General features: G+C 47.1%; 110 protein-coding genes, 2 tRNA genes, 1 pseudogene, 1 riboswitch and 3 other annotated features (2 of these 117 running past the window's edge). Of the genes and pseudogenes, 98 read left to right on the top strand and 15 right to left on the bottom strand.

What is annotated here, in order from left to right; all coding sequences use genetic code 11:
• The 3 genes from NYE36_RS14635 to cstA all read left to right on the top strand — a co-directional run.
• Positions 1-493, top strand: the 3' portion of a protein-coding gene (locus NYE36_RS14635) for a carbohydrate ABC transporter permease (protein ID WP_094032318.1). 335 nt of this gene lie to the left of the window's left edge; the window shows 493 of its 828 coding nt (coding positions 336-828); its start codon lies off the left edge, out of view; it ends in the stop codon at positions 491-493.
• Positions 494-514: 21 nt separating this feature from the next.
• Positions 515-2,014: an alpha-N-arabinofuranosidase gene (locus NYE36_RS14630; RefSeq protein ID WP_060562708.1), complete on the top strand. Its 1,500-nt coding sequence runs from the start codon at positions 515-517 to the stop codon at positions 2,012-2,014.
• Positions 2,015-2,125: 111 nt separating this feature from the next.
• Positions 2,126-3,922 carry a carbon starvation protein CstA gene (gene cstA, locus NYE36_RS14625; RefSeq protein ID WP_251257526.1) on the top strand — a complete coding sequence of 599 codons (1,797 nt, stop codon included), beginning with the start codon at positions 2,126-2,128 and terminating at the stop codon, positions 3,920-3,922.
• A 70-nt stretch (positions 3,923-3,992) separates the two neighbouring features.
• On the opposite strand, the gene NYE36_RS14620 is transcribed toward cstA, so the two are convergent.
• From NYE36_RS14620 to sspI, 4 genes are all read right to left on the bottom strand, one after another.
• A complete protein-coding gene (locus tag NYE36_RS14620) occupies positions 3,993-5,321 on the bottom strand; it encodes a (Fe-S)-binding protein (RefSeq protein ID WP_061890762.1) in 1,329 nt (442 codons plus the stop codon).
• Positions 5,318-6,730, bottom strand: a complete 1,413-nt coding sequence (gene glcD, locus NYE36_RS14615) for a glycolate oxidase subunit GlcD (protein ID WP_015417962.1) — start codon at positions 6,728-6,730, stop codon at positions 5,318-5,320. The genes NYE36_RS14620 and glcD overlap by 4 nt, the downstream gene beginning before the upstream one ends.
• Positions 6,731-6,829: 99 nt before the next feature.
• The gene (locus NYE36_RS14610) at positions 6,830-7,915 is read right to left on the bottom strand and encodes a sugar diacid recognition domain-containing protein (protein WP_136396526.1); all 1,086 of its coding nucleotides are present in this window, start codon (positions 7,913-7,915) and stop codon (positions 6,830-6,832) included.
• A gap of 61 nt (positions 7,916-7,976) precedes the next feature.
• Positions 7,977-8,192, bottom strand: coding sequence for a small acid-soluble spore protein SspI (sspI, locus tag NYE36_RS14605; RefSeq protein WP_003152527.1), 216 nt, complete (start codon positions 8,190-8,192; stop codon positions 7,977-7,979).
• A 119-nt stretch (positions 8,193-8,311) separates the two neighbouring features.
• Here sspI and NYE36_RS14600 point away from each other — a divergent pair, with 119 nt between their 5' ends.
• The 3 genes from NYE36_RS14600 (at position 8,312) to pheT (ending at position 12,882) form a co-directional block, all read left to right on the top strand.
• The gene (locus tag NYE36_RS14600; RefSeq protein ID WP_003152529.1) at positions 8,312-9,058 is read left to right on the top strand and encodes an RNA methyltransferase; all 747 of its coding nucleotides are present in this window, start codon (positions 8,312-8,314) and stop codon (positions 9,056-9,058) included.
• Between the two features lie 361 nt (positions 9,059-9,419).
• The gene (pheS, locus tag NYE36_RS14595) at positions 9,420-10,454 is read left to right on the top strand and encodes a phenylalanine--tRNA ligase subunit alpha (protein WP_003152530.1); all 1,035 of its coding nucleotides are present in this window, start codon (positions 9,420-9,422) and stop codon (positions 10,452-10,454) included.
• Between the two features lie 13 nt (positions 10,455-10,467).
• On the top strand, positions 10,468-12,882 hold the full coding sequence (gene pheT / locus NYE36_RS14590) for a phenylalanine--tRNA ligase subunit beta (protein WP_012118137.1): 2,415 nt from the start codon (positions 10,468-10,470) through the stop codon (positions 12,880-12,882).
• 36 nt (positions 12,883-12,918) lie between these two features.
• Here the strand turns inward: pheT and rnhC are convergent, their stop codons facing one another.
• Positions 12,919-13,860 (bottom strand): ribonuclease HIII, encoded by a 942-nt coding sequence (gene rnhC / locus NYE36_RS14585; RefSeq protein ID WP_094032199.1) that lies wholly within the window; start codon positions 13,858-13,860, stop codon positions 12,919-12,921.
• A gap of 133 nt (positions 13,861-13,993) precedes the next feature.
• Between rnhC and zapA the strand changes: the two genes are divergently transcribed.
• From zapA to NYE36_RS14560, 5 genes are all read left to right on the top strand, one after another.
• Positions 13,994-14,251 carry a cell division protein ZapA gene (gene zapA, locus NYE36_RS14580; RefSeq protein WP_007408114.1) on the top strand — a complete coding sequence of 86 codons (258 nt, stop codon included), beginning with the start codon at positions 13,994-13,996 and terminating at the stop codon, positions 14,249-14,251.
• Between the two features lie 7 nt (positions 14,252-14,258).
• The gene (locus NYE36_RS14575; RefSeq protein WP_003152534.1) at positions 14,259-14,792 is read left to right on the top strand and encodes a CvpA family protein; all 534 of its coding nucleotides are present in this window, start codon (positions 14,259-14,261) and stop codon (positions 14,790-14,792) included.
• 105 nt (positions 14,793-14,897) lie between these two features.
• Positions 14,898-16,610, top strand: coding sequence for a DNA polymerase/3'-5' exonuclease PolX (gene polX, locus NYE36_RS14570; protein ID WP_007408115.1), 1,713 nt, complete (start codon positions 14,898-14,900; stop codon positions 16,608-16,610).
• A 20-nt stretch (positions 16,611-16,630) separates the two neighbouring features.
• A complete protein-coding gene (locus tag NYE36_RS14565) occupies positions 16,631-18,988 on the top strand; it encodes an endonuclease MutS2 (RefSeq protein ID WP_060674766.1) in 2,358 nt (785 codons plus the stop codon).
• A gap of 16 nt (positions 18,989-19,004) precedes the next feature.
• Positions 19,005-19,409 carry a DUF350 domain-containing protein gene (locus NYE36_RS14560; protein WP_003152541.1) on the top strand — a complete coding sequence of 135 codons (405 nt, stop codon included), beginning with the start codon at positions 19,005-19,007 and terminating at the stop codon, positions 19,407-19,409.
• A 138-nt stretch (positions 19,410-19,547) separates the two neighbouring features.
• Here the strand turns inward: NYE36_RS14560 and NYE36_RS14555 are convergent, their stop codons facing one another.
• Together NYE36_RS14555 and NYE36_RS14550 are read right to left on the bottom strand one after the other, a co-directional pair.
• Positions 19,548-19,715, bottom strand: coding sequence for a DUF2711 family protein (locus NYE36_RS14555; RefSeq protein WP_250637124.1), 168 nt, complete (start codon positions 19,713-19,715; stop codon positions 19,548-19,550).
• Positions 19,712-20,230, bottom strand: a complete 519-nt coding sequence (locus NYE36_RS14550) for a DUF2711 family protein (RefSeq protein WP_250637123.1) — start codon at positions 20,228-20,230, stop codon at positions 19,712-19,714. Before NYE36_RS14550 ends, NYE36_RS14555 begins: the two co-directional genes overlap by 4 nt.
• Before the next feature lie 74 nt (positions 20,231-20,304).
• Between NYE36_RS14550 and NYE36_RS14545 the strand changes: the two genes are divergently transcribed.
• From NYE36_RS14545 to NYE36_RS14505, 9 genes are all read left to right on the top strand, one after another.
• Entirely contained in the window at positions 20,305-21,993 is a 1,689-nt protein-coding gene (locus NYE36_RS14545) for an AMP-binding protein (protein WP_060674764.1), read from the top strand.
• An 88-nt stretch (positions 21,994-22,081) separates the two neighbouring features.
• Positions 22,082-22,666, top strand: a complete 585-nt coding sequence (locus tag NYE36_RS14540; RefSeq protein ID WP_007408119.1) for a TetR/AcrR family transcriptional regulator — start codon at positions 22,082-22,084, stop codon at positions 22,664-22,666.
• 13 nt (positions 22,667-22,679) lie between these two features.
• Positions 22,680-23,459, top strand: coding sequence for an enoyl-CoA hydratase (locus NYE36_RS14535; protein WP_053573143.1), 780 nt, complete (start codon positions 22,680-22,682; stop codon positions 23,457-23,459).
• A 13-nt stretch (positions 23,460-23,472) separates the two neighbouring features.
• On the top strand, positions 23,473-24,246 hold the full coding sequence (locus NYE36_RS14530; protein ID WP_033574190.1) for an electron transfer flavoprotein subunit beta/FixA family protein: 774 nt from the start codon (positions 23,473-23,475) through the stop codon (positions 24,244-24,246).
• Positions 24,247-24,277: 31 nt separating this feature from the next.
• Positions 24,278-25,255 carry an electron transfer flavoprotein subunit alpha/FixB family protein gene (locus NYE36_RS14525; RefSeq protein ID WP_015417950.1) on the top strand — a complete coding sequence of 326 codons (978 nt, stop codon included), beginning with the start codon at positions 24,278-24,280 and terminating at the stop codon, positions 25,253-25,255.
• A 213-nt stretch (positions 25,256-25,468) separates the two neighbouring features.
• Entirely contained in the window at positions 25,469-26,959 is a 1,491-nt protein-coding gene (locus tag NYE36_RS14520; RefSeq protein WP_094032201.1) for an alpha-N-arabinofuranosidase, read from the top strand.
• Positions 26,960-27,112: 153 nt separating this feature from the next.
• A complete protein-coding gene (gene trxA / locus NYE36_RS14515) occupies positions 27,113-27,427 on the top strand; it encodes a thioredoxin (RefSeq protein ID WP_003152560.1) in 315 nt (104 codons plus the stop codon).
• 141 nt (positions 27,428-27,568) lie between these two features.
• A complete protein-coding gene (gene uvrC, locus NYE36_RS14510; RefSeq protein ID WP_015417948.1) occupies positions 27,569-29,341 on the top strand; it encodes an excinuclease ABC subunit UvrC in 1,773 nt (590 codons plus the stop codon).
• A 61-nt stretch (positions 29,342-29,402) separates the two neighbouring features.
• A riboswitch (Lysine riboswitch) is annotated at positions 29,403-29,582 on the top strand.
• Between the two features lie 125 nt (positions 29,583-29,707).
• Positions 29,708-30,937, top strand: coding sequence for an aspartate kinase (locus tag NYE36_RS14505; protein WP_015417947.1), 1,230 nt, complete (start codon positions 29,708-29,710; stop codon positions 30,935-30,937).
• Positions 30,938-30,983: 46 nt separating this feature from the next.
• On the opposite strand, the gene NYE36_RS14500 is transcribed toward NYE36_RS14505, so the two are convergent.
• Complete coding sequence (locus NYE36_RS14500) at positions 30,984-31,430, bottom strand: YslB family protein (RefSeq protein ID WP_007612940.1); 447 nt, start codon at positions 31,428-31,430, stop codon at positions 30,984-30,986.
• A gap of 296 nt (positions 31,431-31,726) precedes the next feature.
• Between NYE36_RS14500 and sdhC the strand changes: the two genes are divergently transcribed.
• From sdhC to NYE36_RS14405, 19 genes and pseudogenes are all read left to right on the top strand, one after another.
• The gene (sdhC, locus tag NYE36_RS14495; RefSeq protein WP_003152571.1) at positions 31,727-32,335 is read left to right on the top strand and encodes a succinate dehydrogenase cytochrome B558; all 609 of its coding nucleotides are present in this window, start codon (positions 31,727-31,729) and stop codon (positions 32,333-32,335) included.
• Positions 32,336-32,368: 33 nt separating this feature from the next.
• Positions 32,369-34,129, top strand: a complete 1,761-nt coding sequence (sdhA, locus tag NYE36_RS14490; protein WP_003152573.1) for a succinate dehydrogenase flavoprotein subunit — start codon at positions 32,369-32,371, stop codon at positions 34,127-34,129.
• A gap of 2 nt (positions 34,130-34,131) precedes the next feature.
• Positions 34,132-34,890, top strand: a complete 759-nt coding sequence (sdhB, locus tag NYE36_RS14485; RefSeq protein ID WP_003152575.1) for a succinate dehydrogenase iron-sulfur subunit — start codon at positions 34,132-34,134, stop codon at positions 34,888-34,890.
• A gap of 59 nt (positions 34,891-34,949) precedes the next feature.
• Positions 34,950-35,387 (top strand): thioesterase family protein, encoded by a 438-nt coding sequence (locus tag NYE36_RS14480; protein WP_094032203.1) that lies wholly within the window; start codon positions 34,950-34,952, stop codon positions 35,385-35,387.
• A 120-nt stretch (positions 35,388-35,507) separates the two neighbouring features.
• The gene (gerE, locus tag NYE36_RS14475; RefSeq protein ID WP_003152579.1) at positions 35,508-35,732 is read left to right on the top strand and encodes a spore germination transcription factor GerE; all 225 of its coding nucleotides are present in this window, start codon (positions 35,508-35,510) and stop codon (positions 35,730-35,732) included.
• A 186-nt stretch (positions 35,733-35,918) separates the two neighbouring features.
• Complete coding sequence (locus NYE36_RS14470; protein WP_003152580.1) at positions 35,919-36,359, top strand: MarR family transcriptional regulator; 441 nt, start codon at positions 35,919-35,921, stop codon at positions 36,357-36,359.
• 7 nt (positions 36,360-36,366) lie between these two features.
• Entirely contained in the window at positions 36,367-37,185 is an 819-nt protein-coding gene (gene racE / locus NYE36_RS14465) for a glutamate racemase (RefSeq protein WP_012118125.1), read from the top strand.
• A gap of 106 nt (positions 37,186-37,291) precedes the next feature.
• Entirely contained in the window at positions 37,292-38,377 is a 1,086-nt protein-coding gene (locus NYE36_RS14460; RefSeq protein WP_007408133.1) for a GerMN domain-containing protein, read from the top strand.
• Between the two features lie 109 nt (positions 38,378-38,486).
• Positions 38,487-39,224 carry a ribonuclease PH gene (gene rph, locus NYE36_RS14455; RefSeq protein ID WP_007612934.1) on the top strand — a complete coding sequence of 246 codons (738 nt, stop codon included), beginning with the start codon at positions 38,487-38,489 and terminating at the stop codon, positions 39,222-39,224.
• 11 nt (positions 39,225-39,235) lie between these two features.
• A complete protein-coding gene (locus NYE36_RS14450; protein WP_088056439.1) occupies positions 39,236-39,832 on the top strand; it encodes an XTP/dITP diphosphatase in 597 nt (198 codons plus the stop codon).
• 15 nt (positions 39,833-39,847) lie between these two features.
• Positions 39,848-40,357 (top strand): metallophosphoesterase, encoded by a 510-nt coding sequence (locus NYE36_RS14445; protein ID WP_015417943.1) that lies wholly within the window; start codon positions 39,848-39,850, stop codon positions 40,355-40,357.
• Between the two features lie 113 nt (positions 40,358-40,470).
• Positions 40,471-40,544, top strand: a tRNA-Arg gene (locus tag NYE36_RS14440).
• A 124-nt stretch (positions 40,545-40,668) separates the two neighbouring features.
• Positions 40,669-40,742 (top strand) — tRNA-Arg (locus NYE36_RS14435).
• A gap of 190 nt (positions 40,743-40,932) precedes the next feature.
• The gene (locus NYE36_RS14430) at positions 40,933-41,181 is read left to right on the top strand and encodes a hypothetical protein (protein ID WP_176428381.1); all 249 of its coding nucleotides are present in this window, start codon (positions 40,933-40,935) and stop codon (positions 41,179-41,181) included.
• Between the two features lie 210 nt (positions 41,182-41,391).
• Entirely contained in the window at positions 41,392-44,598 is a 3,207-nt protein-coding gene (gene hsdR, locus NYE36_RS14425; protein ID WP_094032204.1) for a type I restriction-modification system endonuclease, read from the top strand.
• Positions 44,599-44,730: 132 nt separating this feature from the next.
• Positions 44,731-46,161 carry an N-6 DNA methylase gene (locus tag NYE36_RS14420; RefSeq protein WP_025853159.1) on the top strand — a complete coding sequence of 477 codons (1,431 nt, stop codon included), beginning with the start codon at positions 44,731-44,733 and terminating at the stop codon, positions 46,159-46,161.
• Entirely contained in the window at positions 46,158-47,585 is a 1,428-nt protein-coding gene (locus tag NYE36_RS14415) for a restriction endonuclease subunit S (protein ID WP_094032205.1), read from the top strand. The genes NYE36_RS14420 and NYE36_RS14415 overlap by 4 nt, the downstream gene beginning before the upstream one ends.
• 344 nt (positions 47,586-47,929) lie before the next feature.
• A pseudogene (locus NYE36_RS14410) lies at positions 47,930-48,169 on the top strand (recombinase family protein); the annotation flags it as partial.
• A 606-nt stretch (positions 48,170-48,775) separates the two neighbouring features.
• Positions 48,776-48,961, top strand: a complete 186-nt coding sequence (locus NYE36_RS14405; RefSeq protein ID WP_060674750.1) for a hypothetical protein — start codon at positions 48,776-48,778, stop codon at positions 48,959-48,961.
• Positions 48,962-49,000: 39 nt separating this feature from the next.
• Here NYE36_RS14405 and NYE36_RS14400 read toward each other — a convergent pair whose 3' ends face one another.
• Positions 49,001-49,351 carry a hypothetical protein gene (locus tag NYE36_RS14400; RefSeq protein ID WP_015417942.1) on the bottom strand — a complete coding sequence of 117 codons (351 nt, stop codon included), beginning with the start codon at positions 49,349-49,351 and terminating at the stop codon, positions 49,001-49,003.
• 422 nt (positions 49,352-49,773) lie between these two features.
• Positions 49,774-50,025: a binding site (T-box leader), on the top strand.
• Positions 50,026-50,144: 119 nt separating this feature from the next.
• Here NYE36_RS14400 and ilvB point away from each other — a divergent pair.
• From ilvB to yihA, 13 genes are all read left to right on the top strand, one after another.
• Positions 50,145-51,869 carry an acetolactate synthase large subunit gene (gene ilvB / locus NYE36_RS14395; RefSeq protein ID WP_015417941.1) on the top strand — a complete coding sequence of 575 codons (1,725 nt, stop codon included), beginning with the start codon at positions 50,145-50,147 and terminating at the stop codon, positions 51,867-51,869.
• Positions 51,866-52,384 carry an acetolactate synthase small subunit gene (gene ilvN / locus NYE36_RS14390; protein ID WP_003152598.1) on the top strand — a complete coding sequence of 173 codons (519 nt, stop codon included), beginning with the start codon at positions 51,866-51,868 and terminating at the stop codon, positions 52,382-52,384. Before ilvB ends, ilvN begins: the two co-directional genes overlap by 4 nt.
• 22 nt (positions 52,385-52,406) lie before the next feature.
• Entirely contained in the window at positions 52,407-53,435 is a 1,029-nt protein-coding gene (ilvC, locus tag NYE36_RS14385) for a ketol-acid reductoisomerase (RefSeq protein WP_003152600.1), read from the top strand.
• Positions 53,422-54,978: a 2-isopropylmalate synthase gene (locus NYE36_RS14380; protein ID WP_032870763.1), complete on the top strand. Its 1,557-nt coding sequence runs from the start codon at positions 53,422-53,424 to the stop codon at positions 54,976-54,978. The genes ilvC and NYE36_RS14380 overlap by 14 nt, the downstream gene beginning before the upstream one ends.
• 20 nt (positions 54,979-54,998) lie before the next feature.
• Positions 54,999-56,096: a 3-isopropylmalate dehydrogenase gene (gene leuB, locus NYE36_RS14375; protein WP_265451131.1), complete on the top strand. Its 1,098-nt coding sequence runs from the start codon at positions 54,999-55,001 to the stop codon at positions 56,094-56,096.
• Between the two features lie 49 nt (positions 56,097-56,145).
• Positions 56,146-57,564 carry a 3-isopropylmalate dehydratase large subunit gene (gene leuC, locus NYE36_RS14370; protein ID WP_007408145.1) on the top strand — a complete coding sequence of 473 codons (1,419 nt, stop codon included), beginning with the start codon at positions 56,146-56,148 and terminating at the stop codon, positions 57,562-57,564.
• Between the two features lie 15 nt (positions 57,565-57,579).
• The gene (gene leuD, locus NYE36_RS14365; RefSeq protein WP_007408146.1) at positions 57,580-58,179 is read left to right on the top strand and encodes a 3-isopropylmalate dehydratase small subunit; all 600 of its coding nucleotides are present in this window, start codon (positions 57,580-57,582) and stop codon (positions 58,177-58,179) included.
• Between the two features lie 117 nt (positions 58,180-58,296).
• Positions 58,297-59,301: a DNA damage checkpoint antagonist DdcA gene (ddcA, locus tag NYE36_RS14360; RefSeq protein ID WP_265451132.1), complete on the top strand. Its 1,005-nt coding sequence runs from the start codon at positions 58,297-58,299 to the stop codon at positions 59,299-59,301.
• A gap of 216 nt (positions 59,302-59,517) precedes the next feature.
• Positions 59,518-60,792 carry a trigger factor gene (tig, locus tag NYE36_RS14355; RefSeq protein ID WP_241457591.1) on the top strand — a complete coding sequence of 425 codons (1,275 nt, stop codon included), beginning with the start codon at positions 59,518-59,520 and terminating at the stop codon, positions 60,790-60,792.
• 271 nt (positions 60,793-61,063) lie between these two features.
• On the top strand, positions 61,064-62,326 hold the full coding sequence (clpX, locus tag NYE36_RS14350) for an ATP-dependent protease ATP-binding subunit ClpX (RefSeq protein ID WP_007408149.1): 1,263 nt from the start codon (positions 61,064-61,066) through the stop codon (positions 62,324-62,326).
• A gap of 149 nt (positions 62,327-62,475) precedes the next feature.
• Positions 62,476-64,134: an ATP-dependent protease LonB gene (lonB, locus tag NYE36_RS14345; protein ID WP_327997698.1), complete on the top strand. Its 1,659-nt coding sequence runs from the start codon at positions 62,476-62,478 to the stop codon at positions 64,132-64,134.
• 199 nt (positions 64,135-64,333) lie between these two features.
• A complete protein-coding gene (gene lon / locus NYE36_RS14340) occupies positions 64,334-66,658 on the top strand; it encodes an endopeptidase La (RefSeq protein WP_064115682.1) in 2,325 nt (774 codons plus the stop codon).
• A complete protein-coding gene (yihA, locus tag NYE36_RS14335) occupies positions 66,655-67,242 on the top strand; it encodes a ribosome biogenesis GTP-binding protein YihA/YsxC (RefSeq protein WP_007612895.1) in 588 nt (195 codons plus the stop codon). The genes lon and yihA overlap by 4 nt, the downstream gene beginning before the upstream one ends.
• A 32-nt stretch (positions 67,243-67,274) precedes the next feature.
• On the opposite strand, the gene NYE36_RS14330 is transcribed toward yihA, so the two are convergent.
• The gene (locus NYE36_RS14330; RefSeq protein WP_015240316.1) at positions 67,275-67,766 is read right to left on the bottom strand and encodes a hypothetical protein; all 492 of its coding nucleotides are present in this window, start codon (positions 67,764-67,766) and stop codon (positions 67,275-67,277) included.
• Positions 67,767-67,960: 194 nt separating this feature from the next.
• On the opposite strand from NYE36_RS14330, the gene hemA reads away from it, so the two are divergent.
• The 8 genes from hemA (at position 67,961) to ysxE (ending at position 77,158) form a co-directional block, all read left to right on the top strand.
• The gene (gene hemA / locus NYE36_RS14325; protein WP_003152628.1) at positions 67,961-69,328 is read left to right on the top strand and encodes a glutamyl-tRNA reductase; all 1,368 of its coding nucleotides are present in this window, start codon (positions 67,961-67,963) and stop codon (positions 69,326-69,328) included.
• 7 nt (positions 69,329-69,335) lie between these two features.
• A complete protein-coding gene (locus NYE36_RS14320; protein WP_007408154.1) occupies positions 69,336-70,166 on the top strand; it encodes a cytochrome c biogenesis protein in 831 nt (276 codons plus the stop codon).
• 34 nt (positions 70,167-70,200) lie between these two features.
• Entirely contained in the window at positions 70,201-71,142 is a 942-nt protein-coding gene (gene hemC / locus NYE36_RS14315; protein ID WP_007408155.1) for a hydroxymethylbilane synthase, read from the top strand.
• Positions 71,132-71,911: a uroporphyrinogen-III synthase gene (locus NYE36_RS14310; protein ID WP_020956156.1), complete on the top strand. Its 780-nt coding sequence runs from the start codon at positions 71,132-71,134 to the stop codon at positions 71,909-71,911. Before hemC ends, NYE36_RS14310 begins: the two co-directional genes overlap by 11 nt.
• Before the next feature lie 5 nt (positions 71,912-71,916).
• A complete protein-coding gene (hemB, locus tag NYE36_RS14305) occupies positions 71,917-72,891 on the top strand; it encodes a porphobilinogen synthase (RefSeq protein ID WP_095352892.1) in 975 nt (324 codons plus the stop codon).
• Between the two features lie 28 nt (positions 72,892-72,919).
• On the top strand, positions 72,920-74,209 hold the full coding sequence (gene hemL, locus NYE36_RS14300; RefSeq protein WP_021494394.1) for a glutamate-1-semialdehyde 2,1-aminomutase: 1,290 nt from the start codon (positions 72,920-72,922) through the stop codon (positions 74,207-74,209).
• A gap of 132 nt (positions 74,210-74,341) precedes the next feature.
• Complete coding sequence (locus NYE36_RS14295) at positions 74,342-76,102, top strand: LysM peptidoglycan-binding domain-containing protein (protein ID WP_064115683.1); 1,761 nt, start codon at positions 74,342-74,344, stop codon at positions 76,100-76,102.
• A gap of 33 nt (positions 76,103-76,135) precedes the next feature.
• Complete coding sequence (ysxE, locus tag NYE36_RS14290; protein WP_039255075.1) at positions 76,136-77,158, top strand: spore coat protein YsxE; 1,023 nt, start codon at positions 76,136-76,138, stop codon at positions 77,156-77,158.
• A gap of 14 nt (positions 77,159-77,172) precedes the next feature.
• On the opposite strand, the gene NYE36_RS14285 is transcribed toward ysxE, so the two are convergent.
• Positions 77,173-77,364 carry a hypothetical protein gene (locus NYE36_RS14285; RefSeq protein WP_003152639.1) on the bottom strand — a complete coding sequence of 64 codons (192 nt, stop codon included), beginning with the start codon at positions 77,362-77,364 and terminating at the stop codon, positions 77,173-77,175.
• Between the two features lie 172 nt (positions 77,365-77,536).
• Positions 77,537-77,758, top strand: a binding site (T-box leader).
• Between the two features lie 58 nt (positions 77,759-77,816).
• Between NYE36_RS14285 and NYE36_RS14280 the strand changes: the two genes are divergently transcribed.
• The 20 genes from NYE36_RS14280 to pheA all read left to right on the top strand — a co-directional run bounded on the left by NYE36_RS14280 (position 77,817) and on the right by pheA (position 95,787).
• Positions 77,817-80,459 carry a valine--tRNA ligase gene (locus NYE36_RS14280; protein WP_265451134.1) on the top strand — a complete coding sequence of 881 codons (2,643 nt, stop codon included), beginning with the start codon at positions 77,817-77,819 and terminating at the stop codon, positions 80,457-80,459.
• Between the two features lie 58 nt (positions 80,460-80,517).
• The gene (locus NYE36_RS14275; RefSeq protein WP_265451135.1) at positions 80,518-81,810 is read left to right on the top strand and encodes a folylpolyglutamate synthase/dihydrofolate synthase family protein; all 1,293 of its coding nucleotides are present in this window, start codon (positions 80,518-80,520) and stop codon (positions 81,808-81,810) included.
• 139 nt (positions 81,811-81,949) lie between these two features.
• The gene (locus NYE36_RS14270; protein ID WP_012118107.1) at positions 81,950-82,702 is read left to right on the top strand and encodes an A24 family peptidase; all 753 of its coding nucleotides are present in this window, start codon (positions 81,950-81,952) and stop codon (positions 82,700-82,702) included.
• 126 nt (positions 82,703-82,828) lie between these two features.
• On the top strand, positions 82,829-83,830 hold the full coding sequence (locus NYE36_RS14265; RefSeq protein ID WP_039254352.1) for an SPOR domain-containing protein: 1,002 nt from the start codon (positions 82,829-82,831) through the stop codon (positions 83,828-83,830).
• 140 nt (positions 83,831-83,970) lie between these two features.
• Positions 83,971-84,540 (top strand): Maf family protein, encoded by a 570-nt coding sequence (locus NYE36_RS14260; protein WP_012118105.1) that lies wholly within the window; start codon positions 83,971-83,973, stop codon positions 84,538-84,540.
• 31 nt (positions 84,541-84,571) lie between these two features.
• On the top strand, positions 84,572-85,267 hold the full coding sequence (gene radC / locus NYE36_RS14255) for a DNA repair protein RadC (protein WP_007408165.1): 696 nt from the start codon (positions 84,572-84,574) through the stop codon (positions 85,265-85,267).
• 91 nt (positions 85,268-85,358) lie between these two features.
• Complete coding sequence (gene mreB, locus NYE36_RS14250) at positions 85,359-86,372, top strand: cell shape-determining protein MreB (RefSeq protein ID WP_003152647.1); 1,014 nt, start codon at positions 85,359-85,361, stop codon at positions 86,370-86,372.
• A 30-nt stretch (positions 86,373-86,402) separates the two neighbouring features.
• Positions 86,403-87,266, top strand: coding sequence for a rod shape-determining protein MreC (gene mreC / locus NYE36_RS14245; protein ID WP_007408166.1), 864 nt, complete (start codon positions 86,403-86,405; stop codon positions 87,264-87,266).
• Positions 87,263-87,781, top strand: a complete 519-nt coding sequence (gene mreD, locus NYE36_RS14240) for a rod shape-determining protein MreD (RefSeq protein WP_007408167.1) — start codon at positions 87,263-87,265, stop codon at positions 87,779-87,781. The genes mreC and mreD overlap by 4 nt, the downstream gene beginning before the upstream one ends.
• A 53-nt stretch (positions 87,782-87,834) precedes the next feature.
• Positions 87,835-88,515 (top strand): septum site-determining protein MinC, encoded by a 681-nt coding sequence (gene minC, locus NYE36_RS14235; protein ID WP_003152653.1) that lies wholly within the window; start codon positions 87,835-87,837, stop codon positions 88,513-88,515.
• A gap of 2 nt (positions 88,516-88,517) precedes the next feature.
• On the top strand, positions 88,518-89,321 hold the full coding sequence (gene minD, locus NYE36_RS14230; RefSeq protein ID WP_016938784.1) for a septum site-determining protein MinD: 804 nt from the start codon (positions 88,518-88,520) through the stop codon (positions 89,319-89,321).
• Between the two features lie 126 nt (positions 89,322-89,447).
• On the top strand, positions 89,448-90,251 hold the full coding sequence (locus tag NYE36_RS14225) for a M23 family metallopeptidase (RefSeq protein ID WP_265451137.1): 804 nt from the start codon (positions 89,448-89,450) through the stop codon (positions 90,249-90,251).
• The gene (locus tag NYE36_RS14220; RefSeq protein ID WP_007408169.1) at positions 90,244-91,110 is read left to right on the top strand and encodes a M50 family metallopeptidase; all 867 of its coding nucleotides are present in this window, start codon (positions 90,244-90,246) and stop codon (positions 91,108-91,110) included. Before NYE36_RS14225 ends, NYE36_RS14220 begins: the two co-directional genes overlap by 8 nt.
• 58 nt (positions 91,111-91,168) lie before the next feature.
• Positions 91,169-91,242: a sequence feature (ribosomal protein L21 leader region), on the top strand.
• A 13-nt stretch (positions 91,243-91,255) separates the two neighbouring features.
• Positions 91,256-91,564, top strand: coding sequence for a 50S ribosomal protein L21 (rplU, locus tag NYE36_RS14215; protein WP_003152660.1), 309 nt, complete (start codon positions 91,256-91,258; stop codon positions 91,562-91,564).
• 2 nt (positions 91,565-91,566) lie between these two features.
• Entirely contained in the window at positions 91,567-91,908 is a 342-nt protein-coding gene (locus tag NYE36_RS14210) for a ribosomal-processing cysteine protease Prp (protein ID WP_012118103.1), read from the top strand.
• 12 nt (positions 91,909-91,920) lie between these two features.
• Positions 91,921-92,205 (top strand): 50S ribosomal protein L27, encoded by a 285-nt coding sequence (gene rpmA / locus NYE36_RS14205; protein WP_003152662.1) that lies wholly within the window; start codon positions 91,921-91,923, stop codon positions 92,203-92,205.
• 317 nt (positions 92,206-92,522) lie between these two features.
• The gene (locus NYE36_RS14200) at positions 92,523-93,101 is read left to right on the top strand and encodes a sporulation initiation phosphotransferase B (protein ID WP_007408171.1); all 579 of its coding nucleotides are present in this window, start codon (positions 92,523-92,525) and stop codon (positions 93,099-93,101) included.
• 31 nt (positions 93,102-93,132) lie between these two features.
• A complete protein-coding gene (obgE, locus tag NYE36_RS14195; protein WP_007408172.1) occupies positions 93,133-94,419 on the top strand; it encodes a GTPase ObgE in 1,287 nt (428 codons plus the stop codon).
• A gap of 53 nt (positions 94,420-94,472) precedes the next feature.
• Complete coding sequence (gene thrR, locus NYE36_RS14190) at positions 94,473-94,916, top strand: transcriptional regulator ThrR (protein ID WP_007408173.1); 444 nt, start codon at positions 94,473-94,475, stop codon at positions 94,914-94,916.
• 13 nt (positions 94,917-94,929) lie between these two features.
• The gene (gene pheA / locus NYE36_RS14185; RefSeq protein ID WP_003152668.1) at positions 94,930-95,787 is read left to right on the top strand and encodes a prephenate dehydratase; all 858 of its coding nucleotides are present in this window, start codon (positions 94,930-94,932) and stop codon (positions 95,785-95,787) included.
• Between the two features lie 26 nt (positions 95,788-95,813).
• Here the strand turns inward: pheA and NYE36_RS14180 are convergent, their stop codons facing one another.
• Positions 95,814-96,356 carry a transcription repressor NadR gene (locus tag NYE36_RS14180; RefSeq protein WP_014418541.1) on the bottom strand — a complete coding sequence of 181 codons (543 nt, stop codon included), beginning with the start codon at positions 96,354-96,356 and terminating at the stop codon, positions 95,814-95,816.
• A complete protein-coding gene (locus tag NYE36_RS14175; RefSeq protein ID WP_265451138.1) occupies positions 96,353-97,504 on the bottom strand; it encodes an IscS subfamily cysteine desulfurase in 1,152 nt (383 codons plus the stop codon). Before NYE36_RS14175 ends, NYE36_RS14180 begins: the two co-directional genes overlap by 4 nt.
• Before the next feature lie 105 nt (positions 97,505-97,609).
• Between NYE36_RS14175 and nadB the strand changes: the two genes are divergently transcribed.
• The 12 genes from nadB (at position 97,610) to yajC (ending at position 108,530) form a co-directional block, all read left to right on the top strand.
• A complete protein-coding gene (nadB, locus tag NYE36_RS14170; RefSeq protein ID WP_265451139.1) occupies positions 97,610-99,175 on the top strand; it encodes an L-aspartate oxidase in 1,566 nt (521 codons plus the stop codon).
• Positions 99,157-100,005, top strand: coding sequence for a carboxylating nicotinate-nucleotide diphosphorylase (gene nadC, locus NYE36_RS14165; RefSeq protein WP_265451140.1), 849 nt, complete (start codon positions 99,157-99,159; stop codon positions 100,003-100,005). The genes nadB and nadC overlap by 19 nt, the downstream gene beginning before the upstream one ends.
• A 1-nt stretch (position 100,006) precedes the next feature.
• Positions 100,007-101,110, top strand: a complete 1,104-nt coding sequence (gene nadA / locus NYE36_RS14160; RefSeq protein WP_012118097.1) for a quinolinate synthase NadA — start codon at positions 100,007-100,009, stop codon at positions 101,108-101,110.
• A 125-nt stretch (positions 101,111-101,235) separates the two neighbouring features.
• The gene (safA, locus tag NYE36_RS14155; protein ID WP_094032213.1) at positions 101,236-102,426 is read left to right on the top strand and encodes a SafA/ExsA family spore coat assembly protein; all 1,191 of its coding nucleotides are present in this window, start codon (positions 101,236-101,238) and stop codon (positions 102,424-102,426) included.
• 149 nt (positions 102,427-102,575) lie between these two features.
• Positions 102,576-103,169: a YhcN/YlaJ family sporulation lipoprotein gene (locus NYE36_RS14150; RefSeq protein WP_014721606.1), complete on the top strand. Its 594-nt coding sequence runs from the start codon at positions 102,576-102,578 to the stop codon at positions 103,167-103,169.
• A 385-nt stretch (positions 103,170-103,554) separates the two neighbouring features.
• The gene (locus NYE36_RS14145; RefSeq protein WP_015417917.1) at positions 103,555-104,064 is read left to right on the top strand and encodes an intercompartmental signaling factor BofC; all 510 of its coding nucleotides are present in this window, start codon (positions 103,555-103,557) and stop codon (positions 104,062-104,064) included.
• 134 nt (positions 104,065-104,198) lie between these two features.
• Positions 104,199-104,804, top strand: coding sequence for a Holliday junction branch migration protein RuvA (gene ruvA, locus NYE36_RS14140; RefSeq protein ID WP_003152683.1), 606 nt, complete (start codon positions 104,199-104,201; stop codon positions 104,802-104,804).
• Positions 104,805-104,814: 10 nt separating this feature from the next.
• Complete coding sequence (gene ruvB, locus NYE36_RS14135) at positions 104,815-105,819, top strand: Holliday junction branch migration DNA helicase RuvB (RefSeq protein ID WP_094032214.1); 1,005 nt, start codon at positions 104,815-104,817, stop codon at positions 105,817-105,819.
• Positions 105,812-106,012, top strand: a complete 201-nt coding sequence (locus NYE36_RS14130; protein WP_003152687.1) for a DUF2905 domain-containing protein — start codon at positions 105,812-105,814, stop codon at positions 106,010-106,012. Before ruvB ends, NYE36_RS14130 begins: the two co-directional genes overlap by 8 nt.
• 25 nt (positions 106,013-106,037) lie before the next feature.
• Positions 106,038-107,066, top strand: a complete 1,029-nt coding sequence (gene queA / locus NYE36_RS14125) for a tRNA preQ1(34) S-adenosylmethionine ribosyltransferase-isomerase QueA (RefSeq protein WP_003152692.1) — start codon at positions 106,038-106,040, stop codon at positions 107,064-107,066.
• A gap of 27 nt (positions 107,067-107,093) precedes the next feature.
• Entirely contained in the window at positions 107,094-108,239 is a 1,146-nt protein-coding gene (gene tgt / locus NYE36_RS14120; RefSeq protein ID WP_007408186.1) for a tRNA guanosine(34) transglycosylase Tgt, read from the top strand.
• A 30-nt stretch (positions 108,240-108,269) separates the two neighbouring features.
• Positions 108,270-108,530: a preprotein translocase subunit YajC gene (gene yajC / locus NYE36_RS14115; RefSeq protein WP_003152695.1), complete on the top strand. Its 261-nt coding sequence runs from the start codon at positions 108,270-108,272 to the stop codon at positions 108,528-108,530.
• 51 nt (positions 108,531-108,581) lie between these two features.
• On the opposite strand, the gene NYE36_RS14110 is transcribed toward yajC, so the two are convergent.
• Positions 108,582-108,968, bottom strand: a complete 387-nt coding sequence (locus tag NYE36_RS14110; RefSeq protein WP_003152697.1) for a TIGR04086 family membrane protein — start codon at positions 108,966-108,968, stop codon at positions 108,582-108,584.
• A gap of 166 nt (positions 108,969-109,134) precedes the next feature.
• Between NYE36_RS14110 and NYE36_RS14105 the strand changes: the two genes are divergently transcribed.
• Positions 109,135-109,791: a DUF421 domain-containing protein gene (locus tag NYE36_RS14105; RefSeq protein ID WP_003152699.1), complete on the top strand. Its 657-nt coding sequence runs from the start codon at positions 109,135-109,137 to the stop codon at positions 109,789-109,791.
• Between the two features lie 7 nt (positions 109,792-109,798).
• Here NYE36_RS14105 and spoVB read toward each other — a convergent pair whose 3' ends face one another.
• Positions 109,799-111,355 carry a stage V sporulation protein B gene (gene spoVB, locus NYE36_RS14100; RefSeq protein ID WP_007408188.1) on the bottom strand — a complete coding sequence of 519 codons (1,557 nt, stop codon included), beginning with the start codon at positions 111,353-111,355 and terminating at the stop codon, positions 109,799-109,801.
• A 115-nt stretch (positions 111,356-111,470) separates the two neighbouring features.
• On the opposite strand from spoVB, the gene NYE36_RS14095 reads away from it, so the two are divergent.
• From NYE36_RS14095 to recJ, 5 genes are all read left to right on the top strand, one after another.
• Positions 111,471-111,767 carry a post-transcriptional regulator gene (locus NYE36_RS14095; protein ID WP_094032215.1) on the top strand — a complete coding sequence of 99 codons (297 nt, stop codon included), beginning with the start codon at positions 111,471-111,473 and terminating at the stop codon, positions 111,765-111,767.
• A 36-nt stretch (positions 111,768-111,803) separates the two neighbouring features.
• A complete protein-coding gene (secDF, locus tag NYE36_RS14090; protein WP_094032216.1) occupies positions 111,804-114,023 on the top strand; it encodes a protein translocase subunit SecDF in 2,220 nt (739 codons plus the stop codon).
• 130 nt (positions 114,024-114,153) lie between these two features.
• Positions 114,154-114,651 carry a cation:proton antiporter regulatory subunit gene (locus NYE36_RS14085; protein WP_012118088.1) on the top strand — a complete coding sequence of 166 codons (498 nt, stop codon included), beginning with the start codon at positions 114,154-114,156 and terminating at the stop codon, positions 114,649-114,651.
• A gap of 63 nt (positions 114,652-114,714) precedes the next feature.
• Entirely contained in the window at positions 114,715-115,041 is a 327-nt protein-coding gene (locus NYE36_RS14080) for a lipopolysaccharide assembly LapA domain-containing protein (RefSeq protein ID WP_072177620.1), read from the top strand.
• A 55-nt stretch (positions 115,042-115,096) separates the two neighbouring features.
• Positions 115,097-115,343, top strand: partial view of a single-stranded-DNA-specific exonuclease RecJ gene (recJ, locus tag NYE36_RS14075; protein ID WP_094032217.1) — the 5' portion only. Its footprint extends 2,114 nt past the window's final position; only the first 247 of its 2,361 coding nucleotides appear in the window; its start codon is at positions 115,097-115,099; the stop codon falls past the right edge of the window.

The following is a 115,343-nucleotide window of genomic DNA, read 5'->3' as shown; positions in this document are numbered from 1 at the left end:
GATCATTATGATGGTGCCTCTTGAAGTGATGATGCTCCCGTTGTTCAAATTGACGGTGGGTCTTCATTTGATCGATTCTTATACTGGGGTGATTCTGCCGTTTATTGTGTCGCCTGTCGCCGTGTTCTTTTTCCGGCAATATGCGCTCGGACTTCCGAAGGATCTGCTTGATTCAGCGAGAATGGACGGCTGCACCGAATTCGGCATTTTTTTCAGAATTATGGCGCCGCTCATGAAACCGGCATTCGGGGCAATGATCATTCTTCAATCTTTAAACAGCTGGAATAACTTTTTATGGCCGCTGATCGTGCTTCGGTCGAAAGAAATGTTTACGCTTCCAATCGGACTTTCAGGCCTGCTGAGTCCGTACGGCAACAACTATGACATGCTGATTTCCGGGTCCGTTTTTGCGATACTTCCGGTGATCATCATATTCTTGTTTTTCCAAAAATACTTCATTTCCGGACTCACAGTAGGCGGAGTGAAGGGATAGAGAGAGGGAGGAAATATAATAATGAAAAAAGCGGGGATTACAGCAGATAAAGAATATATCATCGGTGAAGTGGACAAACGGATGTACGGATCATTTATAGAACATATGGGCCGGGCGGTGTATGAAGGCATTTATGAGCCAGGACACCCGAAAGCCGACAAGGACGGCTTCAGAACAGACGTGCAGGAGTTAATCAAGGAATTGCAAGTGCCGTTCATCCGCTATCCGGGAGGGAATTTTCTCTCGGGCTACAATTGGGAAGACGGCGTCGGGCCGGTGAAGGACCGCCCGCGGAGGCTAGATTTGGCATGGCAGACGACAGAAACGAACGAAGTGGGGACGAATGAATTTTTAACGTGGGCGAAAAAAGTGAACGCCGAAGTGAATATGGCGGTCAATCTCGGGACGAGAGGGATCGATGCCGCCCGGAACCTCGTCGAATACTGCAACCATCCTGAAGGGTCATACTGGAGCGACTTACGAAAATCGCACGGATATGAAAAACCTTACGGCATCAAAACATGGTGCTTAGGAAATGAGATGGACGGCCCTTGGCAGATCGGTCATAAAACGGCGCATGAATACGGACGGCTCGCCGCTGAAACGGCAAAGGTGATGAAATGGACGGACCCGACGATCGAATTGGTGGCTTGCGGAAGCTCAAACAGCGGCATGCCGTCCTTCATCGAGTGGGAGGCCGAGGTGCTTGAGCATACGTATGAGCATGTGGATTACATCTCACTGCATACGTATTACGGCAACCATGAAAATGATCTTGAGAACTATTTGGCGAAGTCGATGGATTTAGACCATTTTATTAAATCCGTCACAGCCGTATGTGATTATATGAAAGCGAAAAAACGCAGCAAAAAAACGATTCACCTTTCTTTAGATGAATGGAATGTGTGGTATCACTCAAATGAAGCGGATAAAAAAGTGGAGCCGTGGATTACGGCCCGGCCGATTCTTGAAGACATCTACAATTTTGAAGATGCGCTGTTGATCGGTTCACTGCTGATTACGATGCTGCAGCATGCGGACAGACTAAAGATCGCCTGTCTCGCCCAGCTTGTCAACGTAATTGCGCCTATCATGACCGAAAAGGGCGGAGAAGCATGGAGGCAGCCAATCTTTTACCCTTACATGCACGCCTCTGTCTACGGGAGAGGGACTTCAATGAAGCTGCTGATCACCTCCCCGAAATACGACTCGGCGGATTTTACGGATGTGCCGTATGTTGATGCCGCGGCCGTTTACCATGAAGAGGATGAAGCACTGACCATTTTTGCCGTCAACAAAAGCAAGGAACTGATGGAAACGGAGATCAAGCTGAGAGGGTTTGAAGATTACCGCATCATTGAGCATATCGTGCTGGAGCATCAGGATATGAAAGCGACCAATCAAAAAAACAGAAATGAAGTCACGCCTCACTCAAACGGAACGTCTTCGGCAAATGCTGAAGGGATAACGGCTCATTTTACTCCGCTGTCCTGGAATGTCATCCGTTTATCAGGCAAATAATGTTCCGAAAAGCCGGGCTGCGCCGCCGGCTTTTTTTTTACGCAAAAATCATCTCCCGTTATCTGATAATTGTGATAATATTTAGAAAAAGAGAAAAGGGGCTGGGATTAAATGAATGCGATTACAATCGTCATAGCGTCTATATGTATTCTTGCGATCGCCTATCGGCTTTACGGTACCTTTATGATGGTCAAAGTATTAAAAATCAATGATCAGACACCGACTCCGGCCCATGTGCTTGAGGATGGGAAAGATTATGTGCCGACGAATAAGTGGGTGTCATTCGGCCACCACTTCGCGGCAATCGCCGCTGCCGGCCCGCTTGTCGGACCGATTCTGGCAGCTCAGTTCGGCTATCTGCCCGGGCTTTTATGGCTGTTAATCGGGGCGGTGATCGGAGGAGCCGTGCATGATATTGTCGTATTGTTTGCATCAATGCGGAAAAACGGGAAAACGCTTTCTGAAGTCGCCAAAGAAGAGCTCGGCCCGGTGGCGGGTTTTTGCACGGGTCTCTCGATGCTGTTTATCATTACGATCACGATGGCGGGGCTGTCCATGGTTGTGCTGCACGCGCTTGAGAAAAACCCGTGGGGAACGTTTGCGGTGGGGATTACGATTCCGATCGCGATGGGGGTCGGCCTCTACTATAAAAAAACGGGCAATCTCAAACTCGCATCAACTGTCGGGTTTCTTTTGTTAATGGCCGGTGTTGTAATCGGGCCGCGGCTGCAGACAACGGCTCTCGGGGACATGCTGACACTGGATGCGAAAACGCTTGCAGTTGCGCTTCCTGTCTATGCGTTTTTCGCCGCGGCGCTTCCGGTTTGGCTTTTGCTGGCTCCGCGTGACTATTTAAGCAGTTTTATGAAAATCGGGGTTTTTGCCGCTTTGATCGCAGGCGTCTTTTTCGTCAATCCCGCCATTAAATTTCCGGCCGTAACGGAGTTTATTCACGGCGGAGGGCCGGTGATCGCGGGTCCTGTCTGGCCGTTTATTTCAATAACGATTGCCTGCGGCGCCATTTCGGGCTTTCATGCATTTGTCGGTTCCGGCACAACGCCGAAAATGCTGGATAAATGGAGTGATATAAAGCCGGTTGCTTTCGGAGCGATGCTTGTGGAATGTCTCGTCGGAATTATGGCGCTCATTGCAGCTGCCGCTCTTGAGCCCGCCGACTATTTTGCTATTAACAGCACGCCTGAAATATTCCGCACCCTCGGGACGAATGTCGTCCATCTGCCTGAATTGAGTAAAGAAATCGGGCTCAGTCTGGAAGGAAGAACGGGCGGCGCTGTTACGCTTGCCGTCGGAATGACGTATATCTTTACGGAGATTCCGTTTTTCAGTCATTTGGCTTCATACTTTTTTCAATTCGTCATTATGTTTGAAGCGGTGTTTATTTTAACGGCGATTGATGCGGGAACCCGTGTCGCCCGGTATTTGATTCAAGAGTTTTTCGGAGAGGTCTATAAGCCGCTGAAAAAAACAGACTGGCTGCCGGGCTCGATTTTCTCAAGCGCGCTCGCCTGCCTGCTGTGGGGCTATCTTCTGTATTCGGGCGACATCAGCTCCATTTGGGCGCTGTTCGGCGTATCCAATCAGCTTATGGCGTCTGTCGGCTTAATTATCGGTGCGACCGTCGTATTAAAAATAGCGGATAAGCGGCGCTATATGCTGACATGCCTGATTCCTCTCGCTTATTTGTACGTGACCGTCAACTATGCGGGTTATTGGATGGTGCGGTATGTGTATTTGAACCCCGAAGCGGCGGGATACAACGTGCTGAATGGCGTTTTATCCATTATCATGCTCATTCTCGGGCTTGTGATTATCATTGCGGCTGTGAAAAAATGGGCGAATGTATGGCGTGATCCGAGTGCCAGACTGGAAGCTTCAATAACCGGATAAATCCGCGGCCGTCCGAACATTGCAGCATCATAAAAAAAGCAGAGAGCCGATCGGTCTCTCTGCTTTCATCTTATGACAAATCCGCCGCTTCCAAAAGGTAATCCGCCAAATGAACCGCCCGGACACGGCCTGTTAATCCTTCGCGTAAAATGCCGAGCTGCATTTGCAGAAGGCATCCGGGATTGGCTGTCACGATGACGGCCGCCTCCGTTTTTCCGGCGGCTTTCATCTTACTGTCTAATATTTTCATAGACATCTCTGACTCTGTTATATTATAAATTCCCGCCGACCCGCAGCAGCTGTCGGCCTTTTCCATTTCTCTGTACTCAGCCCCTTTAATGCTTTTCAAAAGCGTGCGCGGTTCCTCTGACGTATGCATCACATTGCGGAGATGGCAGGAGTCCTGATATGTGACGATATGAGGAGACTGCGCCCGCAGGTTTTTTTGATGGAACTTCAAATCAACCAGTACGGATGAAAAGTCTTTGAGCTTCCGGACGAATTGTTCGGCACGTTCCGCCCATCCAGGTTCATCTTTCAGTAAATGCGGATATTCCTGAAGAAAGGCGCCGCATCCGCCGGCGTTTGTAATGATATAATCAGCGTCAAGCGCCTCAAAAGCCGCGATATTCCGCTTGGCCAGTTCTTTTCCCATCTCTTTTTCTCCGCTGTGCCCGTGAAGCGCGCCGCAGCACGCCTGGCCGTCCGGGACCGCGATTTCACACCCGGCCGCCTGTAAAAGCGCCGTTGTCGCATGATTTGTCGCTAAAAACATCGTATCCATTAAGCAGCCCGAGAAAAAAGCGGCCCGTTTTTGGACGGGACCCGCGGCAGGAAGAAAACGCGGCCTTTCCTTCATGTCTTTCCGTTTCGGGGCGGGCGGGAGCACTTGTTCCATTGTGCGCAGATGTTCAGGCAAAACGCGCAGCATACCGGTTTTTCTGACGGCGGTCTGCAGTCCCGATCTTTGGTATATTCCGAGAAGATTCACGGCTGTCTGCATGCGGTTTTGATGAGGGAAAAGCCCGGTGAAGGCGGCTTTCCGCAAGAGGCGCACGCCCGGCTTATGCTTTTTATTTTGATGAATGATATCCCTCGCTTCTTCAAGCAGCTGTCCGTAATTGACCCCTGCCGGACAAACGGGCTCGCATGCCCGGCATCCGAGACACAGCGAAAGTGAGCGCTCGACATCTTCATCCGGCTCGATCAGTCCGTCTGTGACGGCTTTCATCAGGGCGATCCGGCCGCGCGGCGAATGGGATTCTTGAAATCCCGATTCAATATAGGTCGGACAGGAAGGAAGGCAGAAGCCGCAGCGCATACAGTTCAGCAATTCACCTTCATCCATGCGGTTTTTGAATTCTGTTTGAATTTGTTGCTGCTCTTTAGCCGTTGTCATTTCATCACCACCACGCGTTTCCTTGATGAATTGGCGAATATTTTTCCCGGATTCAGCAGATTTTGGGGATCAAGCGCTTGTTTGATCGCTTTCATGGCGGTGATGCCTTCTGTTTTCAGCTTCATTTCTAAATACGGCGCTTTTACGATGCCGACCCCGTGTTCACCCGTTATCGTCCCGCCCAGCTCAATCGCTTTTTCAAAAATGGCGGCAAAAGCTTTTTCGACACGTTCCATCTCCTCTGTATTTCGGATATCGGTGGTGCACGTCGGATGGAGGTTGCCGTCTCCGGCATGGCCGAATGTGCAGATGGACAGGCCGTATGTTTCTGCAATCTCGTTAATGGCTTTGACCATGCTGGCAATTTGTGATCTCGGCACGGTCGCATCTTCCAGAATCGTTGTCGGTTTCAGCCGGGCAAGGGCTGATAATGCGGACCGTCTGGCCTCTGTAAGCGCGAATGCCTCTTCCTCGGTTTCAGCCGTTTGGACGGATACGGCGGCTCCGTTTTTACAAATCGCTTCGATTTTTTCCATATCTCGTCTGACCGTGTCGATGTCACCGTCCTGTTCGATCAGCAGCACCGCTTTTGCGTCGGTCGGAAGCCCGATCTTGGCGTAATCTTCAATGACCTGCAGTGTCGGCTGATCCAGAAATTCGAGTGTCGCCGGAATGATTTTTTCAGCGATGATGGCAGAAACCGATTCCGCAGCCGCTTCAATATGTTCATAGAGTGCAAGCAGCGTTTTTTTCGTTTCCGGCTTCGGAACCAGCTTTAAAGTCGCTTCCGTCACAACGCCGAGCGTCCCTTCTGATCCGACGAAAAGCCGGGTCAGATCATAACCGGCGACATCCTTTGTCAGCTTTCCTCCTGTGCGGATGATATCGCCTGAAGCCAAGACGGCTTCAAGGCCGAGGACATAATCCCGGGTGACGCCGTACTTCAAACCGCGCAGCCCGCCGGAATTTTCATTAATATTCCCGCCGATTGTCGATATTTTCATGCTGCTCGGATCAGGCGGATAAAATAAACCTTTTTGTTCAACCGCACGGATCATATCTTGCGTGATCACGCCCGGCTGGACGGTTGCCGTCAAATTTTCTTCATCGATTTCAAGAATGCGGTTCATATGTTTGAATAAAAGCACAAGCCCGCCTTCAGACGGACATGTGCCGCCGCATAAGTTTGTGCCTGAACCCCTCGGCACGATCGGAATGTCATGCCTGCTGCAAATCGTCAATATACGGGACACGTCATCCGCGCTGCGGGGGGCGATTACCGCATCCGGCATGGCTTGCAGCTGAGGAGCCGCATCATAAGAATACACAAGACGGCCCGCCGCCGAATCATCATAATTCTCCTTCCCGACCGTCCGGATGAACGCTTCTTTTGCCTCTCGTGAAATCATGTTCTCCCAACCTCCCTGATAAGAAAAGCGTTTTCATTTAATTGTAAAGAAAAACGATTCCGCACACTATGGAGAAACATATGAAAAATGATGATATGATTACGTGCTTTTTGTATGTTGATCTAAAAAGCGCAGCGCCAAATAAAAAGCCGTTATGTCTTCAGGGCGGTCCAGCTTCATATTTGTCAGTGATTCCAGTTTGGAAAGACGGTAGCGCAATGTGTTGATATGAATATGCATGTCGTCGGCGGTGCGCTTTAACGATAATTGCCGGTCGAAAAAGGCGCGCAGCGTATCCAGAAGTTCTTCCCGGCCGAGTACATGCTCGAGAACCCGCCGTGAAAATTCCGACCTCGTGCGGGGTGTGATATCGGCAAGACACATATCCAGTTTTAAATCTTCTTCAAAGACGGCCTGCTTGTCACCGATGCCGGCTGAAAGTGCTTTATCTGCCTGTTCGTATGATTCCGTGAGGCGCTCTCCCGGAACGATCCGTCCGATGCCGGCGGTGACAGGCTGCCCAAAAACGGCGCCGATCTTTTTAATGAGCTGTGTTTTGGAAGCCGAATTTGCTTCATGATTAATGAGAATTCGTTCATTTCCCCAGCGGACAAACAGGTCTTCAGGGCATTCGTACTGCCAGAGCCGCCCGAGCTCCTCCGCTTTATATTGCTCATAACGGCCTTGAATGAGTATGATCCGGCGGTATGCGTGAAGGTCTGCGCCGATGAGCTTTGCTTTTTCTAAAAAGCCCGGAGACCATTCTTTCAGCTGCAGCCAATCAACCATAAAGGATTCAAGCATTCTCGCACGCCACTGCGCTTCTTCCATATGGCGCGTTTCTTTAATAAACAGCTCCGTCATTTTTCTGAGCAATTCTCCGAAAGGCAGGATATCGTCAGGGTCTCCTGTCAGGCCGAATACTCCGATCACTTCATGACCTGAAAAAACGGGGAGGTTCAGTCCTGCTTTTACGCCCTCGAGCCGTTTTTCATCTTCTTTCGTAATGATGACATTCCGTTTTTCGCGCGCGCAGATCAGTGCGCCTTCATGAAACCATCCGGCGCGCGCCTCGTTGGTGCCCGCGATGATCATGCCTTTTGTATCGGCAATAATCACTTCGCGGCTGTACATATGTTTGACTTCGGCAATCAATTTCTTTGCCAGTTCCGGCTGTAACTGCATGGCGATCCCCCTCGCCATTATTATACAAAAAAAACCGGGTGTCCCATCACCCGGTTCATGCTTATTGCGCAGGTTTTAATCCGCCTTCAAGTGTTTTGAGCATTTCATTTTTTTCTGAGTCCGACGCATGCTGCCAAAGAACTTCGAATAAGACGCCTAGGCCCGGAAGCATTTTTTCTTCACCGCTTTGGATGGCGTCAACGATAGTATGCTCCAGCTGATCCTGGTTATTGCCGGTTACATTGGCAATAACGGCATTGCGTAAATTAAGATCCATTACAACCGCTCCTTTTTCTGAATGTGATACGCATATTCTTACCGCGCACGCGGTTTATTATGTGCTGTTCTTAAGATATAATAACAACATGCATGAAAAAAGGAGAGCACAGACATAAAGTGAAACGAATCGACTCTGCAAAAAACCAAAAAGTGAAGGACTGGAAAAAACTTCACACAAAAAAAGAGAGACTTAAAACGAATACATTTCTGATAGAAGGAGAGCATCTGGCAGAAGAAGCGCTCAAATCAAAGGGAACGGTAAAAGAAATTCTCGTAAACGATGAGAGCGCCATCCCGGCCGATCTGGACATGAGCATTCCGTGCTACGTGCTGAGCGAAGACGCGTTTTCAGCCGTGACGGAAACAGAAACGCCGCAGCGGATCGCCGCGGTCTGCCATATGCCGGATAAGAGGCCTGATCAGCTGAAGCGGCTGCTTCTGATTGATGCCGTGCAGGATCCGGGGAATTTAGGAACAATGATCAGAACGGCAGATGCGGCGGGAATCGACGCCGTTGTCCTTGGTGAGGGAACAGCAGACCCGTACAATGGAAAAACGCTGCGTTCAGCACAAGGATCTCATTTTCATATTCCCATTTTGAAACGTCCGCTTGATGAGTTCACCGCTGAGCTGAAATCACAAGGCGTCGCGATCTACGGCACGGCGCTTGAAAACGGTGCGGCTTATCAAAGCGTGAAGCCTGAAGAATCGTTCGCGTTAATCGTCGGGAACGAGGGGGCGGGAGTGGACGCCGGCCTTCTGCAAAAAACGGATCTCAACCTGTACGTTCCGCTGTACGGGCAGGCGGAATCGCTGAATGTGGCGGTAGCGGCCGCCATCCTCGTTTATCATCTCAGAGGATAGGTTGCGAAAAGCCTTGGATTTCACTATAATAGATAGCAATAATGTAAAAACCGTGACAGAGGACGTCAATTTTTGCACACACTGCCTTCCAGGGAGAAAATGCCGCTGACTGAGAGCATTTTTATCGCAGCACAAAAATTGATTTTCACCTCTCGAGTTGTCACCGGGACCGCGCCAAACGCGCGTAAAGGTGAACCGGAACGATCGTTTCCGTTATGTCAATGAAGCTGTCGGCAGATGAAGTCTGCCTTAAAAAGGGTGGTACCGCGGCCACAACTCGTCCCTTCTCTCAAGGGGCGGGTTTTTTTGTTTTCTGAAAAAGGCATAGAACGGTTTGGTTTACATAAAAGGAGGATGCATGATGGAAGAGAAGCTTAAACAGCTCGAACTGGAAGCTGCAGAAAAAGTAGAAGCGGCGGGTTCATTAAAAGAAGTTAACGACATTCGGGTGCAATATCTCGGAAAAAAAGGGCCGATTACAGAAGTTCTCCGCGGCATGGGCAAACTGTCCGCCGAAGAGCGCCCGAAAATGGGAGCGCTCGCCAATGAAGTGAGAGAGCGCATTGCAGCAGCCATTACGGCGAAAAATGAACAGCTTGAACAAGAAGAAATGAATAAAAAACTCAGCAGCCAGACGATTGACGTCACATTGCCGGGCAGTCAGGTAAACATCGGCGGACGCCATCCGCTGACGGTCGTTATTGAAGAAATTGAAGATTTATTTATCGGCATGGGATATACCGTCGAAGAAGGCCCTGAAGTGGAAACGGATTATTACAACTTTGAGGCGCTGAACCTGCCGAAGGAACATCCGGCCCGCGACATGCAGGACAGCTTTTACATTACAGAAGAAATGCTGATGAGAACGCAAACGTCACCGGTGCAGACGCGCACGATGGAAAAGCATAAAGGAAAAGGCCCCGTCAAAATCATTTGTCCCGGTAAAGTGTATCGCCGCGACAACGATGACGCGACACATTCCCATCAATTCATGCAGATCGAGGGTCTCGTCGTCGACCGCAAAATCAGCATGAGCGATCTGAAAGGCACGCTTGAATTGGTCGCCAAAAAAATGTTCGGCCAAGATCGTGAAATCAGGCTCCGTCCGAGCTTTTTCCCATTCACAGAGCCTTCTGTCGAGGTGGATGTGACCTGCTTTAAGTGCGGCGGACAAGGCTGCTCCGTCTGCAAAAAAACAGGCTGGATCGAAATTCTCGGCGCCGGCATGGTTCACCCGAACGTGCTGAAGATGGCCGGATTCAATCCTGAGGAATACCAGGGTTTTGCTTTCGGAATGGGTGTTGAACGTATCGCGATGCTGAAATACGGCATTGAAGATATCCGCCATTTCTATACCAATGATGTCAGATTCATTTCGCAGTTTAAACAGGCGTAAGAGGAGGATACACATGTTTGTTTCTTATAAATGGTTAGAAGATTACGTTGACTTGCAGGGAATCGACCCGGCCGTGCTTGCAGAAAAAATTACGAGAGCCGGTATTGAAGTTGAGGGTATCGAGTATAAAGGGGAGGGCGTAAAAGGCGTTGTCATCGGACACGTGCTTGAGCGCGAACAGCACCCGAATGCCGACAAGCTCAACAAATGCCTTGTTGATATCGGTGCGGAGGAACCCGTGCAGATTATCTGCGGCGCCCCGAATGTTGATAAAGGACAGAAGGTTGCCGTTGCAACGGTCGGAGCCGTGCTTCCCGGCAATTTCAAAATTAAAAAAGCCAAGCTGCGCGGCGAAGCGTCTCACGGCATGATCTGTTCCCTTCAGGAGCTCGGCATTGAAAGCAAGCTCGTGGCGAAAGAATATGCGGAAGGCATTTTCGTTTTTCCGAATGATGCTGAAACGGGAGCTGACGCAATGGCGGCCCTTCAGCTTGATGATGCGATTTTAGAATTGGGCTTAACGCCGAACCGCGCCGACGCGATGAACATGCTTGGCGTGGCTTATGAAGTTGCGGCTATCCTCGGCGCAGAGGTAAAGCTTCCGGAGGCTTCATATGAAAAAGCGGCAGAAAAAGCGGCGGATGCTGTTTCCGTTAAGGTTGAAGATACGCAGGCCAATCCGCATTATGCCGCAAAAATCATTAAAAACGTCAAAATCGGCCCGTCACCGCTATGGATGCAGACGAAGCTGATGAATGCAGGCATCCGCCCGCATAATAACGTCGTGGACATTACAAACTTCGTCCTCCTTGAGTACGGACAGCCGCTTCACGCTTTCGATTACGACCGGTTCGGTTCAAAAGAGGTCGTCGTCAGAAAAGCGGCGGAAAACGAAACCATCGTAACGCTGGATGAACAAGAGCGTAAGCTGTCAAGCAGCCATTTGGTCATCACAAACGGAAAAAAAGCGCAAGCCGTTGCGGGAGTCATGGGCGGAGCTGAGTCTGAAGTCCGTGAAGACACCACTGCGATTTTACTGGAAGCCGCTTATTTCGACGGACAGACCGTCCGCAAAGCGTCGAGAGACCTCGGATTGAGAAGCGAAGCGAGCGCCAGATATGAAAAAGGCATTGATCCGGCACGCGTTTTGCTGGCGGCTGAACGGGCCTGCAGTCTCATTCAGGCATATGCCGGCGGAGAAGTGCTCTCAGGCACGGTTGAAGAAAACCATTTGAAAATCGAAGCAAACAATATTCACGTGTCTGTTGAAAAAGTGAACGCCGTGCTCGGCATGACAATCGCTAAAGAAGAAATCATCAGCATTTACAAGCGCCTCGGGTTTGCAGTCGGTGAAGCTGAAGACGTTCTCGTCGTAACGGTGCCCTCGCGCCGCGGAGATATTAGAATAGAAGAAGACCTGATTGAAGAAGCGGCGAGATTGTACGGGTATGACAATATTCCGTCCACGCTTCCGGAAACGGCCGGCACGACAGGCGGCTTGACACCGTATCAGGCAAAACGCCGGAAAGTGAGACGTTTCCTTGAAGGAGCGGGTCTTTCACAAGCGACCACTTATTCATTAACGAATGATAAAAAAGCGGCCGCTTTTGCAATCGAAAAATCATTCAACACGATGCTTGCTCTGCCGATGAGCGAAGAAAGAAGCATTCTCAGACACAGCCTCGTGCCGAATCTTCTTGAAGCCGTTTCATACAATCTGGCCAGACAGACTGATTCCGTTGCTTTATATGAAACGGGTTCTGTATTTCTGACGAAAGAAGAAAACACAAAACCGGTTGAAAAAGAACGGGTTGCCGGAGCTGTAACCGGATTGTGGCGCAAAAATTTATGGCAGGGTGAGAAAAAGCCGGTTGATTTCTTCGTCGCCAAAGGAATCGTTGAAGGCCTGCTGCATCAATTGAATGTGTCAGACCGGGTTGAATTTGTCCAGTCAGAACGCAAAAACATGCATCCCGGCCGGACGGCAAACATTCTATTGAACGGTTCGCTTGCCGGATTTATCGGCCAGGTGCATCCGGCAATGGAAAAAGAGCTGGATATCAAAGAAACGTATGTGTTCGAGCTTGATCTGCACGCGCTTCTGACCGAGGAAACAGAACCTGTCGTGTATACGCCGATTCCGAAGTACCCGTCCGTCACGCGCGATATTGCGCTTGTGGCAGATAAAACCGTTACAAGCGGACAGCTCGAAGCCGTGATCAAAGAAGCCGGCGGCGCGCTGCTGAAAGAAGTCACCGTATTTGATGTGTACGAAGGTGAGCATATGGAAGAGGGCAAAAAATCCGTCGCCTTCTCGCTCCAATATGTTAACCCTGAACAAACATTGACAGAAGAAGAAGTGACAAAAGTACATGAAAACGTGCTGAAAGCGCTGGAAGAAACGTATCAGGCCGTATTAAGAGGATAAAGAAAAAGCTTGCAGATCACTCTGCAAGCTTTTTTATTATGACCGCTTCCGTTCAACAAGGCGTTTCGCTTTTTGCGTATTGGCAAAATGAAGTTTGGTGAACGTTCTGAGCGCACCTTCTCCCTTATTGATGATCAGCTTGGCGGCAGCTTCATCGACGTGGGGCCCCGCGCCTTTCGGAATCGTCATCCCAGCCTCTCGGGAAAGCTTATCCATTTCAATTAAGAAAGAATATCGCGCAATGATAGAGGCTGCGGCGACGGAAAGATGTATGCTTTCCGCTTTCGTGCTGAAAAACGTTTTTTCTTTTACGATATCCCTTCCGGAAAGATGCTTAAAATAAATGCCGGGGTCTGCGAATTGGTCAATCAGAATCGCTTCCGGTTTAACGCCGTTCATTTTTTTCAGCAGATTGGAAATCGCCTGATTATGAAGGAGCGCCTTCATTTTTCCTTGGCTCATGCCTTTTTCCTGCATCTGATTGTATTTTTCGTTTTTTAACACAAGCAGGCTGTAAGGGATGGTTTTAATTAACAGTTTGGCGATTTCAATAATCTGCGGATCTTTTAAATCCTTCGAATCCTTCACACCGAGTTCTTTCATTAAAGAGAGCTTTGATTTGTCTACGTAGGCGCAGGCAACCGTTATCGGCCCGAAGTAATCGCCTGTTCCGACTTCATCAGAGCCGATCACTGACATGGAGGTAATGCCCGCCGGGGGAGCGTAGAGCGGATCGGCCGCTTTTTTGACGGTTTTCTTTGCTTTCGGCGCCTCAGCCGTTCCCCAGCGGGCCGCTTCTGTGCCGGCGTTTTTTCCTTGAAAGAGAACCTTGCCCGAGCGGTAGGCTGTAATGGTACAGCCCGGAGGCTTGGCCTGGAAGACGGCGCCCTGCGGAACGGCGGGAGTAAGGGAGCCGGCATAGGATTGTTTCATTTGTTCCATAGCGGAAGCGGATACTTTTATAACAGAATGGGACACGATATAATCTCCTTTTTTGGCACTTTTCACTGTATATACCAGTGTATCATAACAGCCCGAGGCTCGTCTTTCCATTCAAACGATAATCGTGGTATGATAGGAACTAGGATTCTCGCGGAATGGAGGAGAAACGTTGTCTGACGGCAAAAAAACCAAAACGACAGTAAACATTTACGGCCAGCACTTCACCATTATCGGGGAAGAAAGCAAAGCGCATATGCGCCATGTGGCCGGAGTGGTTGATGATAAAATGAGAGAAATCAACGAGAAAAATCCATATCTTGATATAAATAAGCTCGCTGTATTGACTGCGGTCAATGTCGTGCATGATTATATGAAACTGCAAGAAAAATATGAAATACTGGAGCGGCAGCTTAAAGAAAAGGAATGAACACCATATGATAGATATCATCATCTTAGTTTTGCTCTTAATGGGCACATTGCTTGGATTAAAAAGAGGATTTATCCTCCAATTTATATATTTAACGAGTTTCATCCTCTCGATTGCGTTTGCGGCGCTTTTTTACAAAAATCTGGCCCCGCATCTGAGCTTTATACCCGCGCCTGATTTTTCCGGCGGGCAGGCGGCTCTGTCTTTTATTAAAGGAAACGTAGAGACGGCTTATTACAACGCGATCGCGTTTGTCATTTTGTTTATCATCGCAAAGATTCTGCTCCGGATTATCGGAGCGGCGCTTAATATCATCGCCGGCATTCCGGTCATTAAACAGATCAACAAACTGCTGGGCGGGGTGCTTGGGTTTCTGGAAGTCTATTTATTTGCGTTTATCCTGTTATACGTCGCATCCGTACTGCCGGTAAGCGCGCTTCAGGATATGCTCGCACAATCGACGCTTGCAAATATCATCACACATCATACGCCGTATCTGTCAGGGCTCCTGCAAGAACTGTGGGCCCAGTACGGGGCATAAAAAACTTCTCTTGACCGGAGAAGTTTTTTTCAAGCTCTGCGTCAGTTGTGCCGGAGGAGAAAAATTTGTATGATGAAAAGCAGGAAACGACTGGGGGTTAACAGTATGCATAAAAAAGATATCATCAGGCTGCTTGAAACGATTGCGGTCTATATGGAACTGAAAGGGGACAACCCGTTTAAAATATCAGCCTTCCGAAAAGCGGCAGCGGCGCTTGAGCAGGATGACCGCAGCCTGTCGGAAATCGACGACATGATGTCTTTATCCGGAATCGGAAAAGGCACCTACGGCGTCATTCGTGAATATATGCAGGAAGGTGTGTCCGGCACGCTTCTCCAATTGCAGAAAGAAGTTCCGGAAGGCTTGGTTCCTCTTTTGAAGCTTCCGGGCCTCGGCGGCAAAAAAATCGCCAAGCTGTATCAGGAACTGGGCGTTCATGACGCGGAATCGCTGAAAGAAGCATGCGAGCAGCAAAAAGTACAGGGGCTCGCCGGTTTCGGCAAAAAAACGGAGGAGAAAATCCTCCAGGCTCTCGGAGAAGCCGGAAAACAGCCGGAACGGTTTCCGATCGGCTATGCGCTCAGCATTGCTTCAGTAATTGAAGAACATTTGGCCCGGCTGACGGATATTCAGAAATATTCCCGGGCCGGCAGTCTCAGAAGAGCGCGGGAGACTGTAAAAGATCTGGATTACATTATCGCTACAGATCATCCGGAGGCTGTCAGAGAACAGCTTCTTTCTCTCCCGAACGTAAAAGACGTGATAGCGAGCGGGGATACAAAAGTATCAGTCATCCTGACCTTTGAATATGAGACGAGTGTGGATTTCCGGCTTGTGACAGAGGAACAGTTTGCCACCACACTTCATCATTTTACCGGTTCTAAAGATCACAACATTAAAATGCGCCAGCTGGCGAAAGAGCGCGGCGAACGGATCAGTGAATACGGAGTAGAAACCATAGAAACGGGAGACGTCAAAACATTCCCGAGCGAAGAAGCGTTTTACGCCCACTTCGGTCTGCCGTTTATTCCTCCTGAGCTCAGAGAAAGCGGGCAGGAGGTCGACACGTACCGGGAAGAAACGGATCTTGTGGAGCATAAAGCGATAAAAGGCGATCTCCACATGCACTCAGCCTGGAGTGACGGCGCTTTTTCCATCAGAGAAATGGCAGAAGCGTGTATGGCAAAAGGCTATCAGTACATGGCGATCACCGACCATTCTCAATATTTAAAGGTAGCCAACGGGTTAACGGCCGAACGGCTCAAAAAACAGGCGGAAGAAATTGACGCGTTAAATGCTGAATTTGAAAATTTTCATATTTTTAAAGGCGTAGAGATGGACATTCTCCCCGACGGTTCGCTTGATTATGATGACAGTGTTCTGTCTGAAATGGATCTTGTCATCGCATCTATTCATTCAAGCTTCAGCCAGCCGGAGCATGTCATTATGAAACGGCTTGAACAGGCGCTGACGAATAAGCACGTGGACATTATCGCCCACCCGACGGGACGCCTGATCGGCAGACGGGCCGGCTATGAAGTCGACATCGACATGCTGATTGAACTCGCCGCCAAAACAAATACGGCGCTTGAACTGAATGCAAACCCCGCGCGCCTCGATTTACGGACTGAGCATCTGATCAAAGCAAATGAAAAAGGTGTGACTTTGGTCATTAATACCGATGCCCATAATATCGAGATGCTCGATGATATGAAAACGGGCGTGACCGCTGCGCGCAAAGGGTGGACGGAGACAAAACATGTGTTAAACGCCCGGCCGCTACACGAGGTCAAAGCATTTCTGACGCGCAATGATTAAGTAAGGAGGATCACAAAACCGTGCAGCAAAAAGTGTTATCATCACTTGAATTTCATAAAGTAAAAGAACAGATTACCGCACATGCCGCCTCATCGCTCGGCCGGGAGAAGCTTCTGCAGCTGAAACCTTTGACGGATCTCTCAGACATCCAAAAACAGCTGGATGAAGTCGAAGAAGCATCCGCGGTCATGCGCTTGAGAGGCCATGCTCCGTTCGGCGGCCTGACCGACATAAGATCCGCTTTACGGCGGGCGGAAATCGGCAGTGTGCTGACGCCGGCGGAATTCACCGAATTGTCCGGGCTGCTGTATGCCGTTAAACAAATGAAGCATTTTATCAGCCAAATGACAGAAGACGGCGTCGGTATTCCGCTGATACAGGCCCATGCAGAAGAACTGATTACATTGGGCGATTTGGAAAGGGAGATTAACTCCTGCATTGATGACCATGGTGAAGTGCTTGATCATGCATCCCCCGCTTTAAGGGGAATCCGCACGCAGCTCAGGACACTTGAATCAAGAGTCAGAGACCGGCTTGAATCGATGCTGCGTTCATCTTCCGCTTCTAAAATGCTGTCTGACACCATCGTTACGATTCGGAATGACCGCTTTGTCATCCCGGTTAAACAGGAATACAGATCAAGCTACGGCGGAATTGTCCACGATACATCTTCATCCGGTGCGACACTGTTTATTGAACCGCAGGCGATCGTAGATATGAACAACTCGCTTCAGCAGGCGAAAGTAAAAGAAAAACAGGAAATCGAACGGATTCTCCGGATGCTGACGGAGCATACGGCTGAACACACACAAGAAATCGCTCAAAATGTGGAAGTGCTGCAGACACTGGATTTCATTTTCGCCAAAGCGAGATACGCAAAAGCGATGAAGGCGACAAAACCACTCATGAACGGAGACGGTTTTATCCGGCTGAAAAAAGCGCGCCATCCGCTGCTGCCCCAAGATCAAGTCGTGGCCAACGATATTGAACTGGGCGGAGATTATTCAACGATCGTCATCACGGGACCGAATACGGGCGGTAAAACCGTTACGTTAAAAACACTCGGGCTGCTGACGATAATGGCGCAGGCAGGATTGCACATACCGGCTGATGAGGGATCGGAAGCAGCAGTATTTGACAATGTGTTTGCCGATATCGGCGATGAACAGTCGATCGAACAAAGTCTGAGTACGTTCTCATCCCACATGGTCAATATCGTCAATATTTTAAAAGACGTGTCTGAAAACAGTCTTGTGCTGTTTGATGAACTCGGTGCCGGAACAGATCCGCAGGAAGGAGCGGCGCTTGCCATGAGCATCCTTGACGAAGTTCACCGGACAAACGCCAGAGTGCTTGCGACAACCCATTATCCGGAACTGAAAGCATACGGATATAACAGACAAGGCGTCATGAATGCCAGCGTTGAATTTGACATTGAAACGCTTTCGCCTACCTATAAGCTTCTGATCGGAGTGCCGGGCCGAAGCAACGCATTTGAAATCTCAAGACGCCTTGGGCTTCCGGAGCATATCATCGGCCAGGCGAAGTCAGAAATGACCGCCGAACATAACGAAGTCGATCTGATGATCGCATCCCTTGAAAAAAGCAAAAAAAGAGCGGATGAAGAGCTTTCTGAAACCGAATCAATCAGAAAAGAAGCAGAAAAACTGCACAAAGAGCTTCAGCAGCAAATCATTGAGCTGAACGCCCAAAAAGATAAAATGATGGAAGAAGCCGAGCAGAAAGCTGCGGAAAAACTGGAAGCCGCCGCAAAAGAAGCCGAACAGATCATCCGCGAACTCCGGTCCATCAAGCAAGAACACAGATCCTTTAAGGAACACGAGCTGATTGACGCCAAAAAACGTCTCGGAGACGCGATGCCGGCTTTTGAAAAATCAAAGCAGCCGGAAAGAAAAACAGAGAAAAAACGCGAGCTCAAGCCGGGCGACGAAGTAAAGGTGCTCACATTCGGACAAAAAGGGGCGCTGCTTGAGAAAACCGGCGAGAAAGAATGGAACGTCCAAATCGGCATCCTTAAAATGAAGGTGAAGGAAAAAGATCTTGAGTTTCTCAAATCGGCTCCTGAACCGAAAAAAGAAAAAGCAATCACCGCCGTAAAAGGGAAGGATTATCACGTATCCCTTGAACTTGACCTCAGGGGAGAGCGTTACGAAAACGCCCTCAGCCGCGTCGAAAAATATTTAGATGACGCGGTGCTTGCCGGCCATCCGAGAGTGTCCATCATTCACGGAAAAGGCACGGGCGCCCTCCGAAAAGGGGTGCAGGATCTTCTGAAAAACCACCGCAGCGTGAAAAGCTCGCGGTTCGGGGAAGCGGGAGAAGGAGGATCAGGCGTAACGATTGTCGAACTAAAATAAAAAGGGAGTAAACGTCATGAATGCTTTTTGGGAAAATGAGCTTGTTGAAATCGCGGCTTATTACAGTGTAGCCGTCTTGTGTCTCGTCATTTTTCTGACCGTGTTTGAATTGGTGACATCCTATAAAAACTGGGTGGAAATCCAAAAAGGCAATCTTGCGGTGGCAATGGCGACCGGAGGGAAAATTCTCGGTATCGCAAATGTCTTTCAGCACAGCATCGCCCAGCATAATTCGCTTTTGCAAATGATCGGCTGGGGCGTATACGGATTTATTATGCTTTTAATCAGCTATTTTATCTTTGAATTTCTGACGCCCCGGTTTAAAATTGATAAAGAAATTGAAAAAGATAACAGAGCTGTCGGCTTTATTTCATTTGTCATCTCAGTCGGCCTGTCATTTGTGGTGGCCGCCGGGATTTAAGGGGACGGGGAAAAATGGAGAAGCTTGCGAAAGTGCTGCTGTCGGCAGCGGGAATTTTTCTGTTCATCGGACTTATTTATCTGGTCATGACATCTTAATACTGAAAAAAGGCTGCCGAACTAAAATCGGCGGCCTTTTTTATTGAGAATACCAGTTTATGCAGGCCGTATCAGAGCAAATGACGGCTTCCCAACTCATGGCGCGGATGACAGACGGCATGTCTTGATCTTCCATAAGAAAAAGTGTCGTAAAAGAATCATATAGGCTCATAAAAGCGGCGCGCCGTTTTTCGTCGGCAATGATCATGTCAGCCCGCAGCAGTCCGCATACATCCGAAGCCGCCGTTTAAATATGCCTTTCTCTTCGACCGGCTCATAATAAGTGCAGCGCTTTATGCCTTTTGAACGGAACACATCCAAAAGTCCCGGAATTAAAAATGGTGAAGTGACATCGTCGCTTGGCAAGTACAGATCGGGATGAAGCCGATTAAACAGCCTGGCGGATTCAGGATGTTCATATTCATCCCGAAGTGCCGTGGCAGCAGTCATAAGCGCAAGCGCCGTCTCTTTTTCAGAGCGCAATCCGCAAACGGTCGTGACGGATTGCCAGGAAACGGGTCTGCCCATCGCGATGATCTCCTCATCACTCGGATAAATATGTTCATAAGGCCGTGTGCGCTTTTGCTCTTCCCACCCATCAGGCTTCCGGACAAAGGGATGAAGCAAAAAGGCGGCCGACGTAAACGGCTTCGGCAGCTGGCGCAGGATAGGAACTCCCTCTTCAAAATGCAGCGTTTCCAGCAAGCAAACTCGAAATTTCACATGAAACGCTTTCCAATTCCAATCACCCTTCTGCTATAATAATAACGTATAGGAAAACAGAAGGGAGAGGTATTATGCAGTCTGAAAAGCCATGGCTTTCTCAATATCCCGAAGAGATTCCGCATGAGCTTGAATTTACCGATCAAACCCTGCCATCCAATCTGACAAACTCCGCAGCTCAATTCCCGAACCATACCGCCATTTATTTTCTCGGAAAAAAACTCACATTCCAGGACGTTCTCACAGATTCGTTAAAGCTAGCCGCTTTTTTACGCAAAACAGGCCTGAAAAAGGGTGACAGAGCCGCCATTATGCTGCCCAATTGTCCGCAGGCGGTCATCGCTTTTTACGGTGTATTGTTTGCCGGCGGCATTGTCGTTCAGACCAATCCTCTCTACACGGAACACGAGCTTGAGTATCAGCTGAAAGACAGTGCGCCGCGCGTGATCATCACCCTTGATATGCTGTTTCCGAAGGTGATAAAAATGAAAACGTTATCACTCGTCGAGCGCATTATTACAACGAGTATAAAAGACTTTTTACCGTTTCCGAAAAATATGCTGTATACGCTCACGCAAAAACAGCAGGTTCATATTGATTATGACGGATGCGAACAAATTCACAAATTAGCGGATATTTTTAAAAACGAAAGAGCGGAGGAGGCAGAGCCATTTGATATTGACCCTGCGCATGACATCGCCGTGCTTCAATACACGGGCGGAACAACCGGCTATCCGAAAGGCGTCATGCTCACACACCGGAACATTCAGGCCAATACAGAAATGTGCGCCGCCTGGATGTACAAAATGAAAAAGGGAGCCGAAAAGGTGCTCGGCATCGTGCCTTTTTTTCATGTGTACGGATTGACCGCCGTGCTCAATTTTTCCATTATGCAGGGATGTGAAATGATCCTTCTTCCTAAATTTAATCCTTTGGATACCCTGAAAACAATCGACAGGCTGAAGCCGACGGTTTTTCCCGGGGCGCCGACGATTTACATCGGGCTGTTGCATCACCCGGAGCTGAATAAGTATGATTTGTCCTCCATTGAAAGCTGTCCGAGCGGTTCAGCGGCGCTGCCGGTTGAGGTCAAACAGAAATTTGAAAAAGTGACCGGAGGAAAGCTTGTGGAAGGCTACGGATTATCCGAAGCATCACCGGTTACCCATTCAAACTTCATTTGGGGAAAAAATAAACCCGGCAGCATCGGCTGTCCCTGGCCCAATACCGACGCCGGAATCTATTCAGAAGAAAAAGGCGGGCTTGCGGGGCCGTATGAACACGGCGAGCTGATCGTAAAAGGCCCTCAGGTCATGAAAGGATACTGGAATAAGCAGGAGGAGACGGCGCGTGTCATCAGAGACGGCTGGCTGTTTACCGGAGATATGGGATATATGGATGAGGAAGGATTTTTCTACATCGCCGACAGGAAAAAAGACATCATCATTGCCGGCGGATACAACATTTACCCCCGGGAGGTGGAGGAGGCGCTTTATGAGCATGAAGCCGTTCAGGAAATTGTCGTAGCGGGCGTCCCTGACTCCTACAGAGGGGAAACGGTGAAAGCATTTATCGTTTTGAAAAAAGGCGCCGAGGCAGATGCCGATGAGCTTGATGCGTTTGCAAGAGAGCGGCTTGCGCCGTACAAAGTCCCGAAGCTTTACGAATTCAGAAAAGAGCTTCCGAAAACGGCCGTCGGAAAAATATTAAGAAGGCGTTTAGTCGAAGAGGAAGATGCTTCCCGTGAAAACAAGGTGCCTTAAAAGAAAAACTTGACAAAATCCGGATTCCTTTTTATCATGAAGTTATGAATGAATAGTCATTCATTTATCGAAGGAAGGAACGATGACATTGAACCAAAAACGGCCAAAGTATATGCAGATTATTGATGCAGCAGTAGAAGTCATAGCGGAAAACGGCTATCACCAATCACAGGTGTCCAAAATCGCCAAGCAGGCCGGCGTTGCGGACGGCACCATCTATTTATATTTCAAAAACAAAGAGGATATACTCATTTCTCTTTTTAAAGAAAAGATGGGCCAGTTCATTGAACGCATGGAAGAAGAAGTGAAAGAAAAAACGACGGCAAAAGAAAAACTCGCCCTCGTTATTAAGCAGCATTTCACACTGCTCGGCAATGACCGCCACCTCGCGATTGTGACCCAGCTTGAGCTCAGACAGTCAAATATCAAGCTGCGCCTGAAAATCAATGATATTTTAAAAGGTTATTTAAACATGCTGGACACCATTTTGACCGAAGGAATCAAGTCGGGGGAATGGAAAGACAATCTCGACGTCCGCCTCGCCCGGCAGATGATATTCGGGACGATAGATGAGACAGTGACAACATGGGTGATGAACGATCAGAAATATGATCTTCCGGATTTGTCAGACAAGGTATTGGAGCTGTTGGTGTCAGGAATTCATCAAAACTAAAGGGGGTTGACGGATGAACAGCCTTTCGATGGCGGTAGAACAATCTGTTGCGGTGATCACCATTAATCATCAGCCGGCCAACGCGCTGTCCGGTGCGGTTTTAGATGAGTTATCCGGTCTGTTCGACCGGTGTGAAACAGATGACAGCGTCAGAAGCATCATCATTCGCGGTGAGGGGAAATTTTTCTCGGCGGGCGCCGATATAAAGGAATTTACGTCGCTTGAAAATCTTGAGCAATCTTCTGCCATGGCGGATAAAGGCCAGCAGCTGATGGAAAGAATTGAAGGGTTTCCGAAGCCCGTGATCGCAGCGATTCACGGTGCTGCGCTCGGAGGCGGTCTTGAGCTAGCCATGGCCTGCCATATCAGAATCGCTACATTAGATGCAAAGCTCGGCCTGCCCGAGCTGAATCTCGGCATTATTCCGGGCTTTGCCGGGACGCAGCGGCTTCCCCGGTACGTCGGTACGGCGAAAGCGCTTGAAATGATCGGCACTTCAGAACCTGTGACCGGAGAAGAAGCGCTCAGCCTCGGGCTTGTCACGATAGGCGCCGAACATGAGGAAGAGCTGCTGAAAAAGGCGAAAACGCTCGCGGGCAAGTTTGCGGAAAAAAGCCCGCAGTCGATGGCTTATCTGCTTGAGCTCCTTTATTCAAACAAGATCTATTCTTATGACGGCGGCTTAAAGCTTGAAGCAAAGCGTTTTGGGGAAGCATTTTCATCAGATGACGCAAAAGAAGGCATTCAGGCATTTCTCGAAAAAAGAAAGCCTCAATTCGGTGGGCGAAGATAAAGGGGATAAGATTATGAATCTATTTGTACTGATGAAACGGACGTTTGACACAGAAGAGAAAATCGTCATTGAAGCAGGAAAGATTCAGGAGGACGGGGCCGAATTTATCATTAATCCATATGATGAATACGCCATTGAAGAAGCCATTCAGCTGAAGGAAGAGCACGGCGGAACCGTTACCGCCGTAACCGTCGGCGGAGAAGATGCGGAGAAAGAACTGAGAACCGCCCTTGCGATGGGCTGTGACCAGGCGGTGTTAATCAATATTGAAGATGATCTGAGCGATCCTGACCAATACTCCATTTCAACTATCTTATATCATTATTTCAAGGACCGGGAATATGATCTGATTCTCGGCGGAAATGTCGCGATTGACGGCGGTTCAGGCCAAGTGGCTCCAAGGCTTGCCGAACTGCTGAACATTCCTTGCGTCACAACGATCACAAAACTGACAATCAGCGGCGATGAAGCTGTGGCAGAGAAAGACAATGAAGGGGATACCGAAATCATTAAAACCTCACTTCCTTTAGTCATCACGGCACAGCAAGGCTTAAACGAGCCGCGCTATCCGTCGCTTCCGGGCATTATGAAGGCGAAGAAAAAACCGCTGGAAGAACTTGAGCTCGATGACCTCGACATTGATGAAGAAGATGCCGCACCGAAGCTCAAAACGATCGAACGTTTTCTGCCGCCGCAAAAAGAAGCGGGCAGACTGATCGAAGGAGAAGCCGCTGAGCAGGCGAAAGAGCTTGTGTCACTGCTGAGAAAAGAAGCCAAAGTCGTATAAACCGATATTAAAGAAACTGGGGGATGTCAGAATGGGAAAAAAAGTGATCGTACTCGGAGAAATTCGTGACGGCGCCTTACGGAACGTCACCTTTGAAGCCATAGCCGCAGGCAAAACCATTTCCGGCGGAGGAAATGTCATCGGCGTGCTGATGGGAAAAGGCGCAGCTGATGCAGCACCAGAACTCATTCAGTACGGCGCCGACAAAGTATTTACGGCCGATTCGCCGGGGCTTTCTCAGTATACGGCGGACGGATATGCCGCGGTTCTCGGGGATCTGATCGAAAATGAAAAGCCTGATGCGGTTATTTTCGGCCACACTTCTATGGGAAAAGATTTGTCACCTAAGCTTGCGGCCCGGTTTGAAACGGGGCTGATTTCAGACAGCACGGATGTAAGCGTTACCGGAGACAACATCGTTTTTACAAGACCGATCTATTCCGGCAAAGCCTTTGAACAGGTAATTTCAACCGATCCGTTCATTTTGGCGACGATTCGTCCGAATAATATTCAGGCATTAGAAAAAGACGCGAGCCGGACGGGTGATATCGAAGAGCTTGCGGCGCCTCCGGCAGATTTGCGGACGGTCATTGAAGAAGTAGTCAAAAAAACGGCGGACGGCGTGGATTTATCAGAAGCGAAAATTATCGTAGCAGGCGGCCGCGGTGTAAAAAGCAAAGATGGATTTGAACCGTTAAAAGAACTTGCCGAGGTGCTCGGAGCAGCGGTGGGCGCTTCACGCGGCGCGTGTGACGCGGACTATTGCGATTATTCCCTTCAAATCGGCCAGACGGGAAAAGTCGTTACGCCGGATTTGTATATCGCCTGCGGCATTTCCGGAGCGATTCAGCACTTGGCGGGCATGTCAAATAGTAAGGTCATTGTTGCCATTAACAAAGACCCGGAAGCGGAAATATTTAAAATAGCGGACTACGGAATTGTCGGCGATTTGTTCGAAGTGGTTCCGCTTCTGACCCAAGAATTTAAAAATGCCAATATTCATTCATAATCATAAACCCTCTGGCTTATTTGTCAGAGGGTTTTAATTTGTGTTAATTGGTTCGTACAAATTAAAGGTTGATAAAATAAGAGATTGACATGTACGAACCAATATAATAAGCTTTTGTAAAGCGCTTACAAACTTATCCATTCAGCATACATCCCAGATACATAGATCGGCTGTAGTGCTTTCATTCTTATTAAAGGAAAGGAATGATCAAGTTTGTCTCACAATACGGCAGTCATTCAAACTGATATCACACGGGGAACCATTAATAAAAACATATACGGACATTTCGCGGAACACCTGGGAAGAGGCATATATGAGGGCATCTGGGTCGGAAAAGATTCCGATATTCCGAATACCGGCGGGGTCAGGACGGATGTCGCCGCCGCCCTCAAACAGCTTCAGATTCCCGTCCTCAGATGGCCGGGCGGCTGCTTTGCAGATGAATACCATTGGGCAAACGGCGTAGGGAAACGCAAAACCATGCTGAATACCCATTGGGGCGGGACGATTGATTCCAATGAATTCGGCACGCACGAGTTTATGATGCTTTGTGAACTGCTCGGCTGCGAACCGTACATCGCCGGAAACGTCGGCAGCGGAACGGTTAAAGAAATGGCTGATTGGATTGAATACATGACGTTTGAAGCGGGCACGCCGATGTCCGACTGGAGAAAAGAAAACGGGCGGGAAAAACCGTGGAAGCTGACATATTTCGGAATAGGAAATGAGAACTGGGGCTGCGGCGGAAACATGCATCCTGAGTATTATGCCGACCTTTACAGAAACTTTCAAACCTATGTCCGCAATTACAGCGGTAATGAAATCTATAAAATTGCCGGCGGCGCGAATGTCGATGATTACCGCTGGACTGAAACTTTAATGAAAAAAGCCGCTGATCTCATGGACGGGCTGAGCCTTCATTATTACACAATACCGGGCGATTTCTGGAAGGGGAAAGGATCAGCGACGGAGTTTACGGAAGATGAATGGTTCATCACGATGAAAAAAGCGGCGCATATGGATGAATTGATCACAAGGCACAGCGCCATCATGGATCAGTACGATCCCGAAAAAAGAGTCGGGCTGATCATTGATGAATGGGGCACGTGGCTTGATCCTGAGCCGGGCACGAATCCGGGCTTTCTGTATCAGCAGAATACGATCCGCGACGCCCTTGTGGCAGCCACGCATTTTCACATTTTTCATCAGCACGCAGACCGCGTACAGATGGCCAATATCGCGCAAACCGTCAACGTGCTTCAGGCAATGATCCTGACAGAAGGGAAAGACATGCTGCTGACGCCGACGTATCATGTGTTTGATATGTTTAAGGTGCATCAGGACGCTTCTCTTTTGGCGACAGAAACAAAAGCAGCCGGGTACGAATGGAATGACGGCCGGCTCCCGCAAGTCAGCATTTCAGCGTCCAAACAGCAAAACGGAGACATACATATCAGCCTTTGCAATATCGATCATCTGCACAAAGCTGATGTGAAGATTGAACTGCGGGGCATGAAAAAGACAGGGAAGCCTTCGGGAACGATTCTTCACGCGGAAAAAATGAATGCCCACAATACATTCAGGAGTCCGGAAAACGTCAAACCGAAGCCGTTTTCCGGGTTTGCTCAAAAGGGCGGAAAACTTGAGGCGGAGCTTCCTCCGATGGCGGTTGTATTAATCACGCTGCCTGCGAATCCATCTTAAGTTTTGAACGCCTGCCGCCCGGTTATAATACACTGTATAAATAAGATTATTTCCGGCGGGTTCGGGAGAAAATAATATAAGCATTAAATTAGCATGAACGAATGGGAGATGCTATACTAAAAATCATCATTTGACAATTGGAGGAATAACAAAATGGCTATCGTAAAAGCAACTGATCAATCGTTCTCAGCTGAAACAAGTGAAGGTGTCGTATTGGCTGATTTCTGGGCTCCTTGGTGCGGACCTTGTAAAATGATCGCGCCCGTTCTTGAAGAGCTTGATCAAGAAATGGGAGACAAACTGAAAATCGTTAAAATCGACGTGGATGAAAACCAAGAAACTGCCGGTAAATACGGCGTCATGAGCATCCCGACACTTCTCGTATTGAAAGACGGAGAAGTCGTTGAAACATCTGTCGGTTTCAAACCGAAAGAAGCTCTTGAAGAGCTTGTAAACAAACATCTGTAAGCCGAAAGCTTTCGTTACGGCAGGGCGATTCCTTTGAAGGGAATCGCCTTTTTTGATCTTCCAAAAGCTGAGAATGGAGAAAAACAAATGTTCGTGATACACTGAATGGACACGAGAAATGAATGTAAGGAAGGGTAACGTATGAATAAACAACTGAAAGAAAAACTGGCCCTCCTTCCCGATCAGCCGGGCTGTTATTTAATGAAAGACCGTCAAAAAACAGTCATCTACGTGGGGAAAGCGAAAGTCTTGAAAAACAGGGTGCGATCTTATTTCACCGGTTCTCACGACGCAAAAACCCAACGGCTTGTGACGGAGATTGAGGACTTTGAATATATCGTGACTTCCTCCAATCTTGAAGCGCTTATTTTGGAAATGAATCTGATTAAAAAATACGATCCGAAATACAATGTCATGCTGAAAGATGATAAAACCTATCCCTTTATTAAAATCACCCATGAACGCCATCCGCGGCTGATTGTCACCCGGAATGTCAAAAAAGACAAAGGACGCTATTTCGGCCCGTATCCGAATGTGCAGGCGGCGCGGGAAACGAAAAAACTGCTGGACCGCCTTTACCCGCTCAGGAAATGCTCAAAGCTTCCGGACCGCGTCTGTCTCTATTATCATCTCGGACAATGCCTTGCCCCATGTGTAAAGGATATATCTGAGGAGACAAACCGTGAGATTGTTGAAGACATTACCCGTTTTTTAAAGGGAGGGCATAACGAAATCAAAAAAGAGCTCGAAGCGAAAATGGCAGAAGCGGCGGAAAAGCTTGAATTTGAACGGGCTAAAGAATTCCGCGACCAGCTTGCTCACATCGAATCGACGATGGAGAAGCAAAAAATGACCATGAATGACCTTCTGGACCGCGATGTGTTTGCATATGCCTACGATAAAGGCTGGATGTGCGTCCAAGTCTTTTTCATACGCCAAGGAAAACTGATCGAACGTGACGTCAGCATGTTTCCGATGTATCAGGAAGCGGATGAAGAATTTCTGACCTTCATCGGCCAGTTCTACTCTAAAAACAATCACTTTCTGCCTAAGGAAATTCTGGTGCCTGACAGCGTTGACAGGGACATGATCACCGAGCTGTTGGAAACCGCCGTCCATCAGCCGAAAAAAGGCCCGAAAAAAGAGCTGCTTTTGCTTGCGCACAAAAATGCGAAAATCGCCCTGCGGGAAAAATTCTCGTTAATCGAGCGGGATGAGGAACGGTCAATCGGTGCAGCCGAACGGCTCGGCGAAGCGCTGAATATTTATACGCCGCATCGGATTGAAGCGTTTGACAACTCCAATATTCAAGGCACAAACCCCGTATCGGCCATGATTGTCTTTATTGACGGAAAACCGAATAAAAAGGAATACCGCAAATATAAAATTAAAACCGTAACAGGGCCGGATGATTACGGCTCAATGAGGGAAGTCGTCAGAAGAAGGTACACGAGGGTGCTTCGCGAAAATCTTCCGCTGCCGGATTTAATCATCATTGACGGCGGAAAAGGGCAGATTAACGCGGCGCGCGACGTGCTCGAGAATGAGCTCGGCCTTGATGTCCCGGTAGCGGGATTGGCGAAAGATGATAAACACCGGACATCCAACCTTTTGATCGGCGACCCGCTTGAACCGGTGTTTCTGGAGCGAAACAGCCAAGAGTTTTACCTGCTTCAGCGCATTCAGGACGAAGTTCACCGTTTTGCGATCAGCTTTCACAGACAGATCCGGGGAAAAAGCGCCTTTCAATCCGTTCTGGATGATATCCCCGGAATCGGCGAAAAACGCAAAAAAATGCTCTTAAAACATTTCGGATCTGTCAAAAAGATGAAGGAAGCAAGCCTTGACGATATCAAAAAAGCGGGTGTGCCGGCCGCGGCGGCCCAGCTGCTGTTTGAAAAATTAAAAAAATAGTATTGTGCTTTTCTGAAAAATCTGCTAGAATGTGAACTAATTTCATAAGATCGTGTTATATGGTGAAGATAGAGGTGCGAACTTCAATAGTAAGCCTTTGGAGAATGATGGATTCTGCGAAAAAGGCTGAAAGGGGAGCGTCGCCGAAGTGTATCACATCCCATCGGTGTGATTCGCTGGCCTTGCATTAAATAAATGTAAGGCTGTCAAGAATTCATTTTCTTGGAGGGCTATCTCGTTGTTCATAATCAATCGTAATGATATGAAAAAGCAATGAGAGCTATTCCTCTCATTGCTTTTTTTATTGTGGACAAAACGCTCTTTTCTCCTCACCCGCACGAACCAAAATGTAAAGGGTGGTCTAGTATGGGTCTTATCGTACAAAAATTCGGAGGCACTTCCGTCGGCTCTGCCGAAAAAATTCAAAATGCCGCAAATCGCGCCATTGCTGAAAAGCAAAAAGGCCATGACGTCGTAGTCGTCGTTTCGGCAATGGGAAAATCAACCGACGCGCTCGTTAACCTCGCGGGTGAAATCACATCTGAACCAAGCAGACGCGAGATGGATATGCTTTTGTCTACGGGAGAGCAGGTCACGATTTCGCTTTTGGCCATGGCGCTTCAGGAAAAAGGATATGACGCCGTCTCTTATACGGGCTGGCAGGCGGGTGTCCGCACGGAAGCCGTTCACGGCAATGCGAGAATTACGGATATTGATATCACGGCGATTCGTTCGCAGCTTGCAGAAGGCAGGATTACAGTCGTTGCCGGTTTTCAGGGCGTAACGGAAGACGGAGGCATCACGACGCTCGGACGGGGCGGTTCCGATACGACGGCGGTCGCTCTTGCCGCAGCGCTGGAAGCGGATAAATGCGACATTTATACAGATGTTCCGGGCGTATTTACGACAGATCCGCGGTATGTCCGGTCAGCGAGAAAACTGGCGGGAATTTCTTATGATGAAATGCTGGAGCTTGCAAATCTGGGAGCGGGTGTTCTTCACCCGCGGGCGGTTGAGTTCGCGAAAAACTACCAAGTGCCTTTAGAAGTGCGGTCTAGTACGGAACATGAAGCGGGAACATTAATTGAGGAGGAATCATCAATGGAGCAGAATTTAATCGTCAGAGGAATTGCATTTGAAGACCAGATCACGAGGGTGTCCGTTACAGGCCTTGCAAGCGGATTGACAACACTTTCAACAATCTTCACCGCGCTGGCAAAACGAAACATCAACGTTGACATTATTATTCAGACACAGTCGGACGATGGGGAAGCGGATATTTCTTTCTCAGTGAAAACGGAAGATGCCGCGCAAACGGTCGCCGTGCTTGAAGAATATAAAAACGCGCTTGACTATGAAAAAATTGAAACCGAAAGAAAACTGGCGAAAGTCTCTATTGTCGGGTCGGGCATGGTTTCAAATCCCGGCGTCGCCGCGGACATGTTTGCCGTACTGGCGGAAAAAAATGTACAAGTCAAAATGGTGAGCACATCTGAAATAAAAGTATCAGCGGTTGTCAGCGAAAATGATATGGTGAAAGCGGTCGAAGCGCTTCATGATGCGTTTGAGCTTTCTAAACAGCCGTCTGCCGTGTAAACGGGCAGGCAAAAAGGCGGGACTTGGAGTCACCGCCTTTTTTCAATTATACAGGGTCCTTCATATCCCATTTTACAGTCAGGACGACTTTATCCGCTCTCTTTTTTACCTGTTCATAAGATTCTGCAATCTGATCGTTCATCAATTGAATCTGTTCGGCTATAAAACCGGCTTCAAGCTGAAAACAAGGCTCTTTCTGATGTTTGAGCCTGCTGGATACGAGCGGTCCTTCCAGTTCAAATTCCAGTTCTTGTTTTTTTGATCCTGCGTTTGTCAAAGTTCCCCAGCCGGCTTTTTCAAAAAAGGCGGGGATTTCTTCCCACGATTGAAGAGGAAATTTGCGGGCGAGGCGTTTTCCCGCCCAATACATCATCGATGAATGCTCCGGGCCGAGGATATCCGGAAGCACGATTTCCCGGATTAATTCGTAGCCGTATGCGCTGACGTCGAGTTCAGTTAAAGGTTCTAAAGCTGCTTCATAATTATTCTTCATATTATGTATTCCCCTCTCTCCTTCGTTTATTATAGCTTAAACAGGGGGGAGGATTACAGGATGATCCTATAAAACACGCGAAAAAATGTGAGAAAGATATCGCAGGAAAATAAAATTTTCCCTCCAGATAATCAATTCCGAAAATTATAATTTATGTACACGTTTTCTTGACGCCCTTTTGAGGGAGGAGTAAAATGAAATTGTCAATAAATTTTAATAAAGTGCTTACAATTGAAACGAAGTGGGGGCAGAGATTTTAGTACATTTCGCACTTAAATCAAACAGGGGGTAAAGTAATGTCTGGGAACAGAGAGTTTTATTTTCGAAGATTGCATTCCTTGCTCGGTGTTATTCCGGTCGGCATCTTTTTGATCCAGCATTTAGTCGTCAACCAATTTGCCGCAAGGGGAGCGGATGCGTTTAACAAGGCGGCCGGCTTTATGGACAGTCTGCCGTTCAGGTATGCGTTAGAAATTTTTATTATTTTCTTACCTTTAATTTATCATGCGGTTTACGGTGTGTACATAGCATTTACTGCGAAAAACAACGCTGGCCACTACAGTTATTTCAGAAACTGGATGTTTGTGCTTCAGCGTGTCACTGGTATTCTCACCCTTATTTTCGTCAGCTGGCATGTGTGGCAGACGCGGATTGCCGCGCAGATGGGCGCTGAAGTCAACTTCGATATGATGGCGAATATTTTGAGCTCGCCGTTTATGCTCGGTTTTTACATTGTAGGCGTTTTATCGGTCATTTTCCACTTTTCAAACGGCTTATGGTCTTTTGCGGTCACATGGGGGATCACGGTCACGCCGCGTTCTCAAAGAATTTCGACTTACGTGACGCTGATTATATTTTTAGCGCTTTCATACGTAGGTTTAAAAGCGATTTTTGCGTTTGTGTAAGAGAACTAGATTACTAGAGGGAGAGGGGCTATCATGAGTCAATCAAGCATTATCGTAGTCGGCGGGGGTCTTGCCGGCCTCATGGCGACAATTAAAGCAGCGGAATCAGGCACGGCCGTTAAATTGTTTTCCATCGTTCCGGTCAAACGCTCTCACTCGGTCTGCGCGCAGGGCGGGATAAACGGAGCTGTCAACACAAAAGGGGAAGGAGACTCTCCGTTTGAGCATTTTGATGACACGGTATACGGAGGCGACTTTTTGGCAAACCAGCCTCCTGTAAAAGCGATGTGTGAAGCGGCGCCGTCCATTATCCACTTATTGGACCGCATGGGGGTTATGTTTAACAGAACGCCGGAAGGGCTCTTGGACTTCCGCCGTTTCGGGGGTACACAGCATCACAGAACCGCATACGCGGGAGCGACGACGGGTCAGCAGCTTCTTTACGCACTGGACGAGCAGGTGCGCAGATATGAAGTGGCGGGTCTCGTCACAAAATATGAAGGCTGGGAATTCCTCGGCGCCGTTCTTGACGATGAGCGCACGTGCCGCGGTATCGTAGCCCAAAATCTGACCAATATGCAAATCGAGTCATTCCGTTCTGACGCCGTTATTATGGCGACGGGAGGTCCCGGAATCGTATTCGGAAAATCAACAAACAGCATGATCAACACGGGATCTGCAGCATCAATCGTCTATCAGCAGGGCGCTTATTATGCAAACGGCGAATTTATCCAAATTCACCCGACAGCAATCCCGGGGGACGATAAACTGCGTCTGATGAGTGAATCGGCGCGCGGAGAGGGCGGAAGAGTCTGGACGTACAAAGACGGAAAACCTTGGTACTTCCTTGAGGAAAAATATCCGGCTTACGGAAACCTCGTGCCGCGGGATATTGCGACACGTGAAATCTTTGACGTGTGCGTGAATCAGAAACTCGGCATCAACGGTGAAAACATGGTGTATCTCGATCTGTCGCACAAAGATCCGAAAGAGCTCGACGTTAAGCTTGGCGGCATTATCGAAATCTATGAAAAATTCATGGGCGATGACCCGCGCAAGCTTCCGATGAAAATTTTCCCTGCCGTTCACTATTCAATGGGCGGACTGTGGGTTGATTATGATCAGATGACAAGCATCCGCGGACTGTTCGCAGCGGGTGAATGTGATTATTCAATGCACGGAGGAAACCGTTTAGGGGCGAACTCTCTGCTTTCCGCCATCTACGGAGGAATGGTGGCCGGACCGAATGCGGTGAAATATGTTTCCGGACTTGAAACATCAGCGGAAGACCTGTCTTCTTCATTATTTGATTCCTATGTGAAAAAAGAAGAAGAAAAATGGGCCGATATCATGAAGATGGACGGCGACGAAAATGCCTACGTGCTTCACCGTGAGCTCGGAGAATGGATGACGGCCAACGTCACGGTGGTCCGCCACAACGACAAGCTTTTGAAAACGGATGACAAGATCCAAGAGCTGATGGAACGCTTTAAGAAAATCAATATCAACGATACGACAAAATGGAGCAACCAAGGCGCGATGTTCACCCGCCAGTTCTCCAATATGCTTCAGCTTGCCAGAGTCATCACGCTCGGCGCATATAACCGAAATGAAAGCCGGGGAGCGCACTATAAACCGGATTTCCCTGAAAGAAATGACGATGAGTGGCTCAAAACGACGATGGCTAAACATGCCGGTCCGTTTGAAGCTCCGGAATTTGAATATCAGGATGTCGATGTATCACTGATTGCGCCCCGTAAACGCGACTACTCGAAGAAGAAGGTGGCGAAATAATCATGAGTGAGAAAAAGATACGGTTTATCATTACACGTCAGGATACGCCCGAAAGCGCGCCATACGATGAAGAATTCGAAATCAATTACCGCCCGAATCTGAACGTGATTTCCGCCCTGATGGAAATCCGCAGAAATCCCGTGAATGCAAAAGGAGAGAAAACCACTCCGGTCGCATGGGACATGAACTGTCTTGAAGAAGTATGCGGCGCCTGCTCCATGGTCATCAACGGGAGACCGCGCCAGTCATGTACGGCGCTGATTGATAAGCTGGAACAGCCGATCCGTCTGAAACCGATGAAAACATTCCCGGTTGTCCGTGACCTTCAGGTTGACCGCAGCAGAATGTTTGATTCACTGAAAAAAGTGAAAGCATGGGTGCCGATTGATGGAACTTATGATTTGGGGCCTGGGCCGAGAATGCCGGAAAAACGCCGCCAGTGGGCATATGAATTGTCTAAATGCATGACATGCGGCGTCTGCCTCGAAGCCTGCCCGAACGTCAACAGCAAGTCGAAATTCATGGGGCCTGCCCCGATGTCGCAAGTGCGTCTGTTTAACGCCCATCCGACGGGCGCGATGAACAAAGCAGAACGTTTAGAAGCGTTAATGACAGACGGCGGCCTCGGAGATTGCGGGAATTCACAAAACTGTGTTCAATCCTGCCCGAAAGGCATTCCGCTTACGACTTCAATCGCTGCTTTGAACAGAGATACCAATTTACAAGCGTTCCGTAATTTCTTCGGAAGCGACAGAGTATAAGAAAGAGAAAAAGAGCCTCTTCCGCACGGGAGAGGTTTTTTTATAAGGAGCTGAAGGTGATGAAACAGCCGCAATATATTGATATCCCGTTTGAAGAATGGAGACAGTCGTTTTCTTTCTTTACTGAAGTATCGGTTCGTTTTTCAGAAACGGATATGTTCGGCCATATGAATAATGTAACCCCTTTCATCTATTTTGAAGAAGCGCGGATCGCTTATTTTAAACAGCGAGGCATAACGGCGCAAAACTCGGAAACGATGACGGTCGTCGCAAGCCAGCAGTGCGACTATATGCGTCAGGTGATGCCGTATGAAAATCTGCGGATTTATGTGAAAGCAAGCGCTGCCGGAAATGCGTCCGTCACCCTTCATTACCTTGGAGAAAATGAGTCGGGCCTGCCGTGCTTTACAGGTTCCGTCGTTATGGTTCAAGTGTCGAAGAAAAGCGGCAAAGCGATCAGCTGGACGGAGCGGGAGAAAGGCATTCTGCTCGCCTGAACGGATAACTATTTCTCTAAGAGACGTCACCTCCGAAGCGCCCTTTACATATGATATCTTGACTATATAAACCCATTCGTTTCAGATTCGCTCTCACCTTAGCAAGGAGGGTTACAATACTTGAAGGAGAAAGATTTTCAATCAAAGCCGCTGCTGACCAAAAGAGAAAGAGAAGTATTCGAATTGCTCGTTCAAGACAAGACAACAAAGGAAATTGCAAGCGAGCTATTTATCAGTGAAAAAACTGTACGGAATCACATTTCAAATGCCATGCAGAAGTTAGGTGTGAAAGGGCGTTCGCAAGCTGTTGTCGAGCTTCTTAGAATGGGTGAGCTAGAGCTCTGATTCTTGCCGGTTTTCCTTCTTTTCGAGAAGGAGCCGGTTATTTGCGTTGGCGCCCGGGCTGATGGGCATGCGGTGAAAATCCCGGTTTTTCCTTTTTCTCCGTCAGTCTTGCATTTTCTTAAAAAAAGAAGGAAAATAGACACGGAGCGCATAGCCCAGAAAGATCCTTGAGTGAGGGATGGACAAATGACATCAAAATCTGTAGAGCATGTTGCGGATATCGAAAAATCACTCCGCCATATCGCTGCGATCATTAAACAAAAAGGAAGAGAAATCCTTAACCAATATGCAATTACACCGCCGCAATTCGTGGGGCTTCAATGGCTTTATGAATTGGGGGATATGACAATAGGCGAATTATCAGGCAAAATGTATTTGGCTTGCAGCACGACGACGGATCTGATAGACCGCATGGAAAAAAATAAGCTTGTCGAGCGGGTGAAAGACCCGGCTGACAGACGGGTCGTCAGAATTCATCTTCTCGCTGAAGGAGAGCGCATTATCCAAGAAGTGATTTTGAAAAGACAGGCTTATTTGCGGGATATGTTTGCGACATTTTCCGAAGAAGAAACAGCCGCTTTCGAAAAATCATTATTGAAACTGCAGCATGAAATGAAAAGAAAATGAGGCGATTTTGTTGGAACAGCCGATAGGAGTCATTGATTCCGGGGTTGGCGGGTTAACCGTTGCTAAGGAAATCATGAGACAGCTACCGAAGGAAAATATCATCTATGTGGGAGATACAAAACGCTGCCCGTACGGCCCGCGTCCTGAAGAAGAAGTTCTTCAATACACGTGGGAAATGACCGATTACCTGCTGGAAAACCACCATATCAAAATGCTCGTGATCGCCTGCAATACGGCCACGGCCATTGCCTTGGAGGATATTCAGCGCAAAACGGATATTCCGGTTGTCGGCGTCATTCAGCCGGGTGCGAGAACGGCGATAAAGGTCACGAAAAACCAGCATATCGGCGTCATCGGCACGGTCAATACCATTAAAAGCAGAGCGTATGAGCAGGCGCTGCTCGGGTTAAACGCAGAACTTCAAGTTGAGAACACGGCTTGTCCGCTGCTCGTGCCGTTTGTGGAAAGCGGACGGTTTCTTCAGGAATCAGCGGAGGAAGCGGTTGAAGCATCGCTTGAGCCTTTAAAAGGTACATCAATTGACACCTTGATTTTAGGATGTACGCATTATCCGATTTTAAAAGATCCGATTCAGAACTATATGGGAGAGCATGTGAAAATCATTTCCTCCGGAGACGAGACGGCGAGAGAAGTGAGCACCATCTTGTCTTATAAAGGTTTGTTAAACCAATCGAAACATGCACCGGAGCATCAATTTCTTACAACGGGAGAGCGGAACGGCTTCGCAAAAATTGCCGAAGACTGGTTCGGCCACGAAATCGGCCATGTCGAGTGCATCTCCCTTCAAGAGCCGGTCAGAAAATAAATCAAAAAAACCCGCTGTTTACGGCGGGTTTTTTTGCGCTTCCCGGTCTATTTCCCGGACAGGGCTCGTATACATCATAGTACAAACAGCCTTAGGAGGGAAAAGTATGCTGAAAAAAGGACCTGCAGTCATTGCTGCAACATGTCTTACTTCGGCTTTTGTGTTATCTGGATGCGGTTTGTTTCAATCCGATAAAACAGCCGGGGAAATTGACCCGCCTCAAGACATTTCATATGTAAAGGATGAAGCGGGAATTCAGGCAAAACCAAAGCAGTCAGAGAAAAACGGCACTTCTAAAGCCGACCAGCCGGCCAATACAGTCATGCGAGAGCTGTATCTGATTGATAAAAACGGCTATGTCGCAGCACAGACACTGCCTCTTCCGAACAGTGAGGGAACCGCAAAGCAGGCCCTTGAGTATTTGGTTCAGGGAGGGCCTGTGTCAGAAATCCTGCCGAACGGCTTCAGAGCGGTGCTCCCTGCGGATACGACGGTAAATGTCGATATTAAAAAAGACGGCACTGCCGTCGCTGATTTTTCGAAGGAATTTAAAAACTATAAAAAAGAAGACGAACAAAAAATCCTGCAATCGATTACATGGACGCTTACCCAATTCAGCTCAATAGATAAAGTCAAAATCAGAATCAACGGGCACGAACTGAAAGAAATGCCTGTGGGCGGCACGCCGATTACGGGCGATTTAAGCAGAAAAGACGGGATTAATATTGAAACGGCCGGAGTGAATGATCTGACAGACACCCATCCGCTGACTGTCTATTATCTGGCGGAAACAGAGACGAGCGAATACTACGTGCCTGTCACAAAGCGGATTGACAATTCGGAAACAAATGACATCACCGCTGCCGTTGAACAGCTCGCCGACGGACCGGGCAAAGCAAGCGGGCTTTTGACGGACTTTAATAACGATGTTAAGCTTCTCGGCAAGCCGAAAGTAAAAGACGGCCAAGTTACACTGGACTTTAACAGCTCCATTTACGGAAGCGCCGACGAAAAAACAAAAATGGTATCATCGGGCGTACTGGACAGCATCGTTCTCACATTAACCGAACAGCCGTCGATTAAAAGTGTTTCTATAAAAGTAAACGGAAAATCAGAACTGGTGAATGAAAAAGGAGAATCCCTTTCAAAACCTGTTTCGAGGCCGTCACAAGTGAATACGGGTAGTTTTTAATTTGCGATTTTTGATATACTAGTAAAAAAGAGGTTAGCGTTCCGGCTGCCTCTTTCTTTATTCACAATCCGGAACAAAAGGTTTATGTACATATAATCGGAGGTAAAATATGAGACACGACGGAAGACAGCACGATGAGCTGCGCCCTATCACATTTGATTTGGATTTTATCACTCACCCGGAAGGCTCTGTTTTAATTACAGCGGGAAATACGAAGGTCATCTGTAATGCATCTGTGGAAGACCGGGTGCCGCCATTTTTACGCGGCGGAGGAAAAGGCTGGATCACAGCGGAATACAGCATGCTTCCCCGCGCGACGAATCAAAGAACGATAAGAGAATCTTCAAAAGGAAAGGTCTCCGGCAGAACGATGGAAATTCAGCGGCTGATCGGGCGCGCGCTCCGGGCCGTCGTTGATTTGGAGAAGCTCGGCGAACGGACGATCTGGATCGACTGTGACGTCATTCAAGCTGACGGCGGAACAAGAACGGCTTCCATTACCGGCGCCTTCTTGGCAATGGCCATTGCGATCGGCAAACTCGTAAAAAGTGGCGTTATCAAAACCTCTCCTGTGACAGATTATCTCGCGGCCATTTCTGTCGGGATGGATAAAGAAGAAGGCCTTCTTTTGGATCTGAATTATGAAGAGGATTCGGCGGCTGAAGTCGACATGAATATCATCATGACGGGAAGCGGACGTTTTGTAGAGCTTCAAGGGACGGGCGAAGAAGCCACATTCTCCCGTGAAGATTTAAACGGACTGTTAAGCCTTGCCGAAAAAGGAATCCAGACGCTTATTCAAAAGCAAAAAGAAGTGCTGGGAGAAACATTGCCTGAACTGAAATAAGAAAGAGAGGCCTGATCACCGTGAAAGAAGCCATTATTGCGACACACAATCAGGGAAAAGTGAAAGAATTCAAGGAAATACTCGAACCGAAAGGCTACAGCGTCTCTTCTTTGGCGGAAATCGGATTTACGGAAGAAATTGAGGAAACCGGACATACCTTTGAAGAAAACGCCATCTTAAAAGCGGAAGCCGTGGCAAAAGCCGTAAACAAAATGGTCATTGCAGACGACTCCGGTTTATCGGTGGACAACCTTGGAGGCAGACCGGGCGTTTATTCAGCCCGTTATGCCGGAGAAGCAAAAGATGATAAGGCGAATATGGACAAGGTGCTGTCAGAATTAAAAGGCATCGAAAAAGAGCAGCGCACGGCCCGTTTCCGCTGCGCCCTTGCCGTCAGCATGCCGGGGCAGGAAACAAAAACGGTCGAAGGTCATGTTGAAGGGTATATTGCGGAAGGACCCGAGGGGGATAACGGGTTCGGCTATGATCCCATTTTTATTGTAAAAGATAAAGATAAAACCATGGCCCAGCTGACAAGCGCTCAGAAAAACAAAATCAGCCACAGGGCTGAGGCGCTCAAGAAACTGTCAAAGCTGCTTGATTCATAAGGGGGAGCGTATGCAATGAAAGTGCTGATAATAAGTGACAGTCACGGCCTTGAAGACGAGCTGGAGACGATTGCAAAGCGGCACGAAGACGAAGCGGATCTGATGATTCATTGCGGTGATTCAGAGCTTGACGCTGCACATCCGGCGCTTACGCCGTTTCACACGGTAAAAGGCAATTGCGACTTTGGCGGCGGGTTTCAGGATGAACTTCTTCTGGACGCAGGTTCAAAGAAAATTCTGGCCGTTCACGGGCATCTTCACGGCATTAAACAGTCACTTTTAACTGTTTTTTACCGGGCGGAAGAGCTTGGGGCGGATGTCGTCTGCTTCGGCCATTCACATATTGCCGGGAGTGAAGAGCTTCGGGGCAAGCTTTTGATTAATCCGGGCAGCATCCGTCTTCCGAGAGTCCGCAATGTGAAAAGCTATGCCATTCTTACTCTTACAGAAAGAGAAGGCGCCGTGACATTTTACGACGAAACGGGTCGGGAATTGAAGGACTTTGGGAATACAATCAGTTTTTAACAAGTGATGGGGGAGATTTCATTCTTCCCCATCAAAAGTTTTTAAAAAAATATTGACTTATGATTTGAACCTGTATATAATAAATCTTGTCGCTGATACATAAAGCAAAAGCTGTCCCAGTAGCTCAGCTGGATAGAGCAACGGCCTTCTAAGCCGTCGGTCGGGAGTTCGAATCTCTCCTGGGACGTACAAAAAAAGAGCTGGTGACATCAGAGTGAAAACTGATGCCGCTGGACTTTTTTATCGGATGACTATATTGTCAATTCGCTGATATCATGGTAAAATGATCAGCAGAACAATTTGATTTTCATGTCCCAGTAGCTCAGCCGGATAGAGCAACGGCCTTCTAAGCCGTCGGTCGGGAGTTCGAATCTCTCCTGGGACGCTAAGAAATCGGGTGTAAAGCCCGTCAAATCAACCTCTTATTTCGTTTAGTGAAACGGTCAGTATAACGGTCACGTAAGAAATTACACCTGTTATTGGCTTATATCACTTTCGGTATAGGAGGTTTTTTGTTGTGATCAAAAGAAAATGAAAATGAAGCTGACTATGTGCTAAAACGCAGGGTAAATATCATGAAAAAGGCTGAGAAACGTCACAAGCAAAGGCTTCAGGAATACAAGGAACAGAAGATTGGATTTGCCACTGAGGAAGAGGAAATATTTATTAGACTTTTCTACACGCAGCAAGAACTTGAAGATATCTTTGCTGGCTATGACTTGGGAGTTAAGAGGTTACACTTGCAGAATCTATATATGGAGCGGATGCGGCAATTATTCGATTTATATAACCTAAAAGGCACAAACTTTGTAGGAGTCTCTTAATTGAGGCTCTTCTTTTTATCGATCAAATCTGATGTCGCAGCTCCGATATTTAAACAATAACTAATAAAACCCGTCTTTTATTCACTTGGTTAAAGAATGAACCTAAACTAAGGAGCAGAGTAGAAAAAAGAGCGATACATATTATTCCTAATTTTTGCATGATTATAGTATAATAGACACAAACAACCTTTTAGGAAAACGGTGATAACAATGAGTGGCAACTTTTCATTTTTTCAAGGGAAATGGGATGTACTTGCTAACTTGGGAGAGACAGCTGAGAGAAATGTATATCATGACCCCCATACAACAGTAATGAAACTGCGATTGTTCGCTGAAACACTAACTAAATTTATTCTTGCCGCTGAAAATATTAAAGAGGCATATGGTACAACGCAAGTGGATCGCATTAACACTTTGCGTCGGGAAAGGTTACTTGAGCCTGAATTAATTGATATATTAGAGGCTCTTCGTCGCAAAGGGAATGTAGCGATGCATGAAGCGGATTATGGAAAAGTAGAAGAAGCAAAGGCTTTGTTGCAATTAACGTTCCGCTTGTCCATTTGGTTCATGGAGGTATATGGTGATTGGGATTTTCAAGCACCAGAGTATACAGAACTTCAAGAACAAGTAGAACAGAGTACAGAAACACTTCAGCGAGAATATGAGGAAAAAGTCAAAAAGCTTGAAGAAGAATTAGAGGCAATTCGTCGACAGGCGGAAGTGGAACAAGAAGAGGTAAAAATCGAGCGTAAAAAAATATCCAAAAACTTTATGCGTCGACAGCAATTAACTGAAGCCGAAACGCGTACGATTATTGATGGAAAACTACGTGCTGTTGGATGGGAAGTAGACACAACTGTACTAAATCATCAAAAGAACGGAACGCTGCCAGAGAAAAATCGAAACATGGCAATTGCTGAATGGAAGGTCAATGGCGGCAGGATTGACTATGCGTTGTTTATTGGCTTAAAGCTTGTTGGCTTTATTGAAGCTAAGGCAAAAAAGAAAACGATTCCTGGCGCATTAGAAAGTCAAACAAAAGTGTATGCAAAAAATGTGGCACAAGTCGAAGATGAAGTCATCACACCTACAACAGGTGAATATAAGGTGCCGTTCTTATACGCAACGAACGGCCGACCATACTTGAAACAACTTCAAGAAGAGTCGGGCATCTGGTTTTGGGATTCACGTAAACCGTTAGAACATGCTCGCCCATTAGAAGGCTGGCATTCACCTGACGACTTGCAGCTTCTTCTTAGTCAAGATGATAAGGATGCGAATAAACGGTTAGAAGAAGAGGATATTACGAAGTTTGGTTTGCGTCATTATCAGCAAAGAGCGGTACTTTCCGCTGAAGAGGGATTAAAAGAAGGGCAACGAAGAATGCTTATTGCAATGGCAACTGGAACTGGGAAAACTCGTACAGCTATCGCCCTCATGTATCGCTTAATTAAGTCCAAAAAATGTCGTCGTATTCTTTTCCTTGTAGACCGTAATTCGTTAGGAAAACAGACAGAGGATGCACTTAAGGATACAAAAATTGAAGGCTACTCATTTGCTGATATATACGATGTGAAATCTTTAGAAGACATGTCTCCAGAAGTTGAAACGAAGGTGCAAATTGCGACGGTGCAGGGAATGGTTAGAAGACTTTTCTATAGCGATAACGAAAAGCTTCCAAGTGTCGGGCAGTATGATTTCATCATTGTAGATGAAGCACATCGTGGCTATACAAGTGACAAAGAAATGTCAGAGGAAGAATTGAAATTCCGTGACCAAAATGATTATATTAGCCAATATCGACGTGTAATTGATTATTTTGATGCGGCATGTTTAGGACTTACTGCAACACCAGCTCTTCATACAACAGAGATTTTTGGTATGCCTATTTTTAAGTATTCTTATAGTGAAGCGGTTCTGGATGGCTACTTAGTTGACCATGAACCACCATATCTGTTTAAGACAGAACTTTCACAAGTCGGCATTACTCTTGAAAAAGACGAAGAAGTTGAAGTGTATGATGTTGATAAAGGCGAGATTCAACTAGAAAAAATGGAAGATACCATTCATTTTGAGGTTGAGCAGTTTAATAAACGGGTAATTACTGAACCTTTTAATCGGGCGGTTCTAAACAAACTGGTTGAATACATTGATCCGACAGGAAAAGAGAAAACTCTTATCTTTGCAGCCACTGACCAACACGCAGATTTGGTTGTTCGATTATTAAAGGAAGCCTTTAAAGAACGTGGCGATGAAATTGAAGATGATGCTATTATGAAAATTACTGGCTATATCTATAAGCCATTAGATGCCATTAAAAGGTTTAAGAACGAGCGGCTGCCAAATGTCGTTGTAACGGTTGATTTACTCACCACAGGCATTGACGTTCCTCCAATAACAAATCTAGTATTCTTACGGCGTATACAGTCTCGTATTCTTTATGACCAAATGCTTGGACGTGCAACCCGTCTTTGTCCCGACATTGGAAAAACACACTTTAACATTTACGATGCAGTGGGCATCTACGATAAATTGCAAAACTATACGGAGATGAAACCTGTTGTAAAGAAACAAAATTACAGTATCGGTGAACTATATGAATCACTTGCCAATGCTACTGCAGAAGATGAAGCTTCGTTTTATCGTGACCAATTGGCAGCGAAAATTCAGCGTCGCAAGCAAAGGCTGAATGAAGAAGGAAAACAAAAGTTTGAAGAATTGTCGAATGGAAAAAATGTGGATGAGTGGGCGAAAGAAATTCAGTTATATACTCCGCAAGAAGCAAAACAGCACAACATGTTATTTGAATATATGGAAGCCTATCGGGTAAAAGGCGAGAAACGATATATCTCCAACAAAGAGGATGAAGTAACAGATGTGGTTCGGGGATATGGTGAAGGAAACAAGAGACCAGAAGATTATTTAGAAGGTTTCGTTCGTTTTATCCAAGAAAATATTAATGAAATTCCCGCTCTTCATCTTATTTGCACACGACCGAAAGATTTAACAAGGCAGGATTTACGAGAACTTATTACCATTCTAGAAACGAAAGGCTTTAAGCAATCGCATTTGCAGACAGCTTGGAAGCAGACAAAAAATGAAGACATTGCAGCAGACATTATTAGCTTTATTCGCCAAGCTGCATTAGGTGAAGCGCTAGTTGCCCATGAAGCACGTATTAAACAGGCGATGCAAAAAGTGTATTCACTGCATGATTGGACTCCAAGACAGAAGAAATGGTTAGAGAGAATAGAAAAGCAATTACTTAAAGTGCCTGTATTAGCACCGACTGCAGAAGAGGCATTCTCGGAAGAACCATTTAAAACTCCGGGCGGCTATAAATTGCTGAAGCGGGAGTTCGGTGACTATATTGATACGGTTGTTACCACTATAAATGAGAACCTTTATATTAGTTAATAATGTGCCTCTTCATAGGGGCACTTTTTAAGTTATAATAGATAAGTTACTTTATCCTTGATTTTCACTTTAATGAGGTTTGAATGAGAATCCAACATTAAAATATACTCGGAGTTAGCAGGAGGCTGAAAAATGAACAACCAAGAAATCGTTCAAAAACTATGGAATTTATGTAATGTGTTACGTGATGATGGGATTACCTATCAGCAATATGTAACAGAGTTAACCTACTTATTATTCCTCAAAATGATGAAGGAGCAGGAAACAGAAGGTGTGATTCCAGAAGGGAATCGATGGGATGATTTGTTAGATAAAGAAGGTTTGGAATTAAAGACATTTTATCAGCGATTGTTACTTGAATTAGGAAGCAGTGAAAATGAGCGGCTGCGTCTAATATACAGTGATGCTTCTACAAGTATTGCTGAGCCGAAAAACTTAGAGAAGATTATTAAATCTATTGATGCCCTTGATTGGTACAATGCAAAAGAAGAAGGGCTAGGCAATCTTTATGAGGGTCTATTAGAGAAGAATGCAAGTGAAAAGAAATCAGGAGCGGGGCAATACTTCACACCTCGTGTATTAATTGATGTGATGGTTCAATTAATCGACCCGAAAATCGGTGAGCGGTGCGCTGACCCTGCAGCTGGAACATTCGGTTTCATGATTGCTGCAGACCAATATTTAAAGAATCAAACAGATGACTACTTCGATATAGAACCACAAGAAGCCGAGTTCCAAAAGAAAGAAGCTTTTGTAGGTATGGAACTTGTTAAAGATACGCATCGTCTGGCACTCATGAATGCGTTGCTTCATAATATCGAAGGACGTTTGGAACAAGGCGATACTTTATCGGGTAACGGGAAATGGATGAAGAACTTTGATGTTATTTTAACAAACCCGCCGTTCGGTACAAAAAAAGGCGGGGAACGGGTATCCCGTGACGATTTAACGTTTGAAACATCGAACAAACAGTTGAATTTCTTGCAGTTGATTTATAACGCATTAAAAGATGATGGAAATGCAAGAGCAGCGGTTATCTTGCCCGACAACGTCTTGTTTGAAAGCGGGATTGGCTCACAAATTCGTCGTGACTTGATGAACAAATGTAACTTACACACGATTTTACGCTTACCAACAGGAATTTTTTATGCGCAAGGTGTAAAAACTAATGTCTTATTCTTTACAAGGGGAACAACAGACCAAGATAACACGAAAGATGTTTGGGTCTATGACCTTCGTACAAATATGACTTCATTTGGAAAACGTAATCAGCTAACAATGGCTCATTTTGAAAACTTCATGAAGGCATATGTAGCTGAAGACCGTTCTAAGATAGAAGATGAGCGTTGGAATGTGTTTACACGAGAAGATATCGCAAAAAAAGATGATAGTTTAGATATTGGATTAATTGCAGATGAATCATTATCTTCATACGACAACTTGCCAGACCCAATTGCATCAGCAGAAGAAGCGATTGTGAAACTTCAACAGGCAATGGATTTATTAAATGAAGTAGTTGAGGAGTTACGTGCTGTTGAAGAGGATGAGGTGGTCAAACAGTGAGCAAAAATAAAAAGACCATTGAAGAGCTATTAGAAGAAGCTGTAGTTCCAAAGGAAGAGCAGACTTATGAAGTTCCTGAGAACTGGGTATATTTCAAATTCACTTCCATATTTGATGTACAAGGTGGCACTCAGCCCCCAAAAAGCCAATTTGTTGATGAAGAGAGAGAAGGATACGTTAGGTTAGTTCAAATTAGGGACTTTTCTTCTGATAAATATAAGACATATATTCCGAATACTCAAAAGCTAAGAAAAATGAAAGAAGAAGATATTCTAATAGCAAGATATGGTGCATCAATTGGAAGGATATTAACAGGACTAAGTGGTGCTTATAATGTCGCTTTGGCAAAAGTCGTTTATCCAAAGGGAAAAGTTGATAAGAAATTTTTATTTTGGCTATTGAAATCTGAACACTTTCAAATTCCTTTAATGGGTATATCTCGTTCTGCACAGTCGGGTTTTAATAAAAATGATTTATCTTATTTTAAAATGCCCTTGCCGCCATTAAATGAACAAAAACGGATTGCTGAGAAAGTGGAGCGTCTTTTAAGTAAAATTGAAGAAGCAAAGCAGTTGATTGAGGAAGCGAAGGATACGTTTGAACTTCGTCGAGCGGCTATTTTGGATAAGGCATTTCGTGGAGAATTGACAAGAAAGTGGAGAGAAGAAAATTCTCTTGAGAAAAAAGAAGTAGAGTTAATAAATGGAAATCAATCCATAGAATCAAATTCACCGTATTCAATACCAACTACATGGAAATGGCGTAAATTAAAAGATGTAGCTAGCTTTAAAAACGGTTTTGCATTTAAGAGTAAGGATTTTGTGGAACAAGGTATCCAATTGGTAAGGATGGGTAATCTCTATAAAAATGATTTAGCATTGGATAGAAACCCTGTTTATATGCCTTTAGATTTTGATGAAAAGATAATCGAAAAATATTCAGTTAAAAATGGGGATATTTTATTATCATTAACAGGCACTAAATATAAGAGAGATTACGGATATGCTGTTAGAGTGGAAGGGGTTGAAAAACCTTTACTTCTCAATCAACGAATCCTATCTTTAAATCCAAACTTTATGGATGAATATATTTTTTATTATCTTCAATCTTCTGTATTTAGGGATGTATTCTTTAGTTTTGAAACAGGTGGGGTTAATCAAGGAAACGTAGGCTCTAAGGCAGTAGAATCTATTTTAATTCCAATCCCCCCTTTAGAAGAAGCAAAAGAAATTGAAAAGATGTTAAATAATCTATTGAAAAATGAAAAAGAAACTTTGAAAATACTTAACGTTGAAGATAAATTAGAAACTTTAAAGCAGGCTACCCTCTCTAAAGCCTTCCGAGGAGAACTTGGAACAAATGACCCAAGGGAAGAAAATGCGATTGAATTGTTAAAAGAAGTTCTTCAAGAACAGGTAAAATAGTTGTAAGAAGGCATCCAAATTAATTGGATGTCTTTTATGGTTGTATACATGCCAAGTTGTGGTATTAGTTTGATACAGAACCACTCTCATTCACAAACTACAATCGGTAAATTTTCGATACGACTCAGATTCTCAATGTGATTTAACATGGTAAAGTAATAAGAGTTGCAGTGAAACCCTATTCGAGTTCGATAATAATATCGATAGCAGAGGGTGTAGACTTATAAGTGATATCAAAGAAAAGATACCGATGCCTCAAGGTGGAATCAATTATGGACAACAAAGAATTTGGACACGTTAGAGTAAGCAGCAGAGACCAAAATGAAGCATGACAACTGGATAGTATGTATGCTCTTGGAATTGATGAGCGTGATATACATATCGATAAGCAAATCGGGAAAGACTTCAATAGACCTCGATACCAAGCTTTGAAATTGCGTTTGCGAAAAGGAGATACGTTATACATACATTCATTAGATAGGCTAGGTCGTAACAAAGAGAGGATTTTAAACGAGTGGAAAGATATCACACAGAGCATTAAAGTACATATTGTTGAAATGGATATGCCATTGTTGTATACACAATGACTCATCGATTCTTTCATAGCTTACTTGGTGTTACAGGTATTATCGTGGGTTGCATCAGCATCGCAATAGGGACAGCATTCTTTGTTATCTCTCATGAAACCACTCCTTTAAATAAATACCTTTACGTTTTATAGCAGATTTAAGTACAACTGTTTTACCTTTTAAATAGGGTTGTTTTCTACTATATGAATGCTTGAATTATAAAGTGTAAGCAAATATAATAGAAAGTAAGTCAATCGGTCAAAGTTCGGAAAGTGATCGTTATACATGAACGTAACGATAGCGATATGTAAAGGATGAAGGCCGGATAGAGCAACGGCCTTCTAAGCCGTCGGTCGGGAGTTCGAATCTCTCCTGGGACGTATAAAAACCTCAAGCCCTGACAATGGGCTTGAGGTTTTTTTGTATTTTATTTTACGAAACAAAAGTTCCGTATTTGATGAAAATTGTAAAGTAATTTTAATATAAATGAAACTTAATGTAATATTTACCGTAATAAATATATGTATAAAGATACTTAAGGCGCCCTTGAGTGAAAAATTATCTAATTTCTATCATACATTTTGTCAATGAATGATAGAAAGACAGCAGGAGGAATTAGCTTTGAAGTACGCATTTGCATATAAAAATCACAAAATAGAAACGATCTTTTGCGGAAAAGACGAGCTGTTTGAGGAACTGAAGCAATTTTTAATCACTCAATGCGGTTTAATCATTGTTGAGGTTTCAAGGGCTGATTACTATACGGAGCAGGAAATGAATCAATGGAATGACCGTTATACCCTGTGAATATGAAAAGAAACCGGCCGTGTGAGACCGGTTTTTGTATCATCTGAATCCGCTCGGAGCGCTGAAGCCCCCGGCATGGCCGCTGAAACCGCCCCCGAGCGCGCCGGGATGCGCCCCGGCGCCGAGGCTTCCGCCGACGTCACTGAAGGATTGGCCGTAGTACCCGGTTGTATAAGGGTATGGGACGAATTGCTGCCCGGCGAATGACAGCGTGCTTTGCGGGGTCTGCTGTCCGTATCCGGATGACGGGAATCCCTGCTGAAAAGAAGGGCCGCCTTGATATGGTGCTGTATGCATCGGGGCCGGAGGATAATAAGACTGCGGCGGTAAGACCGGTAAAGGCGGAAATCCAGGAGGCAGGCCCTGCATGCCTGATAACATCTTATTCATGACATCACTCATTTCTTACGAGATAAGAACAGTGTATGCGTATGTCTGTATAAAGAGCCTGTTCAATCGAACGGAATATCTGACAAGCATGCCGGAAGGACAGAGAAAAATCGTGTAATAAAATGTGACATATTCGTATATGAACGGAAAAATTTCATGTAATCTTGAGAGATTAATAAAAAAATGATAAAAACTTTTAATATTTACAGATCCCTTTGTACCAGTAATGAAAGCGTATACAAAGTAGATTGATTAATCTAAATTGTCTAATAATTATAAAAATGCTGTTGACACTGCCTGCAAACGGGCGTAATATGAGTTCAAACAAAAATAAATAAATGATTCACGCTAAAAAGAAAAATCATAAAACACTGAAAAAACAAACAAATGAAGGTTCTTTTTCAATAAAAGAGCTGCCATAATAAAAAGCGCAGAAGAGGATAAGTAGCTTTGCTGAAGTTTTTCACAGAGAGCCGGTAACGCTGAGAGCCGGTAAAACAAATCAAAGTGAACTCCCCTCAGAGTGCCGGTCTGAAATGTAAAGAGTAGGACTCGGCCGAGTGAACACAATGTTTACTCGTTATCAAAACGGATAATCATTATCCATGAGACGGTCTGCATATGACCGTAAACAAGGGTGGTACCGCGGAAAGCAAAGCCTTTTCGCCCCTTTTGGCTATCGCATGAAATGCTTGGCTGAATGTGGGTGGGAAGGCTTTTTTATTTGCGTCAGCCGGCGCTGCGTTTTATGAATTGGATTTTAGAAGGGAACATTAAAAAGGAGGAACTGAAAATGGGCACAAATGTACAGGCGGATTCTTTGTCTGCCGAATGTACAAAAACAATGAACGGGGCTCTGATGCTGATTGAATCATTAAAGAAAGAAAATGTCGAGATGATCTTCGGCTATCCGGGGGGAGCCGTCCTTCCGATTTACGATAAACTGTATCAATCAGGATTGGTTCACATCCTGCCCCGCCACGAGCAAGGCGCGATTCATGCGGCAGAAGGGTATGCGAGAGTCTCCGGAAAGCCGGGGGTTGTGATTGCTACCTCAGGACCCGGAGCGACAAATTTAGTTACCGGTCTTGCGGATGCGATGATAGATTCATTGCCGCTCGTAGTGTTTACCGGTCAGGTGGCCACTTCGGTCATCGGCAGCGACGCTTTCCAGGAAGCCGACATTTTAGGAATTACGATGCCGATTACGAAACACAGCTACCAAGTCCGCCGTCCGGAAGATCTCCCCCGTGTGATTAAAGAGGCGTTCCATATCGCCACGACGGGAAGACCGGGTCCGGTATTAATTGATATACCGAAGGATGTCGCAGCATTTGAAGGAGAGTTCAGATATGATCACGAGATCAGCCTTCCGGGTTATCAGCCTGTAAAAGAGCCTAACTATCTGCAGATCCGAAAGCTCGTGGAAGCTGTCAGCAGTGCGAAAAAGCCGGTTATTTTAGCCGGAGCGGGTGTTTTGCACGGTAAAGCTTCAGAAGATTTAAAAAATTATGTCGAACAGCAGCAAATTCCGGTAGCGCACACGCTCCTCGGTCTGGGCGGTTTCCCGGCAGACCATCCTCTTTTTCTGGGAATGGCGGGGATGCACGGCACATACACAGCGAATATGGCGCTTTACCACTGTGACTTGTTGATCAGCATCGGAGCGCGGTTCGATGATCGCGTGACCGGAAATCTGAAGCATTTTGCAAAATCGGCCAAAGTGGCGCATATCGATATTGATCCTGCTGAAATCGGAAAAATTATCGAAACGCAGATTCCGGTGGTCGGCGACAGTAAAATCGTCCTTCAGGAATTATTGAAGCAAAACGGAAAACAGGGACAGACAGAGGAATGGAAACAGCAGCTTTCAGAATGGAAAGAAGAATATCCGCTTTGGTATACAGACAACAGAGAAGAGGGCTTGAAACCCCAAAAGCTGATTGAGTATATTCACCAATTCACAAACGGTGAGGCGATTGTGGCGACGGATGTCGGCCAGCACCAGATGTGGGCGGCTCAGTTTTATCCTTTCCGAAAGGCTGATAAGTGGGTAACCTCGGGGGGGCTCGGCACAATGGGCTTCGGCCTTCCGGCGGCTATCGGAGCTCAGCTGGCCGATCGTAACGCCACGGTCGTTGCCATCCTCGGAGACGGCGGTTTTCAGATGACCCTTCAGGAATTAGATGTCATCCGGCAGCTGAATCTTCCTGTCAAAGTGGTTATCTTGAACAACGAATGTCTGGGCATGGTCAGACAGTGGCAGGAAATCTTCTATGAAGAGCGCTATTCTGAATCCAAATTCTCGGCGCAGCCTGACTTTGTCAAATTGTCAGAAGCCTACGGCATTAAAGGCGTCCGGATTTCATCGGAGGAAGAGGCGGAAGAAGAGCTTAAAAAGGCGCTTTCATCAAAAGAACCGGCCGTTATTGACGTCCGGGTCGCCAAAAGCGAGAAAGTATTCCCGATGATTGCGCCGGGTAAAGGACTTCATGAAATGGTGGGGGTGAAACCTTGAAACGCATTATCACATTAACGGTGGTCAACCGCTCGGGAGTATTAAACCGGATCACCGGCCTGTTTACAAAAAGACACTATAATATCGAAAGCATCACTGTAGGCCACACGGAAACAAGCGGTGTTTCAAGGATTACATTTGTCGTCCATGTGGAAGGCGAAAATGACGTAGAGCAGCTGACAAAGCAGCTTAACAAACAAATTGACGTCCTGAAAGTGACGGATATTACAAACCAATCGATTGTACAGCGTGAGCTGGCATTAATCAAAGTTGTTTCCGCACCGTCGGCCAGAACGGAAATCAATGGAATCATTGAGCCGTTCAGAGCTTCCGTCGTTGATGTCTCAAGAGACAGCATCGTCGTTCAGGTTACCGGCGAATCTAATAAAATCGAAGCGCTCATAGAGCTGCTCAAACCTTACGGCATTAAAGAAATCGCGAGAACGGGCACAACGGCTTTTGCGAGGGGAACCCAGCAGAAGGCGTCATCCAATAAAACAATTTCAATTGTATAACACAAAAAAGGGAGAGATTAAAATGGTAAAAGTATATTATAACGGTGATATCAAAGAGAACGTATTGGCAGGTAAAAAAGTAGCGATTATCGGTTACGGTTCACAAGGTCACGCACATGCGCTGAACTTAAAAGAAAGCGGAATTGATGTCATTGTCGGCGTCAGACAAGGAAAATCATTTACACAGGCTCAAGAAGACGGTCATAAAGTCTTTTCGGTAAGAGAAGCGGCTGCCCAGGCAGATATCATTATGGTTCTTCTTCCGGATGAACAGCAGCAAAAAGTATATGAAGCTGAAATCAAAGATGAATTGACGGCGGGCAAGTCATTGGTATTCGCACACGGATTTAACGTCCATTTCCATCAGATCGTGCCTCCTGCTGATGTGGATGTATTCCTTGTCGCCCCTAAAGGACCGGGACACCTTGTCAGAAGAACATATGAACAAGGCGCGGGCGTACCGGCATTGTTTGCCATCTACCAGGATGTATCAGGCGAAGCGAAAGATACGGCTCTTGCTTATGCAAAAGGAATCGGCGGAGCGCGTGCGGGCGTTCTTGAAACAACATTTAAGGAAGAAACGGAAACGGATTTGTTCGGTGAGCAGGCTGTTCTGTGCGGAGGTTTAACGGCACTTGTCAAAGCGGGTTTTGAAACGCTGACAGAAGCCGGATACCAGCCTGAACTCGCATACTTCGAGTGTCTGCACGAACTGAAGCTGATCGTAGACTTGATGTATGAAGAAGGCTTGGCGGGCATGAGATACTCTATCTCTGATACGGCTCAATGGGGAGATTTTGTCTCAGGGCCGCGCGTAGTCGATGCGAAGGTAAAAGAATCGATGAAACAAGTATTAACGGATATTCAAAACGGTACATTCGCGAAAGAATGGATCGTGGAAAACCAAGTGAACCGTCCTCGCTTCAATGCGATCAATGCAAGTGAAAACGAGCATCAGATTGAAAAGGTCGGCAGACAGCTTCGTGAAATGATGCCGTTTGTCAAACAAGGCAAAAAGAAGGAAGCGGTGGTCTCCGTTGCGCAAAATTAATGTTTTCGACACGACCCTTCGTGACGGTGAACAATCCCCCGGGGTCAACCTCAATTCCCGGGAGAAACTGGCGATAGCCAAGCAGCTTGAAAGACTCGGGGTGGACATTATTGAAGCGGGATTTCCCGCTTCATCCCGAGGTGATTTTTTAGCTGTGCAGGAAATCGCAAGAACGATTAAAAATTGTTCGGTAACAGGGCTTGCCCGATCTGTCAAAGGTGACATCGACGCAGCCTGGGAAGCGCTGAAAGACGGGGCCAGCCCGCGGATTCACATCTTTATCGCCACCTCTGACATTCATCTGAAGCATAAGCTGAAAATGACGCGGGAAGAGGTTAAGGAAAAAGCGGTTGAAATGGTGAAGTATGCAAAAGAACGCTTTCCGATCGTTCAATGGTCAGCAGAAGACGCATGCCGCACCGAACTTCCGTTTCTGGCTGAAATCGTTGAAGAAGTGATTGATGCCGGCGCGAGCGTCATCAACCTGCCGGACACTGTAGGTTACCTGACGCCGGCTGAATACGGAAACATCTTTAAATATATGAAGGAACACGTTCCGAATATCAACCGGGTAAAGCTTTCAGCCCATTGCCACGATGATCTCGGAATGGCGGTTGCCAACTCGCTTTCGGCAATTGAGAACGGCGCTGATCAAATTGAATGCGCCATTAACGGCATAGGAGAAAGAGCCGGGAACGCCGCGCTAGAGGAAATCGCTGTTGCGCTTCATGTCAGAAATGACGCCCATCAAGCCGATTCATCCCTCAATCTTCATGAATTGAAGCGGACGAGTGATCTTGTCAGCAAACTGACGGGCATGGCCGTTCCCCGCAATAAAGCAATCGTCGGAGATAACGCTTTCGCACATGAGTCCGGCATTCACCAAGACGGTTTCCTGAAAGAAAAATCAACATATGAAATCATTTCACCGGAACTTGTCGGCGTGACTGCTGATGCGCTCGTACTCGGAAAGCATTCCGGACGCCATGCGTTCAAAGACCGCCTGAATGCGCTTGGATTCCAGTTTGATAGTGAGGAAATCAATAAATTTTTTACGATGTTTAAAGAACTGACCGAAAAGAAAAAAGAAATCACCGATGATGACTTGATTTCTCTTATTTTAGAAGAAAAAGTGACAGACAAAAAAATCGGCTATGAATTTTTGTCTCTGCAAGTGCATTACGGGACGTCTCAGGTGCCGACTGCAACAGTCTCTTTAAAAAATCAGGAAAACGAACAGCTGATTCAAGAGGCGGCAACGGGGGCGGGCAGCGTAGAAGCCGTTTATAATACGCTCGGGCGCTGCATCGATAAAAATATTGAACTGACAGACTACCGCATCCAATCCAACCGGAAAGGCGAAGACGCGCTGGCTCAAGTTTTTGTCAGAGTGACCGTGAACGGAAAAGAAACATCAGGGCGGGGAATCGCGCAGGATGTTCTGGAAGCTTCTGCTAAAGCTTATCTGAACGCCGTGAACCGGCAGCTGGTGCTGGATTGCAATTTAGACGGATTAAAGAGACAGACTGCGGTCGGCTCGTAATAGAAAGGAGAACGTTTGATTTGAAAAAACGTATTGCTTTGCTGCCCGGTGACGGAATCGGACCGGAAGTGGTGGAATCAGCGGCAGATGTATTGAAAAGCGTTGCCGAACAATTCGGACATGAATTTGAATTTGAAAACGGGCTGATCGGGGGAGCGGCTATTGACGCCCATCAAAACCCCCTTCCTGAGGAGACGGTGGCTCTTTGTGAAAGATCCGACGCCATCCTGCTCGGGGCAGTCGGCGGGCCGAAATGGGACCAAAATCCTCCGGAGCTCAGACCGGAAAAAGGCCTGCTCGGCATCAGAAAAAAACTCGGCCTGTTTGCCAATCTGCGTCCCGTGACCGTATTTGAAAGCCTGTCTGAGGCGTCTCCGCTGAAAAAAGAATATATCAGCGGCGTCGACTTTGTAATCGTCAGGGAACTGACGGGCGGCCTCTACTTCGGAGAACCGAGCAGACAGTATGTCAATGAAACGGGAGAAAAGGAAGCGGTCGATACCCTTTTTTATAAGAAAGAAGAAATCGCACGCGTTGTCAGAGAAGCTTTTAAGATGGCTGCCGGCAGAAAAGGAAAAGTGACGTCCGTTGATAAGGCGAATGTGCTTTCTTCAAGCAGGCTGTGGCGTGAAACAGCGGATGAAATCGCAAAAGAATTTCCTGATGTGACGCTTGAACATATGCTTGTCGATAATGCCGCGATGCAGCTCATCTACGCTCCGAGCCAATTTGACGTCATCGTAACTGAGAATATGTTCGGCGATATTTTAAGCGATGAAGCCTCCATGCTGACAGGCTCGCTCGGCATGCTGCCGTCAGCCAGTTTATCAAGTTCAGGTCTTCACTTGTTTGAACCCGTGCATGGATCTGCGCCTGACATCGCCGGTAAAGGGATGGCCAATCCGTTTGCGGCGATTTTATCAGCGGCGATGCTTTTGAGAACATCTTTCGGGCTTGAAAACGAAGCGCAGGCGGTGGAAAAAGCGGTCGCAAAGGTGCTTGCAGACGGCAGCCGTACACGTGATATCGCCCGGGACGGCCAATATGCCGGAACGCATGACATTACTGAAAAAGTAAAAGCCGCATTAGCCGGCTCGAATACAAAATCTATAGTGTGACGCTTTAAAGAAAGCGGTCTTAGTTCATAGGTAGAGGGAGGAAACAAAGATGATGCCTCGAACAATCATCGAAAAGATTTGGGATCGGCATGTTGTAAAAAGCGGTGAAGGAAAACCCGACCTTCTCTATATTGATCTGCACCTCATTCATGAGGTGACGTCTCCTCAGGCGTTTGAAGGGTTAAGACAGAAGGGGAGAAAGGTCAGACGGCCGCAGAATACATTCGCGACGATGGACCACAATATTCCGACCGTCAACCGTTTTGACATTAAAGATGAAGTCGCAAAGCGCCAAGTAACCGCGCTTGAACGGAATTGTGAGGAGTTTGGCGTCCGTCTTGCGGATCTTCACAGCGCAGACCAGGGGATCGTTCACGTAGTCGGGCCTGAGCTTGGTCTGACACTTCCGGGGAAAACGATCGTTTGCGGAGACAGCCATACATCGACTCACGGTGCATTCGGGGCGCTTGCCTTCGGTATCGGCACAAGTGAGGTGGAACATGTTCTTTCCACTCAGACATTGTGGCAGCAGCGGCCGAAAACGCTTGAAATCCGTGTTGACGGAACGCTCCAAAAAGGAGTGACCGCGAAGGATGTCATCTTGTCGGTCATCGGAAAATACGGGGTGAAATTCGGTACCGGATATGTCATTGAATACACCGGGGAAGTATTCAGAAACATGTCTATGGACGAACGCATGACCGTCTGCAATATGTCAATAGAAGCGGGAGCCCGGGCGGGACTGATCGCTCCGGATGACACGACGATTGAATATTGTAAAAACCGTAAATACGCGCCAAAAGGCGAGGAATTTGAAAAAGCCGCCGCAGAATGGAAAGCGTTAAAAACCGATCCGGGCGCCGTATACGATCATTCCATCGTACTAGACGGCAGCGAGATTTCTCCAATGGTAACATGGGGCGTCAATCCCGGTATGGTTCTTCCGGTCGATGCCCAAATACCGGCGCCGGAAACGATTGATTCTGAAGACGGTAAAAAAGAAGCCATCCGCGCGTACGAATACATGGGAATTTCACCGAATCAAAAAATTGAAGATATTAAAGTCGAGCATGTGTTTATCGGCTCCTGTACAAATTCGCGGATGACCGATCTTCGCCAGGCTGCGGATATGATCAAAGGCCGAAAAGTCGCCGACAGCGTCAGAGCCATTGTGGTGCCGGGTTCTCAAAGCGTGAAACAGCAGGCCGAAGAAGAAGGGCTGCACCGCGTGTTTCTCGAGGCCGGCTTTGAATGGAGAGAATCAGGCTGCAGCATGTGCCTCAGTATGAACAATGATGTCGTGCCTGAAGGGGAACGATGCGCTTCCACTTCCAACCGCAACTTCGAAGGCAGACAGGGAAAAGGCGCGAGAACACACCTTGTCAGTCCGGCGATGGCGGCAATGGCAGCCATTCACGGGCATTTCGTCGATGTAAGAAAGTTTTATCAAGAAAAAACAGTTGTGTAAGGAGTGCGCGAAAAGATGGAACCTTTAAAAACGCATACGGGAAAAGCGGCCGTCTTAAACCGGATCAACGTCGATACGGACCAGATTATTCCGAAACAGTTTTTGAAAAGAATTGAAAGAACCGGATACGGCAGATTCGCGTTTTTTGATTGGAGATACCTTGAGAACGGTGAGCCTGATCCTGAATTTGAATTAAACCGCAAAGTCTATGAAGGCGCGTCCATATTAATTGCCGGAGAGAATTTCGGCTGCGGATCATCCCGTGAGCACGCTCCTTGGGCGCTGGATGATTACGGCTTCAAAATCATCATTGCTCCGTCATTTGCCGATATTTTTCATCAAAACTGTTTTAAAAACGGTATGCTTCCCATCCGTATGCCGTATGATCAGTGGAAAAAACTCGCCGGTCAATATGAAAATCAGTCTCTTAACATGACGGTTGATCTGGAAAACCAGCTCATTCACGACAGTGAAGGAAAAGAGATTTCATTTGAAGTCGATCCTCACTGGAAGGAAATGCTGATAAACGGCTATGATGAAATTTCATTAACGCTTCTGCTGGAGGACGACATTCAGCAGTTTGAATCGAAAAGAAGTTCATGGCTTCAAGCCTGAAAAAAGCCGCCCGGCATCTGTCCGGCGGCTTTTTTTACCGTGCACACCATCCTTTCTTGTGTTTCCTGACGCGTGTTGATACACTTGAACAAAATAGCGCCTGAAAGGAAATAAAGTATGACGCATGACAAGAAAAAAGCTGATATCATTCCTTTCCCCCGTCTGAAAGAACGCTTGGTTGATAAAGGGATGGCCGCCATGAAGGATAAACAGTATCAGGAGGCCCTCGAACTGTTTTCAGAGGCGGTAAGCCACGGCGATACCGAGTCCGACGTGCATTTAGGCATGGCGATTTGTTTTCTGGAACTCGGGGAATTGGAAGAAGCAAAACAAGTTTGCGAGAAAATGCTGAATGAAGGGTACGGCCATTATTTCACCGTACTGCAGGTGTACATGACCATTTTAATTCAGCTGAAACAATATGAAGAAGTCAAAAGCACAATTGAAGCTGTGCTGGAAGAAAACCAGCTGCCCGCAGAAAGTGCGGAGCAATTCTACCGGCTGCTCGAATTCAGCCGCAAAATGACCGATCCCGACCAGCAGGATGAAGCGTGGGAGGAGGAATACGAGGACATTCTTGATGCGGAAAAAGTGCTGAACAACCCCGCTGAACAAATGAATCTGATTCATTCTCTCAAAGACCGCAATATTGCAAAATACACGGGTCTCTTAAAAACGATTCTTCAAGATCCGGGCGCACATCCGCTTATCAAAACGATGATTTTGACGCTGATGGCGGAGCACGACTACAGCAAGCCGGTTCATATTACAAAATTCGGCGATTCAATGACCGCGGTTCCGAGTGAAACGGTTCAGCCTGATGCGGCTCCGGTTTTGCATCGCGTTCTCCGGGTGCTTGATGAAACGCTCGGCAATGAAAACCCTACATTATACGCTGCCGTCGAGGAGCTGTGGAGAAGGCATCTGTACGTCCTGCACCCTTTTATGCCGAAGTTTTTGAACGCAGATTTATGGGCGGCGGCGCTTCATAAGGTCGGTTACGAGATGCACGGCATTGACATTGAGCCGGAGGAACTTCATATGATGTACGAGTTTGACAGCCGCGAACTTGAAGAAGCCTGCACGATGATTAAGGATATTGAAGAAATTTCTTATTTGTAAATCACACCATATAGTTGAAAGCGGTAGGCGTTATGTTATAATATAGTGGTTGTATTTATGTATAGCGGTTTAACTGAAATGAGAATTACGGTTGGACAGGCTGCCAGTTCATTACATAATGATTCTGATTCAAAGCGGTTTTTTCTTTGACAAACCCGCGGATTGCTTTAGAATGGAAGACCGACACAACCTGAATAGATTTTTGGAGGGAAACACATGTCTGTAAAATGGGAAAAACAAGAAGGCAACGAAGGCGTATTAACGGTTGAAGTTGATGCGGATACGTTCAAAACAGCTCTTGATGATGCATTTAAAAAAGTAGTAAAACAGGTTTCTATTCCTGGATTCCGCAAAGGGAAAGTTCCCCGCGGTTTATTCGAACAGCGTTTCGGCGTTGAAGCTCTTTACCAGGATGCTTTAGATATTTTACTTCCTGTAGAATACCCTAAAGCGGTTGAAGAAGCCGGCATTGAGCCTGTAGACCGCCCTGAAATCGATGTTGAAAAAATCGAAAAAGGCGAAAGCTTGATTTTCACTGCAAAAGTGACTGTAAAACCGGAAGTGAAACTTGGCGACTACAAAGGCTTAGGAATCGAAAAAGATGACACTGCCGTTACTGACGAAGATGTACAAAACGAACTTAAAGCGCTTCAAGAGCGTCAGGCTGAGCTTGTCGTGAAAGAAGAAGGCGCTGTTGAAAACGGCGATACAGTCGTTCTTGACTTCGAAGGTTTCGTTGACGGCGAAGCGTTTGAAGGCGGAAAAGCTGAGAACTACTCACTTGAAGTAGGATCAGGTTCATTCATCCCGGGCTTCGAAGAGCAGTTAACAGGCCTTGAATCAGGCGCTGAAAAGGATGTTGAAGTAACATTCCCTGAAGAGTACCACGCTGAAGAGCTTGCCGGAAAACCAGCTGTTTTCAAAGTGAAAATTCATGAAATCAAAGCGAAAGAGCTTCCTGAGCTTAACGACGAATTCGCAAAAGACATTGACGAAGAAGTTGAAACGCTTGCTGAATTAACTGAGAAAACAAAAAAACGCCTTGAAGAAGCAAAAGAAAACGAAGCTGACGCTAAATTGCGTGAAGAGCTTGTTCTGAAAGCATCTGAAAACGCTGAAGCTGATGTTCCTCAAGCGATGATCGACACTGAGCTTGACCGCATGCTGAAAGAATTCGAACAGCGTCTGCAAATGCAAGGCATGAACCTTGAGCTTTACACTCAATTCTCAGGCCAAGACGAAAACGCGTTAAAAGAGCAAATGAAAGAAGATGCCGCAAAACGCGTAAAATCAAACCTGACTCTTGAAGCGATCGCTCAAGCTGAAAACCTTGAAGTAACGGACGAAGAAGTTGAAGCTGAGCTGACTAAAATGGCTGAAGCTTACAACATGCCGGTTGAAAACATCAAGCAGGCAATCGGTTCAACTGACGCGATGAAAGAAGATTTAAAAGTTCGAAAAGCAATTGATTTTCTTGTAGAAAACCGTTAATATGGTTCATAATAATAGACATAATAAAACAGGGCGCGATTAATTCGTGCCTTGTTTTGTACAATTATGATATAACTCTTTTTCTTGGGGCAAGATAGTCATTGCCGGGCTGTTTTTCGTCATACATATAGAATGTGCAAGTGCGAAACACATTGTTACCGTCTTACTGGAAAGTATGGTAAAATGCAATACATACTCGATCGTAGCAAGAACCGTTTTCTTTTGCCCTTCAGGTAAAAGAAAAAGTGAGACAAGATTAAGGGGTGAAAGAATGTTTAAATTCAACGAGGAAAAAGGACAATTGAAATGCTCGTTCTGCGGAAAAACGCAAGATCAGGTTCGTAAGCTGGTTGCAGGACCGGGTGTATATATATGCGACGAATGTATTGAGCTCTGTACAGAAATCGTAGAGGAAGAGCTTGGTACAGAAGAAGAAGTCGAATTTAAAGACGTTCCGAAGCCGCAGGAAATCCGTGAGATTCTGAATGAATATGTCATCGGACAGGATCAGGCGAAGAAATCACTTGCGGTTGCGGTATACAACCATTACAAACGCATCAACTCCAACAGTAAAGTGGATGATGTCGAGCTTTCTAAAAGTAATATTTCTTTAATCGGACCGACTGGGAGCGGGAAAACACTTCTTGCCCAGACGCTTGCGCGTATTCTGAACGTGCCGTTTGCGATCGCGGACGCTACATCTCTGACTGAAGCCGGATATGTCGGTGAGGACGTAGAAAACATCCTCCTCAAGCTGATTCAGGCAGCAGACTATGATGTGGAAAAGGCAGAAAAAGGCATTATTTATATCGATGAAATCGATAAAGTAGCGCGAAAATCTGAAAACCCGTCCATTACACGCGACGTATCAGGCGAAGGCGTTCAGCAGGCGCTGCTGAAAATTCTTGAAGGAACGGTTGCAAGCGTGCCGCCTCAAGGAGGACGTAAACATCCTCATCAGGAATTCATCCAGATCGATACGACGAACATCCTGTTCATTTGCGGCGGTGCATTTGACGGCATCGAACAAATCATCAAACGCCGTCTCGGACAAAAAGTCATCGGCTTCGGCTCAGATAATAAAGCGGCAGACCTTGAAAAAGAAGAACTGCTTTCTAAAGTTCTTCCGGAAGACTTGCTCCGTTTCGGTCTGATTCCTGAATTCATCGGCCGTCTTCCTGTCATTGCAAGCCTTGAGCAGCTTGACGAAACGGCACTGGTTGAAATTCTGACTAAACCGAAAAACGCACTCGTCAAACAATACAAGAAAATGTTAGAACTTGATGATGTCGAGCTTGAATTTGAAGACGAGGCATTATCTGAAATTGCGAAAAAAGCGATCGAGCGTAAAACAGGCGCACGCGGCCTGCGTTCTATCATTGAAGGCATCATGCTTGACGTCATGTTTGATCTGCCGTCCCGCGATGATATTGAAAAATGTGTCATTACCGGAGCGACAGTCGCAGACGGTGAAGCACCGCGTCTTGTATTAAAAGACGGCACAGTTGTCGGCCAAGATAAAACATCAGCATAACATGACAAAACCTCCTGACTCGAATTGATCAGGAGGTTTTTTTCTTGTCCTGACCCTTCTGAAAATGTTTATTCCGGGCTTTGCTGGGAGATACTAGCGGACAGAGGAATGAATTGGATACATAAATCGTTTTTTCAGGAGGGACCAGCATGAGTTGGACAGGGATCGCATTATTTGTACAGCTGTTTTTCGGGATAGTCATCGGATTATATTTTTGGAATTTGCTCAAAAACCAGCGTACACAAAAAGTGACGATAGATAAAGAATCAAAAAAAGAAATGGAACAGCTGCGCAAAATGCGCGCCATCAGTTTATCAGAACCTTTATCAGAAAAGGTGCGGCCGAAAAGCTTTCAGGACATTGTCGGCCAGGAAGACGGAATTAAAGCGTTAAAAGCAGCGCTTTGCGGACCGAACCCGCAGCACGTCATTATTTACGGTCCTCCGGGAGTCGGTAAAACGGCTGCGGCGCGGCTGGTATTGGAAGAAGCGAAAAAACATAAACAGTCACCGTTTCAAAAGCAGGCTGTTTTTGTTGAACTTGATGCGACGACCGCGCGATTTGATGAACGGGGGATTGCCGATCCGCTTATCGGTTCAGTGCATGATCCGATTTATCAGGGAGCGGGTGCGATGGGCCAAGCAGGCATTCCGCAGCCGAAACAGGGGGCTGTGACTCATGCGCACGGCGGCGTACTATTTATTGATGAAATCGGCGAGCTTCACCCGATTCAGATGAATAAAATGCTGAAGGTGCTTGAAGATCGAAAAGTATTTTTAGACAGTGCGTATTACAGTGAAGAAAATACGCAAATACCGAATCACATTCATGATATTTTTCAAAATGGGCTTCCGGCAGATTTCCGTTTGATCGGAGCGACAACGAGAATGCCGAATGAAATTCCGCCGGCCATCCGTTCGCGCTGTCTTGAAGTATTTTTCCGCGAGCTGGAAAAGGATGAACTTAAAATCGTTGCGAAAAAAGCAGCCGACAAAATTCAGAAAGAGATTTCTGACGAAGCTCTCAGTGTGCTGACCACATATACGAGAAACGGACGTGAAGCCGTCAATATGATCCAGATCGCCGCCGGCATGGCGGTGACTGAGGACAGAAAAGAAATTACGACAGAAGATATAGAATGGGTTGTTCATTCCAGTCAGCTTACACCTAAAAATGAGCAGAAAATCGCCGATGAACCGCAAGTCGGCATCGTGAACGGACTTGCCGTCTACGGGCCGAACAGCGGCGCATTGCTGGAAATCGAAGTGAATGTCACACCTGCGCAGGACAAAGGAAGCCTGAATATCACGGGAATTGCAGAGGAAGAAAGCATCGGCAGCCAATCGAAGTCGATCCGCCGCAAAAGCATGGCGAAGGGATCTGTGGAAAATGTTCTGACGGTTCTCCGCACAATGGGCATCAAACCTTCAGACTATGACATTCACATCAATTTTCCGGGCGGAGGTCCGATTGACGGACCTTCAGCAGGTATCGCGATGGCTGCGGGGATTTTTTCCGCGATTCACCGCATCCCGATCGACCATACGGTGGCGATGACGGGAGAAATCAGCCTGACGGGGCTTGTCAAACCGATCGGCGGCGTCATTCCGAAAATTAAAGCCGCAAAACAGGCCGGAGCAAAAACGGTCATTATCCCATATGAAAATCAGCAGTCCATTCTGAAACGAATAGACGGAATCACCATTAAAGCGGTAAAAACGTTCCAGGAAGTGCTGGACGTCATATTGGTTGACCCTCCTTCAGAACAAAAACCGTTTGATATCCAAATGAATAAAGAATCCGTATAAACCCCATTTTTATAATGGGGTTTTTTTATGGAGGACATCTTTTCCTTTTTCAGAACAGAAAGAAAGGGTATACTACGAAGAGACTGTTTTATATACAGGGCAGGCGGATAAGCCGATTAAAGCCCGATCCCGGAATTGTACAACGATGAAAAAGTTGTATTATAATGGTTCATACTAAAGTCACGGAGGTGTCAGTCACATGGCAGAAGATACAAAACGCAGCATCCCGCTCCTCCCTTTAAGAGGCTTATTGGTATACCCGACAATGGTTTTACATTTAGATGTAGGCCGTGACAAGTCGGTTCAGGCTCTTGAACAGGCAATGATGCATGATCATATGATTTTTTTAGCCACTCAGCAGGATATTTCGATAGACGAACCGGGTGAAGAGGATATTTTCGCCGTCGGCACTTATACAAAAATTAAACAGATGCTGAAGCTGCCCAACGGTACGATCAGAGTGCTTGTAGAAGGAATTCAGCGGGCGCAGATCCTTGAATACACCGAGCTCGAAGATTATACTTCGGTCGATATACAGCTGATGCATGAGGATGATTCAAAAGATGTGGAAGACGAAGCGCTTATGCGGACGCTGCTGGACCATTTTGACCAGTACATAAAAATTTCTAAAAAAATCTCCGCAGAAACGTATGCGGCTGTGACTGATATTGAAGAGCCCGGCAGAATGGCGGATATCGTCGCTTCTCATCTCCCGCTGAAATTAAAGGACAAGCAGGACATTTTAGAAACGGCGGATATTAAAGAACGTCTGAATAAGGTCATCCGTTCCATTCATAATGAAAAAGAAGTGCTGGAGATTGAGAAAAAAATCGGTCAGCGCGTCAAACGTTCGATGGAACGCACTCAAAAGGAATACTACTTGCGTGAACAGATGAAAGCCATTCAGAAGGAGCTTGGCGACAAAGAAGGAAAAACCGGCGAAGTTCAGTCGCTCACGGAAAAGATAGAAGAAGCAGGCATGCCTGAGCGTGTCAAAGAAACGGCGCTTAAGGAATTAAACCGTTACGAAAAAGTACCGTCAAGCTCAGCGGAAAGCTCTGTTATCCGCAACTATATCGACTGGCTCATCGCCCTTCCGTGGTCGGATGAAACAGAAGATAAACTTGATATTAAAAAAGCCGGGGAAATCTTAGATAAAGAGCACCACGGCTTAGAGAAAGTGAAAGAGCGGATTTTGGAGTATTTGGCCGTGAAACAGCTGACGAAAACGCTGAAAGGGCCGATTCTTTGTCTGGCCGGACCTCCGGGAGTCGGTAAAACATCTCTTGCAAAATCAATCAGTACGAGCATGGGGCGCCGTTTTGTGAGAATTTCACTGGGCGGAGTGCGCGATGAGTCTGAAATCCGCGGGCACCGGCGTACATACGTCGGAGCGATGCCGGGCCGTATTATACAGGGGATGAAAAAAGCCGGCAAACAAAATCCGGTTTTTCTCCTGGATGAGATCGACAAAATGTCGTCTGATTTCAGAGGCGATCCGTCTTCGGCGATGCTTGAGGTGCTGGATCCGGAACAAAACAGCACATTCAGCGACCACTATATTGAAGAGACGTTCGATTTATCGAAAGTGCTGTTTATCGCGACTGCGAATAACCTTGCTTCCATCCCGGGCCCTCTCAGAGACAGAATGGAGATTATCAGCCTGTCAGGCTACACTGAAAACGAAAAGCTGGAGATCGTGAAGGACCACCTGCTTCCGAAACAAATCAAAGAGCACGGGCTCACAAAGAGCAACCTGCAGATTCGGGACCAGGCGATTACGGACATCATCCGCTACTACACGAGGGAAGCCGGCGTGAGAACGCTTGAACGCCAGATTGCCGCCATTTGCCGAAAGGCTGCAAAAGCCATTGTGTCTGAGGAGAGAAAACGCATTACCGTTACAGAGAAAAATCTGGCCGACTATCTCGGAAAACGGATATTCAGATACGGACAGGCGGAAACCGAAGATCAAATCGGGGTTGTCACGGGGCTTGCGTATACGACGGTCGGCGGAGATACGCTGTCAATCGAAGTGTCATTGTCACCGGGAAAAGGAAAGCTGATTCTGACCGGGAAGCTTGGAGATGTCATGCGGGAATCAGCGCAGGCCGCTTTCAGTTATGTCCGCTCGAAAGCGGAACAGTTCGGAATCGATCCGAAATTCCATGAGAAGTATGACATTCATATCCATGTCCCTGAAGGAGCGGTGCCGAAAGACGGCCCTTCTGCCGGAATTACGATGGCCACGGCGCTCGTTTCAGCATTAACGGACCGTGCGGTAAAACGCGAAGTCGGTATGACGGGAGAAATCACGCTGCGGGGCCGCGTGCTTCCGATCGGCGGACTGAAAGAAAAGGCGCTCGGCGCGCACAGAGCGGGCCTGACCACTATTATTGCGCCTAAAGATAACGAAAAAGATATAGAGGATATTCCAGAAAGCGTCAGAGAAGGACTGAAGTTTATATTCGTTTCTCACCTGGATGACGTTTTGGAACATGCCTTAGTAGGAGAGAAGAAATGAAAGTCACAAAGTCAGAAATCGTGATCAGCGCGGTCAAACCCGAACAGTACCCTAATGGGGGGCTTCCGGAAATCGCGCTGGCGGGAAGATCAAATGTAGGAAAGTCATCTTTTATCAATTCATTAATCAATCGGAAAAACTTGGCCAGAACGTCATCAAAACCGGGGAAAACACAGACCCTAAACTTTTACATCATCAATGATGAATTGCATTTTGTCGATGTTCCCGGGTACGGATTTGCGAAAGTTTCCAAAAGCGAGCGGGAAGCATGGGGGAGAATGATTGAAACCTATATGACGACCCGCGAAGAGCTGAAAGCCTGCGTGCAGATTGTCGACCTCAGGCACGCGCCGTCTGCTGAAGACGTGAACATGTATGAATTCCTGAAGTATTACGGCATTCCCGTCATCGTTATCGCGACAAAAGCGGATAAGATTCCAAAAGGAAAATGGGACAAGCACTTAAAGGTTGTCAAACAGACGCTTGATATGGATCCTGAAGATGAGCTGATTTTATTTTCCTCTGAAACGAAAAAAGGCAAAGATGAAGCATGGGGAGCCATTAAAAAAATGATCAGCCGGTAATGAAAAACCCAAAACGCAGTGCGTTTTGGGTTTTATCGTATAGTTTTGTTCCGCTTGATAAACAATAATAAAAGGCTGATTCCGATGAAAACATACGGCCAGTATGTTTTGAAGTGTTCCGTCGGAATATGGACGGACTCCAGCCACGCCGTAATTTGTTTAAAGAAGTATAAAAAGAGGGAAAAACCAATCATGGCAACCGCTTCGTATACATATTCTTTTCTGGCTGCCGCAAATAAGGAGAATCCGAAGACGAAGAGAATCATTTCAAAATCTCCCGGCCACCATGAGAGCTCAGGTTTGGCGAAAAAGTGTAAACCTATGCCGAAAAGAAGCATGCCGATCAGGACGTGAGGCCCGGCCGCTTCCTTTTTGCCCTGATACAAGAGCACGGCACCCAAAAGCATAAGGAGCACCGGCCATTCCCCCTGATTCGCAAACAGGTGAACCTGTCCGCTCTGAAGCCATGCGAATAATGAAGCGGCAAGCAGAAGTCCCGGTAATAAAATTGATGTTTTTTTCATCCTGTCACCTACCCGCAGTAAAGGATTTTTAGTATGATGATTACAGTGGAAACGAGCTTTTTATACTATAGCATAACATTTTTGAAATCTGTTCACATTTTCCCGAAGAAACTATGTTATAATTATTATAAATAATAAATTCTATGTTAGAATGATTATAAATAAATTGCGATGTACGGGGGTGCATGAAAGCGATGCATATTCTTGTTGTGGGAGTAGATTATAAATCCGCCCCTATTGAAATACGCGAAAAAATAAGTTTTCAGCCGGATGAGCTTGCGGAAGCGATGCTTCGTTTAAAAGAAGAAAAAAGCGTTCTTGAAAACATTATCGTGTCAACCTGCAACCGCACCGAAATATATGCGGTGGTCGACCAGCTTCATACCGGCCGTTATTATATAAAAACATTTTTATCCGAATGGTTCTCGCTGCCGAAAGAAGAGCTGTCTCCGTTTCTGAAATTTTATGAGAGCGACGCGGCGATCGAGCATTTATTCCGTGTGGCGTGCGGCTTGGATTCCATGGTCATCGGAGAAACGCAAATACTCGGCCAGGTCCGCTCAAGCTTTAAAACGGCGCAAGCAGAAAAGACGATCGGCACCATTTTCAATGAGCTGTTTAAACAGGCGGTGACCGTCGGCAAACGCACGCATGCCGAAACCGATATCGGCGCCAATGCCGTTTCCGTCAGTTACGCCGCCGTTGAACTCGCGAAAAAAATCTTCGGCTCATTGTCAAATAAGCACATTTTGATTCTCGGTGCGGGAAAAATGGGCGAGCTCGCCGCAGAAAACCTGCACGGTCAGGGCATCGGCAAAGTAACGGTCATCAACAGAACGTTTTTGAAGGCAAAAGCGCTTGCTGACCGTTTCTCAGGAGAAGCGCGCAGCTTAAACCAGCTTGAACATGCACTTGCTGAAGCTGATATTTTAATCAGTTCGACAGGCGCAAGTGATTTCGTCGTGTCTAAAGAAATGATGGAGAGAGCGGGCAGACAGCGGAAAGGCCGTCCGTTATTTATGGTGGATATCGCTGTGCCGAGAGATCTCGATCCGGCGCTGAACGATCTTGAAGGTGTTTTTCTGTACGATATTGATGACCTTGAAGGAATCGTTGAAGCCAACTTACAAGAACGCCGTGAAACCGCTGAAAAAGTCGAGCTGTTTATTGAAGCGGCAATTGTTGAGTTTAAGCAGTGGCTTAATACGCTCGGCGTCGTGCCGGTCATTTCGGCGCTGCGTGAAAAGGCGCTGTCCATCCAGTCCGATACGATGCAGAGCATTGAGCGCAAGCTGCCTCATCTGACGGTAAGAGAGAAAAAACTTCTCAGCAAACATACGAAAAGCATCATTAACCAAATGCTGCGCGACCCGATTCTGAAAGCGAAAGAGCTTGCGGCTGAAGCGGATTCAGATGAAAAGCTGAAGCTGTTTATGCAGATTTTCGATATTGAGGAAGAGGCCGGCCGCCAGCTGGACAAAAGCCTGGATAACCGCCAGACGGTTCATTCGTTTCAAAAGGCAGAAGCAAAAACGGGCTTACGTCCGCTTGTAAGTGAGTGAGGGCTGTATGATTGATACAGCAATGGCAAGACTTAATGAAGCGACAATTGTTATTTATGCAGTAAGCGTCCTTTTTTACTTTATAGATTTTCTTCAACACAACCGGAAGGCTGGGAAAATGGCCTTCTGGTTGCTTTCTATTGTCTGGACTCTGCAAACCGTCTATCTTTCTTATTTTATGTGGCAGACGGGCAGATTTCCGGTCTTGAATATTACGGAGGCCCTTTACTTTTATGCGTGGGTGCTTGTCACGCTCTCACTTGTGGTCACGCAGATTCTGCGCGTTGATTTTATCGTGTTTTTCACGAATGTCATCGGTTTCTCGATGATTGCGATCCATACGTTTTCACCGACGGATCAGCATTCGGCCGCTTTTTCCGGCCAGCTGGTCTCAGAGCTTTTGGTCATTCATATTACAATGGCGATTCTGTCTTACGGCGCTTTTTCCCTTTCTTTTGTCTTTTCGCTTCTTTATCAGTTTCAATATTCTTTATTAAAGAAGAAAAAGTGGGGAAAATGGCTGTTGAGAATTGAAGATTTGTCAAAACTTGATTATATGGCTTACGTTTTAAATGTCATCGGGGTTCCGATGCTGCTGTTGAGCCTGATATTAGGCGTGATCTGGGCGTATGTGTCGCTGGAAACGCTGTACTGGTTTGATTCAAAAGTGCTCGGTTCGTTTATTGTGCTGCTTTTATACAGCTACTATTTATATATCAGAATGATTAAGGAACTGCAGGGAAAAGTGGCGGCGTTATGGAATTCAGCATGTTTTCTCGTGCTGATGATTAATTACTTTTTGCTCGGAAGCCTGTCGCAATTCCATTGGTTCAGTTAACGCACGCGCCCAAACAGATTCGGGAGGAAAGAAAATGAGAACGATTAAGGTAGGTTCCAGACGGAGCAAACTGGCTATGACCCAGACAAAATGGGTGATTAACAAACTGAAGGAATTGAACCCTTCCTATAACTTTGAAATCCGGGAGATTGTCACAAAAGGCGACCGCATCCTCGATGTTACACTGTCAAAAGTGGGCGGCAAAGGTTTGTTTGTCAAAGAGATTGAACAGGCGCTGCTGCATCAGGAGATTGATATGGCGGTTCACAGCATGAAAGACATGCCCGCCGTTTTGCCTGAGGGTCTTGTCATAGGATGCATACCGAAACGTGAGGATCCGCGTGATGCGCTGATTTCAAAGGGGCATCAAAAGCTGGACGACATAAAAGAAGGAGGCATCATCGGCACCAGCAGTTTAAGAAGAAGCGCCCAGATTCTTGCTGAACGCCCAGATCTTACAATTAAGTGGATCAGAGGCAATATTGATACGAGACTTCAAAAGCTTGAAACGGAAGATTACGATGCTATTATTTTAGCGGCTGCGGGACTTTCGAGAATGGGCTGGAAAGATGATGTCGTATCTGAATTTCTCGAACCGGACCGCTGTCTGCCTGCGGTCGGCCAAGGCGCTCTTGCCATTGAATGCAGAGAGTCGGATGAGGAGCTTTTGAAGCTGTTTGCGCAATTTACCGATGAGTATACGCAGCGCACGGTGGCAGCCGAACGGGCTTTCTTACACGCGATGGAAGGCGGCTGCCAAGTGCCGATAGCCGGGTATGCGTCCGTCAATGACCGGGATGAGGTTGAATTGGTCGGTCTTGTCGCGTCTCCGGACGGAAAGACGATTTATAAAGAAACAGCGGCGGGACATGATCCGGAAGAAATCGGGAAACGCTGTGCGGCGATGATGTCTGAAAAAGGAGCCAAAGCACTAATCGACAGCGTGAAACAGGAGCTCGATCAGGATGGCAAATGACCTTCCTCTACAAGGAAAGACCGTGCTTGTCACCCGGAACAAAAGACAGGCCGCTCCGTTCCGAAAAAAAGTGGAGGCGCTCGGCGGAACGGCTGTTTCCGCTTCGCTGATCGCTTTTCAGGAAGCGCTCCCGGATGAATGTGCGGACAGTCTGCGGGAAGACCTTTCTGAGCCGGGATGGCTTGTGTTTACAAGCGTAAACGGTGTCCGGTTCTTTTTTTCCTATCTTGATCGTCACGGTCTTGCGCTTTCGGGACGGAAAAAAATCGCAGCCGTCGGTGAAAAGACTGCGCGCGCCCTGAAAGAGCGGGGAGCCCGGACGGATGCGATGCCTGACGAGTATGTGGCGGAATGTCTGGCTGATACTTTAAAACGGCACGCATCAGCTGCCGAACCCATTTCAGTGATAAAGGGCAATTTATCACGCGATGTCATAAAAGCGGAGCTTGAGCCGCTTGGCTATCAAATAAGGGAATGGGTGTTATACAATACCATTCAGGATGAAAAAGGCATGGACGAGCTGAGACGGGCTGCATCCCGCTCTCATTTTGATTTTATTACGTTTACCAGCTCATCGGCGGTCCATACGTTTATGCACGCGGTCGGAGACGGAGAAAAAGCGTGGGAAAACAGCGGTGCGAGCTATATCAGCATCGGCCCTTTGACAGAGAAAGCGCTCTTGGAATACGGGATCTCATCCCATGTGCCTGACACTTATACGATTGAAGGCATGCTGGACGTCATGTGCAGTATGTCGGGAAAGGATTGATAATGATGAATCAAACATTTAACAGACACCGCCGTTTGCGCGCGAACGCTGCGATGAGAGATTTAGTAAAAGAAACACGTCTTCACCCCTCAGATTTTATTTACCCGTTATTTGTCGTTGAAGGGCTCGAAGGAAAAAAAGAAGTTCCTTCCATGCCGGGGGTTTATCATGTATCACTCGATTTGTTAAAGGATGAAATGGCTGAGCTGATATCGCTCGGCATTAAGTCGGTCATCGTTTTCGGCGTGCCGGAAGAAAAAGACGCCTGCGGAACCCAGGCTTTTCACGATCACGGCATTGTGCAGAAAGGGATTGCTGAAATTAAAAAGCATTATCCTGAAATGATCGTCATCGCTGATACGTGTCTCTGTGAATACACGGATCACGGCCATTGCGGCGTCGTAAAAGACGGAGAAATCTTAAATGACGAGTCGCTTGAGCTGCTGGCGCAGACAGCCGTCAGCCAGGCCAAAGCCGGCGCTGACATCATCGCTCCTTCAAATATGATGGACGGTTTTGTCACAGTGATCAGGGAAGCGCTCGACAAAGAAGGATTCACGAATATTCCGATCATGTCTTATGCCGTGAAATATTCAAGTGAATTTTACGGTCCGTTCCGCGACGCAGCTGACAGCACGCCGCAGTTCGGAGACCGAAAAACATATCAGATGGATCCGGCCAACCGCTTGGAAGCGCTCCGTGAGGCTGAATCAGACGCGGCAGAAGGCGCTGACTTTTTAATCGTCAAACCGTCTATGTCATACTTAGATATTATGCGTGATGTGAAAAACCGCCATCACCTGCCGCTGGTCGCATATAATGTGAGCGGGGAGTATTCCATGGTGAAAGCGGCAGCCCAAAACGGCTGGATTAAAGAAAAAGAAATGGTGCTGGAAATTTTAACGAGCATGAAACGTGCAGGAGCCGATCTGATTATGACGTATCATGCAAAAGACGCAGCAAGATGGCTTGCTGAGTAACGATTTCATTTGACGGGAGCTGAGGCAGATGAGAAGCTATGAAAAATCAAAAGCCGCTTTTAAAGAAGCGCAGAAACTGATGCCGGGCGGAGTGAACAGCCCGGTGCGCGCGTTTAAATCAGTCGATATGGACCCGATCTTTATGCAGCGCGGAAAAGGATCGAAAATATTTGATATTGACGGCAATGAATATATCGACTACGTCCTGAGCTGGGGGCCGCTCATTTTGGGTCACACGAACGACCGGGTCGTTGAAAGCCTGAAAAAAGTAGCCGAGAACGGGACAAGTTTCGGAGCATCTACTGAGGTGGAAAACGAACTGGCCAAATTGGTCATTGACCGTGTGCCGTCTGTTGAAATCGTGCGGATGGTCAGCTCCGGCACAGAGGCGACAATGAGCGCCCTGCGTCTGGCAAGAGGATATACCGGCCGCAACAAAATTTTGAAATTCGAAGGCTGTTACCACGGCCATGGTGATTCACTGCTGATCAAAGCGGGATCCGGAGTGGCGACACTCGGCCTTCCGGACAGCCCGGGCGTGCCGGAAGGAATAGCAATGAATACGATTACCGTTCCATACAACGACTTGGAAAGCGTTGCACTCGCATTCCGGGAGTACGGTGAAGATATTGCCGGGGTCATTGTTGAACCGGTAGCAGGCAATATGGGCGTTGTTCCGCCGCAGGAAGGCTTTTTACAAGGACTTCGCGACATGACGGAACAGTATGGCGCGCTGCTCATTTTTGATGAGGTCATGACCGGTTTTCGCGTGGATTATAACTGTGCGCAAGGGTATTTCGGCGTGACGCCTGACTTAACGTGTCTCGGCAAAGTCATAGGCGGCGGTCTTCCTGTCGGTGCGTATGGCGGAAAAGCTGACATTATGGAACGAATCGCGCCGAGCGGTCCGATCTATCAGGCTGGAACATTGTCAGGAAATCCGCTTGCCATGACAGCGGGACTTGAGACGTTACAGCAGCTCACACCTGAATCTTACCAAGAATTTGTGAAAAAAGGCGATATGCTTGAAGAAGGCATTTCAAAAGCAGCTGCAGCACATGGCATTCCGCACACGTTTAACCGGGCGGGTTCAATGATCGGCTTCTTTTTCACCAATGAGCCTGTCATTAACTATGAAGCAGCCAAATCTTCTGATTTAAAGCTGTTCGCCAAGTATTATAAAGGGATGGCCGACGCAGGCGTATTTCTGCCGCCGTCTCAATTTGAAGGATTGTTTCTCTCCACTGCGCATACAATGGAGGATATTGAAAAAACCATTCAAGCCGCTGAGAAAGTGTTCCAGGCGATCAGCCGCTGATACCGAAAAGCCGATGCAAGCAAGACTTGTATCGGCTTTTTTCAATGCCTCCATTATCATATTTTTCCGGATTGCGGCATACACCTTTAGTGACATCTAATTGTATGGATTAGATGAAAGGAGGATATGAACTTGCCGCATAATCACCGATTGCAATTTTCTGTTGAAGAATCAATCTGTTTCCAAAAAGGACAGGAAGTTTCTGAATTACTTTCGATTTCATTAGACCCTGACATCAGGGTGCAGGAAGTAAATGATTATGTCTCAATTAAAGGATCATTAGAACTTACTGGCGAGTACAACATAGATCACAGCAGTCATTTTGAAGAGCTTGATAGGGAGCTGAGGCATGTAGAGGAAGTGAGGGCGAGGGAGGATGGCACGGCCGAGCTCATTCATTGTTTCCCGGTGGACATTACGATTCCGAAAAATAAAGTGAGCCACCTCAATGATGTTTTCGTATTTATCGATGCCTTTGATTATCAGCTGACGGATTCAAGGATCTTAACCATTCAGGCTGATTTGGCAATTGAAGGGCTGCTTGAGGAATCCGAGCCAAAAGAGCCGGAGATCCCTTTGTACGTGGCACCTGAATTTGCCAGAGAAGAAATGATCAATCTTGCCGGACATCATTCGGAGGACGAAAACGAACCAGAATTAATGATACGCCATGAGCCTGAAATACCTTTGAGTGTATCAAAAGAAGCAGCACAAGAAACCGAGAAGAACGAGGAAGAAACCCCGCCTTTACTCAGGCAGGAGGAAGAAGAGCAGGGAGCTGCCCCGATTCTGAGAGAGCAGGAAGAAGAAGAGCAGGAAGCAGCCCCGATTCTGAGGGAGCGGGAAGAAGAAGAGCAGGAAGCAGCCCCGATTCTGAGAGAGCAGGAAGAAGAAGAGCAGGAAGCAGCCCCGATTCTGAGAGAGCAGGAAGAAGAAGAGCAGGAAGCAGCCCCGATTTTGAGGGAGCGGGAAGAAGAAGAGCAGGAGACCGCCCCGCTTCTGAGGGAGCGGGAAGAAGAAGAGCAGGAGACCGCCCCGGTTCTGAGGGAGCAGGAAGAGGTGCCGAAACCTGTTTCCTTTACTGAGCCTCCTCCTCCCGTTTCCTTCCAACACGAAGAAAAGCCGGAAGAAGCTGAGGAGCCTGCAATCATGTCGGCTGTGAGGAATGAACCTGTATTTGAGGATGATTCAGCAGAAGTGCAGGAAGAGCCAAAAGATGATAACGAGCCGGTTTTCCCTGCGTTCACTCTGACTCCGCATGCAGAAAAGCCAAAAATTGCGGAACAGCCCTTCCTTCAAAAAGAAGAGCAGCCAGAGGCCGAGCCGCTTCTCCGTCAGAGTGATCATGAGACGGCAGAAGATGAAGATGAGCCTGCGGTTTTTCAAGAAGAGCAGGCGCCCGTTTATCGCGAGTTCGTTCCGGAACGGCAGGAAGAGGAGTTTTACAGTGCTCCTAAGCTGCTTGAAGAAGAGGATCATGATGAAGAAGGGTTTGAAATTGAGGTAAGGAAGATGGCGCCGCCGGAGGAGGAAACCGGGAAGCCTCTCGATTTGTCTTTTCAGTTTTCCAAACTGCCGCCTGAGGAGCCGGCGCAAGCTGAACCGCCTGAGCCGCTTAAGTCTGAAAGAAAGAATGAAGAAGCGGCACCGGGAACCGAGCAGAAGGAAAATGACAACTCTCATTACTTGACAAAATTATTTACAAGGGAAGAAGAAAAGTTTTCAAGAATGAAAATTTGTATCGTACAGCAGCAAGATACTATCGACCGGGTGTGTGAACGATATGACATAACATCCCAGCAGCTCATCAGAACGAATGCTTTATCGTTTGATGACGAGCTTGAAGAAGGTCAGCTTCTGTATATACCTGAATATAATAACAGCCATGCGTAAGCACAAAGAGGCCGTAAAAATGTGGTGAATGGAATGGAAGCAGTCCAATCAGTGCTTCAGGAATACGGGCTGGCGGCTGAGTATATTGAGCCTGTCAGCCCGCATGTTTGGAAGGTCTACTCAAACTACGGCATTTTTGCTTTGAAACAGCTCAAGCCGGCCCGCAGCAGTGAATTTACGGATCTTATGATTGAGATTGAGGAGAAAGGCTACAGATCATTTGTGCCGATCTGCCGCACGTATGCCGGCGATTTTTTTGCGGGAACACAGACGGAGAATTCTTATTATTTAATGCCTTGGCTTCAGTACGATCAGGAAGAGGAACGGGACCAAAAACATGTTTACCTTTTTAAAGAGGTCGCGAAGCTCCACTCCGCGACTGTGCGGGACATCCAAATCCGGACTGAAGATATCAGCGGCTTTTATGAAGCAACGAAAAGAGATTGGGAAAATGATAAGCTTGTCTATGAACAATTCGCCGACCGGGCGGAAAAAGAGTGGTATCTTTCACCTTTTGAACTGCAGGCTGTTACGTATCTTACAGAAACGGTTTCTGCCGTCAATTTTGCTCTGGAACGTCTGGAAGAATGGTTTGACGCAGCAAAGGATCATGACAAGACGAGAGCGGTGATCAACCACGGCAGCTTATCGAGCCGCCACTTTCTGTATAATGATGCGGGATCGGGCTTTTTCACGAATTTCGAGAAAGCTGCGCTGGGCCCTCCGCAAAACGACCTGCTCGGCTTTTACTCCAGAATGTTCAGAAGCTATCCGAAAGCATGCCCGGAGTGTCTGGACTGGTTTTATACGTATCACAAATCATTCCCGCTCCGTGAAGCGGAAATCAGCCTGTTTCTCAGCTATATGGCTTATCCGTCCGCCATGTACAAAGTGCTGAAACGGTATCAGACCGGCCAAAGGGGCTCTGAAAAAGAAGAGTGCACGCAATTATTAAGAGCGTTTTGGCAGATGAAAAATGTTGAGCCTTTTCTCATGAAGGTTCATCAGATTGAGCGGGAGAAAAAAATAAAAGCGGAAAACGAGTCCTCTTCATAACGGGACTCGTTTTTTTATATCCATTCCAAATGCAGGGCGCACGCTAAAAACAGCAGGATGGCAAGCAGCAGGACATCAAAAGTCGTCGGAAAGAAAATCGTCCTGATCCCCTGAAAGATCGTAATTGGGATAATGACTTGCACGGATACAAGGCGGACCTGTCTGGCCCACTGGGGGAGCGAATAAGAATTGAATTTTTTTCTCACGGGCAATTCCTCCTCACATTCGCCTTTCTATGTATCGTATGTAAGGGAAAGGGCGGGGTGCATGCCCATTTATGTATGACGGCAGCGGTTTTTGGAAAAGATGATTGACGAATCAAAAACACTTTTACTATAATAAAGAACATAATAAATAAGATCATGAGCTGATATAAATACACCTGCTTTGAACGGGAAGAGTACAAGAAAGACGCATGAAGAGAGAGAAGCTACTGTGCTGAAAGGCTTCTTATGCTGTCTCATTGGAAGGTCGCCCGGGAGCATAATTTCTTGAACATACAGTAGAGAAATTCGGGCCGCACCCGTTATCCGTTTAAGTGCATGAACAAATCTGTTCATGAAAAAAGGTGGTACCGCGAAAGAGCTTTTCGTCCTTTATCAGGATGAAGGCTCTTTTTTAGTTGCTCAGCCATTTCTAAACATGCTGGAGGGTTATCATGGATACAAACGAACAAACAATGCCGACAAAATATGATCCGTCTGCGATTGAAAAAGGCCGCTATGATTTTTGGCTGAAAGGAAAATATTTTGAAGCGGGCGGCGATCAAACGAAACAGCCATATTCTGTCGTCATTCCGCCGCCGAACGTGACGGGCAGGCTGCACCTCGGACATGCGTGGGATACGACGCTGCAAGATATCGTTACGCGTATGAAACGCATGCAGGGCTATGACGTGCTCTGGCTTCCGGGCATGGATCACGCCGGCATCGCCACTCAGGCAAAAGTCGAAGCGAAACTCCGCGAACAGGGCACAAGCCGTTATGATCTCGGCCGTGAAAAGTTTTTAGAAGAAACGTGGAAGTGGAAGGAAGAGTATGCTGATTTCATCCGCAGCCAATGGGCCAAGATGGGACTCGGACTCGATTATTCGCGCGAACGTTTCACTCTTGATGAAGGGCTGAACAAAGCAGTGCGGGAAGTATTCGTCAAGCTGTACAAAAAAGGCTTGATTTACAGAGGCGAATATATCATCAACTGGGACCCTGCCACAAAAACGGCTTTATCCGATATTGAAGTAATTTACAAAGACGTACAGGGCGCGTTTTATCATTTGCGCTATCCGTTAGCAGACGGTTCAGGCTCAATTGAAATCGCGACCACCCGTCCGGAAACGATGCTTGGCGACACGGCTGTCGCGGTTCATCCTGAAGATGAGCGCTACAAGCACTTAATCGGCAAAACGGTGATTCTGCCGATTACAAACCGCGAAATTCCGATCGTCGGCGATGATTATGTTGATATGGAATTCGGATCAGGCGCCGTTAAAATCACGCCTGCCCATGACCCGAATGATTTTGAACTCGGAAACCGCCACAATTTAGAGCGGATTCTCGTCATGAATGAAGACGGAACAATGAATGAAAAAGCGCTGCAATATAACGGCATGGACCGGTTTGAATGCCGCAAAAAACTCGTCAATGATCTTCAGGAATCCGGTGTTCTCTTTAAAATCGAAGACCATATGCATTCTGTCGGACATAGTGAGAGAAGCGGCGCCGTTGTTGAGCCGTACCTGTCCACACAATGGTTTGTCAAAATGCAGCCGCTGGCCGATGCTGCGGTTGACCTTCAGTCAAAAGAAGAGAAAGTTCACTTCGTTCCTGACCGGTTCGAGAAAACGTACCTGCACTGGATGGAAAATATCCGTGATTGGTGTATTTCCCGTCAGTTGTGGTGGGGCCATCGCATCCCGGCTTGGTATCATAAAGAAACAAAAGAAGTGTACGTCGGCCTTGAGGCGCCTAAGGACAGTGAAAATTGGGAACAGGATTCAGACGTGCTTGATACATGGTTCAGCTCCGCGCTTTGGCCGTTTTCTACAATGGGCTGGCCTGATGAAAACGCTGAAGACTTTAAGCGGTATTACTCAACCGATGTTCTCGTAACGGGATATGACATCATTTTCTTCTGGGTATCCCGGATGATTTTCCAAGGTCTTGAGTTTACCGGCGAGCGTCCGTTCAAAGACGTGCTGATTCACGGCTTAATCCGTGACGAGCAGGGCAGAAAAATGAGTAAATCCCTTGGGAACGGCGTGGACCCGATGGATGTCATCGACAAGTACGGAGCGGATTCCCTGCGCTATTTCCTGGCAACCGGAAGTTCACCGGGACAGGATCTCCGTTTCAGCTATGAAAAAGTGGAATCCACATGGAATTTCGCAAATAAAATTTGGAACGCCTCCCGTTTTGCATTAATGAACATGGACGGCATGACGTATGACGAGCTTGATCTGTCCGGTGAAAAATCAGTTGCTGATAAGTGGATCCTCACAAGACTGAATGAAACGATAGAAGACGTAACCCAGCTTGCGGATCGTTATGAATTCGGTGAAGTCGGACGCCACCTGTACAACTTTATCTGGGACGATGTGTGCGACTGGTATATCGAAATGGCAAAGCTTCCGCTGTACGGGGAAGATGAAGCGGCGAAGAAAACAACCCGTTCTGTTCTGGCATATGTGCTTGACCAGACGATGCGTCTTCTTCACCCGTTTATGCCATTCTTAACGGAAGAAATCTGGCAGCATCTTCCTCATGAAGGCGAGTCAATCACGATCAGCTCTTGGCCGGTTCCGGTGCCGGAGCATACGGATAAAGAGGCAGCGGCGAATATGAAACTGCTCGTTGAATTAATCCGTTCTGTCCGCAATATCCGGAGCGAAGTCAACACGCCGATGAGCAAGCAGGTTGAGCTTTATATTAAAACAGCTACCGAAGACATTGCCGGCCGCCTTGACAAGAACCGTTCTTACGTTGAACGCTTTACGAATCCGAGCACGCTGAAAATCGGGACGGATATCACTGCGGCAGACAAAGCGATGACAGCGGTCGTCACCGGAGCGGAAGTCATTCTGCCGCTTGAAGGGCTGATTAACATTGATGAGGAGATCGCCCGTCTGCAAAAAGAATTCGACAAGCTGACAAAAGAAGTCGAACGCGTTCAGAAAAAACTCGGCAACGAAGGATTCATTAAAAAAGCTCCTGAGCATGTCATTGAAGAAGAACGCGGAAAAGAGAAAGACTACACGGCAAAACGCGAAGCTGTCCGGCAGCGGATTGCAGAGCTGAAAGGCTGATAAAACAGCGGGGCGGTTTCCTAAGAAACCGCCTTGTCGTATAAAAGAGGGGATTTCATTGTTTAATACGTACAAAGAAGCGATCAGCTGGATTCATGGCAGACTCAAGTTCGGCGTTAAGCCGGGCCTTCTCCGTATGGAAAAGCTGATGGAAAAACTGGAACACCCGGAAAAGAACATTCGCGCCATTCATGTGGCGGGCACAAACGGCAAAGGATCAACCGTCGCTTTTATCCGTTCCGTGCTTCAAGAAGCCGGTTATAAAGTCGGCACGTTCACATCGCCTTACATCATTACGTTTAATGAGCGTATCAGCGTCAACGGCACGCCGATTTCTGATGAGGAATGGAGAACGCTCGTTAATGACATAAAACCGATAGTCGATGAGCTTGATAAGACCGATGCCGGAACGGTGACAGAATTTGAAATCATTACAGCGTGTGCATTTTTATATTTTGCGAAGCGGGCTGATATCGATTTTGTCATTTTTGAAGCGGGGCTCGGCGGCACATTTGATTCAACCAATATTGTGAATCCGCTCCTGTCGGTCATTACAAGTATCGGACATGACCATATGGCGATTTTAGGAAATACCATCGAGGAGATCGCCGGGCAGAAAGCCGGTATCATTAAAAATTCCATTCCGGTTATTACGGGCGTCAATCAGCCGGAAGCACTCGGCGTCATTGAAGCGGAAGCCGAAAAAAAGCAGGCTCCGTATCAGTCACTATATAAAACGTGCAGACTGTTTAATGAAGCGGCGCTTCCGTCCGGTGAAAGCTTTTCGCTGGAAACGGAAACGAAATGCTATGAAAACATCCAAACGTCGCTGATCGGCATTCACCAAAGGCAGAATGCGGCATTGGCGATATTGGCCGCTGAATGGGTGAATCGTCTGGGAGCCGCAGCCATTTCTGAAGAAGCGATGCGAAACGGCCTGAAAAAAGCATCGTGGCCGGGCCGGTTTGAACGTCTTCAAAGCCGCCCTTTAGTGTTTGCGGACGGTGCGCATAACGAAGAGGGCGTTGAAACGCTGATAGAAACGATCCGGCAGCGCTTTGCCGGTAAAAACGTCCATGTCGTATTCAGCGCATTAAAAGACAAACCGTATCAGGAAATGATTAAAAAGCTTGAAACCGAAGCGGATTCCATTCACTTTGTATCATTTGACTTTCCGCGTGCTTCAAGCGCCGAAGCCCTTTATAACGCAAGCAGTCTAGCGGATAAGAGCTTCGATGAGAACCCGGACAGTGTGAAAGAATGGATAGAACAAAAAGACGGGGCGGATGATGTCATCATCATTACCGGCTCCTTATATTTTATTTCAGAAATGAGAAAGCGGCTTATCTGACAGCCCCTCGGATGCCCGGCAGACCATTTTACGGTTTTGCCGGGTGTTTTTATGCTGAAAATATATTTTCAGCCATTTCAGTCATGGTGTTTTTCTTTGCTATAATCTGAGCCAGATTGATAGTAAAGGTGTGGTCTGAGTGCTTTTGATTCTGTTTTTTCTCGGCTTGATTTTCGGTTCTTTTTTTTATACAGCAGCGTGCCGTATCCCGCTGCGAATCTCGGTTATTTCGCCGCGTTCAGCCTGTTCGTTTTGCCGCTTGCCGCTCTCCTGGGGGGAGCTTGTGCCCGTCGTTTCCTATATTCTGCAAAGAGGCAGATGCAGAAACTGCCGTGCGAAGCTGTCGGTTATGTATCCGGCGGCGGAATGCTGGACGGCGTGTTTATTCACGGCTGCAGGCATTCATTTCGGTTTCTCAAAAGAACTGTTAGTCGCGCTGTTATTTCTGTCTCTGCTCATGATTGTTACTATGACGGATCTGCAATATATGCTGATTCCTGACAAGGTTCTGCTGTTTTTTCTTCCGCTTTTCATCGCTGGCCGTATGTTTTCTCCGCTGGATTCATGGTATGCAGGGTTTGCCGGAGCCGTTTGCGGATTTTTTCTGCTTGTTTTTATCATGTTTGTCAGTAAAGGAGGCATCGGCGCAGGTGATGTGAAACTGTTTGGGGTGATCGGCCTGACGCTCGGCGTGAAGCTCGTGCTCATTGCATTCTTTCTTTCCGTTATGATCGGAGCCGTATACGGTATGTGCGCCGCAGCCCGGGGCAGGCTTGGTAAAAAGCAGCCATTTCCGTTTGCGCCGGCCATCTCAGCCGGGAGCGCTTTGAGTTATTTATACGGTGAAGAGCTGTTTTCGTTTTACATCAAGCTCGCTTCAGGCGGGGCTTGAAAAATTTGGCGAACGTTTTTTGGACAAGACGACAAAAGTCTTGTTCTTTTTTTTTTCGCCTATGCTAAAGTGTGAACCATGATCAGTTCAAGGTACGGCCAAGACGAATGCAAGGGGGAAGAGACGTTGAAAAAAAGGAAGAGCAAAAAGCACAGCAACGCAAAAAACAATGCCCTTAAAGTAACCATTAACGGACAAGAAGAAACGATGTATGGACAAGAAGATGTGAAAGAAGGCGGGGAGAAAACCGTCACATTTTCAAATTGGGAAGAAACAAAAAAGGCGGAGCAGGAGACCGCCGCATCCCATGAAGATCCGAAAGAAGAAGATTTCAATTGGGATCATGAGAAGAATTCTGAGGTATTTGAAGATGACCCGAAAGTCGTTCCGCCATACCAGAAGAAAAAAAACGGCCCTCATTTTCCGAAAAAAAAGCAGCCGTCTTCTCCAGTTAAAAAAGCGGTCACGACAATTGCCGTTGCGGCTGTTTTAGGCACCGGGCTCGGCCTTGTCGCCTTAAATATGTCGGGAAGTAAAGAAGCCTCCGCTCCGGCATCAGCTGACAAAGGTTCACAAGGGCAGACGGCGAAAGCGGGAGATGTTTCTAAAGACAAATCTGAAACAGCCGGCACAGGAGATGCGGAATCTTCAGAGGGAAACTATAAAACATATGCGGTGCAGGCCGGAAAATTTTCATCAGAAAAAGGAGCGCAAACGCTTGTTGACCAGCTGACTGAAAAAGGATACTCGGCCGTCTCTCTGGCAAAAGAAGACGGATACACATACGTGATCGCCGGGCTTGCAGCGGAAAAAAGCTTATCACAGCAATTGGGTCAGACACTGATAGACCATGATTTTGAGGCTTGGGGCGGAAAAGAGCTCAGCTTTGCGGTCGATTCAGGACTGGAAGACTCTTTTAAACAGGCATCTGAGCTCTCCGCCAAAGCGATTACCGGCAAAGATCTTTCAAAAACAGAAGTGGCTGAAGCGGCAAAAGCGGCAGACGGTGCAGACGCCGCTGACAAAAAGCAGAAAGAGGCCGTCCTTCAAGCGCTGAAAGAACTGGAAACGCCGGGTTCGGAATCCGGCTGGAAAGCCCAAAAAGAGCTTTTAAGTGTTGTAAAATAGTATCTCATTTCCCGTCATCCGGCGGGATTTTTTATTTTGTCATCAAAAAGTTATTTTTCTGAAATTGTGGTTGCCCGTTTGATTTGGTAGGATAGACAAGTATCTTTTTTTCTTAAGCAAACCCTGAAAGGATGACAATCATGACAAAACGCTTAATACTCGCATCACAATCTCCGCGAAGAAAAGAACTCCTTAATCTTCTTCAGATTCCTTACAGCATTATTGCAAGCCGCACAGAAGAAAAATTAAATCGAAACCTTTCGCCGGAAGAAAACGTCCAATGTTTGGCCGAGCAAAAAGCCGGTGCTGTATTGGCCGAAAATCCCGATGCAGTCGTTATCGGGGCTGACACGATGGTGTGCATAGACGGCGAGTGCCTCGGCAAACCGCATGACAGAGAAGAAGCGGCACACATGCTGCGGAGGCTTTCCGGCCGAAGCCATCAAGTCATTACGGCGGTCAGCATTCAGACGCATGACCGGAAAGAAACGTTCTGTGACACGACGGAAGTGACGTTTTGGCCGCTCAGTGAAGACGACATACAGCTCTACATTGAAACAAAAGAACCGATGGATAAAGCAGGTGCATACGGCATCCAAGGAAAAGGCGCGCTTTTAGTGAAAAAAATAGACGGTGATTTTTATTCTGTCGTCGGGCTTCCTGTCGCTAAAACAATGAGAGCCTTGAAAGAATTTAATATAAAAGCTTGATGTTCAAACCGGGAAGGGGAACAAGGAGGGGTTGATCATCCGTGATCTGCCGTTAAAATTAAGAGATTTCCCCGAAAAAGAAAAACCGAGAGAGCGGCTTCTGCACTTCGGAGCCGAACATCTCTCTAACAATGAATTGCTCGCCATCCTGCTGCGGACGGGAACGAAACATGAGTCCGTCATGAACCTCGCTCACCGGCTGCTGCGGACGTTTGACGGGCTGCGACTGTTAAAAGGCGCCTCTGCCCAGGAGCTTTCCAGCATTCCGGGAATCGGCACGGTGAAAGCCGTTCAGATTCTTGCCGCAATTGAGCTGGGGAGCCGCATTCATAAGACATCCGCCGGGGAGCATTGCGTCATCCGCTCTCCGGAAGACGGGGCGAAGTATGTGATGGAGGATATGCGCTTTTTATCCCAGGAGCATTTTGTCTGTTTATATTTAAATACCAAAAATCAAGTCATTCATAAACGCACCGTTTTTATCGGAAGTCTGAATTCATCTATTGTCCACCCGCGGGAGGTGTTTAAAGAAGCTTTCAAACGATCCGCCGCGTCCTTCATTTGCGTTCACAATCATCCTTCAGGAGATCCTACACCGAGCAGGGAAGATATAGAGGTAACCAGGCGGCTTTTTGAGTGCGGAAATTTAATCGGCATCGAGCTGCTGGATCATTTGGTCATTGGTGACAAAAAATTTGTGAGTTTAAAGGAAAAAGGATATTTGTAACACTTTTTTTTTCGTTGATTTAAGATATAATAGATTTTATGAGTTTTTCCCTTTAGGGTATTTTTGCTTTAAGAAAGGAAGATACATACATATGTTCGGAATTGGTACAAGAGACCTTGGTATAGATTTGGGAACCGCGAATACGCTTGTGTTTGTTAAGGGTAAAGGAATCGTAGTGAGAGAGCCGTCTGTCGTTGCTCTGCAAACGGATACGAAGTCAATCGTTGCGGTCGGTAACGATGCGAAAAACATGATCGGAAGAACTCCGGGCAACGTGGTTGCGCTCCGTCCGATGAAAGACGGCGTTATTGCTGACTATGAAACAACTGCGACAATGATGAAATACTACATTAATCAGGCTGTGAAAAATAAAGGATTGTTTGCGAGAAAGCCTTACGTTATGGTGTGTGTGCCGTCAGGTATTACGGCCGTTGAAGAACGGGCGGTCATCGACGCGACAAGACAAGCGGGCGCACGTGACGCTTATCCGATTGAAGAACCGTTTGCGGCAGCAATCGGCGCGAATCTTCCGGTATGGGAGCCGACGGGCAGCATGGTCGTTGATATCGGCGGCGGAACAACTGAAGTGGCGATCATTTCTTTAGGCGGCATTGTCACGTCTCAGTCAATCCGCGTAGCCGGTGACGAAATGGACGACTCAATCATCAGCTATATCAGAAAAACATATAATCTGATGATCGGTGACCGTACGGCGGAAGCCATTAAAATGGAAATCGGTTCAGCAGAAACCGGTGAAGAAAATGCGTCAATGGAAATCCGCGGCCGCGATCTTCTGACAGGTCTGCCGAAAACGATCGAAATCACGGGAACGGAAATTGCAAATGCACTGCGTGATACAGTTCTCTCAATCGTTGACGCGGTGAAGAGCACGCTTGAAAAAACACCGCCTGAGCTGGCCGCTGATATTATGGACAGAGGTATTGTATTAACAGGGGGAGGCGCCCTGCTGCGCAATCTCGACAAAGTCATCAGCGACGAAACGAAAATGCCTGTTCTTATCGCTGAAGATCCGCTGGATTGTGTTGCGATCGGCACTGGAAAAGCACTGGAACACATCCATCTTTTCAAAGGAAAAACAAGATAATCAGGAGTTAAATAGAAGAGGTGTATCACGATGCCGAACAAACGGTTAATGCTATTACTTCTGTGTATTATCATATTGGTGGCTATGATTGGATTCTCGCTGAAGAACGGCCGTAATACCACCTGGCCTGAAAAGCTGATCGGTGATACGACGGGAGTATTTCAAAACATTTTTCACACGCCTGCCGAATATTTTGCAGGGTTCTTCGGGGACATAAAAGACCTGAAAAACACGTACAAGGAAAACGAACGCTTAAGACAAAAGCTGGACGGACAGACACAATATGAAGCGAAGCTCCAAGAACTCAAAGATGAAAACAAGAAGCTGCGTGATGAACTCGGACATGTCAAATCAATTTCCGACTATGATCCGATTTTAGCGACCGTTATCGCCAGAAACCCTGATCAATGGTACAAGCAGATCATGATCAATAAGGGAACGAAGCAGAAAGTGGCCAAAGACATGGCTGTCACGAACGAAAAGGGTGCGCTGGTCGGGAAGATCAAAAGCAGCGGACTCAACAGTTTCACATCCGCCGTTCAGCTGCTGAGCGATGTTGACCGCAATAACAGAGTGGCCACCAAAATCTCCGGCAAAAAGGGAAGCAAAGGCTACGGTTTAATTGAAGGGTATGATAAAAAGAAACAGACTCTGAAAATGACCATCCTTGAGCCGGATGAAAAACGTGAAGTGAAAAAAGGCGACCTCGTGGAGACATCCGGAACGGGCGGCGTATTTCCTCAAGGGCTGACGGTCGGGGAAGTGACCGATGTAGAATCAGATGCTTACGGCCTGACGAAAATCGCTTACGTGAAACCGGCTGCCGACCTGTACGATCTTGACCATGTCATCGTCGTGAACCGAAGCGTAGCAACAGGGGAGGAAGGATCGTGAAACGTTTCCTTCTCCCTTTGATTATGATTTTGGTCTTTTGTGCGGAAAGCATCTATACGGATCTGGTGCGTTTTCCTTTCGTTTCCGTCGAGCAGCAGGTCGTTCCGCATTTTCTTTTGCTTGCGCTGATTTTTATGTCCGCTTATATCAACCAAAAGCATGCGGTGATCTACGGTTTGATTTTCGGATTTCTTTATGACATCAATTATACGGGTGTTTTAGGCGTTTATATGTTTGGTTTTGCCGGTTTATGCTATCTGGCGGCCAAAGCGTTTAAAGTGCTGCAGACAAACGCCCTGATGGTCATTCTGGTTGCAGTGCTGAGCGTATGTGTGCTTGAATTTTACGTCTACGGCATTCAGACGTTAATCCGCAGCGGCACAATGACATTTAATGATTTTGTCATTCAGAGGTTCTTGCCGACCGCTTTGCTGAATATTGCGGGAGCCGTTATATTAGTCCTGCCCTTCAGGCTGTTTTATATAAGTCTGAAGAAAGAATTAAGAGATGAGTAAAAAGGATTTTATCTTTTTTTGACGAAAAGAGTATGTTGTTGAGGTGAACATTGATGAAGACCAAAAAGCAGCAATATGTAACAATAAAAGGAACAAAAAACGGCTTAACATTGCATCTGGATGATGCGTGTTCTTTTGATGAGCTTCTCGATGGTCTTCAAAACATGCTGTCGATTGAACAATATACTGATGGCAAAGGCCAAAAAATCAGTGTTCATATTAAACTCGGGCATCGTTATCTGTATCAGGAACAGGCAGAGCAGCTGACTGATCTGATCGCGTCAAAGAAAGATTTAGTCGTGCATTCAATTGACAGTGAAGTCATCGCCAAAGAAGAAGCGCAGCGGATGAAAGAGGAGCAGGAAATTGTTTCTGTTTCCAAAATCGTCCGTTCGGGCCAGGTGCTTCACGTGACGGGAGATTTGCTTTTAATCGGAGATGTGAATCCCGGCGGTACGATCAGAGCCGGAGGAAATATATTTGTTCTCGGTTCATTAAAAGGGATTGCCCACGCGGGTTATAACGGAAATAACCGGGCTGTGATCGCCGCATCAGAAATGATGCCGACACAATTGAGGATCAATCACGTGTTAAATCGCTCCCCAGACCACATTCAAAAAGGGAACGACATGGAATGTGCTTATTTAGATACTGACGGAAATATGGTCATTGAACGCCTTCAGCAATTGGCTCATTTAAGACCTGATCTAACAAGGCTTGAGGGAGGAATGTGAAATTGGGTGAGGCTATCGTAATAACTTCGGGAAAAGGCGGAGTAGGTAAAACAACAACATCTGCAAACCTCGGTACCGCCTTAGCCATTTTAGGGAAGCGCGTCTGTTTGGTAGACACAGATATCGGACTGCGCAACCTTGATGTCGTAATGGGTCTTGAAAACAGAATTATTTACGACTTAGTAGATGTAATTGAAGGCAGATGCAAGACGCATCAGGCGCTTGTCAAAGACAAACGTTTTGATGATCTGCTTCATTTAATGCCGGCTGCCCAGACAAGCGACAAGACGGCTGTTGTCCCTGAGCAGATCAAATCGCTTGTGCAGGAGCTTAAGCAGGAATTTGATTATGTCATTATTGATTGTCCGGCCGGAATTGAACAAGGCTATAAAAATGCCGTCTCCGGAGCTGATAAGGCGATTGTTGTGACGACGCCGGAAATATCAGCGGTGCGGGACGCTGACCGCATTATCGGACTTTTGGAGCAGGAAGATATCGAACCGCCGCGCCTTATCGTGAACCGCATCAGAAATCACCTGATGAAAAACGGTGACACGATGGATGTGGATGAAGTTGTTCATCATCTGTCTATTGATCTCCTCGGAATCGTTGCTGACGATGATGAAGTGATCAGGGCTTCAAATATCGGCGAACCGATTGCCATGAATTCCAAAAACCGCGCCAGCATTGCGTACCGCAATATCGCCCGGCGCATTTTAGGAGAATCCGTTCCTTTGCAGGTGCTTGAAGAGCAGCAAAAAGGGATGATGGCGAAAATTAAGTCATTTTTCGGCGTGCGTTCATAATATATACCAGAATACAAAGATCTGATGAAGCCCAGCTTATCAGGTCTTTTTGTTTTTCAAGAGCGCATATTTGCAATGGACAAGACATAGGATGTACAAACCCAACGATTGCAAAGGATGATGGCGATGAGTCACAGAGCTGATGAAATTAGAAAAAGACTGGCCAAAAGAAGAAAACAGCGGCCTGAATCAAAACGGACTTTCGTTCAAAACGCCCAAACGCAGAATTTTCCCGCGTGGCAGACGGTCAAGGAGCAGGAAAAGCACAAGCTTCTACCGGACTACGAATATCAAACGGAACACCCGCTCGAATTTAACGGACGGCATCCATTGATCAGCGCTCATTCTATTATTTTAAAATGCCTGCTGGCCGCCTGTCTCGTACTGATCTCCGCTATTGCCTATAAAACTGACAAACAGCCGCTGAGTCAGATCAAACCGGCGATCGCACAAACCTTTCAAAAAGAATTTCAGTTTGCTGCCGTAAGCAATTGGTTCGTATCTTCCTTCGGAAACCCGCTCGCTTTTCTTACGCCGGGAACGAAAAAGAAGGACGGTCAGGTGGCGGTCAGTCAGGATATGGCCGTTCCTGCCGCGGGGAAAATCCAGCAGGACTTTCAAAATAACGGAGAAGGCGTCGTCGTCGAAACCGCCAGCGAAGCCATTGACAGCGTAAAAGAAGGCTACATTATGGAAGTGAGCAAAGATAAAAAAACAGGGCTGACGGTGAAGGTGCAGCACGCCGACAATACCAGCAGCATTTACGGCCGGCTAAAAGATGTTAATGTTTCATTGTACGACTTTGTCGATAAAGGGAAAAAGATCGGTTCGATCAAGCTTAACGATAAAAGTAAAGGCCAGTACTATTTCGCGATCCAGGATGGCGATAAATTCATAGATCCGATCCAGGTGATCACATTTGATGAATAAATGGCTCATCCTCCTTTTTAAAATTCATGTCCATCCTTTTCTTTGGATTATCATGGGGCTTGGTCTTATGACGGGGCACATCAAAGCGCTGCTGTGTCTTTTGCTGGTCGTATCCGTTCATGAGCTGGGGCATGCTGCTCTGGCTGTGTTTTTTTCGTGGCGCATTAAACGCATCTTTCTGCTCCCTTTCGGCGGGACGGTTGAGGTGGAGGAGCACGGAAACCGGCCGCTTAAAGAGGAATTCGCGGTCATTCTGGCGGGCCCGCTTCAGCATGTGTGGCTTCAGGCGGCAGCCTGGCTCTTTTTCATGTCAGGCTTTGCAAGTGAGCAGACATTTGAGATGTTTACCTTTTATAATCTCTCCATTCTTTTCATCAATCTTTTGCCGATCTGGCCGCTTGACGGCGGAAAGTTCGTGTTTTTATACTTCTCTAAACAAATGGCTTTTCAAAAAGCGCATCTCCTCAGCCTGCAGACATCGGCCGTTTCCGCGCTTTTGCTCTGCTGCTGGATTGTGCTGGCCGTCCCCCTTCAGGTCAGCGCATGGGTGCTGTTCGTCTTTCTCGCCGCTTCTTTATGGGATGAATACCGGAAGCGGCATTATATTCAGCTGAGGTTTCTTTTGGAGAGATACTACGGCAAAAACCGCGATGTCGCCATGCTGCATCCTTTGACGGTCGCGGCCGATGCCAAAGTAAAGCATGTCATGGCCGAATTCAAACGGGGATGCAAGCACCCCATTATCGTTGAAAAAGCCGGCGAAAAGCTCAGCCAGCTCGATGAAAATGAAGTGCTTCATGCGTATTTTGCCGATAAACGGACAGATTCCTCTATGGAAGACCTGCTGCTGCCTTACTAGAAATAGATTGACATATCCTTTTGGTTCTGATATATTTTTTAATGTTATGGATGTAGCACCAATGCTACAACCGCTCGGGACAGGTGATAAGAGCTTTAAAGCCCCCTGTTGCTGGCGAGTCTTAGTCTAATAGGAGGTGCAGAGAATGTACGCAATCATTAAAACAGGCGGAAAACAAATCAAAGTTGAAGAAGGTCAAACTGTTTACATCGAAAAACTTGCTGCTGAAGCAGGTGAAACAGTGACGTTTGAAGACGTATTGTTTGTTGGCGGAGACAGCGTGAAAGTCGGCAACCCAACAGTTGCAGGCGCGACAGTTACAGCTAAAGTTGAAAAACAAGGCCGTGCGAAAAAAATCACTGTTTTCCGTTACAAGCCAAAGAAAAATGTTCATAAAAAACAAGGTCATCGTCAGCCTTATACTAAATTGACAATCGAAAAAATCAACGCGTAAGCATGATAGAGGCAACAATTCGAAGATCCCGGAATGACGGGGGCATTTTGTCCTTTGAAATGACGGGACATGCCGATTTTGCTGAACATGGACGAGATCTCGTATGCGCCGGGGTCACGGCTGTCGTTTTCGGAGCGGTCAATGCGGTTATCGCGCTGGCTCCTCTCGAACCGATTCTTGATATAGGCGAGGACGGGGGTTATTTCTACTTTGAATTCCCAGAAGCCGCTGATCAGGAAGCTTTGCAAAAAGCGCAGCTGCTGATTGAAGGCATGATTGTTTCTCTTGAAACGATCGAGCGGGATTACAGTGAACACTTACGGTTGACTGCAAACCAAATATAGGAGGTGAGTTACATGCTTAGATTAGATCTTCAGTTTTTCGCTTCTAAAAAAGGTGTAGGTTCTACAAAGAACGGACGTGACTCTGAATCTAAACGTTTAGGCGCTAAACGTGCAGACGGTCAATTCGTAACAGGCGGATCTATCCTTTACCGTCAACGCGGAACGAAAATCTACCCAGGTGAAAACGTGGGCCGCGGAGGAGATGACACTCTTTTTGCTAAAATCGACGGAACTGTTAAATTCGAACGTTTCGGCCGTGACCGCAAAAAAGTGAGCGTATATCCTGTAGCTCAATAATGACACAAAAAACTCCGGTCGTTGACTGGAGTTTTTTTTGCAGTAAGCGGAGTAACATCAAGAATGAAAAGCAGAGGATGCGTGAGTGAACCCCGCCTTGAATGAGGACATCAGCTTCCCATACCCACTGGATATGTTCCCCAAGCAGTGATACCAAAAATGTTTCTGCCTGGCATCCGCATTGTATGCGATCCGAAAAAGGAACATGATGAACCAGGAAAAACAAGTGTTTTTTTAACAAAGCCTTCTCTGTTATAATTCATAGTACACACTTATCAAGACTCCTAAAAAGAAATTAAACGATTGGGAGTGCGAAAATGAAGGATGTATCGAAGAAACAAGAAGAACCTGTAAGCGATGCGGCTCTGATCAATGAGCTGATCCAATTAATGGGCCATTTCCGTCATGATTGGATGAATAAGCTGCAGCTGATAAAAGGAAACTTAAGTTTGCAGAAGTATGACAGGGTCGTTGAAATTATTGACGAAATGGTCATAGATGCAAAGCACGAATCAAAGCTCTCAAACCTGAAAACCCCGCACTTGGCGTTTGACTTTCTTACATTTAATTGGAAGTCCCGTTATATGAGGCTCGAATACGAAGTGCTCGGAGAAATTAAAGATTTATCGGCATATGATCAAAAGCTGTCGAACCTGATGAGAAAACTGTTTCATCTGTTCGGTCTGGCGGTAAACAATGAAAGTGAAAATCATCTGACCGTATCGCTGCAGACGGATCACCCTGACAGACAGCTTATTGTATATCTCGATTTTCATGGAACGATTGCAAATGCAGATGTGTTTGATGAATTTCGCAAATCCCGGCATGAGGACTTTGATGTCATGCAATTTGAGCTGACCGGCCATGAATGTGTGGCCGAAATTGGAATGAACTAGCGGTTTTTTACGGTTTAGAACGGAGGATATTATGTTTGTAGATCAGGTGAAAGTATATGTAAAAGGCGGCGACGGCGGTAACGGAATGGTTGCGTTCCGCCGTGAAAAATATGTGCCGAAAGGCGGGCCTGCCGGCGGTGACGGAGGTAATGGAGGCGACGTCGTTTTTGAGGTTGATGAAGGACTGCGCACGCTCATGGACTTCCGGTACCAGCGGCATTTCAAAGCGATACGCGGCGAGCACGGCATGTCTAAAAACCAGCACGGCAGAAATGCGGACGATATGGTTGTTAAAGTTCCGCCCGGCACAGTCGTAACGGATGACGATACAAAACAGGTCATTGCCGATCTGACAGAGCACGGGCAGCGCGCCGTCATCGCAAAAGGCGGACGCGGCGGACGCGGAAATACCCGCTTTGCGACACCGGCCAACCCGGCACCGCAGCTGTCAGAGCACGGAGAGCCCGGAAAAGAGCGCTATATCGTGCTTGAACTGAAAGTGCTTGCAGACGTAGGCCTCGTCGGCTTCCCGAGCGTCGGAAAATCTACGCTTCTGTCTGTCGTTTCATCGGCAAAGCCGAAAATCGCCGATTATCATTTTACAACGCTTGTTCCGAATCTGGGCATGGTGGAAACGGATGACGGAAGAAGCTTCGTCATGGCGGATCTGCCCGGCCTGATTGAAGGAGCGCACGAAGGAGTCGGCTTAGGCCACCAATTTCTCCGCCATATCGAACGGACGCGCGTCATCGTTCACGTCATTGACATGTCAGCGATGGAAGGCCGTGATCCGTATGAGGATTATGTCACCATTAATCAGGAGCTCAGTGAATATAATCTGCGGCTGACGGAGCGTCCGCAAATTATCGTTGCGAATAAAATGGACATGCCCGAAGCGGCTGAAAATCTTAAAGCGTTTAAAGAAAAGCTTCAGGATGATCACCCTGTCTTTCCGATCAGCGCTGTGACGAGAGAAGGGCTCCGCGATCTTCTGTTTGAAGTCGCCAACCAGCTGGAAACAACGCCTGAATTCCCGCTGTATGATGAAGAAGAACTGGCGGAAAACCGCGTAATGTACACGATGGAAGATGAAGAAATTCCATTTAACATTACCCGTGATCCGGACGGCGCGTTTGTGCTTTCAGGTGACAGCCTGGAACGCCTCTTTAAAATGACTGATTTCTCCCGTGACGAATCCGTCAAGCGTTTTGCAAGACAGATGCGCGGTATGGGCGTTGATGAAGCGCTCAGAGAACGCGGTGCTAAAGACGGCGATATCATCCGGCTTCTGGAATTTGAATTTGAATTTATTGATTAAAAAAACGGAGAGCTTGCAATGCAGGCTCTCTGATGTAAAAGGGAGGGGTGCAGGTGAAAGAAGAGACATTTTATTTAGTGCGTGAAGACGTTCTGCCTGATGCGATGCGGAAAACCCTTGAAGTCAAAAAGCTGCTCGACAGAAAAAAGGCTGAATCGGTTGCAGATGCCGTGCAGAAAGTTGATTTAAGCAGAAGCGCTTTTTACAAATACCGAGACGCGGTTTTCCCTTTTTACACGATGGTTAAAGAACAAATAATCACACTTTTCTTTCATTTGGAGGATCGGTCAGGCGCGTTATCCCAGCTATTGCAGGCGGTGGCTGACTCAGGAAGCAACGTGCTTTCCATTCACCAGACGATTCCGCTTCAGGGCAGGGCGAATGTCACGCTCTCAATCAGTACGTCCGCAATGGAAGAAAACATTCATACGTTAATGAATAAACTGAGAAAATTTGATTTTATAGAAAAAGTTGAGATCTTAGGGTCAGGCGCGTAAGGAGAGAAGAGACATGAAAGTCGGTTATTTAGGGCCAGAAGCCACATTTACACATCTAGCAGTCAGTTCCTGCTTTCAAAACAGCGTGACACAAGCACCTTATCAAACAATACCGGCATGCATGGATGCGGCGGTTGCGGGAGAAGTTGATCTTGCATTTGTTCCTTTGGAAAACGCGCTGGAAGGCTCGGTTAACTTAACGATTGACTATTTGATTCATGAGCAGCCTCTTGCGATCGTGGGGGAAATGACGCTGCCGATTCACCAGCATCTGCTCGTTCACCCTTCGAGAGAAAATGAGTGGAAAAAGCTTGAGAAAATTTATTCTCATTCCCATGCGATTGCGCAATGCCACAAATTTCTTCACCGGCATTTTTCGTCCGTTCCTTATGAGTATGCGAAGTCAACAGGTGCGGCTGCCAAGTATGTCAGTGAGCATTCGGACCTTCCGATCGGCGTGATTGCAAATGAAATGGCCGCCGCTACATACGGATTGAGCATCGTGAAGCGGGATATTCAGGATTATCAGGACAACCACACGAGATTTGTCATTCTTTCGCCTGAAAAAGACGTCTCATTCGAAGTGAATGCGAAACTGTCTTCACGGCCGAAAACGACGATGATGGTAACGCTTCCCCAAGATGACCAATCAGGTGCGCTGCACAGGGTGCTGTCCGCTTTTTCATGGAGAAACCTGAATTTATCAAAGATCGAATCGCGCCCGACAAAAACGGGTCTCGGCAACTATTTCTTTATTATTGATATTGAACAGGCGATGGATCAGGTTCTCATTCCCGGTGCCGTTCAAGAGATGGAAGCCCTCGGCTGCCGGGTCAAGCTTCTGGGAACATATCAATCCTATTCGATATAAAAAAAGCCCTTCAGGGGGCTTTTTTTTTAATCTTTTATTAAAATACCCGCGTCGTCCAGCGCTTGGCAGGCTTGGTCAATCCGCTCTTTTGTCGGGGCGCTTAACGTATGGAGGTGCACGCCTCCGGTCAGCTGTGAAAGGTAAGCGGCATTTGTCGAGTTAATGTGATCCATGAATTGTTTGACTTCTTTCCGTGTACTGACTCTTATGGCGGCGGTTAAATCGCCGTATACGGGGTGTTCAATAATGACGTCCTTTATGGTGACACCTTCATCGACAATGAGTTCAAGCTCTTCTTCCGTCCGCTCCGGGCCGTGCAGACAGGCGACAATCCGTTCGGCATTTTTTTCGCCGCCGGCATTCATGCTGATGTATAAGTAGCCTTGGCTCGTCGCGATAATCGGCTCGTTTTTTGCTTTCAAAAGCGATATGTCCTGCACGATCACCTGTCTTGAGACATTTGCTTTTTTGGCCAATTCGCCTCCTGTTAATGGCGAGCCGGCTTCTTTCAGCCAATGAAGCAGCATGTCGCGTCTTTTCTCCCCAGTAAGCTTCGTTCCTTCTGTCAAATTGCTGATTCTCCTTTCTTTTGCTCCCATAGCGCCGTAAATGTATGTATCAGCATATCGAGCTGTTCACATGTTGTTTCGTTTCCGAATGAGATCCGGAAAAACTGCCGCGCTTCCCGTTCGGTTTTTCCCAGCGCCTTCATAGCTGAAGAAGGGCCGTGGCTGCCGGCGGAACATGCGCTCCCGGTTGAGATGCAAATATCGTTACGATTACATTCTAACATAATATATTGTCCTTCAAAGGAGTGAAAAAAACACCCGACAATGTGGGGCAGGCATTCACCGCCGGTTTCTTCCTCTGAAAATGAAATGGGGAGGCCTTGACGCCGAATTTGGTCATACAAATAATTCCTCAGCCTGTCAGCATGCTCACGGTGTTCCTCCATGTGTTTCACTGCATACTCCGCAGCAGCGGTAAAAGCGCCGATGGCCGGCACATTCACCGTACCGGGCCTGAACCCGTTTTCATGCACGGTATGCGGATAAACCGGGTTCCAGCTGACACCGGGCCGAATGTAAACAGCCCCGGTGCCTTTCGGGCCGTATACTTTATGACCGGAGATGGAAAGGGCGTCGATTCCCTCCTGATCCGCATCAATCGGCAGTTTGCCGAAACTTTGAACACAATCGCAATGCAGCAAAATGTTTCTCTGGTGAAGAAAAGCGGCCAGACGATTCACAGGCTGGATGAGACCGGTTTCTGAATTGGCGTGCTGTATGGAAACGAGCCCCGTGTCAGGACGGACATGAGCCGCCAGTATGTCCTCGGTTATAAGGCCGTTTTCGTCGGGATATATGATGGTGACATCAATTCCACGGTCAGCTAAAAACGCAGCGGCATTTTGGATCGAATGGTGTTCCATTGCGGTCGTAATAAAATGTTTTTTGTGATCGGGCAGGCCGTGCAGCAATGATTGGACGGCCAGGATGTTCGCTTCCGTTCCGCCGCTTGTAAAGTAAATGCCGTCTGCCGCTCCGCCGATCAATTTTCCTGCAGAATGTCTGCAATATTCCAGCACGTCCGCCGCTCTTCCTCCGGCGTCATGAAGGCTGCTTGCATTGCCGTATACCTCTGTGCTGAGATGCTGAAAGACTTTCGCGGCTTCTTTGCTTAAAGGCGCTCCCGCCGCGTAATCAAGATAAATCATACAGCCCGTCTCCTATCCGTTTATGTTAAAAAAAGCTTGAGTTTATTTTATCGTTGTGTAAATATAGGTGTCAAGACAGGTGTAAACGTAACAGGAGGTTGATGTATGTTTGAAAAAACAATTATCGTCATTGGTTCGGGGACGGCGGCCCTTGCCTGTGCTTCCTCATTTCCTCCGTCATACCAAGTGACCGTCATCACAAAGAGAAACGTAACGAACAGCAATTCGCATTATGCTCAAGGCGGGATTGCTGTTTCATACGCAAAAGATGACTCGATAGAATCCCATGTGAACGATACACTGTATGCGGGATGCGGACACAATGACGTGACAGCCGTGCGGCATTTGCTGCAAAGCGGACAGAGCATGATAAACAGGCTGATAGAAGGCCATTTCCCTTTTGATACGAAGTCGGACGGGACGTTTTGTCTCGGCAGGGAAGGCGCTCATTCCAAAAGGAGAATTCTGCACGCCGGGGGAGATGCGACCGGACGGATGTTGGTTGAGTTTCTGGTTCAGCAGGTGAGGGACGGCATACGGATCATTGAACACGAGACGGTTGTTGATCTGCTGATTGAACACGGACGATGCGCAGGTGTTGCCGTAAAGGATGCTTCAGGCGCCGTTTCTTACAGAAGAGCGGATTGTGTAGTGCTTGCATCAGGCGGCTGCGGCAGTCTGTACCAATATCACACAAATGATTCCGCCATAACGGGAGACGGCATCGCTCTTGCCTTCCGCGCGGGAGCTGAGATCACGGATATGGAGTTCACCCAGTTCCACCCGACCCTCCTTGTGAAAAACGGGACTGTGTACGGCCTGATTTCTGAAGCAGTGAGAGGAGAAGGCGGATATTTAGCGGATCGCTTCGGGCGCAGGATCATGGCTGGCAGACACGCGCTTGAAGATTTGGCGCCCCGGGATGTGGTTTCACGGGCGATTTATGAAGAAATGATGAAAGAAAATCCTGTTTTTATAAATTGCAGCCGAATAGCCGATTTTAAGAAACGTTTTCCGACCATAACAGAAATTTGTCAAACAGCCGGTGTTGATCTTGAAAGCGGGGTTCCTGTAGCACCCGGAATGCATTTTTTAATGGGCGGAGTAAAAGCCGATACCTGGGGGAAAACGTCCGTGCCTGATTTGTACGCCATAGGCGAGACCGCCTGCACAGGATTGCACGGGGCGAACCGCCTTGCGAGCAACTCACTGCTGGAAGCGCTGGCAAGCGGGAAACGATGTGCTGAACATATCATTCAAACACCGTTAAACGGAAGATATAAAAAAACCCCGAAGAAATCTGACGTCATCTTACAAGTGCCGGACACAGCGCTTCATGTGCTCCAAGCCAAAATGACAACCGGAGCGGGCATCGTCAGGGAAAAAGAAAACCTGCAGGCGCTGGCATCCTGGCTTAACAACGTATCTGTGCGTCATATAAATGTGAAGGATATCACAATAGAACAAGCCGAGCTATCCTGCCTATGGAAGACTGCGCAACTTGTTGTGACCTCAGCCCTTATTCGGGAAGAAAGCAGGGGCGCTCATTTTCGCGCTGATTTTCCCGGGACGGAGAAAGAGTGGCACGGAAAACAAATCATTCATTCAACATCTGGAACAGCTATCAGAAAAAACGAAAGGATTGGGGAACTATGGACATTCTGCAGCTGAAACAAATGCTGACTCATTTTTTTCAGGAAGATATCGGAACGGGTGATGCGACGTCACAAGCGATTTTTTCAGATCAGCAATGTAAAGCGCGAATCATCGCAAAAACAGACGGCGTGTTTGCCGGAGAAGCCGTTATCTTTGAAGGGTGGAAGCTTTTACACGATGATATCCGCATCCGCTCCCTGAAAAAAGACGGAGAACGGATGAAAAAAGGAGACGTGCTCGCTGAAATGGAAGGCCAGGCGGCGGCTCTTCTTACGGGGGAGCGGGTCATTCTGAATCTCATACAAAGAATGTCAGGCATTGCGACAATGACGGATGAGGCCAAAAGGCGTCTTGATGATCCGTCCATCAAGCTTTGTGATACGAGAAAAACGACACCCGGGCTCAGAATGCTGGAAAAATACGCCGTTCGGGTCGGAGGCGGCTTTAATCATCGCTTCGGCTTATATGACGGCATCATGATAAAAGATAATCATATTGCCGCCTGCGGATCGATAAGGGCGGCCGTGGAGCGGGCAAGAAAAACGGCGGGGCAGATGCTTGCGGTGGAAGTCGAAATCGAATCCGAACAGCAGCTGCTCGAGGCAATAGAAGCGGGTGCAGACGTTATTATGTTTGACAACTGTCCGCCTGAGTCCGTCCGGCGTTTTGCAGGCATGACACCGGGCCATATCAAAACGGAAGCATCCGGAGGCATAACGCTCGGCACATTGCCCGCTTATAAAGGAACGGGCGTCCAATATATTTCACTCGGATTTCTGACTCATTCAGTAAAAAGCGCCGACATCAGCATGGATGTTGAGGCTGCGGAACAGGGGGATTTTTAAGATGTCTATTTTTGACGTGCTAACTGCATCAGCCGAAATGATGCCGAGCCATTATAAAGACATGAGCACAGGAGAAATGGAAAAGCGGGTCGCCGCCATTAAACGGGCTTTCGGAAAGCGCCTGTTCATTCCGGGGCATCACTATCAAAAAGACGAAGTAATACAATTCGCCGATACGGCAGGTGACTCCCTGCAGCTTGCTCAAGTGGCAGAAAAAAATAAAGAGGCGGAATATATTGTGTTTTGCGGCGTGCATTTTATGGCGGAAACCGCTGATATGCTGACTGATGATAACCAAACCGTCATTTTGCCCGACATGCGCGCCGGCTGCTCGATGGCTGATATGGCAGATATTCAGCAGACGGACAAAGCATGGCAAGAGCTTCAAGAACTGTACGGTAACACCATCATTCCGTTAACATATGTTAACTCGACGGCGGAAATTAAAGCATTCGTCGGACGGCACGGAGGAGCGACCGTCACCTCTTCAAATGCCCGGAGTGTGCTGAAATGGGCTTTTAAACAAAAAGAGAGAATTTTATTTTTGCCGGATCAGCATTTAGGCAGAAATACGGCCTATGACCTCGGCATTCCGCTGACAGAAATGGCTGTATGGGACCCGGTGCAGAACCGATTGCTTACTGACCATCCGGAAAACATTAAGGTTATCCTTTGGAAAGGGCATTGCTCCGTACACGAAAAGTTTACAGCGGAAAATATTTCTCAGCTGCGGCAGCGGGATTCCGGCATCCGCATTATCGTTCATCCGGAATGTTCGCGGGAAGTGGTCTCGCTCAGTGACGACAGCGGGTCTACCAAATACATTATTGATACGATCGAACAGGCTGAACCGGGAAGCAAGTGGGCGATCGGCACGGAAATGAATCTTGTCCAGCGCCTCATTCACTCGCATCCGGATAAACAGATTGAATCATTGAATCCCGATATGTGTCCGTGTCTGACAATGAACAGAATCGACCTGCCGCATTTATTGTGGTCGCTTGAGCAGCTTGAAAAAGGCGAGCCGAAAGGTGTCATTAAAGTTCCGGAAGCGGTTCGGACAGAAGCGCTTCGTGCTTTGAACAGAATGCTGAGTCATACGTAATCATAAAATTTCCCCTCCTTCCCAAATTTTTTATCATCATGCCCAGTCCATCGGCATATAGTGTGAAGAAACGTATTGTAATGACAAATGTACCGTTCACGTTTTGTGCATAGGAGGGGAAAACGTTGAAAATTCATATCGTTCAAAAAGGCGATTCGCTCTGGAAAATAGCTGAAAAATACGGAGTTGATCTTGAAGAGTTAAAAAAACTGAATCATCAGCTTAGCAATCCAGACTTAATTATGCCTGGAATGAAGATAAAGGTGCCTTCAGAAGCCGTTCCGGTCAGAAAAGAACCTAAGGCCGGCTTCGGAACGTCTGCGCATAAGCATGAGCATCCATATGCCAAAGAAAAACCGAAATCAGTTGTGGACATTGAAGACACCATACCGGAAGAACCAAAGCCGTCAATTCCGTATGTGCCGCCAATCCCTGAAAAGCATGAAAATGTGCTGCCGGAAGCTGATATGAACCAATATTACCCGTCCAATCAGCTGTTTCAGCCGTGGTCGCCTCCTAAGCCGGAGGAACCGGTGACACATTTTGTCGAGCCGAAAGAAAAAGAGCATGACAATAACATTCCACAACAGGAGGAAATGATCAACATGGAAAACGCGAATTACCCGAATATGCCAAAGGCGCCTGAAGCCGGAAAGATGGAAGAAGAAAACGCCGCTTATCATCTGCCGAACATGCCAAACATTCCGAATGTCCCGTTTCCGAATATGCCGGCCGTTGAACCGCCTTTTATGCATTACCCGATGCCGTGCATGCCTTGTCCTTGTCCGGTTCCGGTGACACCGATGCTGCCGGGTTCGGGACTATGCCATCCGTGCTTCCCGGTAGGCGGAGGTTTCGGCGGTTTTGGAGGAGGTTTTGGAGGCTTTCCGGTCATGCCGATGCCGTTACCGTACGGATTCCATCATCCGGGATTTGGGCCGCATGCGGGTTACGGTGAATATGAAAACCAGGCCCATGAAAATGCAGAGCATTATGATGGTTCTGCATCTGGTTTCGGCGGTGCTCCGTACGGTCAAATGCCGTATTACGGCGGATATTCGTCACATTACGCAAACGCGCCTCATCATGATGGAAAATATAAGGATGATGATTGCGGCTGCCATGATTCACATCATCACCACCACCATCACCACGGTTCACATCACCATCACGCAAATATGCCTGTGCAGCCGTATCCGAATATGGGTGCAAACGCCGGATATTTTATGCCTTACGGCGGAGCAAATCCTAATGCCGCGCCGAATCAGCCGAGTCCAAATCAAGTATTCGGACGGCCGGAGGAAGAAGAAGATTAATGTTTCGGGACGATGTATGTCGTTCCTTTTTTTATGTCCAACTGAGGAATGGACATAACTGACAAGCTTAAACCCGCCGCCCGCCGCGCATCCTAAACATGAGCGGAAAACGCTCAAAACAGCGATGAATCCACGGGGGGGTTTTTCCATTGGGTAAAAAACTGATGACGATCGCGGGCGTTTTAGCCGTGACGGCAAGCTTAACGGCATGCGGAGCAAATAATGCCATGAATGACGGACGCTACAACCAGTCAACACGTCCGGTCGGATATTATTCGAATGATAATGGTAACGGCAGAGGCCAGTACGGAATGGACCATCAAGGACCCGTTTCTGAAATGATGGAAAACCGAAACGGCCGTCATAATACGACAAACGTGTCCGATCAGTACGCACCTAATGACGGGGTTCCGTTAACGACGGACGGCACATATAACGGCCGAAATGTCAATACGCCGCCGGCAGCAATGTCTTATAATGGGTATGACAACGCCGAAAACATCAGGTTGGCGGCAAAAGTTGCAAACCGCGTGAAAAAAGTAAAAGGCGTACAGGATAGTCAGGTCATCGTGACTGACACGAGAGTCGTCATTGCCGTCAGAACAAATCATCCTTTTACGAAGAATGATGATAAACATGTCAAACATGCGGCCAAAAAATTCGCGGACGGCCGTACAATTCAAGTGTTTACCGACAACGCTACTTTTACAAAGCTGCAAGACATGAACAGAAACAGCCGTTAAACGGGACTGCCGGATGATTTCATCCGGCAGTATTTTTATGGATAAAGCTTCATCATTTCTTTACATATTCTTAAAACGCTCTTTATATTGCGGTGTTAACATAAAAGTAATAAAACGTAACGGAGGGGCCGGGATGAAAAAAACGGAGCATGACAAAAGCCGCGGAGCAAAAACTGTGTATCTGACCGTAAGGGGATACCGGCTCAAACTGACGCCCGGACAAATGAAACTGATTTCAGCCGGCCGGGCATAATCATCGCAGCAGCCCTCATTTAGAGAGCTGCTTTTTTTCGGCTGAAACAGACAAATGAAAGAAAACGATTAAGCACCGGCATCTTTGGTCAAACTAGCATCAAGAGTTTGATTGAATAAAGAGGTGTTATTGGTGAAACGAATTTGCGGTGCTCGTCTATTGTTTATGCTTGTCTTATCGGCTGCAGTCCTGATTTGCGGAGGAAAAGGCGCATACGGGGCGGAGGTTGAGCATTACGGGCCGCTTCGGGTGCACGTCCAGCTGGAAAAGGTCTATCTGGACGGTGATGTCGGCATCGAACATACGGATGAAACCGTTTTGGCGATGGAGGATTTTTGGGCCTCATATGCCGGCTGGACGCTCGTTGAGCAGAAAAAAGGCTTCGTCCTTTTCCGTAAGCATGTTGATGACATTTCTCCGCTCAGTAAGGTTAACGGTTATATCGGCGTCACGGACGGAGGCGTCATCTCCACTTTTCACGGCCGTCCCGGATCGCTGGCCGAGCCGATTCAATCTTTCTTCCAGATTGATATAGAAAGGCTGGAAAGCCGATTGCAAAAGCACTTGGAACACGGCATACCGTACAGGACAAAAGCGGAGTTTGAGAGCGTGATCGATCATATTAAGACTTACAGCGGCTGACTTTGACGCAAGACATGTGACACATGTCTTTTTTTTCTGAATGGAAGGTGTCAGAGCGAACATACGTTAACTTTTCTATAAGACTTTGGCTGTTTTTGTGTTACAATGATAAGCAGTCAAAGAGGTGAATAGGTGTGATTGAATTCGTGAAGGGGACGATTGATTATGTATCTCCCCAATACATCGTGATTGAAAACGGCGGAATCGGCTATCAGGTCTTCACTCCGAATCCGTTTATTTATAAGGTAAGCAATCAAGAGACCATTTTTACGTATCATCATATAAAAGAAGACGCCTTTTCTTTGTACGGTTTTTCAACCCGGGAAGAAAAAGCGCTTTTCACAAAGCTGCTGAACGTCACCGGCATCGGGCCTAAAGGGGCGCTCGCCATCCTCGGTTCCGGTGATCCCGGAGCCGTCATCGAAGCGATCGAACAGGAAGATGAAGCCTTTTTGGTGAAATTTCCGGGTGTGGGCAAAAAAACGGCGCGGCAGATTATTCTTGATTTGAAAGGCAAACTTGCCGACGTCGTGCCTGAAATGATTGACAACCTGTTCAATCATGAAGCGCGCATTGAAAAACAAGAGGCTGAAACGGCGCTTGACGAGGCGCTTGAAGCGCTCCGGGTTCTCGGCTACGCCGAAAAAGAAATTAAAAAAGTGCTTCCTCACTTAAAAGAGGAAACGGCGCTTTCAACAGATCAATATGTGAAAAAAGCATTGCAAAAATTATTAAAGTAAGGTGATGTTCATGGATGAACGGCTCGTTTCAAGTGAAGCAGACAGCCATGAATCAATAATCGAGCAAAGCCTCAGGCCGCAGAATCTCGCCCAGTATATCGGCCAAAAGAAAGTGAAAGAAAATCTGCGCGTGTTTATCGATGCGGCGAAAATGAGGCAGGAAACGCTGGACCACGTTCTTTTATACGGGCCTCCGGGTCTCGGGAAAACAACGCTTGCGTCTATCGTGGCCAATGAGATGGGTGTGGAGATGCGGACGACGTCAGGTCCCGCCATCGAAAGACCGGGGGATTTGGCAGCCATTTTGACGGCGCTCGAACCAGGGGATGTGCTGTTTATAGACGAAATTCACAGGCTGAACCGCTCAATTGAGGAAGTGCTGTACCCGGCGATGGAGGATTTCTGCCTTGATATCGTCATTGGAAAAGGCCCGTCCGCCCGCTCCGTCCGTCTCGACCTTCCCCCTTTTACGCTTGTAGGAGCGACGACAAGGGTCGGATTATTGACCGCACCGCTCAGAGACCGGTTCGGGGTGCTGTCGCGCCTTGAATACTATACGCAGGAAGAGCTGACAGATATCGTGTCAAGAACGGCTGACGTTTTTGAAGTGGATATCGAAAAAGCACCGGCTCTGGAAATCGCCAGACGGTCAAGGGGAACGCCGCGGGTTGCAAACCGTCTGCTCAGAAGGGTGAGAGATTTTGCCCAGGTGCTCGGCGACAGCCGCATCACGGAAGAAATCGCTCACGACGCGCTCGAACGTCTTCAAGTCGATGCGCTCGGCCTTGACTATATCGACCATAAGCTGCTGATGGGCATGATCGAAAAATTCAGCGGCGGTCCCGTCGGCCTTGATACGATTTCCGCGACAATCGGCGAAGAACCGCATACAATAGAGGATGTGTACGAACCGTATCTGCTGCAGATCGGATTTCTTCAGAGGACGCCGAGGGGACGGGTCGTGACGCCGGCTGTGTATGAACATTTTCGATTGGAGGCGCCCGCCCGTGACTGACTTTCCGAAGGTTCTCATGGTTCTCGGTGCCGTTTTGCTTATTGCCGGCGCAGTCTGGCACTTTGTCGGAAGGCTGCCCGGAGATATTTTCGTTAAGAAGGGAAATGTTACATTTTTCTTTCCCGTTGTCACTTGTATTGTGATCAGTGTGATACTATCCATTCTGCTTAATTTTTTCGGCAGAATGAAATAACAATAGACAGAATTAAGGTGAAATGATGAAAGTCGATTTATTTGATTTTGAACTGCCTGAACGCCTCATTGCCCAAGTGCCGCTTAAAGAGCGTGACGCATCGCGGCTGATGGTGCTCGACAAACAGACGGGCGGGCTGACGGACAGTTCATTTAAAGAGATTGTAAGCTTTTTTAATGAAGGGGATTGCCTCGTCTTGAACAATACCCGTGTGCTGCCTGCAAGATTATTCGGCACAAAAGAAGATACAGGAGCGAAAGTGGAGCTTCTGTTATTAAAACAGGAAGAAAATGATACATGGGAAACGCTCGTAAAGCCGGCGAAACGCGTAAAAAAAGGAACGGTCCTGACATTTGGCGACGGCCGGCTGACAGCGGTCTGCACGGAGGAGCTTGATCACGGAGGCAGAAAAATAGAATTCCGGTATGACGGGATTTTTTACGAAGTGCTTGAATCACTCGGTGAAATGCCGCTGCCTCCTTATATTAAAGAGCAGCTTGATGATAAAGAACGGTATCAGACCGTCTTTTCAAAAGAAATCGGATCTGCCGCAGCTCCGACGGCCGGACTTCATTTTACGGAAGAGATTCTGGACGAGCTGAAGCAAAAAGGTGTGCGGATTGAATTTATCACACTTCATGTGGGACTCGGCACATTCCGCCCGGTCAGTGCGGATGATGTGGAAGAGCATAACATGCACGCGGAATTTTATGAAATGACGGAAGAAACCGCCGCCTCTTTAAACGAGGTCAGAAAGGCGGGAGGGCGCATTGTGTCGGTCGGGACGACATCAACGCGCACCCTGGAAACCATTGCCGGCGAGCATGACGGCGTATTTACCGCTTCAAGCGGCTGGACGTCCATCTTCATTTATCCGGGATATGAATTTAAGGCGATTGACGGGATGATCACCAATTTTCATCTGCCGAAATCTTCCCTTATCATGCTCGTTTCTGCGCTTGCCGGCAGAGAGCATGTTCTTTCCGCCTACCGTCATGCGGTAGAAGAGGAATATCGTTTCTTCAGCTTTGGCGACGCCATGCTGATTATCTAATTTGAATGACAGGAGGCCTCATACAAAGTGGCTGAACAACCGATACGTTATGAATTTATAAAGGAATGCAAACAAACGGGAGCGCGACTGGGCAGAGTTCATACGCCCCACGGCTCCTTTGAGACGCCTGTATTTATGCCGGTCGGCACGCTTGCTACGGTAAAGACGATGTCTCCGGACGAGCTGAAATCTATGGATGCGGGCATTATTTTAAGCAATACGTACCATTTATGGCTCCGCCCGGGACACGACATTGTAAAAGAAGCGGGCGGGCTTCATAAGTTTATGAACTGGGACCGCGCGATTTTAACGGATTCCGGCGGTTTTCAGGTCTTTTCATTGAGCAAGTTTCGTAATATAGAAGAAGAAGGCGTTCATTTCCGCAATCACTTAAACGGAGACAAGCTGTTTTTATCTCCGGAAAAAGCGATGGAAATTCAAAACGCCCTCGGCTCTGATATCATGATGGCGTTTGATGAGTGTCCGCCGTATCCGGCAGAGTATGATTACATGAAACGCTCTGTGGAACGGACCAGCCGCTGGGCGGAACGCTGCCTGGAGGCGCACGGGCGCTCAGATGAGCAGGGGCTGTTCGGAATCGTACAGGGCGGAGAATACGAAGACCTGCGGACACAAAGTGCAAAAGACTTGGTTTCGCTTGATTTTCCGGGGTATGCCATAGGCGGATTATCTGTCGGCGAGCCGAAGCACGTCATGAACCGAGTGCTTGAGTTTACAACTCCGCTTTTACCGAAGGACAAGCCGAGATATTTAATGGGTGTGGGTTCACCGGATGCCTTAATTGACGGCGCCATTCGCGGCGTGGATATGTTTGACTGCGTACTGCCGACCCGGATTGCCCGAAACGGCACGGTGTTTACGAATGAAGGGCGTCTGAATATGAAAAACGCCAAATATGAGCGTGATTTCCGTCCGATTGATGAAGAGTGCAGCTGCCATACATGCAAAAATTACTCCCGCGCTTACATCAGACATTTGATCCGCTGTAATGAAACGTTTGGAATTCGATTAACAACTTACCATAACCTTCATTTTCTGTTACACTTAATGGAGCAGGTCAGACAAGCCATCCGGGAGGATCGTCTTGGTGATTTCCGAGAAGAGTTCTTTGAGCGTTACGGCTATAATAAGCCAAATGCGAAAAGCTTCTAAATAAAACCATTCTTGAAGGGAGGGAAACAGATGGGTACTTTAGGTACAATCGTTCCTATTATTTTAATGTTTGCAGTGCTTTATTTCCTGCTCATCCGTCCGCAGCAAAAGCAGCAGAAGGCCGTACGCCAGATGCAGGAAGAGCTGAAAAAAGGGGATTCAGTGGTGACAATCGGAGGATTGCACGGCACTGTTGATTCAATTGATGAAAGCAAGGTCGTCATTAAAACAGGTGATAACACCCGTTTAACATTTGACCGCCGCGCAATTAGAGAAGCTTCCGCTGAATAACAGCGAAGCTCATACATACAAAAAAAGAGCGGAGAATCCGCTCTTTTTTTATTACGCTGATCTGCTTCCTTTCAAATTCACTCCGAAAATGCCGCCCAGCATACTGACTCCCAAAAAGCCGAGATGAAACAAAAGCTGACCGGATGTAAACGTTTTTCCGAACCCTAAATATTGAAACAGCAAGATGATTAATGAAAAACAGACGGCGGTTAACGCTCCGATCATCCAGCCTTTTTCCTTCGCTTTGCCGCCCGATATAAAACCTCCCGCAAATAAAGAAAGAAAAGAAAGCGCGGTGATCAGCCAGCTGAAAGATGATTCTTCCATTGAGGTAACTGTCAGTAAAAGCGAAATCGCCAAACTCGTAAGAAGCATCACCGCAAAGATAGCCACTAAGCCGTACAAGACGCCTCTTCCCACTTGTTTCGTTTCTTCCATTTTTATCTCCTCTCCGCCCTGCGGCCTGATATATGACAAGCCGGAGCCCGTCTTTTTCTAAATGTATTCTCTGAATGTTCGAATTAGACGTAAATGCATGATGTTCAGCCCGTTTCTTACATAATTCAGAGCCGATGGCAAATGCTATGACCGTTGGAGGTGCGATATGGAAGATATTTTCATTATTACGTTTCGTACGATTGTGCTTTATTTTATCATTCTTGTGATTTTCAGACTGATGGGAAAACGGGAAATCGGAGAACTGAGCATTTTAGACCTTGTCGTCTCCATTATGATTGCCGAGATTGCCGTATTGGCAATTGAAAATGTAAAAGATAAGCTTTTGCATACGATTGTGCCGATTGTCGTTTTAATGATTATTCAAGTAAGCCTTGCTTTTATTTCGCTCAAAAGCCAAAAAATACGGCAGCTGCTTGACGGAAAACCCACCATTATTATAAAACAGGGAAAAATTGATGAACGGGCGATGAGATCGCAGCGCTACAATTTTGACGATCTTCTTATGCAGCTGAGGGAGAATAACATCGATAGAATCTCTGACGTGTCATATGCCATTTTGGAGTCTTCAGGCAAACTGTCGATCGTCAAAAAGAAAAACAATAAGGATAAGCAGATGGAAACATCGCTTATCGTTGACGGGGTCATTCAGAACGAGCATCTGGACAGAATCGGGAAAGATAAACACTGGCTCGAAAAAAATTTAGCAAAAAGAGGATATCGCGATCTTTCGGTTATATCATTCTGCACGTTTACGGACGGCGCTTTTTTTATTGATCTTAAAGATGAAAAAGGGGAGCCATGAATCGGTTTCACCGCGTCACGAACTTGCCGATGACCGGAATCCGGATCAGCTCTTCCCTTTTAATCAGCCTGAATAACAGAAGAAGCGCAATGTACAAAATCGCGGTCATTGCAATCCAGCCTGTGAGATTAACAGCCTCTGACCCTGAAAAATGAACGGCGTGTTTGATGATGCGGCTGACATAGCCGCAAATGAATATGACGGCAAAACAGAGCGCGTATTCTTTTATTTTAATGCTGATCGGAAGCACCTTGCTTACGGTGGCCGCATGCAGCAGGGTGACAAGAACCATCCCCGTTACAATCGCAAGTGCGGCGCCCATGATGCCCAAGGAAGGCCTGGTCGCCAAAACAAAAATTAGGCCAGTTTTGACAGCGGCGCCGATAAAACTGTTCATCATGGCGGCCCCGGCTAAATTGAGAGCCTGCAGCACCGCCTGAAGGGGCCCCTGAAAATAATAAAGCAGAAAAAACGGCGCCATCACTTTAACAAATACCGCCGCATTAGTTGATCCGTACATGACGGACATCAGTTCATCAGCGAAAGAGAATAAAATAACCACCGAAATGCCTCCGCTTAAAAGACACAGCCGCATCGCCTGTTCCAGACGGTATTCGACAACTTGCAGCTTTTTTTGCTCCATTCCTTCACTGATCGCAGGAACAAGCGCCGTTGACAGAGAATAGGTTATAAAGCTGGGCAGCGTCAAAACCGTCATGGCAAATCCGGTCAGCTCTCCGTACTGGCTGGTGGCGGCAGCGGTGGCCACTCCTGCAATCGCAAGGCTTTGCGCGACGACAATAGGTTCAAAAAACCAAGATAAATTTCCGATGAAGCGGCTTCCGGTTGTCGGGAGCGACACGCTCATCAGCTGGCGGAAGGTTTCTTTTCCATTTGCGATCGACTTGAAAAATTGTTTTCTGATTCTGATTGTTTTATTTGCTTTAAAACAAATGAATAAATAAATAAGAGAGGCAAGCTCCCCGATGACAGACGAAATCATGGCTCCTGCTGCGGCATATTCAATCCCGTACGGCAGAAACACCGTCGTGCAGACCGCGACAAGTGAAATCCGCACGATCTGCTCAAGTACTTGGGAAAACGCCAGCGGGTTCATATTCTGCCTGCCCTGAAAGTAACCGCGCAGCACGCTGGAGATCGCGATAATCGGCACGACGGGCGTAATCGCCAGAAGCGGGTAAACCGTGCGCTGATCCGTCAGCATCGTTTCGGACATAATCGGCGCAAAGCATAAAAACAGCGGCGTGAAGATGAGACTTAATATCCCGGTTACGGTAAGCGACATCACTAAAATGTGTTTCATTTTCTGCCGGTCCCCCCGCGCGCTTGCTTCAGCGACAAGTTTGCTGATGGCAACGGGGAGGCCGAATTGAGTCAAAGTGGTGGCCAAGAAAAATGTCGGGGCAGCCATCATGTATAAACCGACCCCTTCTTCACCGATAAACCGGGCGATAACCACCCGGTTGACAAAGCCGAGCATTCTCGTAATCATCCCGGCTGCGATGAGAATAAGAGTGCCCCTTAAAAAAGTCTGTTTTGCCATTTTATAAACCCCTGCCTTCTCAAACTACCTGGAATCATATACAATAAAGATATGCGCCGATGTCGTCCGAGCATGACAAGTCTTCGAGAAAAATGGAAAAAGGAGCGAGCGCCCAGTGGAGAAACATCCCGCCGAAATGTACAAAGATCATTTGCGGCCTTTCTTGTACAGTAAACTTGAAGAGTTCAAAATCCTCGGATACGATGATGTTGAGCACGAGAGTTTATGGTCATACTTAATACATAAAAAGTGGAAACAGAAAAAGGAACTGCCGCTGCATGAATTGGCCGGTCATATTTTATCAGTAAAAATTGGCGATTTTATGAACTATGCAACCGTTGAAGCTTTTAAGTCGTCTAATTGGCTGGAAAGCGATGAGGGTCAGCAAGCTTTGGATGAACTGTTGAGATAATGATTTGACGGCATAGGTTTAAGGAGGAAATACATAATGAAAAAAGGACGCTTGATTGCGTTTTTCCTGATCGTATTATTGATCGGCACAGGGCTGGGGTATTTTACAAAACCGGCTGCCAATAATATTACGTTAGGATTGGATTTACGCGGCGGGTTTGAAGTTCTGTACGATGTGCAGCCCGTCAAAAAAGGCGATAAAATCACAAAAGACGTGCTCGTCAGCACGGTGCAGGCGCTGAACCGCCGGGCTAACGTTCTCGGCGTAAGCGAGCCGAATATTCAGATTGAAGGAAATAACCGCATCCGCGTACAGCTGGCGGGCGTCACGAATCAGAACAGGGCGCGCGAAATTCTGTCAACGGAAGCGCAGCTCTCGTTCAGGGATACGAATGATAAAGAGCTGTTAAACGGCTCTGATCTCGTGGAAAACGGCGCGAAGCAAACCTTTGATCCGACGACGAACGAACCGATTGTCAGCGTTAAGCTGAAGGATGCGGATAAGTTCGGAGAAGTGACGAAAAAAGTCAAGAAAATGGCGCCTAATAATCAGCTTGTGATCTGGCTTGATTACCAAAAAGGCGATTCATTTAAAAAAGAAGTCGGCAAAAAACATCCGAAATATGTATCCGCTCCGAATGTGAGCCAGGAATTAAACACGAAGGATGTCACGATTGAAGGTCAGTTCACCGTTCAAAAAGCGAAGGACTTGGCCAATATTTTAAACGCGGGCGCGCTGCCTGTGAAACTGACCGAAAAATACTCTACTTCAGTAGGGGCGCAATTCGGACAGCAGGCTTTGCATGATACGGTAGAGGCCGGCATCATCGGTATTGCAATTGTTTTCTTATTTATGCTGCTTTATTACAGACTGCCTGGACTCATAGCGGTAATTACGCTTTCTGTATACGTATATATTACGCTTCAAGTGTTTGACTGGATGCAGGCGGTGCTGACGCTTCCGGGTATTGCGGCGCTCATTTTGGGTGTCGGGATGGCGGTTGACGCCAACATCATCACCTATGAACGGATAAAAGAAGAACTGAAACTCGGCAAATCCGTCCGCTCAGCTTTCCGTTCAGGGAACAGACGGTCATTCGCGACGATTTTCGATGCGAACATTACAACGATCATCGCAGCGGTCGTGCTCTTTATTTTCGGGGCAAGCTCTGTAAAAGGGTTTGCGACGATGCTGATTCTGTCAATTCTGACAAGCTTTATTACAGCTGTCTTCCTTTCAAGATTCCTGCTCTCCCTTCTCGTGGAAAGCAGATGGCTTGACCGGAAAAAAGGCTGGTTCGGCGTCAAGAAAAAACACATTATGGACATTCAAAAAACGGATGAAAATACTGAACCGCATACGGCATTCCAAAAATGGGATTTCACGAGCAAGCGAAAATATTTCTTTATTTTCTCAAGCGCTGTAACCATTGCGGGAATTATCATCTTACTGGTCTTTAAGCTCAACCTGGGAATCGATTTTGCAAGCGGTGCGCGGATTGACGTGCAGAGCAATCATGCATTGACGGCGCAGCAGGTTGAAAAAGACTTTGACTCTCTCGGCATGGAACCGGAAAACATCGTGCTTTCTGGTAAAGAGAACCATGTTGCCGCGGCCCGGTTTGTCGGAGAGCCATCTAAAGAAAAAATCGCTGAAATCAAAACGTACTTTAAGGACAAATACGGATCTGAACCGAACGTCAGCACGGTATCGCCGACAGTCGGAAAAGAACTGGCCCGTAATGCTTTATATGCTGTCGCCATTGCATCAATCGGCATCATTATTTACGTGTCAATCCGTTTCGAGTACAGAATGGCTATCGCCGCAATTGTATCCCTGCTGTATGACGCTTTCTTTATCGTCGCGTTTTTCAGCATTACCAGGCTGGAGGTCGATGTCACCTTTATCGCCGCTATTCTCACCATAATCGGTTACTCGATAAATGATACGATCGTTACATTTGACCGGATACGTGAGCAGATGAAAAAACGTAAGCCGAAGTCATTTGCCGATCTGGAACATATCGTGAATCTGAGCTTGCAGCAAACCTTTACACGTTCGATCAATACGGTCTTGACCGTTGTGATTGTTGTCGTCGTGCTGCTCATTTTGGGCTCATCGTCAATTACAAACTTCTCCGTCGCCTTATTGGTCGGTTTATTGACGGGCGTTTATTCCTCTCTTTACATCGCCGCGCAGCTGTGGCTTGTATGGAAAGGTAAAGAATTTAAAGGGAAAAAATCAATCGAAGAGTAAAATGGGAACAGGCTGTCTTCCGGAAGGCAGCCTGTTTTTTAGGCCGCATTGAACTTAAAACCTGCATTTGCTATAATGACATACGCTTACATAATCAATCATCATTGTAAAAACATGTAGGAGGGTTCTTATGAACGTTCGTGAGTCGGAGCTTCCGGGCATCGGCCAGAAAGTAGAAGTCATTACGAAAAATCATGATAAAATCAGTATTATTCTTCATGATGACGGCAGAAAAGAGCTCTATTACTTCGATGAGAATGATCATGACGAATGCTTGGCATCCGTTGAATTTAACGACGAAGAGGCGAGGCAGATTTCCGCTATTTTAGGCGGGATGACGTATAAGCCGAAAGCGCTGGAATCTGTGGAAGTTGCGCTTGATGACCTCGTCATTGAGTGGTTTAAAGCCGAATCTCATGCACCGGCTGTCAGCCGTACAATCGGAGATTTGGAGATCAAGAAACATTACAACGTCCAGATTATTGCGATCGTAAAGAAAAACCGGCAAAAACAGCTGAGCCCCGGCATTGATACCGTAATTGAAGAAGGGGACACCCTCGTCATATCGGGAGAAAGAAGCGGACTGAAAAAGCTGGTCCGCGAGCAATTAACGGCCCGGATTTCCTGAGACCGGGGTTTACTCCCGGGGAAATGGGGGAAAAGATAAGAATGAACAATTGGGGGCAGACGCATGAATAAACAATGGACTATTATATTCGCTTTACTATTTACTTTGATTGTCGCCATCTTTGCTGTCATTAACGTGCGGGCGGTTGAGGTTGATTATCTGTTCGGAACCGCTGAATGGCCGCTGATTTTAGTCATTTTAGGCTCTGTGTTAATGGGAGCGCTGATCGTGTTTTCAGCCGGTATCTTTCAAGTGATGAAGCTGAAGCGCGAAATTAAAATGCTGCGGAAAGAAAACAGATCTGCGGCTGAATTGACGGCTGATTCGGACGGCCAAAAAACAGCCGCGCCGCCGGAAGAAATGCTTGAAGAGAAAAAAGGATCAGAATAACATTTGAAACCCCTCAGTCCGCTCTAGTATAATAGGGTGGTTGAGGGGTGAATTTATGTTAGCGTCAAAAATGCGCTGGGAAATCCAGCAGCCGGATCAGGAAAAAGTCAAATCACTCACAGAACAATTGGACATAACACCTCTTGTGGCATCACTGCTTGTAAAAAGAGGTTTTGATACTGCCGAAAGCGCAAGGCTGTTTTTACATACAAAGGATGCAGACTTTTATGACCCGTATGAATTAAAGGGAATGCGGGAAGCAGTTGATCGGATAAAAATGGCGGTTTCTCAAGGGGAACCGA

The organism is Bacillus sp. FSL R5-0593 (assembly GCF_038603755.1).
Taxonomy (GTDB): Bacteria; Bacillota; Bacilli; order Bacillales; family Bacillaceae; genus Bacillus; species Bacillus velezensis.
Note: the sequence above shows the minus strand (reverse complement) of the source record. Positions and strands in the feature narration are given on the sequence as shown.

Excerpts from the sequence above, each read along its gene's own strand:
- yajC (WP_003152695.1), top strand. The coding sequence starts at position 108,270 with ATGGGTACTTTAGGTACAATCGTTCCTATTATTTTAATGTTTGCAGTG.
- NYE36_RS14535 (WP_053573143.1), top strand. The coding sequence starts at position 22,680 with ATGAACAGCCTTTCGATGGCGGTAGAACAATCTGTTGCGGTGATCACC.
- NYE36_RS14200 (WP_007408171.1), top strand. The coding sequence starts at position 92,523 with ATGAAGGATGTATCGAAGAAACAAGAAGAACCTGTAAGCGATGCGGCT.
- nadA (WP_012118097.1), top strand. The coding sequence starts at position 100,007 with ATGTCTATTTTTGACGTGCTAACTGCATCAGCCGAAATGATGCCGAGC.
- sspI (WP_003152527.1), bottom strand. The coding sequence starts at position 8,192 with ATGGATCTTAATTTACGCAATGCCGTTATTGCCAATGTAACCGGCAAT.
- pheT (WP_012118137.1), top strand. The coding sequence starts at position 10,468 with ATGTTTGTTTCTTATAAATGGTTAGAAGATTACGTTGACTTGCAGGGA.
- NYE36_RS14610 (WP_136396526.1), bottom strand. The coding sequence starts at position 7,915 with ATGCAGTTACAGCCGGAACTGGCAAAGAAATTGATTGCCGAAGTCAAA.
- NYE36_RS14445 (WP_015417943.1), top strand. The coding sequence starts at position 39,848 with ATGAAAGTGCTGATAATAAGTGACAGTCACGGCCTTGAAGACGAGCTG.
- nadB (WP_265451139.1), top strand. The coding sequence starts at position 97,610 with ATGTTTGAAAAAACAATTATCGTCATTGGTTCGGGGACGGCGGCCCTT.
- minC (WP_003152653.1), top strand. The coding sequence starts at position 87,835 with ATGAAGACCAAAAAGCAGCAATATGTAACAATAAAAGGAACAAAAAAC.
- ilvC (WP_003152600.1), top strand. The coding sequence starts at position 52,407 with ATGGTAAAAGTATATTATAACGGTGATATCAAAGAGAACGTATTGGCA.
- hemC (WP_007408155.1), top strand. The coding sequence starts at position 70,201 with ATGAGAACGATTAAGGTAGGTTCCAGACGGAGCAAACTGGCTATGACC.
- lonB (WP_327997698.1), top strand. The coding sequence starts at position 62,476 with ATGAGTTGGACAGGGATCGCATTATTTGTACAGCTGTTTTTCGGGATA.
- NYE36_RS14575 (WP_003152534.1), top strand. The coding sequence starts at position 14,259 with ATGATAGATATCATCATCTTAGTTTTGCTCTTAATGGGCACATTGCTT.
- spoVB (WP_007408188.1), bottom strand. The coding sequence starts at position 111,355 with ATGGCAAAACAGACTTTTTTAAGGGGCACTCTTATTCTCATCGCAGCC.
- hsdR (WP_094032204.1), top strand. The coding sequence starts at position 41,392 with ATGAGTGGCAACTTTTCATTTTTTCAAGGGAAATGGGATGTACTTGCT.
- rplU (WP_003152660.1), top strand. The coding sequence starts at position 91,256 with ATGTACGCAATCATTAAAACAGGCGGAAAACAAATCAAAGTTGAAGAA.
- NYE36_RS14085 (WP_012118088.1), top strand. The coding sequence starts at position 114,154 with ATGAACGTTCGTGAGTCGGAGCTTCCGGGCATCGGCCAGAAAGTAGAA.
- NYE36_RS14280 (WP_265451134.1), top strand. The coding sequence starts at position 77,817 with ATGGATACAAACGAACAAACAATGCCGACAAAATATGATCCGTCTGCG.
- NYE36_RS14105 (WP_003152699.1), top strand. The coding sequence starts at position 109,135 with ATGGAAGATATTTTCATTATTACGTTTCGTACGATTGTGCTTTATTTT.
- ilvB (WP_015417941.1), top strand. The coding sequence starts at position 50,145 with ATGGGCACAAATGTACAGGCGGATTCTTTGTCTGCCGAATGTACAAAA.
- NYE36_RS14630 (WP_060562708.1), top strand. The coding sequence starts at position 515 with ATGAAAAAAGCGGGGATTACAGCAGATAAAGAATATATCATCGGTGAA.
- obgE (WP_007408172.1), top strand. The coding sequence starts at position 93,133 with ATGTTTGTAGATCAGGTGAAAGTATATGTAAAAGGCGGCGACGGCGGT.
- NYE36_RS14525 (WP_015417950.1), top strand. The coding sequence starts at position 24,278 with ATGGGAAAAAAAGTGATCGTACTCGGAGAAATTCGTGACGGCGCCTTA.
- uvrC (WP_015417948.1), top strand. The coding sequence starts at position 27,569 with ATGAATAAACAACTGAAAGAAAAACTGGCCCTCCTTCCCGATCAGCCG.
- leuD (WP_007408146.1), top strand. The coding sequence starts at position 57,580 with ATGGAACCTTTAAAAACGCATACGGGAAAAGCGGCCGTCTTAAACCGG.
- NYE36_RS14175 (WP_265451138.1), bottom strand. The coding sequence starts at position 97,504 with ATGATTTATCTTGATTACGCGGCGGGAGCGCCTTTAAGCAAAGAAGCC.
- NYE36_RS14110 (WP_003152697.1), bottom strand. The coding sequence starts at position 108,968 with ATGGAAGAAACGAAACAAGTGGGAAGAGGCGTCTTGTACGGCTTAGTG.
- NYE36_RS14470 (WP_003152580.1), top strand. The coding sequence starts at position 35,919 with ATGACATCAAAATCTGTAGAGCATGTTGCGGATATCGAAAAATCACTC.
- pheA (WP_003152668.1), top strand. The coding sequence starts at position 94,930 with ATGAAAGTCGGTTATTTAGGGCCAGAAGCCACATTTACACATCTAGCA.
- NYE36_RS14420 (WP_025853159.1), top strand. The coding sequence starts at position 44,731 with ATGAACAACCAAGAAATCGTTCAAAAACTATGGAATTTATGTAATGTG.
- NYE36_RS14310 (WP_020956156.1), top strand. The coding sequence starts at position 71,132 with ATGGCAAATGACCTTCCTCTACAAGGAAAGACCGTGCTTGTCACCCGG.
- polX (WP_007408115.1), top strand. The coding sequence starts at position 14,898 with ATGCATAAAAAAGATATCATCAGGCTGCTTGAAACGATTGCGGTCTAT.
- NYE36_RS14430 (WP_176428381.1), top strand. The coding sequence starts at position 40,933 with ATGAAAAAGGCTGAGAAACGTCACAAGCAAAGGCTTCAGGAATACAAG.
- queA (WP_003152692.1), top strand. The coding sequence starts at position 106,038 with ATGAAAGTCGATTTATTTGATTTTGAACTGCCTGAACGCCTCATTGCC.
- secDF (WP_094032216.1), top strand. The coding sequence starts at position 111,804 with ATGAAAAAAGGACGCTTGATTGCGTTTTTCCTGATCGTATTATTGATC.
- hemA (WP_003152628.1), top strand. The coding sequence starts at position 67,961 with ATGCATATTCTTGTTGTGGGAGTAGATTATAAATCCGCCCCTATTGAA.
- rph (WP_007612934.1), top strand. The coding sequence starts at position 38,487 with ATGAGACACGACGGAAGACAGCACGATGAGCTGCGCCCTATCACATTT.
- pheS (WP_003152530.1), top strand. The coding sequence starts at position 9,420 with ATGGAAGAGAAGCTTAAACAGCTCGAACTGGAAGCTGCAGAAAAAGTA.
- NYE36_RS14400 (WP_015417942.1), bottom strand. The coding sequence starts at position 49,351 with ATGAATAAGATGTTATCAGGCATGCAGGGCCTGCCTCCTGGATTTCCG.
- NYE36_RS14330 (WP_015240316.1), bottom strand. The coding sequence starts at position 67,766 with ATGAAAAAAACATCAATTTTATTACCGGGACTTCTGCTTGCCGCTTCA.
- rpmA (WP_003152662.1), top strand. The coding sequence starts at position 91,921 with ATGCTTAGATTAGATCTTCAGTTTTTCGCTTCTAAAAAAGGTGTAGGT.
- mreC (WP_007408166.1), top strand. The coding sequence starts at position 86,403 with ATGCCGAACAAACGGTTAATGCTATTACTTCTGTGTATTATCATATTG.
- hemB (WP_095352892.1), top strand. The coding sequence starts at position 71,917 with ATGAATCAAACATTTAACAGACACCGCCGTTTGCGCGCGAACGCTGCG.
- NYE36_RS14460 (WP_007408133.1), top strand. The coding sequence starts at position 37,292 with ATGCTGAAAAAAGGACCTGCAGTCATTGCTGCAACATGTCTTACTTCG.
- clpX (WP_007408149.1), top strand. The coding sequence starts at position 61,064 with ATGTTTAAATTCAACGAGGAAAAAGGACAATTGAAATGCTCGTTCTGC.
- ysxE (WP_039255075.1), top strand. The coding sequence starts at position 76,136 with ATGGAAGCAGTCCAATCAGTGCTTCAGGAATACGGGCTGGCGGCTGAG.
- NYE36_RS14210 (WP_012118103.1), top strand. The coding sequence starts at position 91,567 with ATGATAGAGGCAACAATTCGAAGATCCCGGAATGACGGGGGCATTTTG.
- NYE36_RS14480 (WP_094032203.1), top strand. The coding sequence starts at position 34,950 with ATGAAACAGCCGCAATATATTGATATCCCGTTTGAAGAATGGAGACAG.
- lon (WP_064115682.1), top strand. The coding sequence starts at position 64,334 with ATGGCAGAAGATACAAAACGCAGCATCCCGCTCCTCCCTTTAAGAGGC.
- NYE36_RS14225 (WP_265451137.1), top strand. The coding sequence starts at position 89,448 with ATGAGTCACAGAGCTGATGAAATTAGAAAAAGACTGGCCAAAAGAAGA.
- sdhB (WP_003152575.1), top strand. The coding sequence starts at position 34,132 with ATGAGTGAGAAAAAGATACGGTTTATCATTACACGTCAGGATACGCCC.
- NYE36_RS14530 (WP_033574190.1), top strand. The coding sequence starts at position 23,473 with ATGAATCTATTTGTACTGATGAAACGGACGTTTGACACAGAAGAGAAA.
- trxA (WP_003152560.1), top strand. The coding sequence starts at position 27,113 with ATGGCTATCGTAAAAGCAACTGATCAATCGTTCTCAGCTGAAACAAGT.
- NYE36_RS14220 (WP_007408169.1), top strand. The coding sequence starts at position 90,244 with ATGAATAAATGGCTCATCCTCCTTTTTAAAATTCATGTCCATCCTTTT.
- leuC (WP_007408145.1), top strand. The coding sequence starts at position 56,146 with ATGATGCCTCGAACAATCATCGAAAAGATTTGGGATCGGCATGTTGTA.
- cstA (WP_251257526.1), top strand. The coding sequence starts at position 2,126 with ATGAATGCGATTACAATCGTCATAGCGTCTATATGTATTCTTGCGATC.
- tig (WP_241457591.1), top strand. The coding sequence starts at position 59,518 with ATGTCTGTAAAATGGGAAAAACAAGAAGGCAACGAAGGCGTATTAACG.
- NYE36_RS14555 (WP_250637124.1), bottom strand. The coding sequence starts at position 19,715 with ATGATCATTGCCGACGAAAAACGGCGCGCCGCTTTTATGAGCCTATAT.
- sdhA (WP_003152573.1), top strand. The coding sequence starts at position 32,369 with ATGAGTCAATCAAGCATTATCGTAGTCGGCGGGGGTCTTGCCGGCCTC.
- NYE36_RS14505 (WP_015417947.1), top strand. The coding sequence starts at position 29,708 with ATGGGTCTTATCGTACAAAAATTCGGAGGCACTTCCGTCGGCTCTGCC.
- NYE36_RS14080 (WP_072177620.1), top strand. The coding sequence starts at position 114,715 with ATGAATAAACAATGGACTATTATATTCGCTTTACTATTTACTTTGATT.
- ddcA (WP_265451132.1), top strand. The coding sequence starts at position 58,297 with ATGACGCATGACAAGAAAAAAGCTGATATCATTCCTTTCCCCCGTCTG.
- NYE36_RS14560 (WP_003152541.1), top strand. The coding sequence starts at position 19,005 with ATGAATGCTTTTTGGGAAAATGAGCTTGTTGAAATCGCGGCTTATTAC.
- yihA (WP_007612895.1), top strand. The coding sequence starts at position 66,655 with ATGAAAGTCACAAAGTCAGAAATCGTGATCAGCGCGGTCAAACCCGAA.
- NYE36_RS14545 (WP_060674764.1), top strand. The coding sequence starts at position 20,305 with ATGCAGTCTGAAAAGCCATGGCTTTCTCAATATCCCGAAGAGATTCCG.
- NYE36_RS14260 (WP_012118105.1), top strand. The coding sequence starts at position 83,971 with ATGACAAAACGCTTAATACTCGCATCACAATCTCCGCGAAGAAAAGAA.
- mreB (WP_003152647.1), top strand. The coding sequence starts at position 85,359 with ATGTTCGGAATTGGTACAAGAGACCTTGGTATAGATTTGGGAACCGCG.
- hemL (WP_021494394.1), top strand. The coding sequence starts at position 72,920 with ATGAGAAGCTATGAAAAATCAAAAGCCGCTTTTAAAGAAGCGCAGAAA.
- ruvB (WP_094032214.1), top strand. The coding sequence starts at position 104,815 with ATGGATGAACGGCTCGTTTCAAGTGAAGCAGACAGCCATGAATCAATA.
- nadC (WP_265451140.1), top strand. The coding sequence starts at position 99,157 with ATGGACATTCTGCAGCTGAAACAAATGCTGACTCATTTTTTTCAGGAA.
- NYE36_RS14320 (WP_007408154.1), top strand. The coding sequence starts at position 69,336 with ATGATTGATACAGCAATGGCAAGACTTAATGAAGCGACAATTGTTATT.
- NYE36_RS14500 (WP_007612940.1), bottom strand. The coding sequence starts at position 31,430 with ATGAAGAATAATTATGAAGCAGCTTTAGAACCTTTAACTGAACTCGAC.
- glcD (WP_015417962.1), bottom strand. The coding sequence starts at position 6,730 with ATGATTTCACGAGAGGCAAAAGAAGCGTTCATCCGGACGGTCGGGAAG.
- NYE36_RS14620 (WP_061890762.1), bottom strand. The coding sequence starts at position 5,321 with ATGACAACGGCTAAAGAGCAGCAACAAATTCAAACAGAATTCAAAAAC.
- sdhC (WP_003152571.1), top strand. The coding sequence starts at position 31,727 with ATGTCTGGGAACAGAGAGTTTTATTTTCGAAGATTGCATTCCTTGCTC.